The organism is Shewanella sp. SM101, assembly GCF_025654465.1.
In the GTDB taxonomy this organism is placed as follows: domain Bacteria; phylum Pseudomonadota; class Gammaproteobacteria; order Enterobacterales; family Shewanellaceae; genus Shewanella; species Shewanella oncorhynchi.
In genome coordinates, this window is sequence record NZ_JAKKRH010000009.1 from 1 (window position 1) to 115343 (window position 115343).

General features: G+C 46.3%; 92 protein-coding genes, 1 pseudogene and 1 riboswitch (1 of these 94 running past the window's edge). Of the genes and pseudogenes, 42 read left to right on the forward strand and 51 right to left on the reverse strand.

The annotated features are described in order from the left end of the window. Positions 1-212: transposase (locus L5M38_RS06635; protein WP_263163063.1), on the forward strand; the 212-nt coding region annotated here is incomplete at its 5' end. 51 nt (positions 213-263) lie between these two features. Here L5M38_RS06635 and L5M38_RS06640 read toward each other — a convergent pair. Beyond that, on the reverse strand, positions 264-1151 hold the full coding sequence (locus L5M38_RS06640) for a LysR family transcriptional regulator (RefSeq protein ID WP_105251505.1): 888 nt from the start codon (positions 1149-1151) through the stop codon (positions 264-266). 93 nt (positions 1152-1244) lie between these two features. Here L5M38_RS06640 and L5M38_RS06645 point away from each other — a divergent pair, with 93 nt between their 5' ends. After that, positions 1245-1397 (forward strand): hypothetical protein, encoded by a 153-nt coding sequence (locus tag L5M38_RS06645; protein WP_081729124.1) that lies wholly within the window; start codon positions 1245-1247, stop codon positions 1395-1397. A 267-nt stretch (positions 1398-1664) separates the two neighbouring features. Here L5M38_RS06645 and L5M38_RS06650 read toward each other — a convergent pair whose 3' ends face one another. The 6 genes from L5M38_RS06650 to L5M38_RS06675 form a co-directional block, all read right to left on the reverse strand. Continuing rightward, positions 1665-2096, reverse strand: a complete 432-nt coding sequence (locus L5M38_RS06650; RefSeq protein ID WP_263178614.1) for a nitrate reductase cytochrome c-type subunit — start codon at positions 2094-2096, stop codon at positions 1665-1667. Then, positions 2093-4588, reverse strand: coding sequence for a nitrate reductase catalytic subunit NapA (napA, locus tag L5M38_RS06655; protein WP_263178615.1), 2496 nt, complete (start codon positions 4586-4588; stop codon positions 2093-2095). Before napA ends, L5M38_RS06650 begins: the two co-directional genes overlap by 4 nt. Then, a complete protein-coding gene (locus tag L5M38_RS06660) occupies positions 4585-4854 on the reverse strand; it encodes a chaperone NapD (RefSeq protein ID WP_071940060.1) in 270 nt (89 codons plus the stop codon). The genes napA and L5M38_RS06660 overlap by 4 nt, the downstream gene beginning before the upstream one ends. Before the next feature lie 438 nt (positions 4855-5292). Further along, positions 5293-6501, reverse strand: coding sequence for a lipocalin-like domain-containing protein (locus L5M38_RS06665; protein ID WP_263178616.1), 1209 nt, complete (start codon positions 6499-6501; stop codon positions 5293-5295). Beyond that, positions 6501-9140: an ABC transporter permease gene (locus tag L5M38_RS06670; protein ID WP_263178617.1), complete on the reverse strand. Its 2640-nt coding sequence runs from the start codon at positions 9138-9140 to the stop codon at positions 6501-6503. Before L5M38_RS06670 ends, L5M38_RS06665 begins: the two co-directional genes overlap by 1 nt. Continuing rightward, positions 9130-9804, reverse strand: a complete 675-nt coding sequence (locus L5M38_RS06675; RefSeq protein WP_263178618.1) for an ABC transporter ATP-binding protein — start codon at positions 9802-9804, stop codon at positions 9130-9132. The genes L5M38_RS06670 and L5M38_RS06675 overlap by 11 nt, the downstream gene beginning before the upstream one ends. Before the next feature lie 447 nt (positions 9805-10251). Continuing rightward, a riboswitch (glycine riboswitch) is annotated at positions 10252-10381 on the forward strand. Between the two features lie 250 nt (positions 10382-10631). Between L5M38_RS06675 and L5M38_RS06680 the strand changes: the two genes are divergently transcribed. The 3 genes and pseudogenes from L5M38_RS06680 to L5M38_RS06690 all read left to right on the forward strand — a co-directional run bounded on the left by L5M38_RS06680 (position 10632) and on the right by L5M38_RS06690 (position 18527). After that, the gene (locus tag L5M38_RS06680) at positions 10632-11990 is read left to right on the forward strand and encodes an alanine/glycine:cation symporter family protein (protein ID WP_263178619.1); all 1359 of its coding nucleotides are present in this window, start codon (positions 10632-10634) and stop codon (positions 11988-11990) included. 144 nt (positions 11991-12134) lie between these two features. Beyond that, positions 12135-17462: a PAS domain S-box protein gene (locus L5M38_RS06685; RefSeq protein WP_263178620.1), complete on the forward strand. Its 5328-nt coding sequence runs from the start codon at positions 12135-12137 to the stop codon at positions 17460-17462. A 48-nt stretch (positions 17463-17510) separates the two neighbouring features. Next, positions 17511-18527 (forward strand): annotated as a pseudogene (locus L5M38_RS06690) (two-component system response regulator). 88 nt (positions 18528-18615) lie between these two features. On the opposite strand, the gene ygfZ reads toward L5M38_RS06690, so the two are convergent. Together ygfZ and serA are read right to left on the reverse strand one after the other, a co-directional pair. After that, complete coding sequence (gene ygfZ, locus L5M38_RS06695; RefSeq protein ID WP_173246731.1) at positions 18616-19578, reverse strand: tRNA-modifying protein YgfZ; 963 nt, start codon at positions 19576-19578, stop codon at positions 18616-18618. A gap of 161 nt (positions 19579-19739) precedes the next feature. Further along, positions 19740-20969, reverse strand: a complete 1230-nt coding sequence (serA, locus tag L5M38_RS06700) for a phosphoglycerate dehydrogenase (RefSeq protein WP_263178621.1) — start codon at positions 20967-20969, stop codon at positions 19740-19742. 154 nt (positions 20970-21123) lie between these two features. On the opposite strand from serA, the gene L5M38_RS06705 reads away from it, so the two are divergent. After that, positions 21124-21732 carry a DUF2238 domain-containing protein gene (locus tag L5M38_RS06705; protein WP_168822493.1) on the forward strand — a complete coding sequence of 203 codons (609 nt, stop codon included), beginning with the start codon at positions 21124-21126 and terminating at the stop codon, positions 21730-21732. A gap of 394 nt (positions 21733-22126) precedes the next feature. After that, complete coding sequence (locus tag L5M38_RS06710; RefSeq protein ID WP_014611267.1) at positions 22127-22792, forward strand: helix-turn-helix transcriptional regulator; 666 nt, start codon at positions 22127-22129, stop codon at positions 22790-22792. A 174-nt stretch (positions 22793-22966) separates the two neighbouring features. Here the strand turns inward: L5M38_RS06710 and L5M38_RS06715 are convergent, their stop codons facing one another. The 10 genes from L5M38_RS06715 to sfsA all read right to left on the reverse strand — a co-directional run bounded on the left by L5M38_RS06715 (position 22967) and on the right by sfsA (position 32545). Then, complete coding sequence (locus L5M38_RS06715; protein WP_263178622.1) at positions 22967-24472, reverse strand: curlin; 1506 nt, start codon at positions 24470-24472, stop codon at positions 22967-22969. Positions 24473-24486: 14 nt separating this feature from the next. Further along, positions 24487-24906, reverse strand: coding sequence for a curlin (locus tag L5M38_RS06720; RefSeq protein WP_105251518.1), 420 nt, complete (start codon positions 24904-24906; stop codon positions 24487-24489). A 553-nt stretch (positions 24907-25459) separates the two neighbouring features. Continuing rightward, complete coding sequence (locus tag L5M38_RS06725) at positions 25460-25987, reverse strand: DUF4124 domain-containing protein (RefSeq protein WP_131525367.1); 528 nt, start codon at positions 25985-25987, stop codon at positions 25460-25462. Positions 25988-26376: 389 nt separating this feature from the next. Continuing rightward, on the reverse strand, positions 26377-27222 hold the full coding sequence (gene panC, locus L5M38_RS06730) for a pantoate--beta-alanine ligase (RefSeq protein WP_263168361.1): 846 nt from the start codon (positions 27220-27222) through the stop codon (positions 26377-26379). Between the two features lie 24 nt (positions 27223-27246). After that, entirely contained in the window at positions 27247-28044 is a 798-nt protein-coding gene (panB, locus tag L5M38_RS06735; protein WP_028761774.1) for a 3-methyl-2-oxobutanoate hydroxymethyltransferase, read from the reverse strand. A gap of 56 nt (positions 28045-28100) precedes the next feature. Continuing rightward, positions 28101-28589, reverse strand: coding sequence for a 2-amino-4-hydroxy-6-hydroxymethyldihydropteridine diphosphokinase (gene folK, locus L5M38_RS06740; RefSeq protein ID WP_263168360.1), 489 nt, complete (start codon positions 28587-28589; stop codon positions 28101-28103). Next, positions 28589-30130: a polynucleotide adenylyltransferase PcnB gene (locus L5M38_RS06745; RefSeq protein ID WP_263168359.1), complete on the reverse strand. Its 1542-nt coding sequence runs from the start codon at positions 30128-30130 to the stop codon at positions 28589-28591. The genes folK and L5M38_RS06745 overlap by 1 nt, the downstream gene beginning before the upstream one ends. Positions 30131-30149: 19 nt before the next feature. Next, entirely contained in the window at positions 30150-31064 is a 915-nt protein-coding gene (gene gluQRS / locus L5M38_RS06750; protein WP_263178623.1) for a tRNA glutamyl-Q(34) synthetase GluQRS, read from the reverse strand. A 169-nt stretch (positions 31065-31233) separates the two neighbouring features. Continuing rightward, positions 31234-31677 (reverse strand): RNA polymerase-binding protein DksA, encoded by a 444-nt coding sequence (gene dksA / locus L5M38_RS06755; RefSeq protein WP_006082967.1) that lies wholly within the window; start codon positions 31675-31677, stop codon positions 31234-31236. A gap of 163 nt (positions 31678-31840) precedes the next feature. Beyond that, a complete protein-coding gene (gene sfsA / locus L5M38_RS06760) occupies positions 31841-32545 on the reverse strand; it encodes a DNA/RNA nuclease SfsA (RefSeq protein WP_263178624.1) in 705 nt (234 codons plus the stop codon). 188 nt (positions 32546-32733) lie between these two features. Between sfsA and pepB the strand changes: the two genes are divergently transcribed. Together pepB and L5M38_RS06770 are read left to right on the forward strand one after the other, a co-directional pair. Continuing rightward, positions 32734-34026 (forward strand): aminopeptidase PepB, encoded by a 1293-nt coding sequence (gene pepB, locus L5M38_RS06765; protein ID WP_173246710.1) that lies wholly within the window; start codon positions 32734-32736, stop codon positions 34024-34026. Between the two features lie 188 nt (positions 34027-34214). Beyond that, positions 34215-34724 (forward strand): GNAT family N-acetyltransferase, encoded by a 510-nt coding sequence (locus L5M38_RS06770; protein ID WP_219252224.1) that lies wholly within the window; start codon positions 34215-34217, stop codon positions 34722-34724. Between the two features lie 809 nt (positions 34725-35533). On the opposite strand, the gene L5M38_RS06775 is transcribed toward L5M38_RS06770, so the two are convergent. From L5M38_RS06775 to L5M38_RS06785, 3 genes are all read right to left on the reverse strand, one after another. Next, a complete protein-coding gene (locus L5M38_RS06775; protein ID WP_011847692.1) occupies positions 35534-36421 on the reverse strand; it encodes a phosphoribulokinase in 888 nt (295 codons plus the stop codon). Between the two features lie 90 nt (positions 36422-36511). Next, positions 36512-36757 (reverse strand): YheU family protein, encoded by a 246-nt coding sequence (locus L5M38_RS06780; protein WP_263178625.1) that lies wholly within the window; start codon positions 36755-36757, stop codon positions 36512-36514. Further along, on the reverse strand, positions 36741-37784 hold the full coding sequence (locus L5M38_RS06785) for a hydrolase (protein ID WP_263178626.1): 1044 nt from the start codon (positions 37782-37784) through the stop codon (positions 36741-36743). Before L5M38_RS06785 ends, L5M38_RS06780 begins: the two co-directional genes overlap by 17 nt. Before the next feature lie 188 nt (positions 37785-37972). Between L5M38_RS06785 and L5M38_RS06790 the strand changes: the two genes are divergently transcribed. The 3 genes from L5M38_RS06790 to L5M38_RS06800 all read left to right on the forward strand — a co-directional run bounded on the left by L5M38_RS06790 (position 37973) and on the right by L5M38_RS06800 (position 40606). After that, the gene (locus L5M38_RS06790; protein WP_219252226.1) at positions 37973-38479 is read left to right on the forward strand and encodes a TAT leader-containing periplasmic protein; all 507 of its coding nucleotides are present in this window, start codon (positions 37973-37975) and stop codon (positions 38477-38479) included. 69 nt (positions 38480-38548) lie between these two features. Beyond that, on the forward strand, positions 38549-40144 hold the full coding sequence (locus tag L5M38_RS06795) for a GMC family oxidoreductase (protein WP_219255805.1): 1596 nt from the start codon (positions 38549-38551) through the stop codon (positions 40142-40144). 51 nt (positions 40145-40195) lie between these two features. Then, complete coding sequence (locus tag L5M38_RS06800) at positions 40196-40606, forward strand: GFA family protein (protein ID WP_263178627.1); 411 nt, start codon at positions 40196-40198, stop codon at positions 40604-40606. Positions 40607-40685: 79 nt separating this feature from the next. Here L5M38_RS06800 and L5M38_RS06805 read toward each other — a convergent pair whose 3' ends face one another. Beyond that, complete coding sequence (locus L5M38_RS06805; RefSeq protein WP_263178628.1) at positions 40686-41147, reverse strand: TIGR02444 family protein; 462 nt, start codon at positions 41145-41147, stop codon at positions 40686-40688. A 54-nt stretch (positions 41148-41201) separates the two neighbouring features. Then, a complete protein-coding gene (locus L5M38_RS06810; RefSeq protein WP_263143086.1) occupies positions 41202-43115 on the reverse strand; it encodes an ABC transporter ATP-binding protein in 1914 nt (637 codons plus the stop codon). Positions 43116-43368: 253 nt separating this feature from the next. Between L5M38_RS06810 and L5M38_RS06815 the strand changes: the two genes are divergently transcribed. Further along, the gene (locus L5M38_RS06815; protein WP_263178629.1) at positions 43369-43572 is read left to right on the forward strand and encodes a YheV family putative zinc ribbon protein; all 204 of its coding nucleotides are present in this window, start codon (positions 43369-43371) and stop codon (positions 43570-43572) included. 238 nt (positions 43573-43810) lie between these two features. On the opposite strand, the gene L5M38_RS06820 is transcribed toward L5M38_RS06815, so the two are convergent. Beyond that, positions 43811-43990: a hypothetical protein gene (locus L5M38_RS06820; protein ID WP_263178630.1), complete on the reverse strand. Its 180-nt coding sequence runs from the start codon at positions 43988-43990 to the stop codon at positions 43811-43813. Between the two features lie 343 nt (positions 43991-44333). Between L5M38_RS06820 and L5M38_RS06825 the strand changes: the two genes are divergently transcribed. The 6 genes from L5M38_RS06825 (at position 44334) to L5M38_RS06850 (ending at position 51140) form a co-directional block, all read left to right on the forward strand. Beyond that, positions 44334-44711, forward strand: a complete 378-nt coding sequence (locus L5M38_RS06825; RefSeq protein ID WP_263146927.1) for an SMI1/KNR4 family protein — start codon at positions 44334-44336, stop codon at positions 44709-44711. A gap of 112 nt (positions 44712-44823) precedes the next feature. Next, a complete protein-coding gene (locus tag L5M38_RS06830; protein WP_263146929.1) occupies positions 44824-45378 on the forward strand; it encodes a hypothetical protein in 555 nt (184 codons plus the stop codon). A 562-nt stretch (positions 45379-45940) separates the two neighbouring features. After that, positions 45941-46471 (forward strand): hypothetical protein, encoded by a 531-nt coding sequence (locus tag L5M38_RS06835; protein WP_263146930.1) that lies wholly within the window; start codon positions 45941-45943, stop codon positions 46469-46471. Positions 46472-47185: 714 nt separating this feature from the next. Next, positions 47186-48073 carry a pirin family protein gene (locus L5M38_RS06840; RefSeq protein ID WP_263178631.1) on the forward strand — a complete coding sequence of 296 codons (888 nt, stop codon included), beginning with the start codon at positions 47186-47188 and terminating at the stop codon, positions 48071-48073. Positions 48074-48400: 327 nt separating this feature from the next. After that, positions 48401-49777 carry an ATP-dependent RNA helicase DbpA gene (dbpA, locus tag L5M38_RS06845; RefSeq protein ID WP_263178658.1) on the forward strand — a complete coding sequence of 459 codons (1377 nt, stop codon included), beginning with the start codon at positions 48401-48403 and terminating at the stop codon, positions 49775-49777. A 289-nt stretch (positions 49778-50066) separates the two neighbouring features. Then, complete coding sequence (locus L5M38_RS06850) at positions 50067-51140, forward strand: hypothetical protein (protein WP_263178632.1); 1074 nt, start codon at positions 50067-50069, stop codon at positions 51138-51140. Positions 51141-51362: 222 nt separating this feature from the next. Here the strand turns inward: L5M38_RS06850 and L5M38_RS06855 are convergent, their stop codons facing one another. After that, positions 51363-52910 (reverse strand): DEAD/DEAH box helicase, encoded by a 1548-nt coding sequence (locus L5M38_RS06855; protein ID WP_263178633.1) that lies wholly within the window; start codon positions 52908-52910, stop codon positions 51363-51365. A gap of 633 nt (positions 52911-53543) precedes the next feature. Here L5M38_RS06855 and L5M38_RS06860 point away from each other — a divergent pair. Beyond that, the gene (locus L5M38_RS06860; RefSeq protein ID WP_263178634.1) at positions 53544-54590 is read left to right on the forward strand and encodes a DUF3626 domain-containing protein; all 1047 of its coding nucleotides are present in this window, start codon (positions 53544-53546) and stop codon (positions 54588-54590) included. 135 nt (positions 54591-54725) lie between these two features. Here L5M38_RS06860 and L5M38_RS06865 read toward each other — a convergent pair whose 3' ends face one another. Continuing rightward, positions 54726-55244 carry a type II secretion system protein gene (locus tag L5M38_RS06865; RefSeq protein ID WP_263178635.1) on the reverse strand — a complete coding sequence of 173 codons (519 nt, stop codon included), beginning with the start codon at positions 55242-55244 and terminating at the stop codon, positions 54726-54728. Positions 55245-55523: 279 nt separating this feature from the next. Here L5M38_RS06865 and cydD point away from each other — a divergent pair, with 279 nt between their 5' ends. The 3 genes from cydD (at position 55524) to cyaB (ending at position 59900) form a co-directional block, all read left to right on the forward strand. Further along, the gene (gene cydD / locus L5M38_RS06870) at positions 55524-57473 is read left to right on the forward strand and encodes a heme ABC transporter permease/ATP-binding protein CydD (protein WP_263178636.1); all 1950 of its coding nucleotides are present in this window, start codon (positions 55524-55526) and stop codon (positions 57471-57473) included. Beyond that, positions 57470-59221: a heme ABC transporter ATP-binding protein/permease CydC gene (cydC, locus tag L5M38_RS06875; RefSeq protein ID WP_263178637.1), complete on the forward strand. Its 1752-nt coding sequence runs from the start codon at positions 57470-57472 to the stop codon at positions 59219-59221. The genes cydD and cydC overlap by 4 nt, the downstream gene beginning before the upstream one ends. Before the next feature lie 91 nt (positions 59222-59312). Next, on the forward strand, positions 59313-59900 hold the full coding sequence (cyaB, locus tag L5M38_RS06880; protein WP_263178638.1) for a class IV adenylate cyclase: 588 nt from the start codon (positions 59313-59315) through the stop codon (positions 59898-59900). 319 nt (positions 59901-60219) lie between these two features. On the opposite strand, the gene L5M38_RS06885 is transcribed toward cyaB, so the two are convergent. Then, the gene (locus tag L5M38_RS06885) at positions 60220-60396 is read right to left on the reverse strand and encodes a helix-turn-helix domain-containing protein (protein ID WP_006082937.1); all 177 of its coding nucleotides are present in this window, start codon (positions 60394-60396) and stop codon (positions 60220-60222) included. A 93-nt stretch (positions 60397-60489) separates the two neighbouring features. Continuing rightward, positions 60490-61233 carry a DUF599 domain-containing protein gene (locus L5M38_RS06890; protein WP_263178639.1) on the reverse strand — a complete coding sequence of 248 codons (744 nt, stop codon included), beginning with the start codon at positions 61231-61233 and terminating at the stop codon, positions 60490-60492. 348 nt (positions 61234-61581) lie between these two features. On the opposite strand from L5M38_RS06890, the gene L5M38_RS06895 reads away from it, so the two are divergent. Genes L5M38_RS06895 through L5M38_RS06905 form a run of 3 tightly spaced genes read left to right on the forward strand, consistent with a single transcriptional unit; the run spans position 61582 to position 65619 of the window. Then, positions 61582-63135, forward strand: coding sequence for an OmpA family protein (locus L5M38_RS06895; protein ID WP_168822544.1), 1554 nt, complete (start codon positions 61582-61584; stop codon positions 63133-63135). A 22-nt stretch (positions 63136-63157) separates the two neighbouring features. Further along, positions 63158-64768 (forward strand): hypothetical protein, encoded by a 1611-nt coding sequence (locus tag L5M38_RS06900; protein WP_263178640.1) that lies wholly within the window; start codon positions 63158-63160, stop codon positions 64766-64768. Positions 64769-64773: 5 nt separating this feature from the next. Continuing rightward, on the forward strand, positions 64774-65619 hold the full coding sequence (locus tag L5M38_RS06905; protein WP_173496764.1) for a hypothetical protein: 846 nt from the start codon (positions 64774-64776) through the stop codon (positions 65617-65619). Between the two features lie 144 nt (positions 65620-65763). Here L5M38_RS06905 and putA read toward each other — a convergent pair whose 3' ends face one another. From putA to L5M38_RS06925, 4 genes are all read right to left on the reverse strand, one after another. Then, entirely contained in the window at positions 65764-68958 is a 3195-nt protein-coding gene (gene putA, locus L5M38_RS06910; protein WP_263178641.1) for a bifunctional proline dehydrogenase/L-glutamate gamma-semialdehyde dehydrogenase PutA, read from the reverse strand. 257 nt (positions 68959-69215) lie between these two features. After that, positions 69216-69767 carry a TIGR04211 family SH3 domain-containing protein gene (locus L5M38_RS06915; protein WP_212600477.1) on the reverse strand — a complete coding sequence of 184 codons (552 nt, stop codon included), beginning with the start codon at positions 69765-69767 and terminating at the stop codon, positions 69216-69218. 224 nt (positions 69768-69991) lie between these two features. After that, entirely contained in the window at positions 69992-71281 is a 1290-nt protein-coding gene (locus tag L5M38_RS06920) for an inorganic phosphate transporter (protein ID WP_212600432.1), read from the reverse strand. A 26-nt stretch (positions 71282-71307) separates the two neighbouring features. Further along, the gene (locus L5M38_RS06925; protein ID WP_105251552.1) at positions 71308-71988 is read right to left on the reverse strand and encodes a TIGR00153 family protein; all 681 of its coding nucleotides are present in this window, start codon (positions 71986-71988) and stop codon (positions 71308-71310) included. 231 nt (positions 71989-72219) lie between these two features. Here L5M38_RS06925 and L5M38_RS06930 point away from each other — a divergent pair, with 231 nt between their 5' ends. Further along, positions 72220-73716, forward strand: a complete 1497-nt coding sequence (locus tag L5M38_RS06930) for an inorganic triphosphatase (RefSeq protein WP_263168364.1) — start codon at positions 72220-72222, stop codon at positions 73714-73716. Between the two features lie 83 nt (positions 73717-73799). On the opposite strand, the gene L5M38_RS06935 is transcribed toward L5M38_RS06930, so the two are convergent. The 8 genes from L5M38_RS06935 to L5M38_RS06970 all read right to left on the reverse strand — a co-directional run bounded on the left by L5M38_RS06935 (position 73800) and on the right by L5M38_RS06970 (position 80835). Beyond that, on the reverse strand, positions 73800-74624 hold the full coding sequence (locus L5M38_RS06935) for an ion transporter (RefSeq protein ID WP_105253058.1): 825 nt from the start codon (positions 74622-74624) through the stop codon (positions 73800-73802). Between the two features lie 155 nt (positions 74625-74779). After that, on the reverse strand, positions 74780-75109 hold the full coding sequence (locus tag L5M38_RS06940; RefSeq protein WP_028761837.1) for a hypothetical protein: 330 nt from the start codon (positions 75107-75109) through the stop codon (positions 74780-74782). Positions 75110-75210: 101 nt separating this feature from the next. Continuing rightward, on the reverse strand, positions 75211-75864 hold the full coding sequence (locus L5M38_RS06945; RefSeq protein ID WP_028761836.1) for a hypothetical protein: 654 nt from the start codon (positions 75862-75864) through the stop codon (positions 75211-75213). A gap of 164 nt (positions 75865-76028) precedes the next feature. Beyond that, positions 76029-76718, reverse strand: a complete 690-nt coding sequence (locus L5M38_RS06950) for a PspA/IM30 family protein (RefSeq protein ID WP_028761835.1) — start codon at positions 76716-76718, stop codon at positions 76029-76031. 11 nt (positions 76719-76729) lie between these two features. After that, complete coding sequence (locus L5M38_RS06955; protein WP_105251554.1) at positions 76730-77143, reverse strand: YjfI family protein; 414 nt, start codon at positions 77141-77143, stop codon at positions 76730-76732. Positions 77144-77221: 78 nt separating this feature from the next. After that, entirely contained in the window at positions 77222-78946 is a 1725-nt protein-coding gene (locus L5M38_RS06960; protein WP_028761812.1) for a polyamine aminopropyltransferase, read from the reverse strand. 4 nt (positions 78947-78950) lie between these two features. Next, positions 78951-79850 (reverse strand): DUF350 domain-containing protein, encoded by a 900-nt coding sequence (locus L5M38_RS06965; protein ID WP_113939026.1) that lies wholly within the window; start codon positions 79848-79850, stop codon positions 78951-78953. Positions 79851-79863: 13 nt separating this feature from the next. After that, entirely contained in the window at positions 79864-80835 is a 972-nt protein-coding gene (locus L5M38_RS06970) for a hypothetical protein (protein ID WP_105251557.1), read from the reverse strand. Between the two features lie 238 nt (positions 80836-81073). On the opposite strand from L5M38_RS06970, the gene glnE reads away from it, so the two are divergent. Further along, positions 81074-83929, forward strand: coding sequence for a bifunctional [glutamate--ammonia ligase]-adenylyl-L-tyrosine phosphorylase/[glutamate--ammonia-ligase] adenylyltransferase (gene glnE / locus L5M38_RS06975; protein WP_263178642.1), 2856 nt, complete (start codon positions 81074-81076; stop codon positions 83927-83929). Positions 83930-84033: 104 nt separating this feature from the next. Beyond that, complete coding sequence (locus tag L5M38_RS06980) at positions 84034-85005, forward strand: sensor domain-containing diguanylate cyclase (protein ID WP_263178643.1); 972 nt, start codon at positions 84034-84036, stop codon at positions 85003-85005. Positions 85006-85082: 77 nt separating this feature from the next. Here the strand turns inward: L5M38_RS06980 and L5M38_RS06985 are convergent, their stop codons facing one another. Next, the gene (locus L5M38_RS06985; RefSeq protein WP_263178644.1) at positions 85083-86042 is read right to left on the reverse strand and encodes a sodium-dependent bicarbonate transport family permease; all 960 of its coding nucleotides are present in this window, start codon (positions 86040-86042) and stop codon (positions 85083-85085) included. Positions 86043-86180: 138 nt separating this feature from the next. Here L5M38_RS06985 and L5M38_RS06990 point away from each other — a divergent pair, with 138 nt between their 5' ends. Beyond that, complete coding sequence (locus L5M38_RS06990) at positions 86181-87179, forward strand: LysR family transcriptional regulator (RefSeq protein ID WP_263168336.1); 999 nt, start codon at positions 86181-86183, stop codon at positions 87177-87179. 123 nt (positions 87180-87302) lie between these two features. On the opposite strand, the gene L5M38_RS06995 is transcribed toward L5M38_RS06990, so the two are convergent. Further along, a complete protein-coding gene (locus L5M38_RS06995; RefSeq protein WP_263168335.1) occupies positions 87303-88928 on the reverse strand; it encodes a methyl-accepting chemotaxis protein in 1626 nt (541 codons plus the stop codon). A gap of 581 nt (positions 88929-89509) precedes the next feature. Continuing rightward, on the reverse strand, positions 89510-90796 hold the full coding sequence (zapE, locus tag L5M38_RS07000) for a cell division protein ZapE (protein ID WP_263168334.1): 1287 nt from the start codon (positions 90794-90796) through the stop codon (positions 89510-89512). Positions 90797-91077: 281 nt separating this feature from the next. Between zapE and L5M38_RS07005 the strand changes: the two genes are divergently transcribed. Continuing rightward, positions 91078-91875, forward strand: coding sequence for a polymer-forming cytoskeletal protein (locus tag L5M38_RS07005; RefSeq protein WP_263178659.1), 798 nt, complete (start codon positions 91078-91080; stop codon positions 91873-91875). 44 nt (positions 91876-91919) lie between these two features. Here L5M38_RS07005 and L5M38_RS07010 read toward each other — a convergent pair whose 3' ends face one another. Continuing rightward, entirely contained in the window at positions 91920-93485 is a 1566-nt protein-coding gene (locus L5M38_RS07010) for a M16 family metallopeptidase (RefSeq protein ID WP_263178645.1), read from the reverse strand. After that, positions 93482-94900: a M16 family metallopeptidase gene (locus L5M38_RS07015; protein ID WP_263178646.1), complete on the reverse strand. Its 1419-nt coding sequence runs from the start codon at positions 94898-94900 to the stop codon at positions 93482-93484. The genes L5M38_RS07010 and L5M38_RS07015 overlap by 4 nt, the downstream gene beginning before the upstream one ends. 216 nt (positions 94901-95116) lie before the next feature. Between L5M38_RS07015 and L5M38_RS07020 the strand changes: the two genes are divergently transcribed. Next, on the forward strand, positions 95117-95944 hold the full coding sequence (locus L5M38_RS07020) for a M14 family metallocarboxypeptidase (protein ID WP_105251567.1): 828 nt from the start codon (positions 95117-95119) through the stop codon (positions 95942-95944). A gap of 92 nt (positions 95945-96036) precedes the next feature. On the opposite strand, the gene L5M38_RS07025 is transcribed toward L5M38_RS07020, so the two are convergent. Further along, positions 96037-96951 carry a L,D-transpeptidase family protein gene (locus L5M38_RS07025; protein WP_105251568.1) on the reverse strand — a complete coding sequence of 305 codons (915 nt, stop codon included), beginning with the start codon at positions 96949-96951 and terminating at the stop codon, positions 96037-96039. An 871-nt stretch (positions 96952-97822) separates the two neighbouring features. Between L5M38_RS07025 and L5M38_RS07030 the strand changes: the two genes are divergently transcribed. Next, complete coding sequence (locus tag L5M38_RS07030) at positions 97823-99553, forward strand: potassium/proton antiporter (RefSeq protein WP_131524280.1); 1731 nt, start codon at positions 97823-97825, stop codon at positions 99551-99553. Between the two features lie 91 nt (positions 99554-99644). On the opposite strand, the gene L5M38_RS07035 is transcribed toward L5M38_RS07030, so the two are convergent. Continuing rightward, entirely contained in the window at positions 99645-100571 is a 927-nt protein-coding gene (locus tag L5M38_RS07035; RefSeq protein ID WP_263178647.1) for an LpxL/LpxP family Kdo(2)-lipid IV(A) lauroyl/palmitoleoyl acyltransferase, read from the reverse strand. Between the two features lie 103 nt (positions 100572-100674). Between L5M38_RS07035 and hldE the strand changes: the two genes are divergently transcribed. From hldE to L5M38_RS07055, 4 genes are all read left to right on the forward strand, one after another. Beyond that, positions 100675-102105 (forward strand): bifunctional D-glycero-beta-D-manno-heptose-7-phosphate kinase/D-glycero-beta-D-manno-heptose 1-phosphate adenylyltransferase HldE, encoded by a 1431-nt coding sequence (hldE, locus tag L5M38_RS07040; protein WP_028761811.1) that lies wholly within the window; start codon positions 100675-100677, stop codon positions 102103-102105. Beyond that, positions 102102-102929 carry a hypothetical protein gene (locus L5M38_RS07045; protein ID WP_131524278.1) on the forward strand — a complete coding sequence of 276 codons (828 nt, stop codon included), beginning with the start codon at positions 102102-102104 and terminating at the stop codon, positions 102927-102929. The genes hldE and L5M38_RS07045 overlap by 4 nt, the downstream gene beginning before the upstream one ends. Before the next feature lie 151 nt (positions 102930-103080). Next, positions 103081-103560 (forward strand): TetR family transcriptional regulator, encoded by a 480-nt coding sequence (locus tag L5M38_RS07050; RefSeq protein WP_006082899.1) that lies wholly within the window; start codon positions 103081-103083, stop codon positions 103558-103560. A 168-nt stretch (positions 103561-103728) separates the two neighbouring features. Next, positions 103729-104313, forward strand: a complete 585-nt coding sequence (locus L5M38_RS07055) for a hypothetical protein (RefSeq protein ID WP_105251573.1) — start codon at positions 103729-103731, stop codon at positions 104311-104313. 197 nt (positions 104314-104510) lie between these two features. On the opposite strand, the gene L5M38_RS07060 is transcribed toward L5M38_RS07055, so the two are convergent. The 3 genes from L5M38_RS07060 to L5M38_RS07070 form a co-directional block, all read right to left on the reverse strand. After that, the gene (locus L5M38_RS07060; RefSeq protein ID WP_263178648.1) at positions 104511-104891 is read right to left on the reverse strand and encodes a hypothetical protein; all 381 of its coding nucleotides are present in this window, start codon (positions 104889-104891) and stop codon (positions 104511-104513) included. Positions 104892-105112: 221 nt separating this feature from the next. Then, positions 105113-106597, reverse strand: a complete 1485-nt coding sequence (pntB, locus tag L5M38_RS07065) for a Re/Si-specific NAD(P)(+) transhydrogenase subunit beta (RefSeq protein ID WP_263178649.1) — start codon at positions 106595-106597, stop codon at positions 105113-105115. Between the two features lie 11 nt (positions 106598-106608). After that, the gene (locus tag L5M38_RS07070; RefSeq protein WP_113939012.1) at positions 106609-108135 is read right to left on the reverse strand and encodes a Re/Si-specific NAD(P)(+) transhydrogenase subunit alpha; all 1527 of its coding nucleotides are present in this window, start codon (positions 108133-108135) and stop codon (positions 106609-106611) included. 419 nt (positions 108136-108554) lie between these two features. On the opposite strand from L5M38_RS07070, the gene L5M38_RS07075 reads away from it, so the two are divergent. The 5 genes from L5M38_RS07075 to L5M38_RS07095 form a co-directional block, all read left to right on the forward strand. Then, on the forward strand, positions 108555-110354 hold the full coding sequence (locus L5M38_RS07075) for an assimilatory sulfite reductase (NADPH) flavoprotein subunit (RefSeq protein WP_263178650.1): 1800 nt from the start codon (positions 108555-108557) through the stop codon (positions 110352-110354). A gap of 99 nt (positions 110355-110453) precedes the next feature. Further along, a complete protein-coding gene (cysI, locus tag L5M38_RS07080) occupies positions 110454-112151 on the forward strand; it encodes an assimilatory sulfite reductase (NADPH) hemoprotein subunit (protein ID WP_263178651.1) in 1698 nt (565 codons plus the stop codon). Beyond that, complete coding sequence (locus tag L5M38_RS07085; protein ID WP_263178652.1) at positions 112144-112926, forward strand: phosphoadenylyl-sulfate reductase; 783 nt, start codon at positions 112144-112146, stop codon at positions 112924-112926. The genes cysI and L5M38_RS07085 overlap by 8 nt, the downstream gene beginning before the upstream one ends. Before the next feature lie 757 nt (positions 112927-113683). Then, positions 113684-114469 (forward strand): monofunctional biosynthetic peptidoglycan transglycosylase, encoded by a 786-nt coding sequence (gene mtgA, locus L5M38_RS07090; RefSeq protein ID WP_263178653.1) that lies wholly within the window; start codon positions 113684-113686, stop codon positions 114467-114469. 402 nt (positions 114470-114871) lie between these two features. Then, a protein-coding gene (locus L5M38_RS07095) for a hypothetical protein (protein ID WP_263178654.1) crosses the window boundary here: on the forward strand, positions 114872-115343 show its 5' end (the start). Its footprint extends 1265 nt past the window's final position; only the first 472 of its 1737 coding nucleotides appear in the window; its start codon is at positions 114872-114874; its stop codon lies beyond the right edge, outside the window.

Below are 115343 nucleotides of genomic sequence, written 5' to 3' on the forward strand. Positions count from 1 at the left end.
GGAAATCTGTTATTCCAAGGCGCCGCTATAAGAATACACCTCAAGAAAGAGTCGATTGGTGCTTATATCGGTATCGACATTTAGTGGAGAATGCTTTTGGAAGAATTAAGCACTATCGAGCAATATCAACAAGATATGACAAGCTAGCAAGAAATTACGCCAGTATGGTGTCACTGGCGTTTATGTTAATGTGGCTGCCGATGTATTGCTGAACAACATTTGTACAGCAAAGATCAACAGACCCTAGTTCTTGCTTTATCTTCTCAGCGTTCAGTTTTTTGTTTACTCAATTCAAGCAAGGCCTTGGCCGCCGGTGTTAAAGGTAAACTTTGGCGCCAAATAAGCGCCAGATCCCATGTCATTGCGGGCTGCATAGGTTTAAAGACCAGTTTGCTGGTGCTTAATCGATTGCAGATAGGCTCAGGTAAAATAGCGACGCCCATATCGGCTTCGACCATGGCGGCGAGGAAATCCCACTGGCCGCTGCGAAAGGCAATATTGAGTTGAACACCTGCTTTGCGACTGAGGCGATTAATCAGTTTAGCGAGGGAGAAGTCTTCGTTATAGAGGATAAAAGGATAGGGCTGGAAGTCCTGCCATTTTAAGTGGTCTTTCTCGGCTAAGGGATGTCCTTCAGGCAGGCATGCGAGTAAAGGGTACTTAGTTAGGGGTTGGTTGACGAGTTCTGTCTCATGGGTCGTGGGGAGCGCGGTAAAGGCGATATCGAGACTGTTATTGAGCAATGCTTGTTCGCAGCCGAATCCACCGTACTCATACATGTGTAGTTCAACTCCCGGATAACGCTTACGATAGCTAGTGAGCAAACCAATAATAAGACTGCTCATCATAGGACATACACCCAGTCGCAACCGCCCCGATTTAAGACCGCTAAGGTTACTCATGTCCTCCTGCAGCCTATGCCATTGGCCGAGGATTTCCCGTGCACTGTGCTCAAAGAGCTGACCAGCTTGAGTTAACTCAACCTTTTGGTTATTCCGGATCAGCAAGGTTTCACCAAGGCTTTCTTCAAGTCTCTGGATTATTTTGCTTAGTGTCGGCTGGGTGATAAAACATTTCTGCGCGGCGCGGGTAAAGTTTTCAGTTTCCACTAAGGTCAGAAAACACTGTAAGGTCTTGATTGGGATGTTCATGCTCAAATGGAATCCATATTATGGAATTTATTCATTTTACTAATGATAGCCTAAGTATTACTTTGACCTTGTTAACAAAACAGGGGAATACCGATGAAATCAAGTTCAAGTCTGTGGGTAGGTGCTTTGTGGCAGGCGGCTATGCCTGTGGCAAAAGATGTGCAAAACGCTAAAGCGGCGCAAGTAACTAAAACGGCTCCAGCGGGTGATTTGCATAAAGCAAAACAACAAGTAAACCCAGCCTAGGCTGGGTTTTTACTTTTCTGTGTTTTAGATTCTGCTCTTATTTTTATTTCCCTCGATTCTCACTTTGCCTTTTTAACTTCTGCTCAATCCCTTCCTTGGTGAAAGTACTGTTCAGCAACGGACGCTGAACCAGCGATAGACGTTTAGTCTTATATTTACTTGAATACTCATTACTGGCTCTAAGCCAACTCATTAGGATAGGACGCTTAAATAGCAAAAAGCCACCCTAATCAATTCGGGTGGCTTGGCTTTGCAGGGGATGGAGATTTACTTGCCGGAGAATTGATTCTCGACGAGTGGTTGCTTGTTTTCGGCCTGAGCGACATGGCATTGAGTACAGGCATAGTTATGTCCGTTAACTGTGCCTTTATCATCAATCACGTGGGATTTAGCTACTGGTGTGGCTTTCATGCGTTTTGCCTTGTCCCAACTATGGCAGCTTAAACAGCCATTTTTATCTAAGGTGATCTTGTAATCGTCCTTATGTGGGATGAGCGGTGGTTGCTCGCTAAAACTGCGCTCAATAGAGGTGCCGCGACTAGGATAAATCGCCATGGCATCGGCTGGGCGAATGTCGGTGATCGCCATGTTTCCTGCGAGGGATTGAATATTAACTGGTGCTACGTTGGTGTCGGTTTGCTGACCTGAACAGCCGGTAATGGCGACGAGTAACGCAGTTAAGGTGAGTATTTTTCTCATTGGTTATTCTCCGCCTTGAAGACTTTCACTGGGCATTTTTTAAAGTCAGTTTCTTTTGACAGGGGATCGGTTGCATCCAATATCAGTTTGTTGACTAACTGGCGCGCATCGAAGAAAGGCATAAATACTACGCCGCGTGGCGGTTTGTTACGGCCTTTGGTTTCAACTCGGGTTTTCACTTCACCGCGCGGTGAGGCCACTATGACTTCGTCACCACGTTGTACGCCGCGAGCTTTCGCATCTTCTGGATGCATGAAAATTTGCGCGTCGGGGTAGGCACGGTAAAGCTCTGGTACGCGGGCTGTCATCGAGCCAGTGTGCCAATGCTCCAGCACGCGGCCAGTCGACATCCATAAATCGTATTCTTCATTCGGCTCTTCGGCGGCGGGCTCATAGGGCAGGGCGAAAATCACCGCTTTGCCATCTGGCTTGCCATAGAATTTAAAGCCTTCACCCGCTTTGACATAAGGATCGCTCCCCTCAACGAAACGACGCAGCGTTTCTTTGCCATTAACGACTGGCCAGCGTAGGCCGCGGGTTTCGTGGTAACGGTCAAAGTCGGCTAAATCATGGCCATGGCCACGACCGAAAGCTGCATATTCTTCGAAAATGCCTTTTTGCAGGTAGAAACCGAAGTGTTCGCTCTCATCGTTTAATTCGGCTTTGCAATCGGAAGTTGGGAACTTGTCGATCACGCCATTGGCAAATAGCACTTCATATAAGGTTTTATCCGCGTATTCCGGTTGTTTGGCTATCAGTTCGGCTGGCCAGACTTCGGAGACTTTGAATCGTTTCGAAAATTCGACTAGTTGCCACAGATCTGAGGTTGCGCCTTCTGGGGCTTTTACTTGCTGATGCCACATATGAGTACGGCGCTCGGCGTTGCCGTAAGCTCCTTCTTTTTCAACCCACATTGCTGTTGGCAAAATTAAATCTGCCGCCATGGCTGTGATGGTTGGATAAGGATCTGAAACCACGATAAAGTTTTCTGGGTTACGAAAGCCAGGGTAAATCTCATCGTTGATGTTAGGGCCTGCCTGCATATTATTGGTACACATGGTCCAGTAGCAGTTGAGCTTGCCATCTTTGAGCATACGGCTCTGGAGTACGGCATGGTAGCCAGGTTTGGCGGGAATGGTCCCTTCAGGCACTTGCCATAGCTTTTCGGTAATGGCGCGGTGCTTGTCGTTAGTGACTTCCATATCGGCGGGTAAACGGTGGGCGAAAGTACCGACTTCACGTGCAGTACCGCAAGCCGAAGGTTGACCTGTTAATGAGAAAGGACTGTTACCCGGTGTGGCAATTTTGCCCGTGAGCAAATGGATGTTGTAAAGCATGTTGTTCGCCCACACGCCGCGAACGTGTTGGTTAATGCCCATGGTCCACAGGCTCATGATTTTCACCTTAGGGTCGGCATAGGCTTTGGCTAAAATCTCCAGCTTCTCTGGCTCGACGCCACTCATCTTAGCGGCATATTCCAGCGTATAAGTGCTGACAAACTTGGCATACTCGTCAAAGCTAATGGGCGTGGATTTACCATTGCCCGGATTTTTGGCTTTTTTCTCTAACGGATGTTCGGGACGCAGACCATAGCCAATATCGTCAACCCCAAGGGCAAACTTAGTGTGTTTGGTGACAAAGTCGGTATTAACGGCTTTATTTTCAATAATGTAATTGGCGATATAGTTGAGGATCACTAAGTCCGACTGTGGGCGGAACACCATAGGGTTATCGGCTAAATCGAAGCTGCGGTTCTCAAAGGTCGACAGCACATGCACTCGGCACGTTGGACTGCTTAAACGTCTATCGGATATTCGTGCCCACAGAATTGGGTGCATCTCCGCCATGTTTGCGCCCCAGAGCACAAACTGATCGGCGGCTTCTAAATCGTCATAACAACCCATGGGCTCATCGATACCGAAGGTGCGCATAAAGCCGCCTACGGCTGAGGCCATGCAGTGGCGCGCATTGGGATCTATGTTGTTGGTAAGGAAACCTGCTTTATGAAGTTTAGAGGCGGCATAACCTTCCCAAATAGTCCATTGACCAGAGCCAAACATACCTACCGACGTCGGGCCTTTGGTGGCGAGACTGTGTTTCCATTTCGCGGCCATAGTATCGAAGGCCACATCCCAGCTGACTGGGGTGAACTCACCTTCTTTATGGTATTTGCCGTCTTTCATCCGCAGCAATGGCGTGGTTAATCTGTCCTTGCCGTACATGATTTTTGATAGGAAATAACCTTTAATACAGTTAAGGCCACGGTTGACTGGACTTTCAGGATCGCCCTTAGTGGCGACCACTTTGCCCGCTTGGGTGCCCACTAATACGCTACACCCCACACCGCAGAAACGGCAGGGAGCTTTATCCCACTTGATACTGTCAGCTTGTTCGGCGGCTTCGACCATCTTAATGGGAAGTGTGACGCCAACGGCCGTCGCAGCGGCAACCGCTGCGTTGGCCTTGAGAAACTCGCGGCGGCTTATGCTCATAATATTTCCTCACTCTCTTGTACTAAGGGTTCTACTTGGTGGTAAATCAAGCTGGCAGATAACACGCCGGACAGGGCATTGATGGCTTCAATATTGTCAAGAATCGCTCTTTGGCTACTCCCTTCTAGGGTAACGACCAATTTTCCTTCGGGTGTAATTGCATGAATATCAGTACCCACTAATGCGCGGATATTGGCTTCAACCTGCTGTAAGGTTTTAGGCGTGGCATGCACCACAAGGCTGGTGACGTGGTATTCCTGACTCATATTGGATGACCTGTAGTAGCGTAAACTCGGTTACTTAAGATTAAAAAGGAGGGTAACCGAGTGCTGATACTGGCGAGTCTAGACCTGATAAAAAATGTGGGTATACCTCACAAGAGGTATTGAAAGCGATAGTCGATCCGGATCAAAGTTTTGCGAGTGATCTAACTCCCAGTTTGATATTTAAGCGGTTAGCACTGTCGTCACTAGGACATAGTGAGGAGTACATTTATGGAGAATACTATTGTGCATATCTGGAACCCGTGAACATTAACGGAAGCACAAGTGTGTAGATAGGAATCCTATACTTTTTACCAATTACAGGTGTTTATAAAATTTCTGAGTAAGAGCAATAGCTGACGTGCATGTTTGCAAAATCCTTCGATAGAACATATTTAGGAATAATTAGTTATATTCACATTGTTTAGTATATATAAGACGTTAATAGCCCGTTAGCTCCATATAACCCGTACCTGTATGGCTGCCAGAGAGATGCACTGGGCCTTCCCAGTAGGGCGTTGATAATGGCATAGCGCTATTGGGATTGAGCGGGGTGATAGTGATATCGATATTTTCGCTGGGGATTTTGACTTGCCAGCTAACGGGATAGTCGCCATTGACTGTGTGTTGCCATCTAAGAGGCGTCATCTGAATGTCATTGGGATTGTCAGTGGAATTAATGTTGCGCCCTGTGCCATCGGCAAACATTCTTCTGGCGCTATAAAATGCTGAGATAGGTGCATTCTTTGCGGACTCTGCCGGAGACTGATCCCGTAGCTGAAACAACATCAGCGTCGAGCCATCATTTAACCTGAGCGCGAACCAATCCCAGCCCTGTTGCGTTTTAGTGAGGAATTGCGAGCTCCATTCCCTGTCGAGCCAACCTTGGCCTGTGACTTGCTCCACTTTGCCATTGCGGTTGATTTCACCTGAAATTTCAATAAAGGGTTGGCTGTAATAGTAAGAGGCTACTTGGCCGTCGCGGCTTTTAAGGCTATAGCCGTTAACGCCTTGGTATTGCAGTGGCGCTTGGCTATTAAGCTGAAGTCGATAGCTAAAATCAGAATTCTCCACCGTTAAGGTCGCGGGAAAGAGTGCATTGGTTTCGCTCTGCCAGTGCCAGTTATCGAGGCGGATTTGATAAGGATCTAATTTTACCTCGGCAAACTCGCTATGACGGCGTGACCACTTTTCATTGGCCAAGTGAGCATTACTCGAGGTTAATGCACTGTGGGCTAAATAAAGCTGCTGAGTTTTCCATGTGGATTCATTTTTAGCTATCACATCTGTTCCTTGCGGAACAGTTGTTTGTGGTGCTATTGCTTGCTGATCAGTGGGTTTTAGGGCGACCCTAAACTGCGTCCACTGGGCGCCGAGTTGCTCACCTGTTTCTGTAGTTAAATTTGCGGTTAGATACCACCATTCTTGGCGAAAACTGTTATGTGCCAAGTGATCCCGCGGAAATTCAAATCTATTGCCGGGAACAACAGGCGTAAAAGCTAAATCATCTTGATTAGTAGAGGTTTTCCCCACCACATTGGCCATGGATTTGGATTGAGTGTTTTGCGTTGATGGCGTTTTATCGCAGCCGCCGATCAGCATTAACCCAACCACTGCCCATACAATACTGTTCAGATTGAGTGTTTTCATCACAGGGTCTCCTGCTGCAGACTGGCGACCAATGGCTTGCGGGTTTGCCAATACAGCGGCAAGAGCACGGCTAAGGTACAGGTGGTTAAGGCTATCAGTATTGCATGGCCGTAAGCTTGCCAATCCCAAATCATTTTTATCGTCCAACCAAAGGCTTGCAAGGTGATCTTGTTGATGAGTAGGTAACCTAACAGTGCACCCGTTGGCATAGCGAGCAGGCAAGTGATCAGCACTACAATCAGCATCTGCATAAACACCATACCGCGCAGCGCATTACGACTGACGCCTAGGGAATACAGTCGTGCCAGTGGCGCTTGCCGTGCCTGAGTTAACATTAAACAGGCACTAAAAAGACCAATCGCGGCGACAATTAGCGTCAAACTATTCAGCACTAAGGTAATGGAAAAAGTGCGTTTAAACATGGCGATAGCTTGGGTTTTAATCTTAGTTTGGCTGTAGATTTGTGCTTGCGATAAGCCTAACTCGGCAGCCAGTTGGATTTGTAGTTCATCGAGATCCTCTTCACTGATCTCACTGCCTTGCTCTTTACCGTAAAAATTCGCTGCCAGACTGATTGGCAGTACAGGTAATTGTGCCTTTTGCCAAAGTGGCTGGCTGATAATCACCTCGTTGCGGGTATTACCGTGGTCATAATAAATGCCGCCGATAATAGCTTGGCTGCTATCGGTTTGCTTAAGCGCATCCAATGACACGCTATCGCCAAGCTGCAATTGGTATTTGATGGCTAAGGGCTCGCTCACTAAGATCACGGGGGCATTAAAGTAGGATTGCCACAGAGTCGGCAGGCTTTCTTTTAGTGCACTGGTGTGGCGAATCGAATATTCATCACGGCTAAGTAGGCTAATTGGAATCGTCAACTCGCTCGAATTATCCGTCGATACTGGGAGTGAAAGCTGGGCTTCAATTTGCCACTGCTGATAAAGACCGCTGACTCTTGGATCGTGCATCAATTGGGTTTGAATCGTGTCGATACGCTGGCTCGGTGGGCGGATATAGAGATCGGCATGCAGGCGAGTTTCTAGCCAAGTTCGCAGGGTTTGCTCGAAGCTACCCACTAGGGTGTTCATCGACACATTGGCACTGAGCGCCAGTAAGATCGCCATCATTGCAAGGGAAAGCGGTGCAATAAGCTCACGGGTTTCGGCGAGCAGATATTGCCATAATCCAGGACGTGCCAAGGGCATTAACGCACTGACGCCCCAATGCAATAATTGCGGCAACAATAAGGGAATAGCGATAGCGACGATACCGAGCAACACTAAGCTGATGTTATAGCTTTGACTGAAGGGAAACAGCAACGCCGCTAAGGTCAATAAGCCACAGGCTAAGGCAAATTGAATGCTATGGGTTTTGCGGTGTGCCTGCATTTGTTGATAACGATTCGCCCCTTGCGCAAGCGCTTGGCGCGTAAGATCTAAATACAAGGGCAAGCAAGCGGCGAGCGCGGCAATTAAGGTGAGGACAATTGCCTCAAAAAGCCAAGTCCATTGCCAAATACCGGGGAGCAAGTGGGCGCCATACATTTGCTCTAAGGTCATGGCGACCATAGGTTGCAGCCAGTGGCTGAGTTGCAAACCACTGATAAAGCCCAGACTTGAACCTATGACAACCAACAAAATCAACTCGAACATCAGTGCCGTCATCAAGGCGCGGCGCTCTATTCCCTGTTGCAATAACTGCACTAACAGTTTTTGCCGTTTCATTAGGCTGTAGCGCACACCGTTATAGGCGATAAAGAGGCCGACAACGAAGGCTAACATGCTCATAGCATTAAGATTAAGGTGAAAACTGCGGGTCAATGCTATCAGTGCTTGGCCTTGATCCTGTTGGCTAAAGCTGGCCTTTTGGGGCGTAATCCCTAAAGCGTCGAGTTGGGATTTTAGTTTAGGTAGGTTTTCTCGCTCACTGAACATGGCGATATAGCTCAATCTGCCTTGCATGTTTAGTAATCGCTGGGCGAGGGAAATATCGGCCAAGATGGCGCTGCCGAGGCCAAAATCATCATCAATTGCAATAACGTCTAAGGTGCTATTTTCTAAAGCAAGTTTACCGTCGGGCGCTACTTTGGCGGCTAGGCTGCGGCTCATTATCACTGTGGGTGCGCCATTCAGCAGATCGGCAAGCGGTAAGGCATTCATCTGCGGCGAGGTGGTTGATTGCGTTTCACTCGAGGCGTTACTTCTCGATTTTTGTAGCGTTAATGCGGCAATCAGATCGCTGCCTTCCAGTTGCCAAAACTGACCATTCTTACCGGAGATTTTGCCATTCACGATGGCGAGACTCTGACTCAATCCGGCTCGTCTCAAGGCGAAATAGACAGATTCATCTAAGGTGTTTTGTCCTAGGGGCGGCGTGAGTAGTACATCGGCGCGTTGACTCAAAAGCTCAGTCGCATCGCTATAGCTGCGCACGGCATTATCGTTGGTCGCTTTAACCCCAATAAGTAGCGTCACGGCCAAGGCGATACCGAGCAGAATGGCTCCTGCTTGTATGGGCGCATGGCGATAATGGGCGATAAACACCTTTAGGCTGATCCACGTTAACCTAAGCCACGTCAGCCTCAGCCAAGTCTGCTGAAGTCCAGCAGATGTTGCTTTCGTGAGCGGTTTATTGTTCATAGATAGCGACTGCACCTTGGGATAAGTGCCAACGTTTTTGCATAAAGGCGGCGCACTCTTCGCTGTGGGTGACCATTAAGATACTGGTTTGGCTTTCCCGTGCCAGTTCACACAGTAATGCCATGACTTGCTTACCCGATACATCATCTAAGTTACCTGTGGGTTCGTCGGCCAGCAGTAACGTCGGTTTATGGGCTAAGGCGCGGGCGATGGCGACCCGCTGTTGTTGACCGCCGGACAGGGCTTCAACTGGGCGATGAAGTAATGGTAAGAGCCCGAGTTTTTCAACCAGATAGTCACACCAAGCTGACCATGGCTGCGCGGTTAAACTTAAGGAGAAGGCGATATTGTCTTTCACGTTTAGGGGCGTGAGTAAGTTAAATTGCTGAAACACAACGCCCAAGGAATTACGTCTGAAACGGCTCCAATCTTTGTCTTGCCAAGTTGAGGTGGACGCTTGTTCTAGCAAGATTTCACCCGAGTCTGGCATTTCAAAACCGGCGATCAGGTTGAGTAAGGTGCTTTTGCCGCTACCGCTGGGACCTGTAAGCGCCACGGTTTCACCTCTGTGGATCTGTAGATTAACCGCTTGCAGTACTTGATGATATTGCTCACCATCACGAAAGCCTTTGGTTACTTGGTTAAGCTTAGCGACGTCGGCCATTGAGCAACTCCTTTATATTCATTGGCGGCGGGTGTGGTAAGCAGTGTTTCAAACTGCGGCGGCAACTTACTTAGTGGCCGCAATTTAGCATTGCCATTCTATGTTCAAGATAAAGCATTTTCTATTCAGATAGATACTGATTTTTCTTGTAATAGGATCATCCACTGAGTAACAAAACATAAATCGTCATTTGGTGTAAAAATAGTCAACTGGATTAAATCCTCCGCGAACTGTGAGCAAACGGCTTGAGCTGACGCCGCATTTGTTGCATTCTGTGCGTCCTGTTAGCTTGGGAGTCAATCTCAATCTAACAATCCGTTCGGATGAAGGTAGCAGGAGAGTGGGGAATTGACCCCACACCGACGAGGCAACTTTGGTTTTACAGAAGCGAGTCTTCTTATAAAAACAAAGCACTCTTTCAGGTGCCGATAGGCGTGGACTGTTACTGGACGAGCCTCTGGAGAGACTACCAGTTGCACTCATTGTGCAATCAGGTGGCGCCGAAGGCGAAAGTGTCGTGGTGTTATTGTATAACCTGCGACGCGAAACGCTCAGGCAAAAGGACAGAGGAGAGGATGACTGCACAGTCCCTGTCGTTTGTCGTCGTGGGCTATTTTTACTCTTTTGCTTGAGATGGAGTACTTTTGCTCTTATTGAAAGCACTCGTGTAGAGCTCTCGCTTGCTACGCTTTTAGCGTTCAGCTTAGGCGATTCTCGGCCGAGATTAGGTCAAAATAGTTTGCAATAGCGTCCGACTGCGGCGCGTCACAGCCATTTCTTTTCCTCCTCCGTTTATTAATTTTGTTGTTTAATATTCGAGGAATATCATGAGTTTTCAAGCTTTACTTGCCAGTATTAATGGCATCGTCTGGGGCCCAATTACCCTTTGTTTGCTGGTGGGTACCGGGGTTTACCTTACTGTGCGTCTCAAGCTTATCCAAGTATTTCGTCTGCCGATGGCGATGGGATTGTTGTTTAAACCTGCCAAAGGTCATGGGGATTTATCTTCCTTTGCCGCGCTTTGTACGGCGCTGTCCGCCACTATCGGTACCGGTAATATTGTTGGCGTGGCGACGGCAATAAAAATGGGTGGCCCTGGGGCGTTATTTTGGATGTGGTTGGCGGCATTTTTCGGCATGGCGACTAAATATGCCGAGTGTATGCTCGCGGTAAAGTACCGTACCACCGATGCTCGTGGGCAGATTGCGGGTGGCCCTATGTATTATATCGAGCGCGGCCTTGGTCTGCCTTGGATGGCGAAATTGTTTGCTCTCTTTGGGGTTGGTGTGGCCTTTTTCGGTATCGGTACTTTTGCACAGGTTAACGCCATCAGCGATGCACTGACGATTGCCTTTGAGGTGCCGACTTGGTTGACTGCAACTGTGTTGACTGTGTTAGTTGCCGCAGTCACTTTGGGTGGCGTAAAGCGCATTTCAAATGTGGCGCAAAAACTTGTGCCTGCGATGTCGATTGGTTATGTGCTGGCCTGCGTGTGGATCTTAGTCGGTTTCTCCGAGCAGATTTTACCCGCCTTAGCTTTAGTGCTTGAATCTGCCTTTACGCCACTCTCAGCTGCGGGGGGCTTTTTAGGGGCGACAGTCGCACAGGCGATTCAAATCGGTATTGCCCGCGGTGTGTTCTCGAACGAATCTGGATTAGGTAGTGCACCCATTGCCGCCGCTGCCGCGAAGACCAATGAACCCGTTGAGCAAGGTTTGGTCAGCATGACGGGTACTTTCTTCGATACCATTATCATTTGCACTATGACGGGCTTAGTGCTGATCATCACTGGGGTATGGAGTGGTGAGACGGCGGGTGCCGCGATGACGAGTGCTGCTTTTGCTCTGGGAGGTTCAGCGCTTGTGGGTCAGTATTTGGTGACGATTGCGCTAGTGTGTTTTGCGTTTACAACGATTTTGGGCTGGCATTATTATGGTGAACGCTGTTGGTATTACTTAGTCGGTGAGCGCGGGCTACGCATGTATCAAGTGGTGTTTTTGGTGCTGATTGCCGGTGGTGCTTTTATCAAACTGGATGTGATTTGGTTGTTGGCCGATACGGTTAATGGTTTGATGGCTATCCCTAACTTGATCGCCATAGTGGGCTTGAGGCATATCATTATCGCCGAAACCCAAAGCTATTTTGCTCGTATCTTACCTAATCAAACCTTAGAGACGGCTTCTTAGAGACGGCTTATTAGTGTTTTTAAAACAATAAATTACTTCACATTATTTTAACTTTGACATTGTCGCCACTAAATTCTTCGTTTACTTTATAAGTGCTATTTTTAAATGCAGTGTTTATAAAATCGAGGGCTTTAGGGCGACGCCATGGAAAAAAGTAAACTTCGTACTTTTCGCAGCAGGATATTATCCCACATAGCCTTGCCTCTCATTTTAATTATGGCGAGTGTCTATGGTGTAAACGCTTGGTTTAGTTATATCTCCTCAGAGAATCGGCTTTACCATAGCCTGACACAAGAGGCGAGTCATTCGGCTTCTCGTCTGCAGTTTCTGCTCGAGCATGCGCAGGCCAACACCCAAGGTCTTGCTGATTTTATTGGTTTTTTGTCAAGTAAAGAAGACATGAATGACACTGAGAGTGTTAAAAGTGTCTTGATGAATCGAGTCAAACGTCATCCTGATTTTTTTGGCTCTGCAGTCGCATTTAAACCCAACACCTTTCCTAATCGCAAGCTCTTTTCTCCCTATGTTTACCGCGATACAAGTGGTGGTAACGATTTACACTACCTCGATATTGGCGCTGAAGGCTACGACTATACCGATGGCACTTGGGATTGGTGGAGTAAGGCTATCAATCAAACGAACGGTTATTGGTCAAAGGCATACTTTGATGAGGGGGCGGGAAATATTCTGATGTTGACCTATTCGGCTCCTTTTGGTGAGGTAGGTAATTATTTTGGGGTCGCCACGGTTGATTTAGCTTTAGATGAATTGCCAAAACAATTGGGGATTGCACCAAATCGTCTGGTGGTTTTAGACGATCAAGGGCGGCTTATTTATCATATAGATAAAGAAAAAGTACTGGCAACGACTTCAGCCCAGTGGCTCGATAAGAATAAAAATGCCGATTTTTGGACGCTACAGGATAAAAGGCTTGATGGTCAAACAAGGTTTGCTGATAACCAAGATGTTGTTTATCTTGCGAGTATTGTGACTGTACCGCAACTAAAGTGGCGTGTGATTGTATTAGCGCCAGAACAAGATTTATTCAACTCCCTGCTTGATGATCTAGCATCTATCATCCTCAATTTAAGTTTATTAACCCTCTTATTATTGCTGACCTGTTATCTGGCGGCGAAACGATTAACTCGGCCGTTAGAGCTACTCGAGTCGGGTATCTTGTCTTTTGGACAGGGTAAAGCTCAGCAGCTTATTGTACCTAAAGGTGCCGTGAGTGAAATAGTGACGCTGAGTACTACCTTCAATCAAATGGCGGAATTACTCGCAGAACGTGAACAAGCCATTCTTGATTCCCGCGGTAATCGCTTTGCGCGCCTAATTGATGGCATGAGTGAAAAGTCTTTCTACTGTTCCCTCGAACCCAATGGTCAACTCGCCCAGGTCAGTGAGGGGGTAACTAAGGTGTTGGGGATTACCCCTGATTTGCTCAAGCGTAAATATCAAAGGCTCTTCTCGGCTAATCCCCTCAATGAGAAAAACTGGGAATATACCGATTTGGCCTTAAAGGGCCAAAATGTGCCTTCGCACCAAGTGGAAATGCTGGATGAAAAAGGGCATTTAAGAAGGCTCGATGTGTTTATGCAGCCATTATTATCAGATACGGGTGAGTTAATGTCGGTGGAGATGTTATTTACCGATGTCACTGAGCAGTTTTCGGCGGCAGTCTGGTCAAATGCCGTACTAGAAGCCGCTCCCGAGGCCATGCTCATTGTCGACGAACTTGGGAAAATCGTCTTTACTAACAGTCGCTGTCAGCAGCTCTTTGGATACGAAACGGGCGCTATGCTGGGTTTGCAGGTTGAGGCGTTATTGCCGCAAGAGTTAGGAAACGGGCATGTACTTGAGCGGCAAACATTCCTGCGTGAAGGCCGCGATAGAGGCATGGCAAATGCGCGTCATGTTCGGGCGTTAAAAGCCGATGGTAATGAATTTATTGCGGAAATAGCGCTGAGTATTCTTCCCCCTGCCTTTGATGGACAAAGGCAAGTGGCGGCTTCAATACGCGATATGACGCAAAAACTGGCCGTTGAGCAGAAGATCCGTGATAGCGAACAGCGTTTTCGTGGCTTAGTGACTAATATTCCCGGCGCCGTTTATCGGACTCGTATCGCGGATGTATGGTTCATGGAATATATTAGTGACAATATTGCTGAGATTACGGGTTATGCAGCGAGTCAGTTTATTGAAAATCGCCAACGTACTTTTGCTTCGCTGATTTTAGAAGAGGATCGGCCTACATGTCATTTGCATATTGATAGAGCACTCGCGCAGCAAGAAACCTTTGAAGTGGAATATCGTATCCGCCATCGCGATGGCAGTGTGCGCTGGGTGCATGAGAAAGGTAAGGCAAGTTATACCGAAGAGGGCGTTCCACTTTGGTTCGACGGCAGTATTGATGACATCACAGAGAGTAAGCTTGCTATAGGACAGCTAGAGGCTTCACGCCTGCAATTGACCAATATTACAGAGTCTATTCCTTGTACCGTATACCAATTGTTATGGCACTCGTCTACTGATCGTAGATTTACCTTTCTCTCTGGTGCGGCAATGAAAATGTTGGGGCTACATCGTGATGATCTTATTAGTAATTTTGACACCATCGCTGAGCGGATTTTTGATGAAGAAAGGCCGGACGTCGTACGGGCACTTTCAGGTAAGAGTGAAGATAGGTTTCAATGGATCTGCGAGTTTCGTTATCGCCATCCCAATGGCAGCATACGTTGGATGGAGGCGGGGGCGAGCGGCCATGTAGAAGAAGATGGCGCCATTACTTGGAATGGGTATGTAATGGACATCACCCAACGCAAGAGCATAGAACAAGAGTTAGCCCTCAGTGAAGCGCACTTTAAGGCACTGTTCGATGGTGCGACCATTGGTATCGTCAATGTGGATGTTAAAGGCGTTATCTTAGATTGTAATGACCAATTCTGTGCCGATATGGCGCGGTCACGGGAGAGTTTACGCAATACCGCAATTTTTGAGGTCCTTAGCGCGCAAGATAAGCTTATTGCCAAAGAGCAATTTAAGGAATTGGTCGGTGGCAAAATTGACCATTATCGTGGCGAGAGAAGCTTTATTCGTCCTTCTGGTGCGCCTTTATGGATGACGGTCAATGTGTCGGCACTGTTAGATGCCCAAGGACAATTTGAATCGGCTGTGATCAGCATGGTCGATATGACAGAGCTTAAATTGCTTTCCGATGAACTGTTACTTGCCAAAGAGCAAGCCGATGCCGCCAGTAAAGCCAAGGGTGACTTCTTGGCGAATATGTCCCACGAAATACGCACCCCAATGAATGCCATTATCGGTATGTCGCAGCTGTGCTTGCAGACTCAGCTTGATCAAAAACAGAAAAATTATGTAGAGAAGATTGAGCGGGCATCGCAGTCTCTACTATCAATTATCAATGATATTCTCGATTTCTCTAAGATTGAAGCGGGTAAGCTCGACATCGAATCTGTGCCATTTCAGCTCGATACTATGCTGGAAGATCTCAGCGATATGTTCTCTGAGAAAGCCGCCCACAAGCAGATTGAATTGTTATTTGCAGTCGCCCCTAACGTGCCGCGTTACTTATATGGTGATTCTCTGCGATTAGGGCAAGTGTTGATTAATCTGATGAATAACGCCATTAAATTCACCGAACGGGGTGAGGTGTTATTGTCGCTAAGTTTAGTTGAGCAACAAGATGATGATGTCGTGCTGCGTTTTAGCGTGCGTGACAGCGGCATAGGCTTAACTGAGCAGCAGCAAGCAAAATTATTTAAATCCTTTACCCAAGCGGATACTTCAACCACCCGTAAATACGGTGGTACAGGCTTAGGCTTGGCTATTTGCAAGCAACTCGTTGAACTCATGGGGGGCAATATTGGTGTCGAAAGTCAATTTGGTCATGGCAGCACCTTCTATTTCACTGTGAAGTTACAAATTTCCGAGGGCCAAAAATTAGTGCTTGAGCAAGAGCTTGAGGGCATGTCTGTGCTGGTGGTAGATGATAACGCGACCGCTAGGGACATAATGCGTACAACGCTCGAAAGTATGGGCTTTAGAGTCGATACGGTTCGTTCAGGTGAAGAAGCAATAAGCCGCTGCTTACTGCAGACCTATGAAGTGGCATTAATCGATTGGAAAATGCCCAATATGGACGGGTTAGAAACCGCCCGTCAGATCCAACTACAGGCTAAGTCTCAGCCTAAGATCTTGATGGTATCCGCCCATGCGAATCATGAATTTATCACTCAAATTGAGCAATTAGCACTGGCGGGGTACATAAGTAAACCCATCAGCGCCTCACGCATGCTCGATGGCATAATGAATGCGATTGGCCGTGAAGGCATATTGCCAGTAAGACGCCGCACTGAAGAGCTGGCTCCGCAGTTATTATTACCACTTCAAGGGAAGCGTATCTTATTAGTGGAAGATAACGAGATGAACCTTGAAGTCGCCAGCGAGTTTTTAGAGCAAGTGGGGATTATTTTATCCATAGCGACCAATGGCCAAATTGCCTTAGATAAGCTATCCCAACAGCATTTCGATCTAGTGTTAATGGACTGTCAAATGCCGGTGATGGATGGTTATCAAGCCACTAAAGCGATAAGGAAAAGGCCTGAGTTGGCAAATTTACCTGTCGTCGCTATGACTGCGAATGCGATGGCTGGTGATAGAGATATGTGTCTTCGGGCTGGGATGAATGACCATATTGCCAAGCCCATAGAAGTGAATGTGCTTTATCAAACCCTATTGAAATACCTCGGATCTTCTTCTGGAATTTCTGCAGCGATAAGGGCAGAAGCCTCAACTCGGTTAACTTCGTCCAGCGCACAGGGTGAAGTCAGCAATGGCGCTGATAAAACGGTATTGCTCAAGTGGCCAGAACACCCTGAGCTGGATATCGATAGAGGTTTGCAACTGGTGCAGCATTCGACGCGTCTTTATCAACGAATCTTTGATCGTTTCGTGAGCAGTCAACGTAATGTCGTGGAGCAGGTTCGCAAAGCCATCGCGGCGAATCAAGTCGAAGATGCCGTGCGTATTGCACACACCCTTAAAGGCTTAGCGGGCAATTTAAGTTCGGCAAAATTGGTGGAATTAGCGCGTTTGCTTGAGTTGCATTTAACAGAGAAAGCGTCCTATGAAGATGAATTGATTCAAATTCAACCGCTAGTGACCTCTATCTGCGATGCGATTGAACAGGCTAAGCCTGTGATAGTGAATCAAGCCGAACCTCAAGCCGTTGATTTATTATCTGCTGAAGATTTAAGGGCGGCATTACAGGCCTTGCGGCAGAACTTAGATGATGCCGATGCCAGCGCTGTGGCAAAAATTGATGCGTTAAAGCCGCAGGTAAGTAGTGCAATGTGGCAAGCGTTAACCCCTGCCTTGTCTATGATTAATCAGTATCAGTTTGATGAGGCAATCGACTTAATTGACGATGTAATTACACAGTTAGGATAGAAAGCGGTAGTGCGAATTTATAATGCGTGACATTGAGTGGAGTTGTTAATGGAAAAAGCAACAATATTAGTCGTCGATGACACACCTGAGAATATTGATATTTTGATCGGTATTCTAGGTGATGATTACAAAGTCAAAGTGGCGATCGATGGGCCAAGGGCATTAGCGTTAGTGACAAAATCGCGGCCTGACTTGATTCTACTCGATGTCATGATGCCAGGTATGAATGGCTATGAAGTCTGCAAGCTGCTAAAGCAAGAGCCGCTGACCAGCCATATTCCGGTGATCTTCGTGACCGCCTTATCTGAAATTGCTGATGAAGCCCAAGGTTTTGCATTGGGTGCGGTGGATTACATTACTAAGCCTGTCAGTGCGCCTGTCGTTAAAGCGCGGGTTAAAACACATCTTGCGCTTTATGATCAAAAACGTCTACTCGAACAACAAGTTAAAGTTCGTACTCACGAATTAGAAGAAACCCGTTTCGAGATTATCCGTCGTCTTGGCCGTGCTGCTGAATACAAGGACAACGAGACGGGTCTACATGTTGTGCGTATGAGCCATTACGCCCGCATATTAGCGATAAAGCTCGGCTTACCGACGACCTTTTGTGACTTGATTTTTAATGCGGCGCCTATGCACGATATTGGTAAAATCGGTACGCCCGATGCAGTGCTGAAAAAGCCTGGGAAACTTGATGCGCAGGAATGGGAAATTATGCAGTAGCACGCCGCCATAGGTGCAGAAATTATTGGTGAACATAGCGATCCGTTATTGCAAATGGCCCGTCGTATCGCCTTAACTCACCATGAGAAGTGGGATGGTTCAGGTTACCCCAATGGCTTGGTAGGTGAAGAAATTCCCCTTGAAGGGCGTATCACCGCGATTGCGGATGTGTTCGATGCGCTGACTTCGCAACGGCCTTACAAGCAGGCTTGGACAATTGAAGCAACTATGGAGCTATTTGAAAATCAAGCGGGAAAACATTTCGATCCTAAGCTGGTGGAGGAGTTCAAGCAAATCCTGCCAGAAGCAATTGCCATTAGAGATACTTATTTAGAAAATTGATGCTCGAAGTGCATTGACTAAGGTAAAGGCGCCATTGGCGCCTTTATTCTGCTTCAATATTTTATACTAATCATATTAAATCAAAGTATTACGCTTCATCTAATGAGTAGGGCAGGGCTTGGATCGTTAAATGTGATTGTTCATCGTCGGCAAAACGTAGCTGAGTATCATTAGCCGTGTCATTAGGAAGTACGGCGGTTAACAAGACTTGGTTGCCGCGCTGTACAAACTCAATGATTTGACCGCCACGGCGAAAACTGTCTTCCATCGCGATTTCGAGGCCTGATGCTAGGGTGATTTGAAGATTGGTGTGACCGCGCAAAATATACAGGGCGCGTTTATTACCACCGCGATATTTCATTCGCGCTATGGTTTCTTGCCCCATGTAACAGCCCTTATTGAAGCTGATACCGTTAACCGCTTGTAGATTACACATCTGCGGTACGTACTGGCTGGCATGGCTGGCGGCAAGATTGGGGTAACCCGCTGCAATCTCTAACGCTTGCCATGCACTGGCGTCAAATACACTCAGTTCCGATTGCGCAACTAAAGCCGCTGCGGCATCTGGTGTTAATACTAAAATAAAACGTTCAGCGTCTTTTAAAATCGCACCGTTTTCAATGAGTGTGAGCTCTTGCTGAATGTCACCAAAATGTTTGTTCACGAATTGGCTTGCCTGTTCACCGGCAACCCCGAGCAGAGTCCATTCAGCGGATGCATTGCTTAGGGTGGCTTTACTAAACACGGCATATTTTTGTAACTGGGGTAAATCGACTTCGATGGCATCCTTTGGCATCAACATAAAGAGTGCATCTTGAATGGCAAAGGTTCTGAAACTTGCCAGCATTTTACCTTTAGGATCGCAATGGGCGCCCCAGCGCCATTGATCCGTGGCCAATGAGCTGATGTCTGTGGTCACTTGGCCATGGATAAAACTGCGGCCTTGTTCTCCAACGACTTTGATGAGGCCCAAATGAGATAAGTTGGCAAGCATAAGTGGAGGCAAGGTAGCGTCCAGATCCCAATGGGGCGTAGAAACTGAAATAGTCATAGCGAGATCCTGAAAATGAAGACGATGTGAGAGGCTAGATTGTAACGGAATTCCAGTTGGCTCAAAAGCATAAGGCGCACATATCTGTGAATGATCTGTGCGCCTTAATATGTGTGCTTTAGTCGATAGGCTTAAAGCGAGTGGAGTTTAAAGTTTAAAGTTTAAAACAGCACGCGGGTACGCAATGTACCTTCAATGGCTTTGAGTTCAACTAAGGCTTCTTCCGCTTGAGTTGTGTCGACTTCCATCACGACATAACCAATTTCTGCGGTGGTCTGCAAATATTGGGCGGCGATGTTGATGCCTTTTTCCGAGAAGGCTTGGTTGATCTTGATCAACACGCCCGGACGGTTTTGGTGAATATGCAGCAAGCGCGAGGTGCCTTTATGCGTTGGTAATGACACTTCAGGGAAGTTAACTGCAGAAACGGTTGAGCCGTTGTCTGAGTATTTAGCGAGCTTACCTGCGACTTCGATACCAATGTTTTCTTGTGCTTCGGCCGTGCTACCGCCGACATGCGGCGTGAGTAGAACATTGTCTAAACCGCGTAGGGGACTGATAAATTCATCGTCATTCGATTGTGGTTCAACTGGGAACACATCAATCGCCGCGCCCGCAAGGTGGCGCTCTTTGAGTGCGACTGTTAAGGCCTCGATATCGACTACAGTGCCGCGTGATGCGTTGATAAAGATGCTGCCCTTTTTCATCGCCGCAAATTCAGCTGCGCCTATCATGTCTTTGGTTTGTGGGGTTTCAGGTACGTGTAAGCTCACTACGTCAGCTTGCGCCAGCAATTGTTCCATTGAATGAATTTGTTGTGCATTGCCTAGCGGCAGCTTGTCTTCGATATCGAAGAACACCACGCGCATGCCCAGCGTCTCAGCCAGAATACCAAGCTGAGTACCGATATGACCGTAACCGATTACGCCTAAGGTTTTTCCGCGCACTTCGTAGCTGCCAGCGGCGGTTTTCATCCAGCCGCCACGGTGGGCGATGGCGTTACGCTCAGGGATACCCCGCATCAACATAATGATTTCGCCAATTACGAGTTCTGCAACACTGCGCGTGTTTGAGAAGGGAGCGTTAAATACTGGGATACCAAGGGATTCGGCGGTGGCAAGGTCAACTTGGTTGGTTCCAATACAGAAACATCCTATCGCGATTAACTTCTCGGCACGTTTCAGCACCTCAGCAGTTAATTGGGTACGCGAACGAAGTCCGACAAAATGCGCATCTTTAATGGACTCAAGTAAGGCTTCATCGCTTAAGGAAGCTTTGTGGTATTCGATATTGGTGTATCCCGCACGTTCAAATACATCGACCGCAGATTGGTGGACGCCTTCCAACAGCAGGATCTTGATCTTATCCTTGTCCAGCGAATGTTTCGCCATGATATGGGTACCCTCTAATTAATAGAAATGTTTCTTATGATATGCTCACAACCTTCACCCACCAAAGTAGCACTTTTTTTGCTCAGTGTGGAGGGCTAGATGGCTAAAGTTAATATTCTAAATTTAGAACAATATCGCATAAGAGGAAGAAACATTGAATAACAAAATCGCATGGTGCGGTATTTACCTCTCAGTTTTGGTGTGGTCGGCGATAAAACCCGCAGATCCTTTCACGTGGTGGCTCGAAGCCTTGCCTGCATTGATTGCTGTACCGATTTTATTCTTTACTCGCAAACGTTTTCCACTGACACCTTTAGTGTATTTTCTCGTCTTAATACACTGCTGTGTGTTGTTTGTAGGCGCTCATTATACTTACGCTGAAGTGCCGTTATTCGACATGATTGCCGATTGGATGGGTTCAGAACGTAATAATTACGATAAAGTAGGTCATTTTGCGCAAGGTTTTATCCCAGCCATGCTCGCCCGTGAAATTATGTTGCGTAATCAAGCTGTCAAACCTGGGGCTTGGTGCGCGTTTCTTGCCACTTGTTTTGTGCTCGCTTTTTCGGCGTTTTATGAACTGATCGAATGGTGGGTTGCCGTGGCAACTGGCGAAGGGGCTGAAGCCTTTTTAGGTACTCAAGGCTATGTATGGGATACCCAATCTGACATGTTTCTTGCCCTCATTGGTGCAATTGTCGCGTTAGCTTTACTGTCTCGTTTTCAAGATAAACAAATCGCGAGACTCAAGCAGAGGATTTAGCGGCTAAAAGTGGGTGATGCTCTCTGTTCGAGTTGTAAGACTTTCTTCTCTGAAATATATGGTGTGAGTGTGATGACATTGAGTTGTCATACTTTAGTGTTGTTATTGTGTTTTCTTTGTGTTGCAACTTTGGATTGATAACGTCATAGTTGGAAAGTATTAGGTGCTGGGCGTTGGCCAAGTAAAACGGTATTTTTGACTGTTATTCCATTTTATTGTGGTGAGTTAGTCGAACCTACTAGCATTAAACAGGGAATAGTACATTTGGGTGATGTTTTTCAATCGTTAACTAGTCAGAATTAACTAGGTTAATGGAATGTTGAAAAATCTAACTAAAAAGACGAGTCAAACATACCATTTTGCAATAGAGAATACTTTTCAGGGAGGAGAGTCATTGAGCACAATTAATGAATTGGTTTTTTTACACCAAATGGCCGCGCCATGTCATTTAGCGTTACTCGCTGAATCCATAGGTTTGAAAACGCGTATAGTAAAGCATGCGGCTGAACTGGATTTAGACAAGAGTCGCCGTAGTTTTTATCTGATCACCCAAAAAGGTTCAGCATTAGATAACAAAGGGATACCTCTGTTAGCTTCGCGATTAGTGTCACATTTTCCTGTGGCGCTGTATCAAGTTGAGCGAGACTCCTTAGACCAAGAATCTGCAATGTTACTCGGCATTCGAGGTATTTTATTTGCCGATCAACGTATGGATCTGATGTTAACGGGTTTACGTAAAATGGTGGCAGAGGAACTTTGGTACGATAGAACTTTGCTAAGCAAAATGTTCCGCCGTGTCGTACAAAAGTTAGAAGGTAATAATGAAATGCCCTCTGATACTGTGGCTATGCTGCAGATGCTGACATCCCGTGAACGCACTATCATTCAATTCGTATCGAGTGGTGCGAGGAATAAAGAAATCGCTCATAGGTTATGTATCAGCGAACATACAGTGAAGGCGCATATTTCTTCTATTTTCCGCAAGACCCAGTCTCGTAATCGGGTTGAGCTTTTACGTTGGGCGCAAACCTATCAAACTCACTTTGAGCTGTGCAGTTAGTCAGTTAAAGATATTGGTCGTTAGCTTTTCGCTGTGAGTGGTTAATGTTAATGATTACTAGCATATCAACATAGAAAAGCGGGAATGTTTATTTAAACATTCCCGCTTTTTGTTTAACACCCTTTTTATAAACCACCACCAAAGAGTTTAGCTGTGGTGGTTTAACAGTATTGACTAGTATTGCACTACAGTGGCAACGTTCATATTGCCTGATTGGTTCACGTTGATGCTGTTGTTAGTGCCCGCTTGAGAACCTAACACTAAGTTGTCATTACCCGTTTGAGTGATTGACAGGCTGTTATTGTCACCGCTAACGCCAAATGAATTTGAAGCAAATGAAGTGTCGCTATCGCCGCCTACCCAGTTACCGTTACCTGATTGAGTAATTTGCGCGGTGTTTTCATCACCTTCAATAATCAGGTCAATAACGTTAAGATCGCCACTTTGAAGTGCGCTGACATCGGCATTGTTGTTGCCAGCAACAGAAATCAATGTTTCGTTCTCAGCGCCATCTTGCTCAACATCAACTTCGTTATCGCTACCCACGGCATCTACATAAGCAAAGTTCTCATCGCCTTCTTGGCTAACTTCAATACTGTTATCTTCACCATCAGCGAAGGCAATGATTTCGTTGTTATCGCCTTTAGAGGATAAATCGAAGTCATTATCTGTACCGTATGCACCAAAGGTTGCGAAGTTCGCATCGCCTTTTTGTTTCAAGTCAACATCGTTGCTATCGCCCCATACTTGGAACTCTGCACCGTTGACATCGCCTTTTTGAGTGATAGTAATATCGTTATCATCACCTTGGATATCGGCCACTAAAGTATCACCGATAGTGTTGCCGCTGCCATTTTGGGTAATATCGACACTGTTGTCATCACCCGTAGTCATAGCAAGATAAGCCGTGTTGCCGGTACCTTTTTGATCCATTGAAATATCGTTTTTGCTGCCCGCCAGTGCGTAAACGAAGCCTACATGGTTATCACCCTTTTGGACCATGTCTACTTTGTTGTTGTCGCCTGCAATACCCTTAGCCGCGCCAAAGTTGTTGTTACCCGCTTGATTAACAGAAACGTCGTTGTTGTTACCCACGTTAGCGGTTAAGTCGAGAGCGATTAAACCCGCTTGGTTGTTGTCACCGATTTGTGTGATTTTACCGTCGTTGTTGCTGCCTTCAACGCGAAAAACTGCAAAGTTAGCATCGCCTTCTTGCTCAACAAACACGCTGTTTTCAGCGCCAGTGATTTCAACTTGGCTTTCGTTGACTTCGCCTAATTGGTTAACGAATACAGTGTTATCGTTGCCAGTAACATCGCTACTGCTTTGGTTAAAGAAACCATCTTGCGACACATTTACATTGTTGTTGTCACCTACAACATTTGCACTTGCCACATGCCAGTCAACTTGTTGCGTTATTTGGACCTTGTTATCATCACCCGTTGAATTAATAGCCGCTTCATGCCACACACCGTCTTGGATGACGGTTGCGGTTTGATCTGTACCTGTTTGCACAACCGCAGCAGCGTTAAGGCCACCCGTTTGTGAGACTAAAGTGTCTTGGGCTTGGCCTGACTGTACTACGCTAATTTCGCTCACTGTACTGGCAGCAAAAGCTTGACCGCTTAAACCTGTTGCAATGGCCAAAGCAATAAGTGATTTTTTAGCTTGTGATTTCATGTGACGCTCCCTGTTTAATATTGAGTTATTGAGATTGCAGCACCGTCCGCAATCTGTTGAATCGAAAAGTTGCCGCTTCCTAGTTGGTTCAGTTGCACGAGATTGTCATTGCCAATTTGTGTCACTGAAGCCGTATTTTGACTGCCGACTTGCAGTAGTTGGACTTCATTGTTTGAACCAATCTGTGTGATTAGCGCATCGTTATCATTGCCCACTTGTGTTACATCGGCCTTGTTATCGCTGCCTGACTGGAACAGTAATCCTTGGTTGGCAGTGCCTTGTTGAACCAGCTCGATAAGGTTATCGCGACCGGAACGTTCCAGTAATGCCTGAAGGGTTACGGGTAACTCGTTGACATTCAGCTCTTGTGCTGAAGTCATACAACTACAGAGCAAGATCAGCGGCACCAAAAAGCGTATAGAGGTATTTGGCACGGGTGACTCCTTGCATCAAATATCTTGGGCTGCTTAAAGCAACTTGCATCCCAAATTCAGACCTGAAGATACGAGTCCCGTTAATATGTCGCAATTGGCCAAACGGGTATTTATTCTAGAAAGGATTAACGGAAGGTAAATGATGGCTGTATTAATATCGTATTGATTAAATAGATTTTATATGTTTATTGACGTGTTTTTATTTAAGGGGTCTAGTCTAGTTGTCCTAGTAGTTAAGTCGTATTTGTTGTGAAGAGAGTGTTTAATTTTTAAACAATGCAATAACAAGTGAAGGGAAATACATCGACTATCGCGTTCGCATTTTCTTGATAAAAAAGCACGCGTTTGTGCCAGTGAGAAACTGCTGTGGGGTTTAATTAATTGTAGCAACCTATGTCATTTACCCTGTTTGTAACAACAGGCTTCTTGCCCTTGCGGTAATGAATCCTAGGTTAAACAAAGGGACATTACTGTGAGCGGAAAATTAACCATTATTATGATTGAATTCCTTAATGGGGTAGAGAAAAGATTAATACTACTGTTTTATACGAGATCAGTGCTTTTCTGGTTCTTTTAACTCTTCATGGAATGCTTCGGTACTGATTTGGCTTTTACGGTCTTCCAGTTGTTGCATCGCACTGTTATTACTTACAGTTAACGCATTGAAGCGAGTATTGATATCGTCCATTTCGTTAATGTATTCAGGATCGGTTTTCTCTTTATTTTGCCAATAACGCTTACGTTCTAATTTCTGCAATTCACTGGCGCGCAGAATTTCAAAATAGCTATTTTCCTGCTTAAGACGATATATCTCGCCGTCGAGTAACTGCAATAATTTTTCTTTAGAAATGGTTCGACTATTCAGTAGAGTGTGTAAGGGATCAACAGGAATGTCCCTTTTATCAGAGTCTACTTCAGTCGTTATCCCTAACTGGTATTCGATTTTATGTTGGCTAAATTCCTGCGGGCAAGCAGTTTGGCTAAAGACAATTTTGTCATCTTTACGGCATTTATAAATGGTATTTGCCTGTATTGCAGTGGGCAAAATAACACAAATTAGGGTGAGTATCAGTCTTGCCATGAGGCCACAAATCCTTTGTACACTTGCATAGCTATTATGATTTAATTGTTTGATTAAGCATGATAAATAGTGATTGTGACGTTTATATTATTATGCCTTTTTAACCGTTTATTGTTAGGTCGACGGGCTGTTAAGCCCAATAAATTAAAGGATTAGCCATGCATCATTATAAGGTCAAATTCACTCGTCAATGTCTGCCGCTAATCATTTACCTTAAATTAACATCTGCATCATACTATGGCGTAAATTTAGGGATAAAACCAGTTTTTTGACGCTTCAAATTTTTGGCGCTTGGATTGATTCTAAAGAAGAAAATAGCTTCTGGTCGAGCATTAGGTAAATAAAAAGGAGCGACTGCTCCTTTTTATTTATTGATAACGCTTAAGAGATTAGCGATCGAACCTTAAGTTGTCGATAAGTCGCGCTTTACCTATATAGGCGGCGGCCAAAATGACTAAGGTTTGGTCTTGGCTCTGCGCTTTCTCAAGCGTGTGGGCATGACGAATTTCCAGATAATCCGGCGTAAAGCCCGCCGCAATTAAACTGACTTTCGCTTGCTCGGTGACAGCATCAACACTCTGACCTTGTTTGATCCCTGCAGCCATAGCATCTATCGCCTGTTTTAATGCTGGTGCAGCGGCTTTTTCTGCGGCGGTGAGATAACCATTGCGCGAACTCATGGCTAAACCTGAGTCCTCACGTATGGTATCAACACCGATAATCTCAATCGGTAATGACAAGTCTTCAACCATAGTTTCAATGACTAATAGCTGTTGATAGTCTTTATTGCCAAAGAGTGCCACATCGGGCTGTACTATGTTGAATAGTTTACAGACGATAGTCGCAACGCCTCGAAAATGCCCCGGACGGCTAGCGCCGCAGAGCAGATCTGAAATACCTGGCACTTCAACATAGGTTTGTTGCGCTAAGCCCTTGGGATACATCACGGCTGGCGTTGGGGTAAACAGCAACTCAGCGCCCGCGGCGGTGAGGGCTTCACTGTCGGCGGCGAGTGTGCGTGGGTAGGCATCGAGATCTTCGTTCTGGCCAAACTGCATTGGATTGACGAAAATCGATACCACCACATGATCACAACGTTTAGCCGCTTCTTTCACTAAGGTGATGTGTCCCCGATGGAGATTGCCCATGGTCGGCACGAAGGCGACAGTTTCGCCCTTGGCACGCCATGCACGCACTTGAGTGCGGATATCATCAATATGGGCGCTAGTGATCATTGAGCCTTACCTTGCATAAATCTGTTATTTGTTAAAAGTGTGTTCTTCGCCAGGAAAAGTTCCTTGGGCAACTTCGTCGATATAAGCACGTACCGCAGAACGAATTTCACCGGTTTGTTTTAGGTAGTTTTTCGAGAAACGTGGAATGTAACCACTTGAAATACCTAACACATCATGCATCACCAAGATTTGACCGTCGGTCGATGCGCCTGCGCCAATTCCAATGACAGGAATCGTTAAGGCTTGAGTGATCGCCGCAGCGAGAGGCGCAGGGATACATTCTACGACTAATAGTTGAGCACCCGCGGCCTCTAAAGCCTTAGCTTCGTCGAGGATGCGCTGGGCATTTTCGGCATCGCGGCCTTGCACTTTAAAACCACCAAACACATGAACCGACTGAGGCGTCAAGCCTAAGTGGGCACACACAGGAATACCGCGTTCGGTAAGCTTAGTGACGGTTTCGAGTAACCAGTGTCCGCCTTCGACTTTGACCATGTTTGCGCCAGCTTGCATTAACTCAGTGGCGTTGACCATGGCTTGTTCTGGCGTGGCGTAACTCATAAAGGGCATATCGGCGATCAGCAGGGCACGTTCGATACCGCGACGAACACAGCGAGTATGGTAAGCGATTTCTGCTGTAGTGACGGGCAGGGTATCGTCATGGCCTTGGAGAACCATTCCCAAAGAATCGCCGACCAGCAGCACATCGACACCTTCGCTATCGAACGCGCTGGCAAAACTGGCATCATAGGCTGTCAGTGCCGTGAATTTTCTACCTTCCTGTTTGTATTTCAACAGGGTTGAGCTAGTAATTTTAGACATATGGATGATCTTCAAACCAAATAGAAGTGGTGTTATAAGCTAACTGAGGACGGACTTCAATGATCAATGCCCAGTTGTTGTAACTCGGCCAACATTTTTGTATCGATAAGACTGTCGATGGCAGTGTTGCACGGCAGAATCAGATCCGGTGCAATTGCGGCTAAAGGCACGAGCACAAAGCTGCGCGTTTTCATGCCGTAGTGGGGCACTTTGAGTCTAGGAATGTCAATGTTCTCATTACCATACAAGAGTAAATCGAGATCTAAGGTTCTAGGCCCCCAACGTTCTAGGCGGATTCGTCCTTGGGTGTTTTCAATATGCTGCAGTGCATCGAGTAAGGCTAATGGCATGAGATCAGTATCGAAACTCGCCACCGCGTTAATATAATCGGGTTGCACGACATCGCCCATGGGCGTCGAATGGTAATAGGGAGAAACGACGAGACTATTGCCTAAGGCTAAGGCGGACAATGCCATCACGGCATTGTCCAATTGCGCCTTGGGATCTTCAAGATTTGCGCCTAATGCGACGTAGACGCGGGGCATTATTCAGCCGTTTTAACTTTAGGTGTGCCATTCGCTTTAGGTGTGCTCGTCGGCGCTGAACCATCGGCATTAGGTGCACGAGGACGGCGACGACGTTGGGTGGCATTACGGTTGCGGTTTGGCGATTTACTGCCGCTACGCGCTATGGCTAAACGTTCTGTTTCATCGGCTTCGACAAATTGTTGCCACCAAGCGGCACTTTTAGCGACATTACCCGCTTCGACTTCGCCCCTGAGTAAGAGTAAATCGTATGCGGCTCTAAACTTAGGATGCTCCATCAGTTTAAAGGCGCGGGTGCCTTGGCTACGATCAAAGCGTAACTGCAACTGCCAAATGTCTTTTGCCGGCGTACTAAAACGGCGCGGAATACTAATGGTTTGGCATTGCTGCTCCATCACATCGCCCATGGCGGCAAAGAAGGCATCGTATAACGTCAGGCCACTTTCAACGGCAATATCTTCGGCGCGTTGACGCAGTGGATACCAGAGAAGCGCAGCATAGAAGAACGAAGGTGTGACCGGCTTATCTTCGTTAACTCTTTGATCTGTGCTCTTCATGATGGCCTGCACCATTTTCATGGTCGTACCTTTAGGATCATCTTTTAGCAGAGCGGCCACTTGCGGAAATAGCGGTGCGAATAACTTGTATTCTTGCATTAATTCGAAGTTGGCTAAGGCTTTGCCTGCAAAGAAGAGTTTTAACACTTCTTCGTACATGCGTGCTGCCGGAATATCTTTGAGCAGCGGCGCTAATTGTTTAATCGGTGCGGCTGTGACGGTTTCAATACCCATGTTGAGCTTAGTGGCGAAACGCACTGCCCTTAACATACGCACAGGATCTTCACGGTAACGGGTTTCAGGATCGCCGATTAATCTTAGGGTGCCCGCTTTTAGATCGGCCATACCGCCGCCATAGCTGCGAATCGAGTAATCGCTGATATCGTAATAGAGGGCATTGACGGTAAAGTCGCGGCGCTCGGCATCTTCATCGATTTCGCCATAGACGTTATCGCGCAGCAAACGCCCTTCGGCATTGGCTTTCGAGACTTTCTCATTGCTTTCGCCATGGTGACCACGGAAGGTGGCAACTTCAATCACATCGCGGCCGAAAACAATGTGCGCTAAGCGGAAACGGCGACCGACAACACGGCAATTACGGAATAATTTTTTGATTTCTTCCGGTGTTGCATTGGTCACTATGTCGAAATCTTTCGGTTCAATCCCTAAGAGTAAATCGCGTACACCGCCGCCGACTAAATAGGCTTTAAAGCCAGATTTATTCAGTCTGTATAATACCTTAAGGGCATTCTCGCTGATTTGTTTGCGCGAGATGGTATGGGCATCTCTTGGTACTAACTCTAAACTCAAAGCACCGGAACTTTGTTCAGGTGTTGTTGGTTCAATCTGAGCTGGAGTCGGAGCGGTCGTTTTAGGCGCGTCTTCAAATAGCTGTTTGCAGAATTGGCTGATACGGCGAAAAATGGGACACCTCGAAATATGATCTGTTATTTGATTAAAAATCTGGCGGCTATCATATACCAAATGCGGCCTAATGAGTATATCAGGGCTCGATCAGTATCTCAGATTGTTGCGGTATAGTGGATAATTGAAACTGATCCACGGCTTGAGCGAGCATTTGCGCCACAGAGCCGCGGGTTTCGACGGGTGTTTGGCCTAAAAATGCCAGTGCCGCATTGAGGCTCGCCTGTGGATTAAGTGTATCAATTGCCTGTGCATGATTCTGTTTTGAGAGCTTAAAGCCTTTACTTATGCAGGCGAGCGGCAAGTGCAGCCATTGCGGTGCGGCTAAACCAAAGCTTTGATACAAACTCAGTTGGCGACAACTGGCCTCGATTAAGTCGCAGCCTCGAACCACTTCGGTGACCCCTTGATAAGCATCGTCGAGTACCACGGCTAGTTGATAGGCGTACAGACCATCACTGCGTTTGATGATGAAATCCTCTGCGGCAAAATGGCTATCAACGCAAATATGGCCCATTAGATTGTCATCAAATTCTTGCACTTGCGCCGTGTTGACGATTCGCACCGCACCCAACCTAACAAGATTTGCAGACTGGGTTTGTGGCAATCGGTGGCAGCGGCCATCGTAGACGCCGCCCATGGCTTGAATTTGCTTGCGACTACATTGGCAGAAATAGGCTTTATCTTGGGCGAGCAGCGAGTCAATTTGCGCTTGATAAGCCGCTGTGCGCTGGCTTTGATACAGAGGCACATCATCCCACTCAAACCCATAGGCTTCTAAGGTGCGTAAGATATCATCGGCGGCGCCTTTGACTTCCCGTGGTGGGTCTATATCTTCGATGCGGATCAGCCATTTACCCTGTAGTGAGCGGGCGCGCAGATAGCTGCCAAGGGCGGCGATAAGCGAGCCAAAGTGCAAGGCACCCGAAGGTGAAGGCGCAAAGCGGCCGACATAGGGCTGGCTGGATAAATCGGAATGTAATAGCTTTGACATAACAACTAGATGGCGTTTTAAAGTCGCGACGGTAAAAGTGGATGTATTTTAGAGGGATGCTAAGAGAAAAGCGAATCGGGGTAAATTGGAGTGAGCTTGGCTTAAGCTCGTCGAGTTTACGAGTTGCTAGAAACAAATAGGCGGGGAAATCCCCGCCCAGTATGCTTGATTAACCAGCCATTTGTTTCTCTTTGATCTCTGCAAGCGTTTTACAGTCGATGCATTGATCGGCTGTTGGACGCGCTTCGAGACGGCGGATGCCGATTTCGATACCGCAAGAATCACAGAAGCCGAAATCGTCTTCTTCAATTTTTTGCAGTGTTTTTTCGATTTTTTTGATCAGCTTACGTTCTCTATCGCGAGCACGAAGTTCGAGGCTGAACTCTTCTTCTTGTGCTGCACGGTCAACAGGATCGGGAAAGTTTGCGGCTTCGTCCTGCATGTGGCTAAGAGTACGGTCGACCTCTTCACGCAACTGATTGCGCCAAGCTTCAAGAATTGTCTTGAAGTGACCCAGTTGCTTAGCGTTCATATACTCCTCACCCGGCTTTTCCTGGTAAGGATTTACACCTGCGATAGCGAGTACGCCAAGTTTTTTGGTGCCTTCAGGCATAACGCATCTCCTGTAATCATTTGCGTTTGTAGGGCGTCCTTAAGAACGGCCGCTATCTATAGCAGAATCTTCACATCGAGGCAAACTTTTCATTCTGCTTTGATTGAATTTTTTGACTATGTTCGCTAATTCAACTGAAATCAAATTTAACTCAGCCTTAACATCATACTCGTACATCGCAGGCTTGGGCTAGGTGAATCTCAGTCGGGGACATTTCACAGCGATAGGCAAGGACTTCCACTCCAGCTAACACAGCTATTTTCAGTAACTTAGCATATTCAGGGTCGATATGTGCTGCGGGTGCAACACTGAATATGTCACTGTGCTGCACCACAAATAGCAATACGGCTCTGTGGCCTTGACTCACCATGTGCATCAATTCACGTAGATGTTTTTGACCGCGTAGGCTTACAGCATCAGGAAAATAACCTTGGCCATCCTCGAGCAAAGTACAACTTTTGACTTCTATATAACAGGCGGGTTTTTGAGCACCCTGTAGCAGGATATCGATGCGACTATTTTCATCACCGTATTTGACTTCACGGCTGAGGCTATCATAACCCGTGAGTTCCTTGATGATACCTTTATTGATGGCTTCTTCGGCTAAGGTGTTCGCCTGACCCGAGTGGATACCGATTAAGCCTGCATCTGGCGTGGTCATCAGTTCCCACGTATGGGCATATTTACGTTTAGGGTTATCAGAGGTAGAAAACCACACTGTTTCACCGGGATACAGGCAATTACGCATAGAACCCGTATTGGGGCAATGTAGGGTGATCTCACTGCCATCGCTTAGCTGCACATCGGCCAGAAAACGCTTATAGCGGCGCAATAAAATGCCCTGTTGTAGTGGCGGTGTAAATTCCATCGATAGACCTATCTCGGCTGTTCAAGGTCGCAAAGCCTAGCAAATTTCGCAAATGTTTACAGATTTTACCTGAGTTACTTCAGCCAATCGCTTTGCGTCATCGCCTGCTAGCAGTAAACTGCCGCCATAAAGTTTGTTCTGATTGCTGATTGATTATTCTAAAACGAATCGAAAAATAAGGATCCCTAATGAGTGAACTAAAAGTAACTGAATTGATGAAAGTACAATTAACCAAAGAAGCACCCGCCGCGCACTGGGGCAAGGCTGATGTGACTTATACTGCCGACGGTGCGCAAATTCATTTAGCGGGTGGCGATGAGCTACGTCAAATTCAAATGGCGGCCCGTAAACTGCGCAGTCAAGGCATTAGCTGTGTGGAATTAGCTGGGCAGTTTTGGGATCTCAATAGCCAATGGGTGTTTGCCCAAGGTTTCGCGACGGCAAAACCAGGCTATCAAATCCATTGGTGTGGTGATGAGTCTGTGCAAGCAGAATTGCAACGTCGACTCGATGTGGCAACCTTTGCCCGTCAACTGATCAACGATACGCCTGAAAACCTGTCGCCAGTGAAGCTTGCCCAACAAGCAGCAAAATGGTTGGCTGACGTTGGTGGCGACAAGGTGAGTTATCGGATTATCGAAGGCGAAGCGCTGCTTGAAGAACAGTGGATTGGTATCCATGCTGTGGGTCGCGGCAGTGAGCGTCCACCAGCAATGTTAGAGTTAGACTTCAACCCATTAGCCGCCGATGCACCCGTGTCTGTGGCGCTTGTGGGTAAAGGGATTACCTTTGATTCTGGCGGCTACAGCATCAAAGCTTCTGAAGGCATGTTAGGCATGAAATGCGATATGGGCGGCGCGGCGACGGTGACTGCAGCACTTGGTTTAGCGATCAAATCTGGCCTCAACAAACGCGTTAAACTCTTCTTATGTTGTGCTGAAAACTTGATCAGCGGCCGCGCCTATAAGTTAGGTGATATTCTGACCTACAAAAATGGTGTAACAGTTGAAGTGGTGAACACAGATGCGGAAGGGCGCTTAGTGTTGGCCGATGGCCTACAAGCCGCTTCTGCTACAGGCGCACCTTTTATTATCGATGCAGCGACCCTTACAGGCGCCGCTGTGATGGCGGTGGGTTCTAACTACAACGCGATTTTCTCGCCACAGGCGGATGTGTTGCAACTGGCCCAGCAAAAAGCCACTAGCGTTGCCGAGCGCGTATGGCCGCTGCCGCTGGATCCTTGGCACAAAGAAATGTGTCCATCTGCCTATGCTGACACCGCAAACAGCCGCGCAATGAAAGGCGGTGGTGCAGGTGGTGCTTCTAATGCCGCTGGTTTCTTATGGCGTTTCGTGTCACCCGAAGCTAAATGGTTACACGTTGATTTAGCGGGCGCTTTTGAAGATTCAGCTTCTGCCATGTGGGGCGCGGGTGCAACGACCCACGGCGTATTGACTATTAGTGAATTGATTAAAGGCTAAGCCTAGATTTAAGTCTAGCGCTAAGACTAAGTCAGATATGTTAGCTAAGATCCATTAAGGTTCTGTAGCTTTGATTAAACCGCCTACGGGCGGTTTTTTATTGGTTGAAAGATTAGAACACTCGTTTACTTGGCGTTTTAGCGGCTTCATGGCATGTTATGGCTGAGCATTTTTAATCGGGAAACATGATGATAACTATACGAAAAGCGACGAAAGCGGATGCTCAGGCCTGCTGGGATATCCGCAATGCGGCCATCAATAAAGGTTGCGCCGGATTTTATGATGCGGGCGATCTGGTGATTTGGACCGAGGGCGAACTGACCGAGCAATTTAGTCGTATCGTCGATGCACATTTTTATGTGGCAGAGTTGTCCTCTAACGAGTCGCAGCTTAAGACTGTGGTCGGCACTGCCATGTTGGATGAACCCTATGCCCAGTTAGAAGCCTTGTTTGTTTCCCCCGATGCTATGGGGTTAGGAGTTGGTAAAGTGCTGCTGCAATTTATTGAAACTATGGCTTTTAATCAGGGGATTGCCCAGCTCAGATTAGAATCAACTTTAAATGCGGTGGATTTCTATCGCCACTGTGGTTTTGGTGGTGAGGGTTTAGAGGAGGAATCTATCTACTGTTCGCCCAGAGGAATAGCCTTAGAGTGTATGGTGATGTATAAAAATCTAGGGCGGTCTTTGGCCTGCTAGGGCGCAGTAAAAAACGCTGCTGCTAGAATCTAGGGCGTTGCTTTGCAACTGCTAGAACGCCGCGTTGCGGCTACGGATAACGGCACGCAGCAAACTGCTACAGAACGTCACTTTTTGACTCACGATTTACGGAACAGGCTTTGCCCTTTCGGTAAGTGCAGCGTTCTATGAGTGAGTTTACGAATGTTCTATTTTCCTAGAATCTAAAGCCTAGAACCTATTTTCTGAGATGTTGTTGACATACTCAAGGAAATCGACAGAGCAAGTATGAATGTGGAATTAACTCTGAAGATTTAGAGTTTAAGCTAAGGTTGCTGACATATTCGAGGGAATCAACAGATCAAGCATAGATGTGGAATTCATTCTTCATATAAGGTTGCTGACATACTCAAGGAAATCAACAGATCAAGTATGGATGTGGAATTAACTCTGAAGACTTAAAGTTACGTTAAAAAGGTTGCTGACATACTTAAGGAAATCGACAGATCAAGTATGGATGTGGAATTAACTCTGAAGACTTAAAGTTACGTTAACAGGTTGCTGACATACTCAAGGGAATCAAGAGATCAAGCATGGATGCGGAATTAACTTATATAGTTTCGTTAAAAAGGTTGCTGACATACTCAAGGAAATCAACAGATCAAGATGGGGGAATTAACTCCCAAGAGTATGCCAACTATCGTTCTTTCGCCTGAAATCCCGATGCCGACAAGATTAGCGCTAGTGGCTTAAATAAAACTTAATCCATTGCAAAAAAAGACTTTATTTCCTTAGCCTTTAGTCAAAATTGCCCACAAATCCTCAAGGTTTCAGTTCGCTTCTGGGGTATTAAGTTGCTGACGTTTTTCCATCAAATCTTTAATCAAAGGTGTAAGGATCAGCTCCATCGCCAGCGACATTTTGCCGCCGGGGACGACGAGTGTGTTGACCCGTGACATAAATGAACCTTGGATCATATTGAGATAATAGGGGAAGTCGACATTATTGATACCGCGGAAGCGGATCACCACAAAGCTCTCGTCTAAGCTCGGAATATCTTTGGCACTAAATGGGTTAGAGGTATCGACCGTCGGTACTCGCTGAAAGTTAATGTGAGTGCGGGAGAACTGTGGCGTCATGTGCTTAATATAGTCGTCCATACTGCGCACAATTGACCCCATGACTTTTTCACGGCTGTGGCCACGCTCCGAAGTATCGCGGATAATTTTTTGGATCCACTCTAAGTTGACTATGGGGACCATGCCGATCAGCAAGTCCACATGCTGGGCGACATTGGCATCACCAGTAACTACGCCGCCATGTAAGCCTTCGTAGTAGAGCATATCGGTATTTTCAGGTAGTGGTCGCCATTGAGTAAAAGTGCCGGGCATCTGGTTAAAAGGCACTGCCTCATCGAAGGTGTGTAAATAGCTGCGGGTTTCACCTTGGCCTGTGGTGCTGTAATCGCGAAAGCATTGTTCTAAACGAGCAAAGTTATTAGCCTCTGGGCCAAAATAGCTAAGATTGCGGTTTTCAGCTTGGGATTTGCGGATCATGACTTCCATTTCGGCGCGGGTAAAATGATGAAAACTGTCGCCTTCGACAAAGGCGGCGTTGATCCCGAGTTGGCGAAAAATATGGCTAAAGGCGGTGGTCGTCGTGGTGGTTCCCGCGCCTGATGAGCCTGTAACTGCAATAATGGGATGTTTTGCTGACATTTTTTCTACCTAGCTAGGAACCAAAAGAGCCGCTTATGGGGAAGCGATAAAAACGCGAGTACTATTTATACGGTACAGAGATAGGACTGGTCAATCTTGCTGCTGTGCTATTTGATCCGCCGAGCGTATCGCGAAGGACTCATCGTCCTCACTGTACTCTAATTTCAGCTTACCTTGTTTAAGTGCTTGTTGACATTGGACTATCGCCTGCATCAGTTCCTGTTCATCGAGACTGGCAAAGCTGCCATCCTCCACTTGACCTAAGAGATATTCGCGGATCAGATTGGCCAGCGTTTCCTTGGGGAGTTGTAACAGGGTTTCATAGGGAATGAGCATCGGTGCTTCCTTGGAGAATATTGTCGCCGTTGATGGGGTCTGCAGTAAGCGAGTGAACACTTTGATCGCCGAGTAAAAAGTGTAAAATCCGTCGCTCAAGATAGAAGCGCGGTTTCCAAGGTGTACCGCCTTCGATAAAGCCAACATGACCGCCATAGGGATGCAGTTCGTATTCTACATAACCCGATAATTGGTTTGGCTGGGGGATCACTTCATCGGTCATAAAGGGATCGTCCTTGGCATGTATGATAAGCGTCGGTTTAGTTATACGGCTGACAAAGGGTAAGCCACTGGCACGCGTATAGTAATCGTCGACGCCGTCAAAGCCGTGTAATGGCGCTGTGACTTTATCGTCAAAATCATAGAAGGTATTTAAACGGTCTACCTGTAACTGGCTTAGCGGCATAGAGATGGCTAAGTCGGGATCATTCAGTTTATGGCTGATTTTCTGTTGTAACTGTTTGATTAAATAGCTTTGATACACCTTCGAAAAGCCATTTTCCAAGCGTTTAGCGCAGGCGGACAATTGCAGCGGCGCAGAGACAACCACAGCGCGGGCTAATAAACTATCATCCTGATATTCGCCTTGATACTTCGTCAGCACATTGCCGCCTAAACTGTAACCTACGGCTAATAAGGGCGATTGCGGATACGCGCTTTTCAGAGTCGATAGACTAAACTGTAAATCGTCCGTATCGCCACTGTGATAACTGCGGGCGAGGCGATTGGCCTCACCCGAACAACTTCTGTGATGATGCACGACGGCAGCGAGTTGCTGTTCTTTACAGGCTTGCAGTATCCGCCGCGCATAATGGGACTGCGCACTTCCTTCTAAGCCGTGGATGATCACCACGATCGGTTTGCCAGACTGTGGAACATCCTGCCAATCTAAATCGATAAAATCGCCATCGGGCAACTCTAAGCGCTGCCGCTGTAATGCTGGTTTGGCCACTTTAGTGAATACGGGTAAAATCGTTTGTATATGGGGACTCTTGGCCCACCAAGGTGGCATAAAGGAATTTGGCATAGATGTTTATCTTGATATCGGCTATTGCTGAAAATTAAAACGTGTGTTTAATTTATACCCAAACCAACTCAAAATGCTGAAATTCGTATTTTGAGGTCGCTTGGGTATAAACTCGCGGCCATTGTAGCACAATTGTTTTTTATGCTGATATTTAGGCCGACATTTAGGTTGATAATTAGGAGATAGAGATGAAGCGACGAACCTTTATAGTGGGCGCGTTTGCCGGTACGGCGGCGTTAGCCTTAGGGGTTAATCTCTATTCTCCTGAGTTTAGTTTGCCCGAGGATAGCGAAGGCAAAGATTATCGTTTGTTGTTTAGCGTGCTTTTGCCTGTGATGCTCGACGGCGCCTTGCCTGATGTGGCCATTCATAAGTTAGCGGCGCAAAACCGCACTTTAGATGCCATCAAACAGTCGATTGCTGTGTTACCCGATGAGCAGCAGACCGAATTGTTTGAGCTGCTCGATATGCTCGAAAATCGTCTTGGTTTACTAGTACTCACCTCGAGCATGACACCGTTATTGATGCGCTCTCCCGCTGAGTTAACTGAAATGCTAGAAACCTGGCGCCACAGTTATTTCGCTTTGTTACAAACGGCTTATCTCGGATTGCGGGAATTAGTGATGGCAAGTTACTACGCTTGTCCTGAGCACTGGAGCCGCCTGCATTATGCCAAGCCTGAACTGTTCAAATAGCGAGTCCATTTTTAACCTAATCAAACGCCGAATAATAAGCATCTTACCCGCGATAGTGGAGCACTCAAGTTGGCAATCATAGATCCTATAGTGAATGGTTTAAACTCTGGTTGGTTGCACACTGATGCGAGCCAATTGCAAGAAAACCAGCAGTTTGAAGCTGATGTGATTATTGTCGGCACAGGTGCTGGCGGCGGTGTGGCGGCTGAAATTCTCACCCAAGCAGGGCTGAGCGTGATCATGATTGAGGCGGGACCGCTAAAATCCTCCAGCGATTTTAATATGGAAGAGCGAGTTGCTTATCCCAACTTGTATCAACAAGCTGCGGCGATGAAAACCGCCGATAAGGCGATTGGGATTTTTCAAGGCCGCGCAGTCGGTGGCTCAACCACAGTTAACTGGACCACTTCAATCCGCACTCCGACCGAGGCGTTAGCCTTTTGGGCGCAACATAAATCGGTTGTTGGGCTTAATCGCGAGAGTTTAGATCCTTGGTTTGAGCAAATGGAACAACGGCTCAACATTCATGAATGGAATTATGAGCCTAATCGCAATAATGCCGCCCTGAAGCAAGGTTGTATCAATCTTGGCTGGGAATACACAGTCATTAAACGCAATGTGGCGGGTTGCTGGAATACCGGCTATTGCGGCATGGGTTGTCCGGTCAATGCGAAGCAATCTATGTTAGTCACTACGATTCCCGCGGCACTTGAGAAAGGCGCGCAGCTGATCAGTCGCGCTAAAGTGACTAAGATTGAGCACCATAATGGCCAAGTGTTTGCGTTAAAGGCGCAGGCGTTGGATGTGAATTTACGACCCACTGACGTTGAGCTGTTATTTAAGGCTAAACATTATATTTTGAGTGCGGGTGCTATCCATACACCGACGATTTTGATGCGTTCGCAAGTACCCGATCCCCACCAACTTTTGGGTAAACGCACCTTTTTACATCCTACTTTGTTATCCGGCGGCGTATTTGCCGATTCGATCAATGGCCATAGCGGTGCGCCGCAATCTATCTATTCCGATGAATTTGTGTGGAACAATGGCGCCGATGGTGAGCTGGGTTATAAACTCGAAGTGCCGCCGGTGCATCCGATTTTAATTGCCTCTAAAACCTTAGGATATGGTACAAGTCATGCTGAGTTAATGTCACAATTCAATCAGTTGCAAGTGACTATCGCTTTGATCCGCGATGGCTATCATCCCGACAGTCAAGGCGGTGCAGTACACTTAACGGATAAGGGTTTTGCTTTAGATTATCCGCTGACCGATGCCTTTTGGCGGGCCGCGAGACGCGCTTTTGCCAGCATGGCGGAGTTACAATTCTCGGCGGGCGCCTTAAAAGTGTTGCCGATCAGCGATGGCATGCCTTACTTATCCTCGTGGAAAGACGCCAAAGAGAGCATTACGCAGATGTCACTCGCGCCACTGCGCACTATCGTCGCATCGGCGCACGTGATGGGCGGTTGTCCCTTCGGCGAAGATGAAAAGCTTTCTATGGTCAACAGTTATGGACAGTCGCACTATTTAGAGAATTTATCTGTAATGGATGGCTCTATCTTCCCGACCAGCCTTGGCGCTAACCCGCAGCTGTCGATTTATGGCATCACGGCACGTAATGCCACCGCACTCGCACAGAAGCTCACTGACGGTAAAGCCTGATGTTATCTTATCAAAATGCAGCTTAGCTTGATAAAGCTTGATGGGGTGTGAATGTCTGAAAACACATTACGGGAAGGTGGTTGCTTATGCGGCGCGATTCGTTATCAGATAGAAGGTGAACCCTTTGATGCGGATTATTGCCACTGCCGTTCGTGCCAAAAAAGCACGGGCTCTGCATTTGGGGCTTGGATGGATTTTAAACTCAGCCAAGTGATTTGGCTTAAAGGTCTGGTGACTGAGTTTGCATCGTCTGAGTTTATTCGCCGTGGATTTTGTGACAAGTGCGGTACATCGTTAACTTACCGACATACTCAATATCCCGATTATTCGACCTTGAGCATAGCGAGTCTGGACGATGCTAACCAAGTTAAGCCTAAGTACCATATTTACACTGATAGTCAGTTGAACTGGTTGGTGATCAAGGATGACTGTGAACGCTATCCGCAAGGCCGCAGCTGTTAGCGGCTCAGATGATCATAGCGTTAATTTGATTGAGTTTGAGCTAACATGGTTGAGCTTGTTTTAACTTGATTAACTTAGATCAGGGCGCAATGAGGCCGATTTCGTTGGCGTCAATGTCACTGAGTCCAAACAGGCTTAAGTAGCTCACTAGATTCGTTGCTTGGCCGCTTGGGCTGAGTTCATTGAGTTTATTCAAGATGGTTCGCTGCGCTTTACGTTCCATCATCAGCTCAACGGCGAGCATCTGCTGATACTCTTGCTCATTCAGGCTGGATTTAGCGAGTTTACGTAATTTGCGATAGGGCGTGAGAAACCTTTCATCCCATTCACCTACAGCATTCATCAGCGTTTGCCATTGGTCCGTGCTGTATTGCTGCGGCCCAGACACATCCATAGTGATATCTAAATATTGTGCCAGTAGCAGTAGATTGACGTTCACCTGACAGCTATTTTGCAATTCGAGACAGAGCGCTTTGTTTTGCGCATAGCTCATATCACACCATTGCCAGAGTTGACTGTCGAACTGGGTTAAAACCGCCATACTATTTCCTTGTATTGCCGCTGCTACTGACTTTTATGTAAAAGAACGCTGGAGTTATTGTTGCTCCATGACCTCTTGCTCCATTGCATCTATCTCTTCTTGCAACTCGAGCCATTGCATTTCACTGTCTTCTAAGGTTTGCGTCAAGCTCGTTCGCTCGGTTAATACCGAGGTTAGCTTGGCTTTGTTATCTTGATCATACAATTCGCTATCGGCCAGCAAGTGCTCTAGCTCGGCGAGGCGTTCGCTCAGCTTTTGTTGCTCGGTTTCTAACTTAGTTTGTTTGCGCTTGAGCGGCGATACCTTTTGGCGGATCTCGGCCTCGAGGCGTTTTTGCTGTTTTTTATCGGCGGCAGGTTTGATCTCGTCGCTGGTGCTGTTTTGATTCGAGTTGGCTTTCGCCGCATCGAGCAACCATTGGTGATAATCGTCTAAGTCACCATCAAAAGCGCGCACTTCACCTTGATCCACCAGATAGTAATCGCTACAGGTTAATCGCAGCAAATGCCTATCATGCGAGACGACAACCATAGCGCCTTCAAAGGTTTGCAATGCCATTGTCAGGGCGTGGCGCATCTCTAAGTCTAAATGGTTGGTGGGTTCATCGAGCAGCAATAGGTTAGGGCGTTGCCAAACTAATAGCGCCAACACTAAACGGGCTTTCTCGCCGCCAGAAAAGGGTCGTACAGGTGAGAGCGCCATATCGCCATTAAAGCCAAAACCGCCTAAGAAGTTACGCAACTCTTGCTCTCTGGCATTGGGTGCCAGACGTACTAAATGCTGCATCGGCGTGTCGTCGAGGCGTAAAAATTCGATTTGGTGCTGTGCAAAGTAGCCGATATTGACGCCAGGATTAGGTTCATACAAACCTGTCATTGGCGATAATTGGCCCGATAACAGCTTGATTAATGTCGATTTACCCGCGCCGTTACGGCCGAGTAAACCAATGCGCGCACCCGGCACTAAGTTTAAATGCACTTTACTAAGGATTGGCTTATCGCTATAGCCGATCGCGACTTGCTCCATCTTAATCAGCGGATTGGGCAGGGCTTCTGGAGCACGAAACTCCATATAAAAGGGGCTATCGGCTTGAGACGGCAACAACTCAGTCATGCGCTCTAGCGCCTTTAAGCGGCTCTGCGCTTGTTTGGCTTTACTGGCCTTGTAACGGAAACGGTCAACGAAGGACTGCATGTGCGCACGTTCTTTTTGTTGGCGTTCGAAGGCAACCTGTTGCTGCGACATACGTTCGGCACGAATGCGCTCAAAGGCACTGTAATTGCCTTTGTAGAAATTGAGTTTTTGATTTTCAACGTGGACGATTTCATCAACGATTTCATCGATAAAGTCCCTATCATGGCTGATTAAAATCAGCGTGCCTTGATAGGACTTAATCCAACCTTCGAGCCAGTACATGGTATCTAAGTCCAAGTGGTTGGTCGGTTCGTCGAGGAGTAATAAGTCAGAGCGGCACAGTAGCGCTTGGGCTAAGTTGAGGCGCATACGCCAACCACCCGAAAAGCTTTTCACTGGATTGCTTTGCTCGGCTTCACTAAAGCCCAGACCCGCTAACAATGAACCCGCGCGCGAATGAATCGCATAACCACCGATAGCGTCGATTTTGCCGTGTAAGAGTGCGATGGCATTGCCGTCGTTATCTTCTTGGGCCTTGTGTAATAGGGCTTCTAATTGACGATATTCGCTATCGCCATCGATCACATATTCCAGTGCCGAGACGTCGAGCGCAGGGGTTTCTTGGGCCACAGTGGCAATTTGCCAGCCAGAAGGCAGACTAAATTCACCTTTATCTAGGCTTAAGTGACCTAAAATTAATGCGAGCAGTGAAGATTTGCCTGTGCCGTTAGCACCGACTAAACCGACCTTATGGCCGGGATAAATCGTGAGAGAGGTCTCATCTAGCAGGGTTTTGCTGCCACGGATTAATTGCGCTTGGTTGATGCTGATCATTAACTACAACTTGGTTAGAACGTAAATTCGTCAGGGCACAGATAATAGCGTACAACCCCGTATCAAACCACAGCCTGACCCGATAACTCGGACAATTATTCGACTTTTCAGGACGATCTTCAGTGAATCGCATCACATCGACCTAAGGCCTCATACTTTCAGGTAACACTGGCATTCAATCATCAGTGTGGCAAAATAGCGCCAATTTCTTCGGCCGAGTCCCTTGGCCCTGCTATCTGGTCCTTTATCTATTATGACAAACACTAAAATCAAAAAGCGTTTCGTAGCCGGTGCTAAGTGCCCAAAATGCAGCGCCAAAGACAGCATTTTACTCTACAAGGAAAACGGCATCGAAACCGTTGAATGCACAGAGTGTGACTACCGTGAACAGCAAACCGATGTAAAGGTCACTGAAAAAGCTACCGGCGCTGTGATCGGCGTATTTAAACCGGATTAGGTTGAAGATTCAATTCATCAAAGTTAGTTTCGTAAAAGATTCACAACATGTGCAGTGTCGATTGGCAATATTGCTCCAGAGACACGCCGCCTATTGTTTTTAAAATAAGCTTCCTTGAGGGCTCGACGGTGGCATCCATGCCACCGACGGTCACTTCCGTAATAATGCAAATCCTAACTAACCATCCCGCTGCTCGTTCTGCGAAAAGCTATTGCCCCAAAGCAAGATAACTTTGTTGTCAGTTTGCAGCATGAATTGTCATTGTTTCCCCTGTGACTCGCCATAAACTCGTCCCTGAGGGCTCGACGACGGCATCCATGCCGCCAACGGTCACAGTTGCAACAATGCCAATCTTAATTAACCCTATCGCTGTTCGATTAGCTAAAAAGCTATTGCCCCAAAGCTTGCTAGCATTCATTTAGTGAGTCGAAAACGGACGAATAAATTGCCCTACAAAATCTCATCTATTTAACGAATGTTTGGCCCTACCGTAAAGCGACTAACAATGTATGGGTACAGTCGTATTTAAATTTAGATGCTTTTGAGTGTTTTTAAGCTCATTTTTTTACGCGTTTATCCAGCATGAAATTAACAAAACCCTTTAAAATCATTTGTATATATTTTTCCAAAATTAGTTAATAGGTTTGGAAAACGCGCATGCGCGTTTTTCCAGATGGTGTATTTGATAGAAAGCTGATAAGTTCTTTGCATACAGGTAGTTAACTGTGCGCGTTTTAACTGGTCTAATGAGGTAAACGCGCATGCGCACTAATAAAATGTTATGTGAAAATATTATGAATCATATAGTCGAAGTAGAAAAATATTTTGGGTGCACTCTACCTAAAACCTATCGACAATTCCTTTTGTCCTTCGACAAAGAGCTGGACGGAGATGTTTACCTTTATTTGCCAGATATGCTTATTGAGAGAAATGAGTGCTATCAAACAAAGGAATACGCCCCAGACTATATTAATATCGGTAATGATGGCGGTGGTATGGCATTTATTCTTAAACTTAGTGATCAAGATCCGAAAGTTGCTCTTATAGATCATGGAAGCATGGACCCTGAGTTAAGTGAGTTTGTTTGTAGCAGTTTTAGTGAATGGGTGGCTTCAGATTTTGAATACGATGAAGAGTAATCACATAACCAGGCCATCAAAGACAGCCCACAAAAGGCCGTGGGCTGGACTCGCTTCGCTCGCCCTTTATGGCGGCGTTAGACCTCCACACAAAAACGCAAGGTAGCGGATAATGCATGAGATTGTAGAAAACATTAAAACAGTTGACCTAGAAATCAATGATCTAGAAAAATTCAAAACCATCATAGCTGCCGCAGAGACCGATGACGAACTTGGGTCAGTTCTTCGCTTGCACCTCGCAGTAGAGCAACTCCTGACCTTCTATATCAAAGAAAAAAGTCATGGTGAAATATCGAAATACGCAAAACTACCGCGTGATTTCGGAGGAAAGCTATCATTGGCAGCAGCATTTGGCCTGCCATTGCCTATAGTACGGACAATTTACCAGATAAATGTCATACGAAATAAACTAGCTCATAAACCCGACACTTCAATCCTGGGCGGTGATATTAAAGAACTCTCACGTGCTGTGAATAGCCTGAGCGAAATTGATAAAAATTTCACTCCGGTCGAAAATCGCTATATTGAGCTTGTCGTTAAACGCCCAGGGGAGCGACTAGCTTTTGGTTCTGAAGGCAACCGAATCGACTTTGTTATTGCAGGTTTTGCTTTTTATGCAGCAGCCATGCAATGGCTTATTAAAGACGCCGCATCTAGAAAGCAATAGTAAAAGGCTAGCTCGGAGTCCAGGTCTAACAACTGGTTCAAATCGTTCGCTGCGCTCACTGGGACGGGCTAAAGCCCGCCCCTTAACCAAACGTTAATCCATAGAAATTTTTATACGAAACTGACGAGTTAGAGTTAATGCTTTAACTCGGAATTGTCCCTTTTCTCGTTAGCAAAGTTGCATCTAGCTAACTCAAGCATTAGAACATTGACCTAATTTTAGTAATGCAACAGAGTTCTGGCCTTATCAGTTATCAACCGCAATTACTCTAGCCAATGAGAAAATGAGGTATGAGTGTCAGCCTGAATGCGGGGCCAAAATGCTGTCAACCAAGGTCAATCATCAGTCGAAAGTGAGCGTAGAAGTATGAAAAAGCTAAAACGATATCAAGTGATTACCCATAAAACTGTATAAAAAATCGCTACCGTAAAAAAGCAAATTCCTATAGCATCATTTATACCAATTAACATGGATGTGGTAGCGGCCAAATCCAACAAGCGATTTATGCCCTATAAACAGCGCAATGCATAAATTCTAAGACGTTAGCTGTTTCGGAGTCTCAATGTCACATTACATTTCAATATCAAGCTTAAACGTTAAACTGATGAATCTTGCTAGTTTAGCTATAGCAGGTGAAGATTTATGTCGTAGGTATATGTATAGAGCAAACCTTAGTATGTACGACAAAGAATCTTATTCGAAAACCCTGAAGCTTTCTGTGTCCGAATCTTTAATAGAACTCGCCGTTAAGCTCAGATCATTTGATGAGTTTTGTCCATTTAAACCAGAAAATGATATCGATATTTATGAGAGGAAAGTTACAAAGAAATCTAAGAATTTAAGATTTCTTTGTAACAAAATTATCCATGCAGATGAAGTGCATTTAGATTATCAAGGTAATATAAACTACAACAAAGAATTTACTTGGTGGAGCGGTCAAATTACCTTGAGTGGGAAACAAGATAATAATAACTGGATCTTCTTTTTTGATGTGGCGCAATTTTGTGATTCGGCAATAGACTTCCTTTACAAAATGCAGCAAGTTATTGAAAATAAACAAACTAAATCGAATGATTTAATGCAGTTCAGCTAACTAGTTACTTAATTACGTTCCGGCCACAAACAGCATGGCCTCCACTGGAATGCCTGCGCTACGACAGCCAATTAGTAATGTGTTAATGCATAGAAATTTTAATCCGAAACTGACGAGTTAGAGCAAAGGGTCTATCACGCTTTTGTCCAAAAGTATGTTGCGTATGTCTTGTAAATCTACAGATTACGCGAATGCTCGAAAGGTGCGCCATGGTGATTAGCGAGACGACCGTCCGCCCCATGGACGGGGCGGTCGAGCATCCAAGGACGGACTGGCTGCGAGTCGACGAGCGAATGCCATGGTAAGCCTGTACGAGTGGATATTCGTAAACGCTAAACTTCTAACAACTGAAATTACTGATCCCAAACACTACTTTCCAACGCATTTCTGTCCCAAAGCTTGCTGGGTATCTCCTTCATACAGACTGGTTACACTAGTGCCAAAAAGGTGAGCCATGGTGATTAGCGAGACGACAGTCCGCCCCATGGACGGACTGTCTGTGAGTCGACGAGTAAATGCCATGGCAAACCTGTGTGAGTGGATATCAACTGCATACCGTTCTATTTTATCGAATGTTTAGGTCGTGATTTCGCGTTATTCTTTTGTAAACTTCCTTGTTATTCTGCCTCCATCAGCAAAGCGTTTGCGTCTTGTGTTAGCCGTATGATCTTGGCGTTTCACGTATCGCTTTGCTCAACTGATAGGAGAGCAGTAATGAAAGTATTAAGTCAGTTTTCCGCTAAAGCCGCGATGGATGGCGATGGGGTCAATATTCGCCGTGTCGCCGATTTTGTGACGACTAAATTTGATCCTTTCTTGATGATCGACGAAATAAAATCCGATGATGAACAAGATTTTATTGGTGGCTTCCCCGCACATCCTCATCGCGGGATGGAGACCTTCACTTACATTCGTAAGGGCGGTTTTGAGCACCGTGACCAAATGGGTAATGTGAAGGCGATTCGTGCCGGCGATGTGCAGTGGATGAGTACCGGGTTCGGTGTAGTGCACTCTGAAATGCCGCTGGCCGATGCTGTCGATGGTCTGCATGGATTCCAAATTTGGGTCAACATGCCCGCCAAAGACAAGCTGCGTCCAGCTAAGTATCAAGATACTGCGGGTAGCGCGAGCGTTGAAGTGACCAATAACACTGGCGCTAGCTTAAAAGCCTTAGCGGGTGATTGGGGCTTTAAAGATCAGCCATTTATTAGTGCGGCTATTCAAGGATTAGCGGGTGAGGCTGCTATTGCTGATTTAAGTCTATCGCCAAATGCTGAGGCCACGCTCGATTTGTCTCAACACGAGTTTGTCGCCTTGTACTTGTATCAAGGTGACTTATATAAAAGCGATTCAAGCAAGGGTGAAGATTCACAGTGGTCATCTGCTTCAAATCAACATCATCAGGGCGAGTTTTTAGTGATCGATAGCCAAAGTGTGCTTAAGCTTAAAGCCGATGAGCGCGGCGCTGGGATGCTACTGTTTGCGGGTAAACCTATCCGTGAAAAAATCGTCCAGATGGGTCCCTTTGTGATGAACACCCAAGCGGAGATTCAGCAGGCGATTCGCGATTACCAAGAAGGGCGTTTCGGCCAGATCGCGTAATTTGTTAAATCTGCCGCACTGAGCTAATTCTAAATCCAAGCCTAAGCCCTGTATTCCTGCAGGGCTTTTTTGTTGCTGTTTACGCCTGCTATGTCTATTGCTTAAGGACTTGAGGCAAAAGCTGCGCTTTGTTGCTACAATAGCCGTGCTTTTGGGTTGAGCGAGCCTAGCGCTTAAATCTAAACTCAAGCTAGCCCAAAGCTAACCTGAATCTTGATAGACCAGTTAAATCGATAAGTAACGCAATTTCAGTAACCTAGCAGCCGCTTCGTTACCCACCACAGGATATTCACCTTGAGCAACTCTGATACTAAGCCTAATCCATCAATGGCTTTTTCGACTCTTAAGCTAAAACCCGAACTGCTTGAGAACCTTTCTTCTATGGGCTACAACGAGATGACGCCAATTCAGGCGCAAAGTTTGCCACCCATTTTAGCGGGGCAGGATGTGATAGGTCAGGGTAAAACTGGCTCGGGTAAAACGGCCGCCTTTGGCTTAGGGTTACTGAACAAGTTAGACGTTAAACGCTTTCGCATTCAAACCTTAGTGTTATGCCCAACCCGCGAGTTGGCGGACCAAGTGGCGCAGGAAATCCGTACCCTTGCCCGTGGTATTCATAACGTTAAAGTACTGACACTTTGCGGCGGCGTGCCTATGGGGCCACAAGTCGGCTCGCTGGAACACGGCGCGCACATTATCGTGGGAACGCCGGGTCGTATCGTCGATCACTTAGATCGTAACCGCTTAGATTTAAGCAATCTCAACATGTTAGTGCTCGATGAAGCCGATCGCATGTTAGAAATGGGCTTCCAACCCGCCCTTGATGCGATTATCGAACAAGCGCCACGTGAGCGTCAGACGCTGCTATTCAGCGCGACGTTCCCTGAGCAAATTCAATCAATTGCCAAGCAAATCATGTATGACCCAAGCATGGTTAAAGTTGAAGGTAATCACGATAGCTTAAGCATAGCCCAACATTTTTATCACTTAGATGATGACAAGGCGCGTATGCAAGCGCTGCAATTATTGTTGTTAGAACATAAGCCTGAAAGTGCTGTGGTGTTTTGTAACACAAAACGCGAAACCCAAAAAGTGGCCGATGAGCTTGAAGGTTTAGGCTTTAGCGTATTGGCTTTGCACGGCGATTTAGAGCAAAGAGATAGGGATGAAACCCTGCTGCAATTTGCTAATAAGAGTGCCTGTGTATTAGTGGCGACCGACGTTGCCGCCCGTGGTTTAGATATCGATGCGCTGGATGCCGTGTTCAACTATCACGTCGCTTATGACACCGAAGTGCACATTCACCGCATCGGTCGTACTGGCCGTGCGGGCAGTAAAGGCGCCGCTTATACCTTCTATAACGACCAAGACGGTTACAAAATTGCCTTGTTAGAAGAGTATTTAGAGCGCGAAATTACCAGTGAATCACTGCCATCTGAAACCCTGCTCGGCAACACGCCTGCAGCGCCAACCATGATCACTCTGCAGATCGATGGTGGTAAGAAGGAAAAGCTGCGTCCAGGGGATATCTTAGGCGCGCTGACAGGCGAAAACGGTATCGAAGGCTCACAGGTGGGTAAAATCCAAGTGACCGATTACCGCGCCTATGTGGCCGTAAATCGTAAGGTTGCCAAGAAAGCACTGAACAAAATTACTGGTGGCCGCATTAAAGGGAAATCTTACCGCGCTTGGCCAATGAAGTAAGTTTGGCCTAGCTTGAGTTGAATCGTACCTCGATTTAATTCGCTCTATTTTTAAAGGGAATAAACTCAGGTTTATTCCCTTTTTTGTTGGGTTTTATAGCTGTAGTCACTACACCTTTGTGTCTACTTCACCGCGAATCTTATTGGGCGATTAAGTAACACTTTGTATTTGTCTGCTTAATTGATATGCCCCTCAGCTTGCCTGTGTTAGAAGTGATTCTGAGTAAAAAATAAATGAGCAGATAAACGGCTTTGTCAGGTGATAAGGCGTGCATTGGTTTGGAGTATTTATGTTTCGATGGACTATTTTACTAAGCATCTTTTTAAGCGCAGCGAGCGCTGCATCAATTCAGCCAGAGCCGCAACTTGAGTCTAAGTCAGAGCCGCAACCGTTACAGCACTTTATCTACATTAATCATCGTGAGGCCAACGGAGAAAACATTCGTGCCGACAAGGCGCTGCGCGATCCCCGTTTTGGCGGTGCGCAGATTGTTTATACTTGGCGCTGTTTAGAGCCTAAGCAGGGCGAATATGATTTCAGCGCGATTAGGGCCGATATTGCGTATCTCGATTCGATAGGCAAAAAATTGTGGATCCAGCTGCAAGAGAAATCCTTTACGCCTAGAGTCAATGTGCCGGCTTATTTGCTCGATGAGCCTATTTATCAAGGCGGCGTGTTGAAGCAAAGCATGCTGAGCGCACCAGAGCGTGATCCCAATAAACCTGTGACGGATGACGAATATGGTTGGTCTGCCAAAATGTGGGAGCCTGCAGTACGTGCGCGTTATCAACAATTGGTGCGCCAGCTAGGCCAAGAGTTTGATGGGAAAATCACTGGCATTAACTTTAGTGAAAGCTCAATTGATGTGGGGACTGAAAACGCCGACGGAACAACTACCTTCCCCAGTGATTTTAATCCTAAAGACTATATCGATGCGATTGGCGAAAACATGCAGGTATTAGCTGAGTCATTTCAGCATTCAACCGCTATGGTGTATTTGAACTTTTTACCAGACGAATGGCTACCATGGAATGACAAAGGCTATATGCGAGGCTTATTTGCGCAAGCCAAAGCGCTCAATATGGGCGTAGGTGGCCCAGATTTAATGCCATATCGTAAAGGCCATATGGGACAGAGTTACGCCTTTATTAAAGAATATCCAGCGGCATTGGTGAAAGGTATGGCGGTGCAAGACGGTAATTTGCGGCAGATTAATCCCAAGACAGGTAAAAAGAATACTGTGCCTGATCTGCTGGATTTTGCACAAAACTACCTAGGGCTAGACTACATTTTTTGGGTTGAAGATGAACCCTATTTTACGGATGAAGTCCTGCAGCAGTTGCCAGATATTAAGGCAAATTAACTTAGGTTGCTGTTTTAAGCTATTGTTTAGGCTGTTGTTTAAAGCGGCGATTGTTCAAGCGAGTTATTGGTCAATGTGTGGATAATGAGCTAAACGTATTGTGCAGCTTGTTGACTATATAAACAAAGACAAACAGAAACGCCCAATTCCATACGGAGTTGGGCGTTTCTGTTTAGGGCTTAATGCGGCTAAATCGCCAAGCGAGTTCGCTCAGTGGGTGCATTAATCCTGTGAATTTCTTGGACGACTCGCGCCGTTATTTGGGCGACGGGTGTTTTTCTTTGGGCCATTGGCGTAAGGGTTCTCACCCGCTTGGCCACGATTTTCGCCAGAACCTGAACGGCTTTCACTTGGACGACTAGCGCCTGCGCTATTCGCACGGCCATCGTTTGAACGTGCTGGACGTGGTTTGGCTGAATCAGCACGAGGTGCGCTACTGGCTTCACCGCTGTGTCTTGGATTCTTGTCGTTTGGCTTGTGACCGCGCGCGACGTCACCGCTGCGTTGACCATCTTTATGCTCGGCGCTTCTTGGGGCACCATCGCGTGAGCTAGGTTGGTTTGAGCTGCGGGTATTTCTACGGCTTGGTACTGATTTACCACTACTTTTTCCGCCGCCACCCAAACGTGATTCTGGCAATTCATGGTTAAAGCCTTCAACCATTTCTCGGTCTAATACGCGATTGATTAAACGCTCGATATCGTTTAGCAGTTTGATTTCTTCGTTACTTACCAGTGACACGGCTTGACCCGATGCGCCAGCGCGGCCAGTACGGCCGATACGATGCACATAATCTTCTGGCACGTTTGGTAAGTCGAAGTTAACCACTTGTGGTAATTGGTCAATGTCCAAACCACGGGCAGCGATATCGGTCGCAACCAGTACGCGAGCTTGGCCATTTTTAAAGTCGGCCAAGGCTTTAGTTCGTGCTGTTTGGCTCTTGTTACCGTGGATAGCGGCGGCTTTAATGCCCGCATCTTCAAGGCTTTTCGCCAGACGGTTAGCACCATGTTTAGTGCGCGAGAATACCAGCACTTGTTGCCAATCGTTTTGCTTGATGAGTTGGATCAACAGTGCCGATTTTTGGCTCTTATCGACTGGGCAAACCCATTGTTTTACTGTGGTCGCCGCCGCGTTACGTGGCGTGACCGAAATTTCGACCGGATTGTTCACTAAGCCTTTTGCCAGCTCACGAATTTCATCGGAGAAGGTGGCTGAGAACATCAGGTTTTGGCGTTGCTTAGGTAAAATGGCCAGGATCTTACGGATATCGCGGATAAAGCCCATGTCGAGCATGCGATCGGCTTCATCTAATACTAAGATTTCAAGCTGGCTGAATTTCACCGCTTTTTGATTGTACAAATCCATCAATCGACCTGGTGTGGCGACTAATACGTCGACACCGTGGCGTAATTTCGCGATTTGTGGATTGATAGGCACGCCACCAAATATCACCGCTGAGCGCAGTGGTAAATTCTTACCATAAGTTTCAACACTTTCTGCAACCTGAGCCGCCAATTCGCGTGTCGGAGTTAACACTAATGCGCGCACTTGGCCTGCTTGGGCACGGTTACCTTTACTCAGGAGTTCGAGCATAGGTAGGGTGAAACCTGCTGTTTTACCTGTTCCTGTTTGGGCGGCCGCCATCACATCTTTGCCTTGAAGCACAGCGGGAATCGCTTGAGCTTGGATTGGCGAAGGTGTGTCGTAGCCTTGTTCGGCAACGGCTTTAAGTATCGGGGCCGATAAGCCCAGGGAGGTAAAACTCATAGATTGGTCTCTTGTGGCAACACTGTGCTGCATTTATGGTCAATAGCCAGGTCTGCTGGCGGGCGTGCAGCTTACAGGATCAGGGCTTTAAGTGCCATCTAATAAAGGTTTTTGGGCTGGGTTTCATTCATATTGGCACATAAATCGCTTGTCGGCGGCTTTCACTCGGCCTCGCTTATCTTTTAGGCGCAAGTTTAGATAGCAGAGTTTGAGGTTATGGAAGTTAATTGATTTCAAGGAACAAGATGACTATTAGGCCTATTTCATTATATCAATTGAAGTCATAGGCATTTTTTATCTAGAGTTAGAATGAGTTAGCGGTAGATCACGCTACAATAATGAGAGTGGTATAAACTAAAGTCGATTGGAGTAGAATTAATCAATGACGCAATTGGTTTCGCTATCTGTTCAGTTCGTGATTGATGTTATTCGCTGAATTTTTAACAATGAACCGAGCGAAAGAATTATTGAGTGTTTTCACGGTCACGTTTAACTGAGTCATTCATGTTTAACTGAGTCATTTAGATGGAGTGGCTTAAGAGCAGTTCTCTGCATGCTTGCGATTTATCTCACGTTTATTTTAGGATGAGGCATTGTGGGAACGGTTAAACGCCTCTCATTTATAGGTGGATTATGACAGCGATACAGCATATTGAACGCCTTGCACGAGGACGCAGTGAACAAGCCGTCGCTGTGATTAAAAATGTGCAGCAGATGTCAAATATCCCCATGCATGAGATGCAACTCGCGCTTAAACAATTGCTCAACTGTGGCCGAATTGCGCTGCATTTTCATCCCGATAGAATCGATAGTCGTGGTATGACTGTGGCCGAAGGTTTACTGCGCGATGGTCAATACCGCAGCCAGTTTGAGACCCATATTTCTAATGGTCAGTTGTCACCTGAGTTAGGTGGCCCACGGGATCATTGGGAAAATCAGCTTTTTGGTGATGTATACAAGGGCACTAAATCTCGGCCTAAATACGGTGCACTCGATCTGGGGATGTGGCAGGACGGTCCCGCCCCACGTTTTGGAAGCTGTTATTTTTTGACTCATACGAGTGCGATGGCGCGCTCAACCTTTAGTTATCTCGACTCGTATCGTAATCCGAAAGAGAAGGGTACGCTGTCATGTTTCGATGATATTTTAGCGGCGCTGCTGACTGAGAGTTTTGAGCGTCACTATGCCTTAGGCAAAACCGACTTTAAGCCGCTGAATGTGATCCATTATTTGGGGCATCAGCTCAATGCTTCCTTGCTGTCACGTTTCGAGCGGCCGCTATCGAATAATCTTGACCATTATATAGAGGCGCAGATCCATGGCGATGTTTCCCTCGATGAAGATATCGCCATGCTGGTGGCGGACCCCAGTTTTAAGGGTACTGATATTGGCGCAAGCTTAAGTAAAATTTGCGATAAATATGATATTGAGCTGCAATATCATGATGGCTTTAGCCTGCATACGGCGCAGATCCCCAGTGATTTCCGTGGGCCAACTATGCCATCGCTGGCTAATCGGATTGCCATAGAAGACAGAGTCGATGCCTATGCCATAGGCGTGGCGGCGCGGGATTTATACCATTCTCCCCAGCATTGGCGTGACCGCGGTAATCGTGCGCAAGTCGCCCATGAACTTAAGTTGCTCTGGCATGTGCTAGTGAAATACGGTGGAGTGCAATAAACGCGAACTCTTTAAAAATGCTTAATTGTAAACGTAAGCATTAACAACAAAATGAGTTTAGGGCGTAAATAAAACAGCGAGATAACATCAGGTTAACTCGCTGTTTTTCTGTAGATATTTTATCGTTAAGGTCGCCTAGCAACCAGTGTCGACTTTTTTATAAGTGGGAACGCCCGTTGTCTCCCATTTATAGTCGATATAACAATTTGTCGCTTCGACTTGCGCTTCTGTGGGCGTGGCAAGGTTCAGTTTTTGCTTTGGTGTGGCGATAACTTCATAGGTGCCGTTGGTGGTGTAAATTCGATAGGACCACTCATTCACATTTAGCCCTGCCGCTTTAAAAATTTCTGGCGGAGTCGTGTAAGCTGTACTTGGCGTTATACCGCTGGTACTGGCAGCCCAAGGCTGATAGTTTTCGCCACGGATTTCGTCGTAAACGACTCTATTCGTGGTGCCGCTGTTAGTAATTTCCGACTTTGATTTGAATAGGGTCACGGCGGATTTCATCGAAGCCAGTGCACCTGAGAGCTGACTCTTATAGGCATCTGATTGTAAATTAATGAATTTAGGTGCAGCTACTACGGCTAATACGCCAAGAATAATAATAACCACAACGAGTTCAATCAGGGTGAAACCAGCATTTTTATTTGGCATAGATAGAGGACATTTAATACAAAGAGCTTCATGCTACCTAAGTTTTTAAAATCAGGCTAGTACTAGGTAAAGTTCCGTTAACTCCTAGATTTATTTATCTTTAGCTCGTTTTTGTGAGTCCGCTAGCAAAAGTCTGTGATAGGGTTTCATCTGTTGTAGATGCCTGCGATACTGCGTCCCTATCGGAACTTTTTAGCTGTTGCAAGCCCCTTAAACTGAGTTGTTATCGATAGTCGATCCCCGCTACGAGTCGCTTAATTGTTTTCTTGTTGGAGCACCATGGATAAGTCGTTAGAAAAATCCCTTCTTGTTTGGCTTAAAGCCCAGAAAAAAGCCTGTGGCCTGTTCCTTAAATTGTCGTTATGGCTTGGGATGATAAGCGCCGTCGCTATGGTGGCGCAGGCTTATATTATCGCGACGATTCTGGATGGCGTGATCATAGGGCAAGTTATACCGCTAACTGACAATGCCCAAACGGTCAGTTTCAGCGTGAGTATTGATACCTATACACCTCATTTTATTGCGCTAATTGCCTTGATGTTACTGCGTGCCTTGCTGGCTTATGGGCGTGAACGCGCCAGTTTTGAGGCGGGTAAGCGTCTACGTGGCCATATTCGCGCGGCAGTGATGGACAAGTTGACTAAGCTAGGTCCGGCATTTATTAAAGGTAAACCCGCAGGGAGTTGGGCAAGCATAGTCTTAGAGCAAGTCGAAGATTTACAAGATTTTTATGCCAGATACCTTCCGCAAATCAGCCTTGCTGGTTTTATTCCCATCCTCATTTTAGCAGCGGTATTCCCGATTAACTGGGCGGCAGGCTTAATCCTGTTACTCACAGCGCCATTAATCCCTATGTTTATGATCTTAGTTGGCATGGGCGCTGCAGATGCTAATCGCAAGAACTTCAGTGCGCTTGCAAGATTGAGCGGCCATTTTATGGATAGATTAAAAGGCTTAAGCACCTTGAAACTCTTTCACCGTGGTGATGCCGAGCTTAAGGTGATCGCTACTGCTTCGGAGGAGTTTCGTAGCCGTACTATGTCGGTGCTACGCATGGCATTTTTAAGCTCGGCAGTCTTAGAGTTTTTTGCCGCGGTATCGATTGCAGTATTGGCGGTTTACTTTGGTTTCAGTTACTTAGGTCACTTAGATTTTGGCTACTATGGCGCCCATGCCAATATCAGCTCAAGTACAGATCCTGACATGGGTGGTATTCCTTTCAGCCTATTTACTGGGCTATTTATTCTGATTTTAGCTCCTGAGTTTTATCAACCGCTGCGCGACATGGGGACTCATTACCATGCTAAGGCGCAGGCTATAGGCGCGGCAGAAGCTTTGATTACCTTGCTCGAACATCCGGAACCTGAATTTGCCGGCCACGTCTGCATCAATAGCATAGAGACGCTGAGTGCCGACAATCTTGAGGTGTTCAGTGTCGATGGCACGCGTTTACTTGGCCCGCTGAGTTTTGAGTTAAAAGAGGGTGAACGCTTAGCCTTAGTTGGCCCGAGTGGCGCGGGTAAAACCAGTTTACTCAACGCCTTATTGGGATTTTTACCCTACAAGGGCCATTTGTTGATTAATGGCCATGAGTTATCCGCATTAGACTTATCCCATTGGCGACAGTACTTAGCTTGGCTTGGACAGGAACCGCAGTTATTTCACGGCACAGTGCGGGATAACGTGGCCTTAGCCGACCCAACTCTGCCCGACGATACGCTGTGGCACTTGCTGGCAGAGGCCAATATTGGCGACTTCGTTAAGGCGCAACCATTGGGTTTAGATGCGCCGGTCGGTGAGCAATCTTCCGGTTTATCCGTCGGCCAAGCTCAACGTATTGCTTTAGCAAGGGCGCTTGGGCAGCAGGCGAGTTTGTTTGTCCTTGATGAACCCACAGCCAGTTTAGATAGCCAGAGTGAGCAGGCGGTGAGTTCAGCGCTGAATCGCGCCATGGCGGGTAAGATGTGCATTATGGTGACCCACAGATTAGATCAGTTAGATCAAATGGATACTATTCTTGTACTCGATAAAGGCTTGATAGTGCAGCGGGGCGACTTTACCACTTTGTCTGACACACACGGCTTATTCCAAACCTTACTGCGTGAAAATGTTGAGTCCGTGGCGGATATTGAACTTGTACCGTTATCGGCAAGCGCAAGTGAGACGCAGCTTGATAGTGACGCTCCACTCGACATTGCCGCCGAGTCTACTAAAGGAGATGCCCAATGAAAGTGCTGATCCCCTTTATTCGATTGTTCTCGCGCCAGTGGCTAATGATGTCCGTGGGCTTGCTGCTGACCATTATTACTTTGATGGCTGGCATAGGTTTACTGTCACTTTCGGGCTGGTTTCTTTCCGCTACCGCGGTCGCGGGTTTGACAATAGTCACGGCGCAGTCCTTTAACTTTTTCACTCCCGCTGGCGGGGTACGTTTCTTATCAATTGCCCGAACCGCTAGTCGTTATGGCGAGCGTTTAGCGACCCATGAGGCGACCTTTAAGTTGTTGACTGAACTTCGTGTTTGGGCGTGGCGTAAACTCTTGCCGCTCAGTGCTAAAAATCTGCAAGGTCTGCGCCGTGGCGACATGCTCAATCGCTTAGTGGCCGATATCGATACCCTAGATCATCTTTACCTGCGACTGCTCACGCCTATGGCGGCATCCCTTCTGATGACGGGGCTCTTGTATCTGTTTCTTGCTTGGTTCGATGCCAAGCTGGCCCTGAGTCTTTGCCTATTTTTAGTCGCTGTTTGGCTGGTGATGCCACTGCTATTTTATCGCCTTGGACACGGGCCGAGCCGGACTATGCTCGAAACCAAGCGTCATTATCGGGTGCAGTTGCTGGATATGTTGCAAGGCCAAGCCGAACTTAGTCTATTTGGCGCGAACGACAGATTCAGGCAGAAACTGAATGATGCAGAAATTGCACTTTTTCGCAGCCAAAGCGCGATGGCCAATATCACTGCTCTCAGCCAAGCCATGTTGATCCTCTCCACGGGCTCAGCCTTGATCATGATGCTTTATTTAGCCGCTCAAGGTGTGGGTGATGCCGTGCCGCCGGGGCCCATGTTTGCACTTATGGTGTTTGCGACTATGGCCTGCGTCGAGATGATGATGCCGATCGCGGGCGCGTTTCAGCATTTGTCAGGTTGCGTATTGGCCGCAACGCGAATTAATGAAATCACCGAACAAAAGGCCGATATTCAATTTGCTGTCGATACTGGCTTGAGGGCAAAATCTGGCGCATTACAGATTGAAGGTATCCACTTTGGTTATCGAGACGATCAAAATGTGCTGCAAGGTTTGTCCCTTGAGATAAAAGCTGGGCAAAAAGTCGCGTTACTTGGGCCAACGGGGTGCGGTAAGTCGAGCTTATTGACGCTGATTACCCGAGAATGGCAAGCGCAGCAAGGGCACATCAAGCTCGATGGTCATGCACTTTCAGAGTACAGTGAGCGCGGTCTTAGGGATGCGATTACTGTGATTAGTCAACGCATCTATTTGTTTGCAGGTACTTTGCGGGAAAATTTAGTATTAGCCTTACCTGTTATCGAGGGCGAGAAACGCACGGCCCACGACGCACGCTTGATTGATGTGTTACAACGGGTTGGGCTTGGCGCTTTACTCACGGGTGATAAGCCGCTGGATATGTGGATAGGTGAAGGTGGACGTCAGCTTTCGGGCGGCGAGCAGCGCCGTATTGGTGTTGCTAGGGCGCTGCTGCGTGATGCACCGCTGTTATTGCTCGATGAGCCAACCGAAGGGCTAGATAAACGCACCGAGCGGGAAATTTTAAGTTTACTGTTTGAATTTGCTCAGGATAAAACCTTACTTATGATTAGCCATCGTTTAACCGCTATGGCGAAGATGGATCAAATTCATTTACTCGGTCAGGGGAAGATTATTGCGTCTGGCACTCACCAGAGCTTAATTGAAGACAGTGCAGAGTATCAGGCCTTGTACCACAGACTCGCTTAAGGTTTTGGATTTAATCTTTTAGAATTAAGATGTTGGCGCTCAATATTATAAATAGCGATATATTTTACCCATTAAAAGCGGATATAAATCGATGAACCCTGCGATGCCAGAAGCATTAGCCCCACAAATTAATGCCCATTTTAATGGTAAGTTTGAGGTCGAGCTTAAATACCGCTTACTGGATCGCTACGCTTTTTTCGCTGCCTTACAAATGAGAAATCCCGAGGTCATGCTCGAAGATAACCTTGAGCATGACTGTTACTTTGATCTGCCATCACAATCACTTAAAGGCGAACACAAGAGCTTGTGTATCCGTGAGATGCAGCCATCGGGGATAATGCTGTGGATAGTGAAAGGGCCAGAAAAAGACCGCTGTGAAGCCGTGAATATCACTGAAGCAACAAAAGCAAAAAGTATGCTGCATACCTTAGGCTATGAGTGTGTACTGGAAATTAAAAAGCGCCGCAGTATCTATTTTCTGGGTGAATTTCATCTAACAATCGATCATATCGAAGGTTTAGGGGATTTTGCTGAACTCGCGATTATGACCAATGATGAAACCCTATTGCCTAAGTATGAAGTTCAATTGCAACAACTCGCCGCTGACTTAGGTCTAAGTGAAGTGCAGCGAGAGTGGTTATCCTATCGGCAGTTGCAGCAGGCTTTAAATAATAAGTAATGGATTGAATCTTTTGGATTAACAGCTTGAGACTTACATAGCTTAAAGTTTCATCGCTTAAGTTTAATGGTTTACACCGCTAGATTTTGCCTAACAAATCCCTTGCAATAAACCGGAATGGCTCAGTTCAAATCCCTTTGAGCGTCACTGTCCATATCGCATTCACAGTCTGTTTTAACTCGCTATCGACGACTTAAACTTAAGCAGCGTACTCAAATTCGAGTATCACATTTCAATTCAAGCCACCTTTACAAATTCAAACGGCTTAAATACTGATGACTCAGTTTTATTTGCCATTAGTTACTTTACTTGATGCGTTTTAGCCTAAGCGTTGTGAAAAGGCGAGGTAGCGTTTAACTTCCGCTTCAGGGAATTTTAATTCGTCACCATCTTGAACACTTGAGAGTAAATTCTCCCGAGCGAAGCGTTTAATGGTCGCTGGTGTTTTATCTAGCATTTTGCACACTTCATCTAAGGTTAATAAGTTATCGCTCATGGCACTCTCCCAGTAATTCAATAGAAACATGACCCAAAGAGTATAGAACAATAATTCCAATCAAGATGACGCCAGCGGCCTAAACCGCCAAGGCTATGATTCTATTTTGTGGTTGCGGGCGGTTTCCCGCACTTGGCTCTCTATTTGCAGATGGCCTTTTGCCGCTGTGATCGCCAGAACGGCACGGGACTTGAATTCGCGGCGATATAAGGTTGCGACCACAAATAAGCTAGCCGAGATAAAGAGTATCGGGTGTACAAACCAGCACAATACCGCCATTGAAAAGTAATAGGCGCGTAAACCATAGTTATAGGAGTGTGCCGCTTGATCTTGCACTGTTGCCATTTGTCTTGCATAGGCTTTGAGATTGTCATTTGAGCCATCGGTGTCCAGAGGACCCGCGCCTATCATCACGTTCACAAAACCGTATTGGCGCATTGACCAAGTAAACTGGAAGAAGGCCATCACAAAAATACTGACTAACAGCGCGAGTTTGACTTGCACCAGCGCATGATTCGGTGGCGTGGCGAAGGGAATCGTCGCAATAACACTTTCTAGTCGTTCAACTTGTGCAAATAAGGTCAGCACACCCGCGAGCACAAACAGCGTGGTCGATGCAAAAAAGGCAATATTGCGCTCAAGGTTGGCGAGTAGTGCCGCATCACCTACACGCACACCGCGGGTCATCACCTCAAGCATCCAGTAAATTCTATGCTTATGCAGACCACGGGCAATACAGTCTGTATCTCTCGCCTTGCTACGGGCAAAGGCGGTGTAGCCAGCCCAAGAAACGATAAACCACACCAATGCAGAAATATCTAACAACGAAAATGTCATAGCCACCTTAGTAAAATGTAATATGGGGAGAAAGAGAGAGATTAGTCATGTGCAGATTATGAGGTCTATGAAAGATTTGGTGCAACTGAGAAACGATTCCCAGTAATGATTTTTTTGCATAGTGATTGTGACTTCACATTAGGATAAAACTGTTTTATGACAACTCCTGTGTCAGTCGCTTAAATATCTTCGATATAAAGTTGCTCACAAATTTCAGCCTTAATTAATATTTTGGTTACATCAGTATCAACTTTAGATTGACTTTTTAGGGCTAATTCCTTCTAATCCTTAACTTAATTTATTGCATCTAAAATTCAATTTTGAATTTTTAAAAAGTTAGGGATGACTATGAAGTCAAATTTGAAATCCATATCGCTCGCAGTTGCTGGCGTATTAGCGCTTAGCAGTTGTGCCATCACTCAATCTGTTGAAGATAATAAAGAAACTGTTATTGGTTGTGCTATTGGTACTGGTTTAGGTGTATTGATTGGGAATTATTTAGGTGGCAATGAAGGTATGCTTTATGGCGGTGCCGCTGGTGCTGCGATTGGTTGTACCGTTGGTTATGATTTTCAGCAAAAACGCGAAGCATTAGAACAGTTAGCGAAAACAGAAAATCTTGATATTCAATTTACTTCAATCAGCGCTTCAAAAGCATCAGATGAACAACAAAGTAGCTTACTGATCAGTTCAACCGAACAAACCATGTCGAAGGAAGATTCAGAAAAGTACGCTAATTATCAAGTTGTGGGTATGGCTGCGACAGTTTCGAGTAATAGTGAAGTGATGTTTGCTTCTGGAGCTTCAGAGGCGACGCCACAAGCTAAACAAAAATTTCAAAAACTCGCCGCTATCTATAAAGACTCTAAACAAAACATTTTGATTACAGGTCATACAGATGCCAGTGGTGCTGAATCGTTAAATCAAGAGCTTAGCGAAGCGAGAGCGCGTTATGTGGCAACCCTCTTTAATCAAGCTGGCATTCCGACTGAGCGATTATTCTTCCAAGGAGCAGGGGAGTCACAGCCTGTTGCAGCTAATAGTGATGACGCTGGCAAAGCAAAAAATCGTCGAGTAGAAATTATTGAAATTGACGGTAAACCGGATCAATTACTGGCCTATTCATACAAACAGAAGGCAAATTTGAGTTATTTATCCCGCCGATCGCAGGATAAAGTGGCAGCAGCCAAGCCTACGACTCAAGTGGAAAAGCAGCCTACAACTCAGCCAAATAAACCGAGCACTTCACCAGCTCAAATACAAATGACGGAGTCGGAAATCGTCAAGTTACTTGAGCCAGTGAAACTGCAAAAAGCCTTGGTAGATTTTGGCGGTAAGAAAATGCTCGACCCATCGACAAACTTTACCCAGTTAGTGGGTGCTAAAAAAGAGAGCGGTTTTGCATTATTTAGCAAGGCGTATGCATCTGAAGTCTCTAGCCTAAATTGCGCCGTTGAGGGACCGAGAGTCACGGGGGACGTGAAGAGTTTAGCCACAGGTGAGAGCTATAATCGTAAGGATTACAACACAGCAGATTATTTACCGGGTATGAATGGTACTGCTTGGGGTTATAAAGTGAATGGCCATTATATTGGTTTGACCCCTGTTGCTGTAATTAAGGACAGTGGCACGGCTGTTTCTGCGCCTAAAGTGAATATTTGGAAGAATTACAAAGGTTCAAGTAAAGATGATCCAAATTATCAGCTTACGAGCCATGTAGAGACTTATTATGGTGATAAAGGCTTGTTATATCGTGTTTTTACAACGGACAAAGACTCTCCTGTGCGCTGTATAGATGTGGTGATGCCAATCGATCGTTCAGCGACCGCGATTGCTGGCAAGTTGTACTACGAGAAGAATAAAACGGTTTATGAAGCCGATTTTGAACCCAAATTGTTATAAGCAATGTGCTTAGGAGCGGTAAATGGATTTTGTGTCTATGTTATTTAATGAGTATCGCACGTTAGTGTCGCTGTTACTTTCGTTGATGGTATTAGTGTTCATTATTACGGTTTGGTGGGATAAGGTCAGTTTCTGGTGGCTTAATACATGGTATGCCTTTCCGGTAATCGGTAAGGAGAGTCGCTTAGCGAAAGATTATGAAACCCAAGTTAAGATTTACGATAAGGATTGGTTGAATACTGAAGTCGCACTGTGTACTGATTTTGCCGCTCATTATGAGAAAGTGAATAAGGACGAGGAGCTTTTCAGTAAAAGCCAAGACTATTTAGGTAAAGTGACTGAAAATGGTCGTAACAACTTACATATTTTGGGGTGGATATTGATTGCCGCCTTAGTGTTTGTTGAAGCAATGGGATTTAGTTACGTTCTTTCAGGTTTCACGATTCCCGGAGCATCGGAAAAACTACAGCAGCAAGGTGCTGTGGGTATCGCCTTCATCATCTCGGTTTTACTGGTAGGTTTAACTCACTTTACTGGACATGAGCTGCATGCTAACTCGCTCATTAAAAAGGCCAAGGTCTGGTGGAAAAATGCTAAAAACCGCGACAAATCGACGCCAGAACTGGCACCTAATACTCGCATTAATTTAGATAAAACCTTTGAGGATGATAATGAGCCTCAATATAAGCAACTCATTAATCGGATCTCTACTAACGCAGAGGTTAAGCCCCGTTATTTCATCACCACGGTTACAGCTATTGCGATCCTAGTGATTGCAGTATTGGCAACCTATGTGCGTGGTCAAGTGCTTGAAAAAATGCACATTGATGAAGTCAATATTCAGCAAACGAGTGGATTGTATCAAGAACAAGACCCCTATGCTGAAGCACCTCCAGCACTCTTACTGGATGAGTCTAAAAGTGCAGGTGATAAAGCAAAGGATGACGTGTGGGATCGTGAACAGAAAGGCGGTTGGGGAACTTTTATTTTTCTTGCTTTCTTATTCATCCTATTACAGATTTTCGGTATTTTAATTGGTTTTAAAACCGGATTTGCTGGCAAACATTCTAAAGATGCGCGCAAAGAAATTGGCAACTTTAAAAGTGAGCGTGAGTTTAAGACGCATTATTCTCGTTTAAAGCAGCAAGTCGCGCGCGTGGCCCAGAAGCGCCTAACTAACTTGCAGCAAAGAATGAATCAAAAAGCCGAAACTAATTGCCAAGATCCTAAGGTGCTAGAGGTGTTAGAGGCCTGTGGTGAACGTTCATTCTTGATGTATATGGAAGATTTAGGTAATGCCGAAAATCGATATGATCAATCGGTACGTTTACGTGAGCATCAAACATTAGCCAGCCATCAGGCGATGAAAAGTGCCGCTGTGGTGGCAACGTCTCATGTTGTTGAGGTAGAAACTTCCGAAGCACCAGAGGCGATGGAAGCAAGATTGAAAGCCGAGTTTGTTGCTGAAGCGAATGCTAAAAAGGCTGCAGAGGCCGAAACGCCAGAACAAGCTGAACAACGTATTCGACAAGAGCTGCTTGCTGAAATAACTCAGCAAAAAAAGGTTGTTGAAACGGAAGAACAGATGCGCGATCGTTTACGCAAAGAGATACTTGGAGAGTTAAGTTCATGACAGGAATGACAAAGCTTGCTAAGTTGGTGGTTACTGGCTTGTTTGGCACTTTAGCTATTTCTATGTGTTTGCCTGCGATGGCCGCTGAGAGAAATGATATTAAAAGTTGCTACGAGTTTGCCAAAATTGATCCACTAACGGCAAAGACAGTTTCTGGCCGACATTTATTTGTGGCGATTGATGGTACTTTTTCTCCGGACATAAATATTAAACAGTTAGTTCATGAGAAAGTGCATCTCTTCCTACAAGCTGGAGATAAAATCACTATCATTAGCTTTAGTGCTTATGTAAAAGATTTTTATACCGATGTTTTGTTTAGTGGCAGGCTGGATACTGATATTGCTGACAGGGATGACGTATCGAAGAAAAATCTAATGGCTTTTGATAATTGCATGAATAAGCAGGCTCAGTTCGTTAGAAGTAAAATTGATGCCCATATAAAACATGCTTTTAAACCTAATGATGTGGATTTGCCTAAAACTGAAATCCTCAGTAATTTATCTCAGGTTATTGCGCCGCAAGTGGCTGCCGATACCGAAGGACGCCGAGTATTGTTACTTGTGTCCGATATGGTTGAAAATTCAGATGTGACCAGCTTTTACAGTAAAAACACCTTAAAAGTTATCGAACCTGAGCAAGAAATGCTAAAAATACAAAAAGCGAACATGCTGAGTGATTTTAAGCAGGCAGATATTTACGTATTAGGTGCGGGTTGGGTTCCTGCTACATCAAAAGGATTTAGAGGCGGTCAAGTAATGTTGCCGTTGAAACAGTTTTGGCAGCAGTATTTTGAGTCCTCCCATGCTGAACTTAAAGGTTTTGGTCAACCCGTATTAATGACGGATATGTAATGACTGGGATTTTAATTAAGTTGTTACGTCATAGATAAGTACCGTTTTAGACTCTAATAAAAAAGCCAGACTCAGTCTGGCTTTTTTATTGTTATCGCGATGGCTAAAGATGCATCGCGATATTCTAAAGCAAGTTCAGTGTACTTATTCTTCGCTATCACCCAGTGACAGTAACGTGGCGTTACCACCGATGGCAGTGATGTTGTTGGTGCGAGTCTTTTCAGTCACAAAACGGGTTAAGTAGTGTGGGCCACCGGCTTTAGGACCTGTGCCTGACAGGCCTTGACCACCGAAAGGCTGTACACCGACCACAGCGCCGATTTGGTTACGGTTAATGTAGACGTTACCTACGTTCACTTTGTCGGCAACTTCAAGGGCATGGCCTTCGTTACGGCTGTGGATACCTAAGGTTAAGCCAAAGCCTGTGCTGTTGATCTCGTTGATCACTTGGCTCAGTTCGGCTGCCTTGTAGCGGATCACGTGCAGGATTGGGCCAAAGTGTTCTTTTTCGAGCACTTTGATTGAGTCGATTTCCACTGCAGTTGGCGACACGAAGTGACCGTTCTCAGTGCCAGCAGGCAGCGGCATTTGCTTGATAAGCTTACCGACTTGCTTGATATGATCGATATGCGCATCTAAGTTGGCTTTGGCGGTGGCGTCAATCACGGGGCCTACGTCGGTTTTGATTGAACTTGGGTTGCCAATCACTAACTCATCCATGGCGCCTTGCAGGACTTCGATCACGCGATCGGCGATGTCTTCTTGGAGGAAGAGCACGCGCAGTGCGGAGCAGCGTTGGCCCGCGCTGGTGAATGACGATGAAACCACATCGTTAACCACTTGCTCGGGTTGAGAGGTAGAGTCCACTACCATGGCATTTTGGCCGCCAGTTTCGGCGATTAATGGAATAATCGCGCCTTCGCGGTTGGCGAGTGTGCGGTTAATCAGTTTTGCTGTGCCAGTTGAACCGGTAAAGCACACGCCACCGATACGTTCATCGGCCGTAATTGCGCTACCCACAGTCGCACCAGTACCCGGTAGGAATTGCAGCACTTCGACAGGAATACCTGCTTGATGAGCGAGTTGAACCGCACGGTAACCAATAATTGAGGTTTGCTCCGCGGGTTTTGCGATGACGGTATTACCCGCCGCTAATGCCGCAGAGACTTGACCGAGGAAGATGGCCAATGGGAAGTTCCATGGGCTGATACACACGAATACGCCGCGGCCTTGGAGGAACAGTTCGTTCAGTTCACCCGTTGGGCCTGGAAGTAGTTCAGGTTTTGCCATCATCTTCTTGGCTTGTACTGCGTAGTAACGACAGAAATCAACGGCTTCACGGACTTCGTCGATACCGTCTTGAATGCTCTTGCCCGCTTCACGGGTACAAAGAGCGATCAATTCTTCGCGGTTTTCTTCTAATAAATCGGCCAATTTTTGCAGTGCAGATGTACGGGTTTCCACTGGTGTGCGTGCCCAAGAGGCAAATGCTGCTTCAGCAGACGCGACGGCTGCTTCGATTGCAGCTTTGTCGGCGAAGGCGACTTGACCTACGGTTTGGGTAGTGTCGTATGGGCTAACAACCGTTTTATGTTCGCCAGTTAAGGTTTTACCGTTAACCAGAGGGCCCGCTTGCCATTGGGTATTTTTAAACTGTTCTAGTGCCGCGAAAAATGGCTCAGATTCGGAAATGATGTTCATATTGAGTCCCTTGGAATTTTTGCGCTCGCTACCGAAAATATCGGCAGGTAAAACGATTCTGTTGTTAGCCAGGGTTTTGTAACCCGTCAGTGTTGTTAGCGGATGTACCACTAATGACTCGATGGGGGTTTTAGGATCGACCAGTTTGTGGACGAACGAAGTATTCGCGCCATTTTCCAGCAGGCGACGAACTAAGTAGGGCAGTAGATCTTTATGCGCACCGATAGGCGCATAAATACGTACCGCTTTAGCACCGGCTTCAGCCAGAATCGTGTCGTACAGCTCTTGTCCCATGCCGTGTAAGCGTTGGAACTCATGGTTACGATCGCCCGCCATATCGGAAATTGCCGCAACGGTTTGCGCATTGTGGCTAGCAAATTGTGGGTAGATAGCACCGCGAGTCGCATCCGATAACAAGTAACGGGCGCAGGCGAGGTAAGAAACGTCAGTACCGGCTTTGCGAGTGTAGAGTGGATAAGCGGCTTCGCCAGCTTGTTGCGCCCACTTAAGTTCGCTATCCCAATAGGCGCCTTTAACTAAGCGAACTGGGATTTCATCCCCTTGATCTTTCGCTAGACGCGTTAACCAAACCAGTACGGGCAGGGCACGCTTAGAGTAGGCTTGTACTACTATGCCGAGTAATCCCCAGCCTTTAGTTGCTTCAGAATTAAACAGTTTTTGGAACAGTTTTAGTGATAACTCGAGGCGATCGACTTCTTCAGCATCGATAGAGATACCGATATTTAAGCCACGTGCCAGCTTAATCAGGCGAATCACTGTGTCGTACAGTTCAGTCAAGACGCGGTCTTCATTGGCCACTTCGTAACGTGGGTGCAATGCCGATAGCTTGATGGAGATTGTTGGGCGCGGTGATTCATTTTCGTTATAGCTTTGAGCACCGAGCTCAGTTATCGCATTGGCGTAATCGGTATAGTATTTCTCGGCATCTTTGCGAGTTAACGCCGCTTCGCCCAGCATGTCGTATGAATGGGTATAACCTAACTTACGTTTGTCTTCGCTGTTTTTTAGGGCTTCTTTCATGTTGCGGCCCAGTACGAACTGCTTACCCATGATCTTCATCGCTGCCATCATGGCTTGACGGATCACAGGTTCACCGAGGCGATTCACTAAGCGGCTCAGCAAGTTGCTTGGGGTGCCATCGAGTTTTTTATCGAGTTTAACGATTTTACCTGTGAGCATTAAGCCCCAGGTCGATGCGTTAACTAGCACTGAGTCACTCTTGCTCATGTGCTCATCCCACTTAGCGCCTGAAAGCTTATCTTCAATCAGCGCATCGGCAGTGGCCGCATCGGGAATTCGTAGTAAAGCTTCGGCTAAACACATCAGGATAATGCCTTCCTGTGTTTCTAAGCTGTACTGTTGCAGGAAGGCATCTATGCCGACCATCAAACCTTTTTTATCGAATTGACGAACCTTATTGACCAGTTCGTGGGCACGACGAGTGACGCGCTCTATGGCTTCATCACTTGAGGGAACTAGTTTGATCAGCTCTGACAAGTATTGTTCTTCATCGACAATGTAGTTGTCGCTGACTGCTTTGAACAGTTCGTCGAGATTGGCAGAATCGTAGCGGCCTGCCAGCACTTCACTCGCTTTGAACATAGTTATCGCTTCCATCTTGGCCGTTATTGGGGCGCTATTGTTGAAACAAATTGGGAGGCGCCAAACGCATTTGATATTTTGTATACAATATGAAGGTTTGCGCGCGCAGATTATACAACCAAAATGTGACGGACAACACTATAGCGTGAAAGATTGTGAAGCTTGTTTGATTAGCTTGTTAATAAGTCGATGTAACGCTTGATTGACAAAAAAGCCAGTGTTTGAAAACACTGGCTTTTGGAAGGTAAATTAAGACTTGTTGTGTGTCAGACTCACATCCAACGTTTTTTATTGCGACGTTGTGGTCTAGGTAAATACACTAAAATAATGCCTAGGATTAAGCCCATGCCAGCGATTAAGCCACCTTGGCGCCAAAGTTCAAAACGTTCGTCTTGAGCGGTGCGATCTACCGCATTTTTCAGTTGATCACGTTCTTGAGTCGTTTTAGCTAGGGTGGTTTCTAACTCGCTTAGTTTAGCCTTTAATTCGAGCAGTTCGCCGGCATGATTATCCGTTGAACTTGATACTTCTGCTAACTTAGCTTTGGCCTGTGCGAGTTCAGTTGTTAACGCAGGGACTTGCTCACGGAAACTTTGAGTCGAACTGATCAAGTTGGTTTGTACCCAACCTTCACGGCCTTTATGGTCGATTATTTTGGAGTAATCACCTTGAGTTTCGTTGAGCAGTGTCACAGGTTGACCCGCTTCAATTGATCCAACAATTCGAAACTCAGTACCAGGGCCACCTAAAAGATACAGAAACACGTTATCCGAGATGTAGCGGGATTGGCCTTCGGCCAGCAGGTTGGAAGACAGCAAGATCATTCCTACCAGAGTCAGGAGTCTAAACACTTTTGTATTCTCATCAACGAAATAGTCTGCACATGCTAGGGATTTGAGGCCTGTAATGCAAGAGGGAAGTCATAGACTTCCCTCAACTTTACGGCATCCATGCTATGACCATTCCAATTTAATTCAATCTTTCCTACGACCTTCTAGTCCTAGGCGCTAATACTGCTTAATGTCAGCAACACATTTAGCGAGACTTCTTAATTAAAAATACCTTTAATCATATAGAAGAAGATGATTGATAGGCCAGCACCTGCTGGTAGGGTCACAACCCAAGATACGACGATATTACGTACCACACCAATGTTAATCGCTGCGATACCACGGGCCATACCTACACCTAATACCGCACCCACTAAGGTTTGTGTGGTAGAAATAGGTAAACCAGTGCTAGAAGCAATAACTACAGTTGTTGCCGCGGCTAATTCTGCCGCAAAACCACGACTTGGCGTTAAGTGAGTGATGTTTTTTCCGATAGTTTGCATAACGCGCTGACCAAAAATCGCCAGACCCATCACAATACCTACGGCACCCAAAGGTAAAATCCACCAGACTAGAGGTGATTTCGCTGCAATCTCACCACCGCTATTGACGACAGAAACAACCGCCGCTAATGGGCCAATCGCATTTGCTACATCGTTTGAACCATGGGCAAAAGCCATACAACAAGCTGTCAGAACCATCAGGATCGCAAACACTTTTTCAACGTTTTTGAACTGGGTTTGACGATCTGCTTTATCACTCATTTGTAAGCGTGAAATGGCGATTTTACCTAAGATACCAACTACAGCTGCAATAGCACCTGCGAGTAGGTAAGACTCGGTAACTGAGAAATGCAGACCAACATGGGATAAGCCTTTCATAATCGTCATTAATGACATGATGAAACCAGCAAATGCCATATAGAAAGGTACGAAACGCTTAGCATTACTCAATGGATCGTCAGTGTTGAAAATGAGTTTTTGAGTGCTTTGGAAGAGGATGAATGCCATAAAGCCCGAAATAGCGGGGGTTACGACCCAAGAGCCTACAATCCCGCCCACTTTATCCCATGAGACTGAATCTGCACCAACACCCACGGCGGCGAAACCAATAATGGCACCGACGATGGAGTGAGTCGTTGATACCGGCCAGCCAAGGGCCGATGCGACGACAAGCCAAATACCTGCTGCCAACAATGATCCTATCATGCCGTAAACCAGCAATTCAGGAGTCGCAGTGAAATAGCTAGAATCAATAATACCGCTACGAATGGTATTGGTAACTTCGCCCCCAGCTAAAAATGCACCGGAAAACTCAAAGATCATTGCGATAATAATCGCTTGTTTAATTGTAATTGCGTTTGAACCTACAGAGGTTCCCATCGCATTGGCGACGTCATTCGCCCCAATACCCCATGCCATGAGAAAACCAAATGCAGCCGCAATGGCAATAAGCCACGGGCCATTGGTGACTAAGACGTTAGCCACCTCAATACCTGCATCAACCATATTGATACCTTGATAACCTTAATTTGTTAAACGCGAGCCAGCATAAGCTCAAGACGCGAACCGACGCGTTCGGCAAGATCTGCAAGACCACCGACCCATTCAATCGTTTTGTAGAGGAACATCACATCGACAGGATTCAATTCAGATTCCATAGCGAATAACTGACGGCGTAACTGAATTTGTAGATCGTCAGTATCTTCTTCGATGATATCGAGTTCGTTGATCATTTTTGCCACTAAGTCGACTTCACGGCCACGGAAACCTGTTTCTAACAGATCTTCGAGTTCATTAATGACTTGTTTTGCTAGTGCTACCGCATCGATACAGCGTTGTAGATAAGCAATAAATGGGACTTGCATGACCTGAGGGATTAACAGCTGACGGCCGATAACACGACCGGAAATATCTTTGGCTTTGTTGGCTATCTTGTCTTGTTGAGTTAAAAGTTCCAATAAATCTGTACGTTCTACTGGCATAAATAAACCGCTTGGCAGAGTAAGGCGGATTTCACGTTTTAGTGAATCTGCTTGCTTCTCGGCTAAACTAATTTGCTTACGTAATTGAACTGCACTGTCCCAGTTGCCTGTGATAGTGGCTTCGAAAAAGGGGACGAGTAACGATGCGCAATCGTGTACTTTGTCCATGTGCTCTTGAAGAGGCTTAATTGGCGATTTTGCAAACACGCCCAAAATAGAGTTTACTGGCATTGCCGTTTACCTATTTAGATTGTTCCATTATTGGAAAAAGCGGGCGCATGTTAACCTATGCGTCCGCGTATTGAAACTGTGTTTTTTCAGAAAAAACGACAGGTTTATTCTAACGGGTTATATACCAACTGCAAAACCAAATCCTACGGGATTTTTATGACACATTTGTGACATTATGAACTAAAGATGACGCATCGATGAATATTTGATGACAAAATGAGCGGTTACGCAATGAATGCTGAGATTGAATTAAAACTGTTTTTCCTGCCGATATATCAAGAATCCCTGATAAATAAGTTAGATAGTCTCGATAATGCCGTACCTCAAGGTCAACGTCGTTTGGCGAATGGTTACTTCGACACCCCTGACTTGCAATTACGTCAGTGGGACATGGGATTGCGGGTGCGCGGTTACGATGCGCACCGAGAGCAGACCATAAAAACCGCAGGACAAGTCGTGGGCGGCATTCATTCGCGGCCCGAATATAATGTGACTATCCAATCCGATAGCCCAGACTTAAGTCTATTTCCTACCAGCATTTGGCCCGCTGATGCTGATTTAGCGGCGACGCAAGCTCAGTTGACTTGTATATTTCACACCGATTTTTATCGTCGCGCTTGGCATGTTCAGATTGATAACAGCGTAGTCGAAGTGGCGTTAGACATAGGTGAAATCACCGCAAATGGTCAGCAAGAAGCCCTGTGTGAGCTCGAGTTTGAACTCCTCAGTGGCGATACTGAGGCGCTACTTAAGCTGGCGATGCAGGTGGCGAGTGTTGTGCCCGTGCGTTTAGGTAAGGCCAGTAAAGCGCTGCGGGGCTATCGATTGGCGGGCAAGGCTAAGCCGCTCGATTTAAAAGCATTGGAATTTCTGCCACTGGCCGAGTCACACGATTCTTCTTTACTGGATTTAAGTGCAAACTGCCAAATCCTGCTTGAAACCGCCCTTGAGCGCTGGCAATTATTAGAGAGCATGATCGCAGAGGAAAGCGACCCTGAAGCCTGTGTGGCACTATGGTGGCGGATGCGCGCCTGTATTCGTTTGTTGCGCATGACCTTAAATCAGTTCGAATTATTGAATGTGACACTGTCTAGCCAATTTATGCTGATTGAAAAGCAGCTCGATTTTATTGAGCAGGCACAGGCGTTGACCGCTTTGCTTGGTAGCCAAAGAGGCTTATTTGCTAAACTTGGCCAACATGCCCAAGTTAAGGCGCGACTTCTGGCGCAACTGACAGAGATTAATCGGACGGGACGCTTACTCTCCCTATGGCAACAGATCGAATATGGTCAACTACAGCTGGCTATTGTTGAACTGTTGCTAAAGATCAGTGCTGGTGAAGTGGACATCACCCATCAGCCTAGCTTACGCCAGCATGCCGATCGTGCTCAGCAAGCTTCTTGGATGGCGATAATTGAGGTCATGCCACTCAATAGCGTCATGACAGCGGCGAATTATCTACAAGTGGCCACAGTGTTGGATGCGAGCATTCTTGTGGGTCATGCCTACGGCAGTTTATATGAGGCGAAATCACGGGACGCATTTCGTGCACCTTGGCAAGATCTCGCGCTTGGGATTAAAACTTTGGCTTGTTATCGCGCCTTACAGGATGCGAGTCGGGAGTTAGATATCAATTTAGCTGAGTGGCTGGAAGACAAGCAGCAGAGTTTGTTGTTTGCTATGGAATCGACACGCCGTAACGCGATGCAACAGCAGGTCTACTGGTAGTATTACTTTTTATCGCTGATAAACGGAAAAGGCTCAATCTAAAATAGATTGAGCCTTTTCATTAGTCCGTTTTCGCAACAAAGTCAGCTATTTTTTGTTTCGATAGCCTGCTTAAGTTCCGCAATTTGAGCCAGCATTTGCGCTTGATTTTGTTCTATTTTTTGTTGGTTTTCTTCCATTCTTGCTAAGGCTAGCTCAAGTTCTGATTTGATTTCGGCTTTATGCGCATCTTGGCGTTCTTGGCGTTCAGATTCATCTGGCGCGACAAATACCGATGCCATATAACCTGAAATCACCCCAAAAAAACTCACACCGCTGACAATGACCACGCCACCTATGATGTGGCCTGCTGTGCTTACAGGATAATAATCGCCGTAGCCGACGGTAGAGATAGTGACTAATGCCCACCAAATCGCTTGCTCAGCGGTCTGGATATTGGCGCCTTCGGTGCCGCTTTCGACGATGAGCATAATGACGGAAGCTAATGTTAGAATCGTCACCATAGCAACCAGTAAACTGGCTAAGGTGGCTTGTTTACGTTGTTTTACCAGTGGGAGCAGCAGTGAGCGACTCATGCGGATCAGGCGTATTACCCGTAGGATTTGAAAAAGCCGTGCCATACGTAGGGCTTCAATCGCCGGAATACTGGCAATAAAATCAATCCAATGGTGTTTAATGAAAAAGCGTTTATCGCGAGCACGGATCAACCCAACAAAGAAGTTGATCATAAAAATCATGCAAATACTGGTATCGACAAAGAAGAGCAAGCGGTAGGTTTCGCTATCTAGGCGGCCGAAGGTCATGACAAGTACTATGATCACCGACAGCAAGGACAATAGCATCATCGCCATTTCGAATGGAGAAGGAGTGCCAAGGGTGCGAAGCGACCATGGGGTTTTATCTGTCATGCCAAACATGATCCCTGTTAAGTGCGGCGAATATCACTACTAAAGTAAAAGACTTTAGGCTGTGAGTAAATTGACTGAGTTAATAAAAGGGCTATAAATCGATTAATCGCGCCAGCCAATGGTAAGAAGGGTTGGCGCTTGAGATCAGCGTTGCTTTAGGTTTCATCAACAAAGTGGACTAAATCGTCGAGTACACGGCGTTTAATTTCTAGCTGTGAATCGGCACTTAAACCATATTTCTCTGCCAGTTGCACATAGTCATCTGCATTGAGTGACACGGTAAGACGCGGACGCGTTGGCCGTTTCGATACGCTAAGACCTAAAATAGTGCGAATTTGATCAGAAGGGCTAACGCCTGCATCTAACGCGGCTTTACGAATAGAGTATTGAAATTTTTCATCGAGATCGAAGGCAACCTGTGTCGCCTTAGCGGCTTGTTGGTTCTTTAACCATTGCTCGGGCAGAGGGTGTTTGGTTTTACTCATGGCGTATTACCTATTGCTATCAATCGTTTCTAGCGCTTATCTGTGAGATTGTATTGGGATTATTGATAAAGTGCGAGCACGCACTTTATCTTATTTTCGTGTTATTTCGCCGGCCAGTATTCCCGAATATCCGTTAGCGGGCGATATAGGGTCAAGACAACATCGGTATCACCCCCTTCGTAGACTTCCACTTCGACGGCGCAGCTTTCATTGTCATCAAGTAATAAATAGTACTCAAAGGGCTCACCTGTGGCGCCATTGGCATCCTGTGGCGGCTTTTGGCCACGATAATCCTGACGATGAAAATAGCCAAAAGCGGCAAAAGTCACTTGGTGGTATTGTTTTCCAAGCCATTGTTCAAGTTGTTCAGCTAAGTCGGCCGGTAATACTTGCGTAGTTAACTCGGCATGACCCGGTTCCTCGAACAGGGCGCTGAATTGCTCGAGATCGAATAATTGCTCCACTTGGGCGCGGGAAACCTTAATCGAAAAGGCGAGATAGGTTTCGTCGTCTTCTTCAATGCTCAAAAAGAGAGTATCGCTACCATGTCCCTTGAGTAACCACTCGGAGTGTTGTTTACGTTCAGACTCGTAAGTATGTACGGCTTCGACTCTTAATTGTTGACCACGGAGTTGTGGTGGCAGGGCAAAACTATCATCAATTGAGATCATGTCGCCGACATTGAGCTGGGACGGGTGATTGAGCTCGCGCTGTGGCGGGGCTTTCTTACCAAAAATACTATTGAAAAATCCCATAGTGACTCCTGCTGACTATGCTCGCGTGCGGCCTCATATTGATTGGCTGCGGATATTCACGGGCAATAGTGGTCATTTTTATTTGATGAGGATGAAACAAAAAAATGCCGAGGTCAGTAGGGGGTGATGATCCCACTGAGACTCGGCATTCGGTCAATCATTGCTTAGCTTTTACGTGCTTTGATTCGATCTAGCACTGCATTTGCGTTTGACTTTTGCTCACCAATACCCGCTTCGGCTAGTTTGGCTTGCAACGACTTATCACTGTTTTCATCGGCTAAGGTTTCAGCCGCTTTTAAACGGTCGTCAAATTGTTGCTGACGTGCTTTGATACGTTCTAGTGAATCTTTAGCGTTCAGCAGCTTAGAGTTGCTAGACGCGAACGAGTCAGTAATGGTTGCCGTCGCTTTTTGTACGCTTTCAGTGGTTTTAACCATGCTCAACTGACGTTGATAATCAGACAGTTGGCGTTCGGTTTTCTTCACTAAGTCTTTCAAGCGTGCAGCATGGGCGCTAAAGCTGTCGTTGGCGCTTTGTTGCTCAGACAACTCTTGGTCTAACTGAGCAATCTTTTCAGCAATTTCAATCGCCAAGGCTTCATTACCTTTGTCCAATGCTTGAGTCGCATAACCTTCGTGTTCTGCAATCGAACGTTTCAGACGGTCGATTTCACGGCTGGCTTGCATTTCTTTTGCCATGACATCGGTCAGTTCACGTTTAGCATTGGTTAAATGCTTTTCTGCATCACGGATTTCCTGTTCGAAAATACGGGTTGAGTTTGCGTCAACGATGCTTTGGCCAACTTCGGTGGCACCACCGCGAAACGCTGTTAAAATTTTATTCAGAATGCCCATTTTGTGGCTCCTTATTTCAGATAGTCGACCAATTCATCAATAACTTCTAAACAGTTATCAGATAAAACTGCTAATTCTTGCTCGATTTCGAGCATGCTAGATTGTAGTGATAGCGCACCGTAAACCACGTATTTGTCATCAATTTTTGCAAAAGCTGACAAGGGCATTGGAATGTTGAGCTCTAGCATGGTTTCAAACATTTCACTGCGACGTTCTTGATTTACTTCGTTCTCGCCCCACAGGTAGCTGATGCAAAGTACTTGGTTGTCCGTTACCGATACAAATACCGGGATTTCTTCACGGCCGACCACATTCACTTGCAACACTTCGACTTCACCATCGATTGGATAACAATCAAATTGAAAGCCAGTTTGGCTGTTGTTGCCAAGACTGTTGAGGTGATTGGCAATGGTATGGATATTCATATTTGTCCTTATTGACATATTATGTCTGTGTTCAAAGATAGCACCGAGACATAATATGTCAAGTACTATCTCATCCTATTAAAAAAGATCCAGTCCTTGATTCTCGGACCAATCTTGCAAATGGTAGTGATACAGCTGCAATGAACCCAATTCATTGGGTTTTATGTTGGCGGCATCTTGATAAAAATTGGCTGGAAACTCAAAGGCGCCATCCACTAAACCTAAAGTGAGCCAGTCATCTTTGATGGGCAACTCAGTTAACTTCGCTAATCTGTGTTGTGCATCGAGTCCGCCTAAGGTTGCAATACTCCAGCCCCATTCGCCAAAACTGGGCACATTATGATGGTACTGCTTGACGTCAAATCCCGCCAATGCCAAGGTTTTTGCTACCGAAATAAAGGCCTTAGGGGCATGGTAAGGCGATGTTGACTGTACAGTCAGAGCGCCATCACTGCTCATAAGTTCCTTTAATTTACGGTAGAAATAGTCCGAATAGAGCTTATTAAGATCGGGATGGCTCGGATCGGGCAAGTCTACGATAATCGCATCGTATTTCACGCCTGTGGCAATCAGTTTATCGACACCATTAAATGCATCGTCGTTGATCACTGTGACACGGGGATCGTTCAGTGCATTGCCATTGAGCGCCAACATAGCGCGACTGAGACTATCGGGCATATCTGTATCGGGCGATTTAAATAATTGCACTAGGCCCACATCGAGATCGAGCAGCGTGACTTGTTGAGGTTCCCAGCGCAGTACTTGTTTTAGACCGAGTCCATCACCGCCGCCAATGATCAGCACCTTGTTGTGACGGGCACTGGCCGCGAGCGTAGGATGAACGAGAAACGTATGGTAGATGTGCTCGTCTATGCTAGAAAATTGTAAGCGACCATTGATGTATAAAGCATAAACGGGCGGTAGACCGTTACCGCGCAACCGCTCGGTGAAGGTCAGCTGTTGGAAACGTGTCGCCTTGGCGTAAACCACTTTGTCTTTATAGAGCAAATTATTGAATTCTTGCTCCCAGCGTGGGCCGTGGATTGCTAATACGAGTAAGACGCCAGTCACGATAAAATGCCCACTCAAAAGCAGTTTAGGGCGGCGGATTTTAGGCCAGAATCGCCAGATAAACACAAAACCTGCCAATAGATTGAAACTGGCGGTTAAGGCGGCGGCGAGTTGGATATCGATGGCGAGCATAAAGCCAACCCAAATGGCGGCACCTATGCCTGCGCCTATGTAATCAGCTCCGTAAATGGTGCCCGCGTTATGCAGTAAATGCTCGTCGGAAAGGGATTGGCGAACCCTAGCAATCAGCGGGATTTCCATACCAATCATCAGGCCCAATAACACACCCCACACATAGGGTAAGTATTCGCTGAGTTTTTGCAGCGAGCCTATCATGCCACCTTCGGGCAGTTGATCTGGCGGTAAACCTAAGGTGTTAGCAATGATTAATGGCAGTTGTTGACCAAAACCAATCACCGCTGCTGTGATTAAAATGGCGAGTGAGCCACAGAGTGCAACTGTGAGTTCTAAAATCACAAAACCGGTAAAGGCATCACGGATCTTACGGGCGGCGAAGGCACCTAGCCCCATGGAGACAATCATTAAGCCTATCATGGTGTAAATGGCGGCTTCTAATGCGCCTAAAATGCGGCCTGCATAGTGGGATAAAAGATATTCGTAGATCAGGCCGCAACCTGCTAATACGGCCATAATGCCCAATAAGAGAACATCGTCGAACCAACCTAGGCGGCTAGGTTTAGCCGCCGAGGGAGTTAAGCTAATTTCTTGCATTCGATTAAGCCATCAGTGCCGTAAGAATAAGTGCGATAGCGATACTGATCGCCATTTCTACTGCGGCAATACCGATATTGTGTTGTCTTTCCACTTCATCGGCTAAATCGATACGGGCCAATACCAGTTTCTTCACGACGAACAGCAGTAAGGAGAGCGCGATCAGCATAATGACTGAGAACACTAACCAACCGATCACGTTAGTCACATAAGCCGTTGGATTATAAATAATAAAGTGACTGGCGGCATTAAAGCTCAGTGCCATAGCAATCATGTAACCCGCATGGCGTAGCGCTAACGCTGTATGACCTTGGGCTAAGGCTTGCTGCATAGACGAGTCTTGGTTGCGGCTTGCGAAACGGTTTTCACGCCAGCGCGTGAGTAGCACTAACATCAACTGCGAAATCGCAAAGGCGCTGAAGATGGCAATGAAGGTATCGACCGTTAAATCTTCTGCCCACAGCAAGACGGAGCGAATGATAATGGCGGTAGCAATAGCAACGCTGGCATCGACGATAGCGACGGACACATTACCTTTGATGATTTGCTCGTTTTTATCAAACTCATTTAGCGCTATTTTATCGTGGAGAAAACGGCCGAGTTTAATCAGTACTAAACCGAATAAACCATAGCAGCTCATGCCAATCGCTTCGGTAAGATAAGAGTGTGCCGCAGCGCCTGTGATAGCGCCAGTAAGCACTATGCCTAGGGCGGCAACTGCGCCAGCGGTACTTATGCCAAAGGCAAAGTTATCCCGCTCTGCCAGCTCCTTACTGCTATTGACCTTTACACTCCAACCTTGCAAATAACGCATTAGCGTTAGCAAAATTACGGCTATGGTGAGATCGATAGCCAGAATGATGGCTAGCTCTGGTGTGATACCGAAATCCTGAAATAATGTCATTGGAAATCCTTAGTTACTTGCCCCGGCGCACACTGCGGGTCGTGCGATTACTGGAATTGCGGAAACTGCTGTCTTTAGCATAGTTAGATCGAAACTTACTGTTCGAACTCTTGCTCGCACTTGTCGTGCTGGCCTTAGGTGCGCTGGTACTTTCACGGGATAACGCCGTGCCACCAGTTCGCGGTTTAGCATAAGGGCTGTCAAAGCGCTTGCCTTGTGAGTCGAAACGTTTTTTCGTTTGTTCGAAAGTCTTATTTTGCGCATCCGCTTGTTTGGGTGAGGTATAGCGATAACGACCTACGTCATTGTAATAGCTATAACCTCGGTTACCCGACCAACGATCGTAGGAAACTGGGCGATTGAAGACATTCGAAAACATCGAATACATGCCATACCAAGCCCAAAACGAAGTGCCGCTTGAGTCGGTTTGCCAGTTGCCGTAAGAGGGATTACCAACTAATTGACTGCCTGGACCAAAATCTTCACCGCCATTGGCTAATGTTGCGGCCTCACGGCTAATCGCATTTACGCGAGCCAGTTTGCCGTCGGACATATCTGCGACCACGTTGACGGGATCAGACAACATATCGTTAAACAGACTGGGATCTGCGGCTTGATAAAGATTTTCTGCTTCGGCCAGCTGTTGATCGAGATCAGCAAAGTTACTCGCCACTTTCGACTCATCTAATCGACGTTTTAGCGAGGTATACATGGGACCTTGAGTACCAGAATCCTTTGCTAATTCATCGAGTAAGGGTGCTAAATCGGGTTTCTGTTGCTTTAGCAGTGTCGTGTATTGTTTTAAGAGATTAGCGTTACGCAACTGGCCGTCATCGATCATCGTCGTGAGCGTAGCGAGACGTTGCTGTGTGAGTTGTTGATACTTCGCGATTTTATCCGGTCTGTCATCGCCACAACCCGTCAGCGATAGCGAAACGGCTAAAAAAAGTATCGATGTGAGAACACGGGTTAGCATTCCTGCCATGTTTTCTCCAAAAGGTAATGAAATAAAACTCAAATACTTGCAGGCAATAATAATCCGCTTGCCCAATATGCCTGCCGCGCAGGTTATAGTACCCTTAAATGCCACAGATAAAAGTGTAAACCTTTATTTGTGTGTTACATCAGGTAGCTGCAAGTCTCGTCGAACATAACATGATGTGGCGTCAATCTATATCATTTACGACATAATATGTCGATAGCTAAATTTGTTAGGGATTATTATGACCATGCAAAAAGACAGTAATAAGTCATTGTCTATTCTTATTAATCAAACCGCTGAACGCAATTGGCTGCGATTAGAGGAAGCATGGTCCGAAGGACTTGCGCAATTAACGCCTGCTCAGCAGCAAGAACTCAAAACGGTTTTGGGACTCAGTGATTATGTGGCGGCTCAACTATGCCGACATCCCGAGTGGATCGCTATGCTGTTTGCGGGCGATTTAAGCCTGATTGATCGTAAAAACTTTGATGTTGATTTACATGAAGAACTGGCTAGCACGACCACAGAGGAGATGGCTAAAACCACCCTGCGACGGTTTCGTAACTATCAAATGGTACGTTTAGCTTGGCGTGACTTTTTAGACTATGCCAGTTTAGAGGAATCCTTGCTTGATCTGTCGGCGCTCGCCGAAGCGTTAGTGATCTGCGCCCGCGATTGGCTCTATAAAGATATGTGCGCTCAATATGGCACGCCGATGGACAGAGAAGGGAATCCGCAACCGCTACTGATTTTAGGCATGGGTAAGTTAGGCGGCCGCGAGCTTAATTTCTCCTCCGATATCGATTTGATTTTCACGTTTCCTGAGCATGGCGAAACCGTCGGCGGTCGTCGCAGTTTAGATAATCAACAATTCTTTATCCGCATGGGGCAAAGGCTAGTGAACTTGCTCGATCAAGTCACCGTCGATGGTTTCGTGTTCCGCGTGGATATGCGTTTGCGTCCCTACGGTGAAAGTGGCCCCTTGGTGGTGAGTTTTAGCGGTCTTGAGGATTATTACCAAGAACAAGGACGAGACTGGGAGCGTTATGCCATGGTCAAGGCGCGTGCGCTCGGGCCTTGGAATCATTTCTCCGATGAACTACACAGCCTCCTGAGACCCTTTGTGTATCGCCGTTATATCGACTTTTCGGCAATTGAATCCCTGCGGAAAATGAAGCAACTCATCGCGCAAGAAGTGCGGCGCCGTCATTTGACCGACAATATTAAACTCGGTGCAGGCGGTATTCGTGAGGTCGAGTTCGTGGTGCAAAGTTTTCAATTGATCCGTGGCGGCCGTGAGCCTGCGTTGCGTCAGCAGAGTTTATTCGGTGCTATCGATACGCTTTACAGCTTAGGGCAGTTTGAATATTTGGCGGTGGATGAGCTTAAACACAGCTATTTATTGCTGCGCCGGGTTGAGAATCTGCTGCAAGCCATTGACGATAAACAAACCCAAACCTTACCGAATAATCCGCTGGATTGGGCGCGATTGTGCCATGTACTCGATATGGCTAATGAGGTTGATTTACGCACTCATATTGAAGCGGCAATGAGCAAAATCCATCGTCATTTTAAAGCCACAGTAGGCGGCGAAGAAGGCGAAGAAAAAGCTGAACATTGGACGACGCAGCTGTGGAACATGCAAGACCTTGATGATGGGATCGCGTTGTTGGCCGAACAGCAAATTGATGATGACAAGCTGTGCCCTATGCTCAGCAGTTGGCGCGAAACAGTGACTAAGCGTTCGATTGGTCCACGCGGGCGAGAAACCTTAGATAAATTAATGCCAAGATTATTGGAAGAATTGATTCATCAACAGAGTCCATCGTCAGCTTTTGAGCCCGTGTCTAAGGTGCTGGAGCAGATTTTAACTCGCACCACTTACCTTGAGCTTTTGTGTGAAAACCCTGGTGCGCGGCAGCAGTTAGTGAGCTTGTGTTGCGCCAGTCCTTGGATTGCCGCGCAGTTGGCTAAATTTCCCATGTTGCTCGATGAGCTTATCGATCCGTCGCAGCTCTATGACACGACCTCCATCGACGATTATCCGAGCGAGCTGCGTCAGTACATGATGCGCGTGCCCGAGGATGATATGGAGCAGCAGATGGAAGCGCTGCGACAATTTAAGCTGTCACAACAACTTAAAATCGCCGCCGCCGATGTCACGGGTGTTTTACCCGTGATGCAAGTGAGCGATCACTTAACTTTTTTAGCCGAAGCTATTATCGAACAAGTGGTGATGCAGGCGTGGCAACAGGTTTCAGTGCGCCATGGGGTGCCCGCTCACCTTGAGGGTAGTGACACAGGCTTTGCCGTTGTCGGTTATGGCAAGCTCGGCGGGATTGAATTGGGTTACGGCTCCGATCTCGATTTAGTTTTCTTGTGTGAAAATAAAACAGAGAACGGCCTGACCAATGGTGATCGCCCGATTGAAGTTGGTCATTTTTACCTCAAACTTGCCCAGCGCATTCTGCATTTATTCTCGACTCGCACCACTTCGGGGGAGTTGTATGAAGTGGATATGCGCCTGCGTCCTTCTGGCGCCTCGGGTTTGATGGTCAGTGAGATTGAGCGTTTTGGCGAATACCAAGCTAATGAGGCGTGGACTTGGGAACACCAAGCTTTAGTTCGCTCGCGTTTTGTTTTTGGTGACAATAGCTTAGCGGTTAAATTCAGTCATATTCGCGCTTCAGTATTGGAAAAGCCCCGTGATAAAGCTGAGCTGCAAAAAGCGGTGCGTGAGATGCGTCAGAAGATGCGTGATCACTTGCTTAAAGTCAGTGATGGCATGTTTGATTTAAAGCAGAGTCTAGGCGGGATTGCCGATATTGAGTTTATTGCCCAGTACTTAGTGCTGGCTAATGCTCACGAGTATCCAGAGCTAACGATTTGGTCTGACAATGTGCGGATTTTTGGTGTCTTAGCTGAGCTTGAACTTTTGCCAATGATGAGTGCCCAGCATTTAACTCAGACATATTGCTTACTACGGGATGAAAATCATCGACTGACTCTGCAACAAAAGGCGGGGCAGTTACCAGTGTCAGAGGTAGAAGACCATGCTGAGCGGGTGTTAAACATTTATCGTGCTGTGCTCGAATAGTGCAGTCTTTAAGGGGATTAAGGCTGATACGAATTTCAGCCTTAACACCGCAAGAATACACCATTTAAGCTAGAGTTTAATGAGAGAAGTTAGCTGAGAGTGCCATGCAATTACCTACAATTCCTGAAAACGAGCTGCAACGCTTGGCCACGTTACGCGCACTTAATGTGCTCGATACCGATGCCGAGGAACGTTTCGACCGTATTACTCGGCTTACGCGCAGAATTTTCTCCTTGCCCATCTGTGTTGTGACCTTAGTGGATGCCGAACGGCAATGGTTTAAATCTCGCCAAGGATTGGAGGTGACTGAAACACCTCGGGAAATTTCATTTTGTGGACATGCGATCAATCATGACGGCATTTTCATCGTGAACGACGCCCTCAAAGATCCCCGTTTTAGTGACAATCCTCTGGTGACTGAGCTGCCGCATATTCGCTTTTACGCCGGCTATCCCCTCACCATTCACGGGCAATATCGGGTGGGTACTTTGTGTTTAATCGGTACTGAACCGCGGGATTTTACGGCTGAAGACATTGAAACCTTAACGGATTTAGGACAAATGGTAGAGGCTGAATTACTCTCTATCGCGCAAAATACCTTAGATCCCTTGACAGCTATTTCGAATCGACGTGGTTTTGAATTACTGGCCCATCAGTCAATGGCGAGTTGTCGACGTACCGAATCTGAGGCGGCCTTAGTATTCTTCGATCTCGACTTTTTCAAGGAAGTGAATGACAGCTTTGGTCATCGCAAGGGCGATCAGGTGTTATATGATTTTGCCCATATCTTAATGACCGCTTTTAGGGAGTCGGATGTGATCGCAAGGCTTGGCGGCGATGAGTTTGTGGTGCTGTTAAGTTTTGTGCATAGAGATACCGTCAATCGGGTCATCGAGCGTTTTAAGCAGTTACTTGAGCAATATAATCAACAGCATCCTAAGCAACATAGATTGGCGACCAGCATAGGTATCGCCCATTGGACGCCGGATTCAGATATGAGCTTAGAGGATCTGTTAGATTCCGCCGATAAAGCCATGTATCAGGATAAAGCCACACATCACAGTGATGCATCTTAAATTGTTTACGCTTATGCCAATGAAAAGGGAGACAATAATGTCTCCCTTTTCATTGGACTTTATTCGGCGAAGAAGTACTAAGCTGTAATGAGCGTTACCCAATGTTGATATAAGGGTAAGCCAATTAATACGTTAACCGGAAATGTGATCCCGAGTGAGGCTAGCATAGCCAGACCTATATTGGCTTCGGGGATTGCGGCACGAATGGCCGCTGGCGCTGCGATATAAGATGCGCTGGCACTTAATGCCGCTAACACTAAAATGCTGCCTGAAGGTAAGTCCAGCCAAACACCTACACCAATACCACACCAAGCCAATACAAAGGGCGCTACGGCGGCAAACATTAATAACCGCCATTGTTTAAGTGGTAGCGGCAAACACACTTTGGCCGTTACTAAGCCCATTTCCAGTAAAAATAATGCCAGTAAGGTTTTGAATCCGCCTAGTAGCACAGGTGTAAGCGGCGCAAGTCCCGTTGGGCCGTAAAGCCAACCTATCACCACACCGCCAAGGAGTAATACAACGCCACGACTGGTTAAGGCTTCGTGCAACACGCTTGATTGAGTTTCATTCTTCGCTGATGTTTCAATTGCTTTTTTGGCACTTAAGTATCTGTGTAACCAGAGCATCACGACGATCGCAGGTAGTTCCAGCAGCACGAGATACAGGGTCGTCTCTGGCCTTAAGAACAGCCCAGATTTTTCAACCATAGCCATCACCACCGCAAAGGTTCCCGCACTGACGGAGCCGTAATGGGCGGCAATACTAATGGCATCGGTATGGCCAATGCGAACCAGCCGGGTTAGTACAGGGTATAAGGCCAAGGGGATAATCAAACCTAAGGCAACAACCGCTAACAGCTCAGTGAACACTAAGTTTTGAGTGTGACCGTGGAGCGCCATTCCGCCCTTTAAACCTAAGGTAAGCATTAACAGTATGGATAGGGTTTCGTAGATCGCTGGTGGGACTTTAAGATCTGATTTCACTAGGCCAGCTAACAGGCCTAAGGCGAAAAATGCAATGACAATATCGGGCATTGGTATCTCATTAAGTTTGACTTTTAAGCGGTGTAAAACGCGCTTGCTTGTCGAGTGATCCTGATGGCTGGTGATTTTGGACCTAATTAGTTATATTGAAAAATAAATTTTTTACCACCTAGGTATAGATAATTGTCTATGGATAAGCGTTCGTCATCGACTCAGCTTAAATTGCGGCATTTGAGTTTTCGGTTACTGCAGGTGTATGTGCAAGTGGTGCGGTTAGGTAATATTTCCGCAGCGGCGAGGGCATTGCATTTAACTCAACCCACAGTGTCATTACAGCTTAAAAAACTGGCCGATGTGTTGGGCGAGCCATTACTCGAGAGTCGTGATGGCCGCATGTTACCGACCTTGATTGGTCATGAGTTGTACCGCGCAGCCTGCGATACCTTGAGTCGTTTTGAGGATTTCGATGCTTTTATGCAGCAGGCTAAAGGTGGCAGTGTCGGTCACATCAATATCGGTATTGTCACTACCGCCAAATACGTGTTGCCACGGATTTTAGGGGCATTTTATCGGCAGTTTCCACAGGTTAAAGTGACCTTAAACATTGGTAACCGTGCCCATGTATTAGGCAGATTTGAACGTCAAGAAGATGATTTATACCTGTTCAGTCATCCTCCAAGTGGCGATAACGTGTTATCTGCACGCATCATTAAAAATCCGCTGCAACTGATTGCACCAAAGGAGCATTGGGCAGTGGGTCGTGAACAAGTGAATTTTAACGAGCTTAAGAATGAGCGTTTTATCGTGCGCGAACCGGGGTCAGCCACCCGCTTAATGTTCGAGTCTTGGTGCAGCGGACAAGGCATCACGCTCGGTGACACTATGCAAATCGAGAGTAATGAGGCGATACGCTTGAGTGTCGCGTCGGGCTTAGGTTTGTCCGTAATTTCGGCGCATACCTTGCAAGAAGGGCGCGAAAAACCTGCAATTCTAACTGTTACGGGGTTTCCGCTCGAAAGTAACTGGTATCTAGTTGGCCGTAAAGATCGCCGTTTGCCCTATGCCGCCATGCAACTGGTGGACTTTATGGCGGCGCATTTGGTCGAGTGTATCGAGCCAGAATGGGTTGCCACAGATATCAGTGAATTGGCTATGCACTTTAATCATGCACCGCAAACTCGGTCCTAGCACTCTTGAGTCTCGCTTGTATTATGGAAGCTTTATTAAACTAGATCATAGCGTTATGCATTGAGGGTAACGGTTTAACACATCTTGTGCCATTACCCTCTGATTCTATTATAAAGTGATACTCTAGACTTTAAATCGCGTCAGTAGATTGTTCAGTTCAACGGCGAGTCTTGAGAGTTCATGTGCCGAGGCACTGGTTTGCTGTGCCCCCGCAGCGCTTTGGCTGGCGAGATCGCTAATGTTCACAATGTTTTTATCGACTTCACGGGCGACTTTCGCTTGTTCTTCTGCGGCGCTTGCGATGACCATATTGCTGTTGTTCATAGTACTGATTTGAGTGTTGATCGTGTTTAATGCATCCCCAGCGAGCCTTGCGACAGCGAGTGCTTGCTCTGCCTTTTGACCACTGTGCTGCATCGATAGCACAGCGGTTTCAGTGCCGTGCTGGATCTTGTTGATCATGTCTTCAATCTCGCGGGTCGAAGACTGAGTGCGGTGGGCTAGGGCGCGAACTTCATCGGCAACGACCGCAAAACCACGGCCAGTATCGCCCGCTCGTGCCGCTTCAATGGCTGCGTTGAGGGCCAGTAAATTCGTTTGCTCGGCAATTGCGCGGATCACATCTAAAACTTTGCCAATATCGACAGCTTGCATGGCTAAGGTTTGGACAATTTGCGAACTTTGCGTCACATCCTGATTCATGTCGATAATGGCGGCGACGGTTTGATCTACCTGTTTTTTACCTAATTCAGTATTGCGGGCGGTTTCTTCTGAGGCCTCTGAAGCGAGCACCGCCGTATTGGCCACTTCATCTACTGCCGAACTCATTTCGGTAATCGCAGTTGCCGCTTGCTGTATTTCATCATTTTGTTGCTGTATGCCGCGGGAAGCATTTTCAGTGACGGAATTGAGTTCTTCGGCGGCGGAGGCGAGCTGGCTAGAGGAGTTTGCTATATGGGATAAAGTGTCGCGCAGGTTTTGCTGCATTTCAGCTAATGATTGCATCAGTTGACTGGTTTCATCTTTACCCTCTGTGCTGATTTTCTGCGTTAAATCCCCCCTTGCGACTGCCACTGAAATGCCTACAGCTTCCTTCATTGGCTGCACGATACTGCGAGTTAAAAATATTGCCACTACAAATGCAGCGATTAAGGAGCCCACTATCATAATGCTGTTTAGCCATTTACTCTCGTCGTAGGCTTGTGCAGTTATTTGACCTTGTTCCTTTGCATATTCAGTATTCAAGCTGCCAATGCTAATGAGCGTCTTTGTCATTTTTTCGGCTTGCACTATCATGACATCATCCATGATCCGTTTAGCTTCGGCTGCATCATTCGCCTGTAGCTTGCTGATCATCTCATCTTGATGCTTTAAATACAGATCAAGGCTGCCACTAAATTCTTGATAGAGCTCCTGCTCACCTGGCAGGCTAATTAAAGGCTCATAGTTTTTTTGATCCGTTTTAATACTCTGGCGGATTTGCCTTAATGTATCGAGTCCTTTGTTAAGTTCTGCTGCCGAATTTGCTAATAACAGGCGAAATGTAAACACCCTAGCGCGCATCACATTGAGGTTGATGCTCGACAGACTGACCAGCGTAGGTAGGGTATTATCTTCAATTTCTTCTGCAGTGGATCGCATGGATGACATCGTCTGTAATGACATGATTCCTTGAAGTAGCAACACAAGAGCAAGTAATCCAAACGCAGCAATTAATCGTGAGCCAATCTTAAATTGTCGTAACCACATAAGTTAATCGTCCCTGTATTTAAAATAGTTCCGTTTAAGGCAGTTCTTAATATTTTCTAGCGAATACTTCGAACTAAGTGTCATGGCGCTTATTCAGAATCATGAGTCTTTAGTTGATTGCATAAACTATAGATTATATTTTTCAGCTTTTATGTTGCAGGTTGTAAATTTGATCGATTTAAACCTATAGGCTGTAAATTAGAACAATTGAAACTAAGTTACACCGTACCTTAAAACTCAAGGTTAGCAACAGCTAGAAGCAAATTGAACGTAATGAGTCATTTAGTTGTGTGAATTGAATCGATTATGGCAGATGAGTTTTCTATTTTATGTATTTGATTTTTAATTATTATAATTTTTTTGTTGTACTAGTTTGTCTATGATTGCAGATTTTCAATTTAGGTACTTATTCATCTTTCTAGGCTTGTATCTGCAAATAGCGTATTTGACTTGTTATATTCTGAATGCATGAATTATCTTGTCACTAATTGTTCCTCGAATTTTTATCGTGATGGCTAACTTCTTGCTTATCAATATTAGGGGGTTGGTCTAACTCAACAGAGCGATAAATCGCTAATGTTTTACGGCCATTCACTTCGACTCATTGCTATTAATCGACTGTAGGTGCGGCGGAATTCAAAACTGAGTGCGCCACCTTGATAGAGTTCACTCAGTGGCACGTCACAGCTGAGATATAAGCTGACATTTTGATCGTATAACTCATCAATTAAGCTGATAAAACGCCGTGCTGGGTCGTCGTTGGCTGCATAGGAGAGTTTGCGCTCGCCCGTGGCTGCGGCTTGGTTATCACCTGTACCGTCCTCTGTGCCGCGGGCACGGATCCAGCTTTTCACTTCGCCGCCTAATTTGGGAACGCCGCTCACCATTAAGATCTTAAATCGGCTGGCGATTTCGATGTAATCGAGTTGGGATCTCGGGCCGTCACATAGGGCATAAAAGTCGAACCAAGCGACTGAGTTGCCTGTTGGCGCTATAGCGGCGCGGATCACAGGGATTTCACGGTTGCAGATGGTTAGGCTAGCATTACTCATTCTGCTATCACTAATGCCAATAGCGCTCATATTGGGTCTATTTGGCGTTAACCTATTCACTAGCTTGTCAAAAATCCGCTCAAAATCGAGTGTTCCGGTAATGCCGATATTGCGGGAAATCGAGGCGTTAACTTCAGCGCTATCAATGCCAATCTCGTTGCTTAATGAAGCATTGATGGCGTGCATTCTATGGTCTTGGTTGCCATTGAGATGCAGCATTTGAGTGTGTGTTTGCAGCAGTTGGATGCAAGGTAAAAATCTGTGTCTAGCCAGGCCGTTCTCATATAAGCGCTCAATAGGAATATTTGAGGTGGCGACCAGCACCACACCTTGTTTGAATAGGCATTCAAAGAGCCCAGCGAGTATCATGGCATCGCCAATGTCCGAGACAAAAAACTCATCGAAACACAGCACCTTGCACTCTTTTGCGAGATTTTTAGCTATGAGAGTTAACGGATCTCGTTTACCCGAATGTTCGCGTAATGCTTGGTGAATCCGTGCCATAAATCGGTGAAAATGCAGTCTTAACTTGCCTTCACTCGGCAAACAATCGAAAAACAAATCCATCAGAAACGTTTTGCCCCGACCCACATCGCCCCACAGATACAGACCTTTGATTGCTTGTTTGTTGATAAGGGGAAAGTGTGCTGAATGTGGCTGTAGCATCAACTGCTTAAATAGTACATCGAGCGCCAACACCGCCTGTTGCTGCGCGGGATCGTCAATGAGATCTATGCTCACCTTGGCGCGATACGCTTCAAGTGGTGTCACGATTGGGGTTATCGATTGCGAGCTAGCGGAGCTTGAATGTGCCATGTCGGGGTCTCGTTGGCGGTTTGTTTTCGGTGTTTGCTGCTAGTGTGTTCTTTAGCTTTGTTTTAGTGCGATATCAACACTCACCTTTTTGAGGCATCCTGTTACTCATATTCAGGTACTCGGGAGCCATATGGCAAGATGCTCAGGGTAACATAGTCGCTGGCGTGACTTAAGTCCCGCTCTGGGGCTTAGGTTAAATACTAAGCGAAACCAGTGCTTTATTCTCGAGGACTTTTACCATAACATCTTTGTCACAAAAATAATGATATGGAATGAATCCTATGGCGAGTAAGGGCAATGGCATTACGGTTATCAGTGCGCAAACCTTGATTGAGGGCGACATTCAGTTAGAGAGCGCGGCATTCATTGCGGGTAAATTGCAGGGCAAGATTAGATCAGCAGGACAAATTAAGATCGAACTTGGCGGCGAAATCTCTGGTGAAGTCAGTTGTCATGAGCTGCGTGTTTGCGGCGTATTTCGCGGAAGAGTCTGTTGTAATAAGTTGATTATTACCAGTTCTGGTGTGGTTGACGGTGCAGTCGCCAGTCATCAGATGGAGATTTACGAAGGCGGGCAGTTTATTGGTCAGCGTATTAAAGGTCCTGAACTTGATGCCTTGCCGGACATGCTACAAGCACTCGCGCCAATAGCTCAACGCTCGGATGCGCATTTATATGCCAGTGAAAGCACTTTACTAAGAGGTGATCATCTGGCGATTCGCCCTTGGCTGTATGTTGCAGTGGCAACTGTCGTCATAGCGTTAGGTTTTAGTTTTGGACCCGAGCAATTGCGTGAGTGGTTACCGAATCTTAGTGACAGCACGTTGAAAACTGAGGTGTCTCCGGCAATCGAGGGGCTTAAGGCCGTAAATGGTATGGCTACTGATCAACCTGCTACGCCAAATAGCGCGAATGCCGACAATATGGCGGTGTTACCGGCAGAAGATCCTGATCCGCAGGCCATACAGCAGGATTCGGCGATGGAAGATTTGCAACAAATGGAACAAGGCCATGAACAGATGACGCAGGGTGATAATGGCGCACCGCCTGCCAGTGACAGTGCGACCAATAAGCTCTAATCTGTCGATCGCGCATTTGAATCTTTTAGAAGGATTATTTGGCTTTAGTTGTCAGTTAGGCCAACCTTAACCCTTTCAAACTGCCACTCTGGTAGCTTAGTTTTTAAGTCAGGAAGAATTCGATCAACATCGCCCCGCAAGATAATCAATGGTTCACCGCTAAACGCCCCGTTGGCTAACTGCTGCAGCCTTTCGGGCGTTAGAGCTTGCAACTCTGCATTCAGCTTTTGCACATCAACTTGAGTTAATCCTGTCGCGACTTGGTGGATATATTGGTTTTCACGTTGAATGCTGTTGTCTTGGCTGAGCAAATCTTCACCGATCAAATAGGTTTTAAGTGCATCGATTTCACCTTGGCTAGCACCTTGCGTCTTAACGAGTGCGAGGTGATCGAGTATGCCCACCACAAACGCGCCCGTATGTTCTATGGCTGTACTGCCGTAAAATTTGATACTGCTGGACAGCGGTGCATTGGCGCACTGGCCATAAATGCCATAGGTGAGGCCGCGTTTTTCCCGTAAATCATAGTAGAGTCTGCCCGAAAAACTGCGGCCCATGAGTGCGGATAAACTGCGACAGCTTAAGGCGACTTCCTGTGGGTTCAGTAGCTGCTGAGTTGATGCATCACTTAGGACATGATCTATGGCATAGCCTAGGCGGACTTGGGTTTGCACGCTGCCCGGCGCATCAATAAGGTAAATCCTCTTGATTTGCTGAGGCTTTACTGTCTCTAGTTTATCCACTTTCGGCCCTGAATTAGGCAATATTGGCCACAGTTTAAGGCTAGCTTGAAGGTTAAATTTAGCGTTATTTGCCAAAGAGTTGGGTAGAAAAAGATGCCACTGTGCTTGTGTTACCGCCTGCTGTTGGATTTGTTGCAGTTGCCTTAGGCTGAGCGAATCGAACAATGCATTATTATTGATCACTCTATTGTAGGGATGTTCAGGGCCGAGCAGTTTTTCGCGCCACTCTTTATCTATCTCGGCGCCACTAAAGGCGTTTAAGTGTTTATTGAGCTTGAGTTGACGGCGAATATTGTCGACATCGACGGGGGCGGTTGTCGCATCAACAAAGGCATCTGGCTGCCAAAATTGCAGTAGTAAGCCGTAGATATGGTTAACATCGTCGGGGCAAGTGAGGCTTAAATTAATGCTGTGCAAGCTGACACGCATATTGAAAGTCTCAAGACAGGGATCTGCGCGGCTAATGGCAAGTGCGCGGGCCTTTTCTTGAAAGGCAATCTGTAAAATATCGGGATTATTGAAGGGAACTTGCGGGCTCACAGCCGCTAAACTGACCCTGTTGCTCACACTGTTATTCATTTGAACTGAGGCAAGGCGATGTAACTGATAGGGTAAATCCAATTCGGTATGGACTTCATCGGTAAAAATTTCATCCGTTACGGGGATAATGACGCTGCTTTTGGGTAAATGATTGTTCAAAGAGCTAGGCAAAGAATGGGCTAAAGAGTTTGGCGTTTCAAAATGGGCTAAACTCGGCGGTTCGCTCGGCGTGAAGACGATTTGCGTCTGCTGGCAGGCGTTTAGTGATAAAGCCACAGCGCAGAACATTAAGCCTTGTAGCTGCTTTGACATTGTCTGAGTCGTCATAATACCGCATCCTCTAAACTGTCACTCATATCGTTAGGCAGCCATTCCAGTAGCGTTTTACCCCAGCGAATATACCAAGGTGGCAGTAGGTCGACTCGGACATAATCTTGGTTGAAATACCGTTTTGCGACGCTTTGGATATCGTCGGCCGTGACTGCGTTGATCCGTTGCCACTGTGCGGTAAAGGGATGGTCTTTATCTTGAGCCGACGTTGCGGAAAGCTTGATGGCTAAGGCCTGCGTGTCATCCAGTTGTTGTAATTGATTGTTTAACCACACTTGTTTAAGTGTGCAAAGACTTGCTTCATCCAGAGCATCTTGCTGCGTTTGTGCCACAAGTCCCAATACTTTTTGCACTAAGGCATCGAGTGAGGTCCGTGCCCGTGGAACCAAGACGATATTCGCTATGCCGTGATTTTCTAACTCAAAGGGCAGGGAGTAGCTGAGCATTTGTTCGGGATTATGCAGACTGAGTTTAGCGAGTGCACTGGCGGTGTTTTGAAATAAATAGCCTTCTAGCAGCCGAATTGCCGCAGCATCTGGGTGATCTTTACCAACTGTATGCCAAGCGAGCAGTAATCCAGGCCAAGGTCCGCGTTCATCCACTAACTCAGCATGTACTTGTTTAGGCTGGATTGTTAACTCAGAAAATTCAGGTTCAGCAATCGTTGGCCTAGACCAAGCCGCAAAATTTTGCTCAATCCATTGCCGGGTTTGTGGGCTTAGTTTGCCGACAAGGGAAAGCTGCATCGCATCGGGACGATAATAAGCACGGTGAAAGGCCGTTAGGTTTTCTGGTGTGGCTTGCAAGATATCTTCGCGATTGCCAATAATACCGTGACCGTAAGGAGTACCTTTTACTTGCTCGAGTAAAAACGTCATCGCGCTGCGGATATAGGGCTGATTATCTATGGTTTGTGCCATTTCCTGCAGTACGGTTTCCTGCTGATTTTTAACCGTAGTGGCATTAAGGCTAGGGCGGATAAAGCGATCGGCTTCGAGATATAAGCCCAGTTCTAATGCTTGGTTTGGCAGCGTCACATAGTAGTTGGTGTAGTCAAAATGTGTGCTGGCATTAAAACGTGCACCTAAAGCACTGAACTGCTGAGCATAGGTATCGCCGGGGGCATTTTCACTCCCTTTAAACAACATGTGCTCAAACAGATGGGCGTAACCGCTCTGACCTTGGGCTTCGTTGCGGGCGCCTAAATTAAATTGGCTGGCGACTGTGACTGTTTGTTTATCTACCATGGGCAGTAATCGCACTGTCAGGCCATTTTGTAGCGTATAGGTCTCTATATTCGCTTCGAGCGTATATAAGGCTTGCGCATCTTGCTCCGTGCGGCATTGGGCCTGTAGCGTATGACTGAAAACACTGGCCGAAAGGGCGATAAAAAAGGTGATTTGAGTTTTCATAAGTGCGTCCTGCCGAGCTTATTTTTTAATTTGTCAAATGTCTTACTCAAGCTGGATACCATTAACGACAGGCAATTGATACATTCGCAGGTATCGATACAGATTGCACCACTGTCGACGACTGCTCGGATTTCATCGAAATCAGTTGAATAGCATTCAGTTTTTGAAAAGAACTGCTATGATGGCACAGTTCTTTTTCTGGCATAAGTACAAGATATGGTAAGCAGATCTCCGTTCGAATCCTTTCAGTGGAAAAGCGATATTTTTAACTGTGAAAGCACTGATATTGATAATTTCTATCTGCTGCTTGAGCAGGAAATGACCCGTTTGGGCATGGTTGAGAAAACATTGGGTGAAGTGGGTAAATACGATGTTAGCTTGTATCAGTCACCAGCCGCTAAGTCAGGCTTACCTTCTTTATTGATCAGCACAGGATTTCATGGCGAAGAATCTGCAGGCCCATGGGGTTTGTTGCATTTTTTGAGTGAAGCTTCAGCAGACCTATTTGAACGGGTGAACTTGAGTTTATTGCCTCTCGTCAATCCTACTGGATTCAGTCGTGGTCATAGATTTAATAAATACGGCGAAAACCCAAATCGTGGTTTTGTATTTGAGAACGGTAAACCTAAAGCGAATGAACATACATCGGTTGAAGGTAAGCTATTGTTAGAGCACGCACAGTTACTGCTTGCTGCGAGTCGAGATGGTATTTTAACTTGCCATGAAGATGTCTTGAGTCGTGAAGCCTATGTGTATTCTTTTGAGCCAAGCCAAGTGCCTGGACGTTTTAGTCTCGATCTGCGCGATACTTTAGGTGGTTATTTCCCGATTGCGGTAGACGGTGAGATTGATGGGTGTCCTGTTAAGGATGGTTTGATCTTCAATCATTTTGATACGTCTTTTGAAGCTTGTTTAGTACGAAGTGGTGCTCGTGTCGGTGCTTGTACTGAAACGCCTGCGTTGCAAAACTTCGATCAACGCGTATTAGCAAACAGTGCCGCTATGACTCACTTCTTGGCCCTGTGTGCACCTTTATGTGATTGATATGTTAGTCTATTACGTTATTGAATAGCCTGACATGACAAAAAAATACCCGCAGATTGCGGGTATTTTTTTAGGTGGTACTCGCCAGTGAATTATTGATTAATTCGCATTGGTACACCAGTACGTTCATCGAGTAGCTTCTTGATCACAGAAGAATCAGTGTCAGCTTTAGCGATAAACTTAGCGATCTCTTTTGGCAGTGATATCGCAACGGGCTCATTTGATTCAAACTCCGCCACAGTGCGAGACAATGGTTGATGCACGGCTAAGTAGCGTTTACCGTCTGGCTCTTCGGTTGCTTTAATCGGCTGGTTCACAAATTGTACCCGGGTTCCCACTGGTACAGTCTTGAATAGATGCTCGATATCTTCATGGCGTAAACGCACACAACCTTGACTGACACGCAAACCGATACCGAAACTCGCGTTAGTACCGTGAATCGCATACAAGTTGCCGATATACAGCGCATACAGTCCCATAGGGTTATCTGGACCGGCTGGCCATACCGCTGGCAGGATTTCACCTTTAGCAGCATATTCTTTACGAATGCGCGGTGTGGGCGTCCAAGTTGGGTTCGCACGCTTGCGTTGTACAGTGGTCACCCAGTTTTCTGGTGTGTCTTTACCGATTTGGCCAATACCAATAGGCAACACTTCAACAGTCTTTTTGCCTTTTGGATAGTAATACAAACGCATTTCAGCCACGTTGATCACTATGCCTTCACGGGGAGCGTTTGGCAGGATCAATTGCAATGGAATGATCAGTTGGCTACCTGGTTTTGGCAGAAATGGATCCACACCTGGGTTAGCTTCGAGTAGGTTACTGAGACCAAGCTGGTATTTGGCTGCGATATCTTCGAGAGTGTGTTTACCCTCTGGAACCGTATAATACTGGTTCTCGCCAATTAGCCTGCTTTGGGCGGCTGGTAAAGGATATTCCGTTGCTAAAGCGGACAGACTAGGGAAAACCAAAGTCAATAATAAAGCTGTGGTGCGAAGCATACTCATAAGCGGATACTACGATTCCTGTTAATAAAAAAGCGTGTTTAACGCAGCTTTCTCTCTTAAAACGAGAGCGGCAATTTGACGAGCAAAATGCACTGGCGCGCGAAGCTCGCATCCTTCCTTATTTTGGACATTATTTCAACTGAAATATGATCAGTACGGCGTATTTATCGCTTAATTTTTTGTTTTAACGGTTTTCCTTGGCGGCGTCAATTGTCAGTATTTAGTCTTGTCGTTAAAACCTGCTGTACTCAATTGTCTTGTGCATGCCTTCCTGCTTGATGAAAAAATTAACCAATCTAAAACGCGTCTGTTTGAATGGCGAGCATGTATGGCGTTACTGGAATTGATTTGTTTTGGGAAAACAGAGTGCGGTCCTTTTCTGACAAGGCTATTGCTCATCGGATAAAGTGAGTTTAAATCATCTCATTGGCAAATAAATGGAGTTAAAACAATTAGCTTAAGAATAATGCTCAAATATTCACCCTTTACACGACATTATTTTATCTGGTACTAAATTGGCTATGATACCGTTAGTTTATACAGGTTTGTGAGCTGAGTTTTGCTTGAATGATTTGAGTTTACGTTCTGTTTGTTATTTTTAACTATTTGATATTTATTTATTTTAATTCTTATTAAGTCGTGTGGAGATGTTCTGCTATCCTTTAGGTTTTACGTTAGCTTTTATCTAAAGGTTAATAGAAAGTTGGTTTTATGACATTTTTTATGTAGATGATTGAAATTTAATATTTAACGCTCCAATAATTCGATATTTTTGTGCTAATATAAAATCATAAAATTGTGAGTTGAGTCATTTTTAACCTCGGTGATTTGTCTATCGTTTAACTAAACAACCTGTATTAAGGAGGCGTTTGTGGATGCAGATTCCATCAATAGTTTTTTTCTGATTGGCGCCTTGCTTACAGCAGTGAGTGTTTTACTTAGTCCTATGTCTTCCCGTTTGGGCATCCCTATTTTATTGATTTTCCTCGCTGTGGGTATTTTGGCTGGCGAAGATGGCGTTGGTGGAATCCAGTTTGATGATTATTCAACTTCCTATTTAGTCAGTAACTTAGCCTTAGCGATTATTTTACTCGATGGCGGTATGCGCACCCGCGTTGCCAGTTTTAGGGTGGCGCTATGGCCTGCATTATCGTTGGCGACCTTTGGCGTTGCCATTACGACCAGTATTACCGGCATGATGGCCGCATGGTTGTTCGACTTGCATTGGTTGCAAGGTTTGCTTGTGGGCGCGATTGTGGGCTCGACCGATGCCGCTGCGGTATTTTCCCTGCTTAAAGGGCGTAGCCTTAACGAGCGGGTTGGTGCGACCTTAGAAATTGAGTCCGGCAGTAACGATCCCATGGCGGTATTCTTAACCGTAACCTTGATTGCCATTCTTGCCAATGTCGACAGTGAGTTGTCCTTCAGCTTTATGCTTATTAGCTTTATTAAGCAATTTGGTCTGGGGATCTGTTTAGGTTTGGGCGGCGGCTGGATGCTGTGGAAGCTCGTCAATTTAAGCAAGTTAGCTGATGGTCTGTACTCTATTTTAGTTTTAAGCGGTGGTCTGATTATTTATGCTGCGTCCAACAAACTGGGTGGTAGCGGTATTTTGTCGATTTACTTAGTGGGTCTGTTCCTCGGCAATAAGCCAACCCGTGGCCGTCATGCGATTTTGAACGTACTGGATGGTATGACTTGGGTCAGTCAAATCGGCATGTTCCTCGTATTAGGGTTATTGCTTACCCCTTCAGATTTAGTCGATATCATGATCCCAGGTTTTGCTCTGGCATTCGGAATGATTTTATTTGCTCGCCCTGTCGCCGTGTGGATCAGTCTATTGCCATTTAAGAGCTTCAGCAGTCGCGATCGCTGGTTTATTTCTTGGGTGGGGTTACGCGGCGCTGTGCCTATCATCTTAGCAGTATTTCCTATGATGGCGGGCTTACCGGGTGCTCAGTTGTACTTCAACTTAGCCTTCTTCGTTGTATTAGTGTCGTTGCTGGTTCAAGGTGCATCTTTGACCACAGCAGCGCGTTTAGCTAAGGTGGAACTGCCCCCAAAGCCGTTACCCGTTTCGCGCTCGGGAGTTGAAATTTACCCGAGCAGCGAATGGGAAGTGTTTGTCTATCGTTTGAGTGAAAGTAAGTGGTGTATTGGTGAGCCACTAAAGCGCTTGGCTATGCCAGATGGGACACGGATTGCGGCGGTATTTAGGGATGACACTTTGCTGCATCCATCGGGTAGCACTCGTCTCGAGGCGGGCGATATACTCTGTGTGCTGGGTCAGGAGAAAAGTTTAGAAGCCTTGAGTAACCTCTTTAGCCAAGCGCCAGAAAATAAAGAAGTACAACGATTCTTCGGTGATTTCTTTATTGAAACAGACGTTAAGCTTGCGGATCTCGCACCAATTTATGGCTTGAGTTTAGATAATCTCGCCGACGATATGACGGTCGCCGATCTGGTGGTATCTCAGCTTGGCGCCAATCCTGTACTTGGGGATCAGTTCCACTGGCAATCGTTGCATTGGGTGGTGGCGGGGCTGTATGAAGGTAAAGTCACTAACGTAGGTATTCGTTTACCGACTGAGAATGCGCTCTAATCCTATGTGCTAGATGGTCCTTACTATCGAAAGTCACCATAAAAAATGCCAGCTTATTTGCTGGCATTTTTGTATTCAAAGCTAATTGAGCTTATTGATATAAAGATTTGTCCGTTGGGTCGGGACGGGTCTTAAAGCGGCGATGTAACCACATATATTGGGCGCGGTTTTTATCTATGATGGATTCGATAATCTTGTTACCGCGAATCGCGTCGGCTAATTCATCTTCACAGGGGAAATTATCCAGCGGTGGCATCACTTCAATTCGATAGCCTTTATCATCTGTAGTACGTTCCACAAAAAAAGGCAGGACTTTGGCTTTGCCGAGTTTAGCTAACGTGGTGGCACCGGTAATCGTTGCCGCATCTGGCATGGCATAAAATGGGATAAATACCGCGCTGGAACGGCCAAAGTCTTGATCGGCCGTGTACCAAATCACATCGGGATTGCGTAGGCAGCGTATCATTTGGCGCAAGTCGCGTTTAGAAACAAGACCTTTATTCGAGCGTAAACGGCCTTTGACCTGCAGGTATTCCATCACAGGATTATTGTGTGGGCGATAAACCCCCACGCCGGGTTGGAATTGGCCGAAGATACGTGCGCCCATTTCCAGCGGTAAACAATGCACGGCAAAGAGGATCACGCCGTGGCCAGCATTTAACGTGTCTTGTACGTGTTCTTCGCCTTTGATACTCATGTGCTGCTGCACTTTTTCATCGGGCCACCACCATGCATTGATGGTATCGAAAATGGCTTTGCCCGTTTCTTCAAAGTTACGCGTGAGTAAATCTTCTCGCTGTGCTTCCGTCATTTCAGGGAAACAGAGGGTCAAGTTACGGCGCGCTGTGTGGGTGCGGCCAGCTGCGAATTTCATCACTAAGCGACCCAATCCCTTACCCAGCGTCATCTGCCAAGGAAGCGGTAGAAGCTGAGTTAAACGCATCAAAAATACGCCAAACCACATGGGCCAATGCTTAGGATGATATAAAGAAGATGAAAACTCGGCTTTCTCGACCACAAAAATACTCACTACTTTTGAAAATTACTGCTCATTCTAACTCAATTTTTGCTGAAAATTAGGTACAATCACGGTTTAATTTCTGCATAAAGATAAGAGCACTATGAAGGTTTCTCTGCCAGCATTTGAAAAAGCCAGAGTGTTAGTCGTCGGCGATGTGATGTTAGACCGCTATTGGGTTGGCCCTACGGGACGTATCTCCCCTGAAGCCCCCGTACCTGTGGTGAAGATTAATCAAGTCGAAGACAGACCCGGCGGCGCGGCCAACGTGGCGCTCAATATCGCGACCTTAGGGGGGCAAGTCCAACTTGCTGGGCTCGTCGGTCAAGACGATACTGCCCATGCCTTAACGCTCGGCGTGCAAACTTTAGGGGTTGAACCCCAATGGTTAAGTATTGCTGATAAACCAACCATCACTAAGCTGAGGGTGTTATCACGTAATCAGCAGCTTATCCGCCTCGATTTCGAAGAAGCCTTCGACAAGGCCGATAGCGTGCGTTTATTGAAACAATCCGAGGCCTTACTCGATTCTGTCGATGTCGTGGTGTTATCTGACTATGCTAAGGGCGCTATCGATCAGCCGCGAGATTTTATTGCTTTAGCGCGTTCGAAAGGTGTGATGGTATTAGTCGATCCTAAGGGCAGTGACTTTGGTCGTTATCATGGCGCGTCGCTAATTACCCCCAATATGAGTGAGTTTGAAGCCGTTGTTGGCACTGTGACCTCTGAAGCCGATCTGCTGGAAAAAGCCCGTGGCTTACTCAAGCAACATCATTTTGATGCCATTTTAGTGACCCGCTCTGAAAAGGGCATGACCTTAGTGACCGCTAATGCGCCTGAGTTGCACATTCCTACCGTTGCCCGTGAAGTCTATGATGTGACGGGGGCTGGCGATACTGTGATTTCAGCCTTAGCAACCTCATTAGCCGCGGGCGCCGATTTACCGCAGGCTTGCGCAATTGCGAACACCGCCGCTGGCGTTGTGGTCGGTAAACTTGGCACTTCTACCGTGAGCCGCATTGAGCTTATTGAAGCCCTAGCTTTGCACCATGGAGAATCGGGTTTTGGGGTGGTGAGTGAAGATCAACTGGCCTACGCCTTAGAGCAAGCCAAACTACGCGGTGAACGTGTGGTGATGACTAATGGTTGCTTTGATATTTTACATGCGGGCCACGTGAGCTATCTTAAACAGGCGAAAGCTTTGGGCGATCGTTTGATCGTCGCGGTAAACGATGATGCCTCGGTTAAACGCCTCAAGGGTGAAGGCCGTCCAGTTAATCAGGTTGATCGTCGTATGGCTGTGCTCGCTGGCTTAGCTTCTGTCGATTGGGTTGTGCCTTTTAGTGAAGATACGCCGCAGCGCATCATTACTCGATTGCTGCCAAATCTGCTGGTCAAAGGTGGTGATTATAAGCTTGAGGATATTGCTGGTGGCGCTGAAGTGATTGCCGCCGGTGGCCAAGTGCAAGTGCTGGGCTTTGAGGATGGCATATCAACGACAGCGATTATACAAAATATCATGGCGAATCAGTGAGCTTAGTCGCTCTGGCATTCGTATCTAGCCTGACTTGGACGCCCATTGCCGATAAGCAGGCTTTGATTTGCCCTTTACCTGAACTTGATACTTGCTTGGCATTATTGCCAGAGCAAGTGTTGGTGCAGCTTCCTGCAACTCTCGAACAATTTAGGCTTGATTTAGGCCGCAGAAGTGCCATGGTCATGCCCGTCGATGACAATAAGATTGCGGGCCTAGTCTTAGTGAATGAGCAGCGGACACCGCAAGTACAGTTAGCCAGTGTCGATATGGTGACCTACCAATTACCTTTGCTTGAACAGCCACAATTAACCCTATGGCATGAGCTCGGTCATTTGGAGAACCTTGCTCTGCAAGGCTCTGTGTTACCGACTCACTTGAGTGCATATCAACATGAATGGCTAGCTGACATTTATTTGGTTTGGCGTATCGCACGGGAGAAAAATGATTTTGCCTTGGCGTGGCAGCAATACCACAGACGCAACCTTGATGCATTAACAAGCCCGCAATATTTGTCGCATTGGAGCTCGCCAATGTTGATACAAGTGTTGCATCGATATGATGTTGCTCAAGTGGCTAAATTTGCCGAGTATCGGGACTTTTTAACGAATTTTTACCCTAAAGCCGAGCAATTAGAGCCGAGATTATTAGGTGAGTATTCGAGCTTAATGCAACGCACTTTTGGCGCGAGTGTATTGCAACCCCTTCCTGAATATCTATTTTGGCGAAAAGCCGATCTTGGGCACTATCTCCAACCGACGTTCGTTTTACTCATGGGCGAAGAAAAAGCACATAACTGGTTGGTACAAAATTCAATGTTATGAATGTGTTAATTGAATCAGTGGTGAAGCCTGTTTTAAACTGAACCCTAGCTGAACAAAAGTGAAATACGCTGGTTACGGCCCAGTGAACAGCAGTAATCCCTGAGCGGCTTTGGTAAGCTTTCCCCCTAAAAATAAGAGGGGAGACATTACTATGGCTAAGCGCTCGCGAGTACAAACTGAGCAAACCATAAATCAAATTATGGATGAAGCGTTAAGACAAATTTTGACTATCGGCTTTGAGACTATGTCTTATACTACGTTATCTGAAGCAACGGGTATTAGTCGCACAGGTATTAGTCACCATTTTCCACGCAAAAGCGATTTTCTTGTTCGTTTAGATAGTCGTATCGGCAATCTATTTGTTGCTGCGCTGGATTTTTCCAGCCAAGAAGCATTGGAAACATCCTGGATGCAGGCAATGCAGGAAGAACATTACCGCGCAGTATTGAGACTGTTCTTTAGTCTTTGTGGTGGTGCGAATAATGAAATCACCCTCTTTAGAGCGGTGAGCACAGCGCGTCAGCAAGCGATTGCTGAGTTAGGCTTAGCGGGCGATCGCACGATCAACCATTTATTAGGCCGTACAGCTGTGATGTTGCTATCCAATTTTGATGTGGCAAAAGCAGCATAATAGACTGACCAATGAATATAAAAATGGAGCCTAATGGCTCCTTTTTTGTGGGTAAAAATCGTGATTTGTACTGAGGTAAGTCATACCCCAATAGTGTAGGATGACCACTCAATAATGATTTAAGTTAGTGATATTGCCTTGTACTCTTGATTTGACAGGATAAAACATATGGACATGACCCCCATCTCTAATGAGGCAGATATGCCTAAACGCGCCATTAAGCTTGATAACACTGAGCTTATCAAAACCAGTTTTTGGGTGAGTCAGATTTTTATAATCATTGCGACTGTTGTTGGCGTGTATTTAGCCGCGCAAGAAGGGTTGTCACAGGCAATTAAATTTGATGCCCTGAGCAATATGCAGAATAACTATCATCTGCGTCATGCCCTATATGACGAAGTGAGTGACAATGTTGAAATCTTGAGTCATTACGCTGACACAGTTGAGACTGTAAGTAGTAATAGTTTAGTGAAAATGCATCCACAGATGGGATTATTTGTCTGGGATAACATGCGCTATTCTGCCAATGCGCTAGAAACACCGAGTGATATTTTGTCTGATATTCGTCGTTTGTATTTAGAGTCTGAGAAGATCATTAGCAATATTGAAACCCGTCACTATAGCGTTTCTTACGGTAAGGATCAGTTGCAAAATGTATTGAGTAAAATCAAAGAAGATACTTTGCCAAAACTCAAAACGAATTATGAAACCCTGTCAAAAGAGCTTAAAGATAACGATATTGCCGTCGACTAACGTATCTTGGCTTAACTCCCACCAAACATCAGGGGCCATTCTTATCCCTGATGTTTGAATCCATTGATGAATTCAGTGTTGCTGACAACACTTCTACATGGTCTGCTTTAGTCCCCCCCATTATTTATGGCACTTAAGCTAATGATGAATTTACCCAGCTTTTATTCGTCTGCATTTGTCATCAAAACCTTGTTGAGTTAGCTTAATTTCTGTCGATAGGCTTGAGTTAATTTTTGCTGTTGTAGATAGATGCGAATCGCCAAGAAGGTTAATGCAGCAGCAATCACGGCACTGATTGCGTGGTGGAAGACTAAGTGACTTATCAGGAATGTGGGCAAGTCTTCAAAGCTGTCGATAAGGAAAAGCTTAGTGATTAAGCCGATATAGACGAGAAGATGCAGAGCCGCGCCAGTGATAAAGAGTCGTTTAAATTTATCAATCAGTTTGATATCTAACTTGATATTAAACCATCGACAAAATAGGTACCCACTCAGGCCGATAGTAATCGATATCCAGCCAAGCCCGAGTAATGAGGTTTTGATTAATACGGCAGACAGGATAAACAGCCCAAGCAACATTTATTATTTCCTTAAACCAGCTTTAGATTTAACTTACTGTTTTAGCTTACATTAAGCATATCAGCATTGTAGGCAGATAAGCCTCGCATCATATTGGCGCAGAGACTAGCTTAATAGGCTTAAAAAAATGTGAAAAGAAAGGGAGCCAGTGGCTCCCTTCATTTCCTTAGAATAGTGTTTATCGCCTAAACGATTTTTACTCTGTTGATATTAAATCAAGCTCAAAGTGCCTTTAAAATGGCTTCAACACTGGCCTTAGCATCCCCAAACAACATTTGGGTATTTTCTTTGAAGAACAGTGGGTTTTGCACGCCGGCATAACCTGTGTTCATCGAACGTTTAAAGCCAATCACGTTTTGCGCTTTCCACACTTCCAGCACTGGCATACCTGCGATTGGACTGCCTGGATCTTCCATTGCCGCGGGGTTAACCGTGTCGTTGGCGCCGATAACGAGCACGACATCTGTGTCTTTAAAGTCTTCGTTGATTTCGTCCATTTCGAGCACGATATCGTAGGGGACTTTCGCTTCAGCGAGCAGTACGTTCATATGGCCTGGTAATCGACCAGCAACTGGATGGATACCAAAACGCACTTTCACGCCGCGATCACGTAGTTTTTGAGTGATTTCCGCAACAGGATATTGCGCCTGCGCCACTGCCATACCGTAACCCGGAGTGATGATGACTGAAGTGGCATTTTTCAGCATATCCGCCACATCTTCTGCGTTGGTTTCACGGTATTCACCCATTTCTTCATCGGCAGTCGAGGCCACACCATCTGTGCCAAAGCCGCCCGCGATAACTGAAATAAATGAGCGATTCATGGCCTTACACATGATGTAAGACAGAATAGCACCCGATGAACCCACTAACGCGCCGACCACAATCAAGAGGTTGTTCGACAACATAAAGCCTGCCGCTGCCGCAGCCCAACCTGAGTAGGAGTTCAGCATAGATACAACCACTGGCATATCCGCGCCGCCAATGGATGCCACCAAATGCCAGCCAAAGGCGAAGGCAATCAAGGTCATCAACAGCAGTGCTGGCATAGTGCCACCTGTCTGAACGAAGTACACCAACAGGGCGAAAGACACTAGCACTGCGACTAGGTTTAGCTTGTGGCGATGTGGCAGCATCAGAGGTTTAGATGAAATCAGTCCGCGTAACTTACAAAAGGCAACGATAGATCCCGTAAAGGTCACCGCACCGATGAAGATCCCGAGGAAGACTTCGACCAAGTGAATGTTAAGCATAGCGCCAGTGAGGTGCTCTTTGCTGGCGGTCTTCACCGCTTCACTTAGTGCATCTTGTACTGCGGCGAGGGTCGTATTGATATCACCACCGACAGCCACCACGACTTGTGAGACTTCCTGTGGGTGTAAGTCGATAAAGCTGTTGAAACCCACTAATACCGCGGCCATACCTACAAAGCTGTGCAATATAGCAACCAGTTCAGGCATTTCAGTCATTTCGACTTTTAGTGCTAAACGGATACCAATCGCGCCGCCAATCACCATAGCGATTAAGATCCACGCAATTCCGTTAGTATCGGGGTTGAAAATGGTAGCCAGTAGGGCGATTGCCATACCTAAGATACCGAATAAATTGCCGTGTTTTGCCGTCTCTTGCTTCGACAGTCCCGCGAGACTGAAGATGAAGAGAATGGCGGCAATAATGTAAGCTGCTGTTACCAGTCCTTGAGACACGTTAAACCCCCTTAATCCTTACGGAACATCTTCAGCATGCGCTGAGTGACGGTAAAGCCACCGAAGATGTTAATACTGGCGATCAGCACGGCGATAAACGCCAGTACAGTGACCAAAGTTGAACCCTGACCGATTTGCAGTAGGGCGCCGACCACGATAATGCCCGAAATCGCGTTAGTGACTGACATTAGAGGCGTATGCAGTGAGTGGGATACGTTCCATACCACGTAATAGCCAACAACGCAGGACAGCAAGAATACTGTGAAATGCGACAGGAACTCTGGTGGTGCTACCGATGCCACGGCAGCAAACCCTGCAACGCCTAAGGCGGCGAGCACGTATTTGAGCTTAGATGGCGCCTTCGGGGCGGTATTTTTAGGCTCGATTTTCGCCGCTGGTTTTGCCGGCGCCGCAGAAACCGAAATCGGTGGTGGCGGGAAGGTCACTTCACCTTCTTTAATCACTGTCATATTGCGCATGACTACATCATCAAAGTTGATGCTGGCTGTGCCGTCCTTTTCTTTACACATTAACTTCATCAGGTTGACTAAGTTAGTGCCGTAAAGCTGTGAGGATTGCGCCGGTAGACGACCGGGAAGGTCGGTATAACCAATCACTTTTACGCCGTTAGGAGTAACAAACAGCTCACCCGATTGCGTGTATTCGCAGTTACCACCCGTCGCAGCGGCTAAATCGACGATCACTGAGCCGCTCTTCATGCTATCGACCATGGCTTTGGTGATGAGCTTAGGCGCTGGACGACCAGGGATTAGCGCTGTGGTGATGATGATATCGACTTCTTTGGCTTGTTCGGCAAACAGTGCCATTTCGGCGGCAATAAATTCATCCGACATGGTTTTAGCATAACCGTCCGATGAACCACCTTCTTCGTTACCAAAATCCAGTTTAAGGAATTGGCCGCCCATAGATTCGATTTGCTCGGCCACTTCTAAGCGGGTATCGAAGGCGCGCACTATGGCGCCAAGCGAACCAGCAGTACCAATGGCGGCAAGGCCAGCTACACCAGCACCAATGACTAACACTTTGGCGGGCGGTACTTTACCAGCAGCGGTAATTTGGCCAGTAAAGAAACGGCCAAATTGATGTGCGGCTTCAACAACGGCGCGATATCCACCAATGTTTGCCATAGAGGAGAGGGCATCAAGTGACTGGGCGCGGGAGATGCGTGGCACCATGTCCATTGCCATCACGTTGATCTTACGTTTAGATAACTTCGCAACCAGCTCAGGGTTTTGTGCGGGCCAAATAAAGCTGACGATAGTCGCCCCGTCTTTGATTTGTTCAATTTCGGCGTCGCTTGGCGCATTGACCTTAAAGATCAGATCGGCTTGCCAAACGTTTGTTGTCACCTTCGCGCCTGCAGCTTCAAAGGCTGCATCATCGAAACTTGACAGTTGACCCGCATTGGCCTCAATAACAACTTCAAAGCCGAGTTTTTTAAGCTGCTCAACGGTGGCTGGGGTCGCGGCGACCCTAGTTTCACCGGCGAGACTTTCTCTCGGTATTCCAATCTGCATGACTACTCCCTGATGGTTTATATAATCGTTCCGCCTGCTGTTCTTCCTTCATCGTACTCAACTGCAAAATCTGTCGTCACCAGCGTTTATTCGGCGGGTGATTCGAGTCAGTTAGGGCATTCAATCTAGGATGGACACTTTTTGTTTTTAAAACAAACTATTCTGTGGGCAACAGAAATTATTGTTCGACAGGCTCATGACCATTGTGGCAATACTTTAGCTTGGCACAAGTGCATATTTCTCAAGCAGGCCGTTTCTGCACTGGTCGGATCAAAAACTTTTAACCAGTGCACACTTTTGTAGCTTAAATTTTGCACTTTGTATATTCCAAAATGGAATTAAAAATCCTATTTTATTCTTTTTTGCTTTTCTTAAACCGCGATAAGCTTGTGGACATTACACTGTCATAGGGCCGTCTCATGTTGTTAAAAGAACTTTCATCGCTGGCTTCGCCATTGTCTCAAGGACAAGTCGATAAGCTAAAACAACTCACTTCTGAGTTAAGTGCTGTGCAATTGGCCTGGGTGAGTGGCTATCTTGCTGCCACAGCCAATGCGGGCCAATTAGCGCCTGCCGCACAGGCGCAAACGGCTCAAACTGTGACTATTCTCTATGGCAGCCAAACGGGTAATGGCCGTGGTGTCGCTAAAGCGCTCGCCGATAAGGCGCAGGCGCAAGGTTATGCGGTCAATCTGGCTTCAATGGGCGAATACAATGTTCGCCAATTAAAGCAAGAAGCTGTGCTTTTATTGGTGGTCAGCACCCATGGTGAAGGTGAAGCGCCGGATGATGCGATTGAATTACACAAGTTTTTAGCATCGAAACGTGCCCCTAAGTTAGACAATTTACATTACTCAGTGCTGGCGCTGGGGGATTCTAGCTATGAATTTTTCTGCCAAACCGGTAAAGACTTCGATGCCCGCCTAGCAGCGCTGGGTGCTAAATCACTATTACCTTTAATTGAATGTGATGTGGATTATGAAGCTGCCGCGGGCCAGTGGCACGCCGATGTATTAGAGGCCGTTAAGCCGCTAATCGAAACCTCGTCCGCCAGTGTGGTATCCATCGGCACCGCTAAAGCGATTGGCGAAAGTGAATTTACTAAGCAAAACCCCTATAGCGCCGAAGTGCTTGTGAGCCAAAAAATTACCGGCCGTGGATCAGACCGAGATGTGCGCCATGTTGAAATCGACCTTGGCGACTCAGGCTTAACCTATCAAGCGGGTGATGCCCTTGGTGTGTGGTTTAGTAATAACGAAGTGTTAGTCGATGAAGTCTTAGCGGGTTTGTCATTAGCCGCCGATGAGTTAGTGACCCTTGGTACTGAATCCTTGTCCCTTAAGCAGGCTTTGGTTGATAAGAAAGAATTGACTCAGTTATACCCTGGATTAGTCAAAGCTTGGGCCGAATTGAGCGGCAGCACTGAACTGCTGGCATTGAGCGAAGATAAAGAACAAGTGCGCCACTTTATCCTTAAGCATCAATTTGCCGATTTAGTTACTCAGTATCCATTATCAAATAACTCAGTAACCTTAAATGCAGCAAAACTGCTTGAGCTACTGCGTCCATTAACGCCAAGACTTTACTCTATCGCCTCAAGTCAAAGCGAAGTTGAAACAGAAGTCCACTTAACTGTGGCCTTAGTGGAAGATGAGCGCCATGGCTCAGCACGTTTTGGCGGTGCGTCACACTTCTTAGCATCTGCGCAGGAAGGCACGCAAGTTAAGGTTTATGTTGAGTCGAACAAGCATTTCCGTTTGCCTGAAAATCCAGAAACACCGGTGATCATGGTGGGGCCTGGTACCGGTGTTGCGCCCTTCCGTGCCTTTATGCAGGAGCGCGTAGCACAAGGGATCCAAGGTGATAGCTGGTTATTCTTCGGCAATCCTCACTTTGAGCAGGATTTCTTGTATCAAACTGAGTGGCAACAGTATTTGAAAAATGGCGATCTCAGCCGTATCGATGTGGCGTTCTCACGCGATCAAGCCCATAAGATTTATGTGCAGCACCGCATTAAAGAGCAAGGCCAAGCCCTGTGGCAATGGTTGCAAAATGGCGCGCATCTTTATATTTGTGGTGATGCTGAACGTATGGCGAAAGATGTTCACCAAGCCTTGATTGAGGTGGCAGTCGAAGTCGGTGGTTTGAATACCGAAGCTGCCGAAGCCTATTTTGAAACCCTGCGCAGCGATAAACGTTACCAAAAAGACGTGTATTAATCTCAACCGTTGCGCAGATAAGAAACACATAAGAATAGCTAAAGCTGCACACGTGATGACCTGTGCAGCCAGCGAACCCAATTTTAAGAGGCAGTTGCCATGAGTGAGCAAAAGTTAGCGTTAAATGAATACCTAAAGACCGACAGTGATTACCTGCGAGGGACCATCAAAGAAGGTTTAGATTCTTCTGTGACTGGCAGTTTCAGTGACGGCGATCAGCAGCTGATCAAATTTCATGGCTTCTACCAGCAGGATGACCGCGATTTACGTAACGAACGTAAAGAGCAAAAACTCGAACCTTTATATAGTTTTATGTTGCGCGCCCGTGTACCTGGCGGTATTTGTTCTCCGCAGCAATGGTTAGGCGTGGACAAAATTGCCTCGACGCTCACCAGCTCGAACAGCATTCGTTTGACGACCCGTCAAACCTTCCAATACCACGGTATTCCTAAGCGTAACTTGAAGACCATTATTCAAGACTTAGATCGTGAAGCGCTGGATTCGATTGCCGCTTGTGGTGACGTTAACCGTAACGTGATGTGTAACCCCAATCCGGTGGAATCGAAACTGCATGAGCAGGCCTATGCGGTGGCGAAACAACTGTCTGATCATCTGTTGCCACATACTCGTGCTTATGCCGAAATCTGGTTAGATGAAGAAAAGTTACTTTCTACCGAAGATGAAACCGTCGAACCTGTCTATGGCAAAACCTATCTGCCACGTAAGTTCAAAATGGCGGTTGCGGTTCCTCCTGATAACGATGTTGACGTTTACACCAACGATTTAGGCTTTATTGCTGTTGCCGAAAACGGCGAGCTAGTTGGCTTTAACTTAACGGCGGGCGGCGGCATGGGCTCGACCCACGGCGAAGTAGAAACCTTTCCACGCCTGGCTGACGACTTTGGTTTTATCAAAACTGAAGACGTGATGAAGTTTGCTGAAGCTGTCATGACAGTGCAACGCGACTGGGGCAATCGCTCTAATCGTAAGCGTTCGCGCCTTAAGTACACTATCGTCGACCACGGCTATGAAAAGTTCAAAGCCGAAGTTGAACTGCGTGCAGGAGTAAAATTTGAACCTAAGCGTGATGTCGTGATTGGCGATCGCGGCGACCGTTATGGTTGGGTCGAAGGCGTTGACGGTAAGTGGCATTTAACCCTATTTATCGAAAGCGGCCGCATTAAGGATTTACCGGGCCAGACCCTGCAAACGGGGCTGCGTGAAATTGCTAAGATCCACAAAGGCGATTTCCGCATGACCTCGAATCAAAACATGATCATCGCAGGTGTGGCGGCAGAAGATAAAGCCACGATTGAAGGCTTAGCTCGCAAACACGGACTACTGGGCCAAGTGTTAACGCAAACCCGCGGTCACTCGATTGCCTGTGTGGCGTTGCCAACCTGTCCATTAGCAATGGCGGAAGCTGAGCGTTACTTCCCTGAGTTTATCGATCATATAGATGCGCTGCAGGCAAAACACGGCATCAGCGAACAAGCGATTGTGGTGCGTATGACGGGTTGTCCTAACGGTTGTGCACGTCCATTTGCCGCTGAAATTGGGCTTGTGGGTAAAGCGCCAGGCCGTTACAACTTGTACTTAGGCGCAAGCTTTGAAGGGACTCGTCTGAACAAGATGCACAGAGAAAATATCCAAGAGGCGGAAATTCTCGCCGAATTGGATGCCCTGTTTGGCCGCTACGCCGCCCAGCGTGATGCAGGCGAAACCTTTGGTAACTTCACCGTCCGCGTGGGCGTTGTGAAGGCGGTGATTGATGCCGCTAAGGATTTTCATGGCTGATCTTGAGCAAAAAACCAGTGATATAGTGCCGACTGTGGTCAGCACGGCCGAGTTAACGGCGCTATTGAGTACGCCTAAGGCCGAGCAAACGATAGCGCTTGAGCGCATAAATCAGTTCTTAGCCGGATTGAGCGCACAAGAGCGAGTGTTATGGGGCTTAACTTATTTGCCCGGTAATCATGCGCTGTCGTCAAGTTTTGGTATTCAAGCCGCAGTGATGCTGCATATGGTGAGCCAGGCACAGGCGAATATTCCGGTTATTCTGACGGATACGGGTTATTTATTTCCTGAGACTTATCAGTTTATCGACGAACTGACAGAGCGTTTATCACTGAATTTAAAAGTGTACCAAGCAGTGATGACATCGGCATGGCAAGAGGCGCGCTTTGGCCAGTTGTGGGAGCAAGGGGTAAACGGACTAGAGCAATACAACCGGTTAAACAAAGTTGAGCCTATGCAACGTGCTTTAGCCGAGCTTGAGGTCGGCACTTGGTTTGCAGGGCTTAGACGCAGCCAAGCCAGTACCCGTGAGGCGTTGCCGATACTGGCGATTCATGGCACGCGCTTTAAGCTTCTGCCAATTATCGAGTGGTCGAATAAAGATGTTCACCTCTATCTGACGCAATTTGACTTGCCGTACCATCCACTTTGGGACCAAGGCTATGTTTCTGTGGGGGATACCCATTCGAGTAAACCACTCGAATTAGGGATGACAGAGGAAGAAACTCGCTTTAATGGCCTACAACGTGAGTGTGGTCTGCACTACGAAATCTAGTCATTTTATTGATTTTAAATATTAAACGCCTCAACTTAGTTTGGGGCGTTTTTTTATCATTTTAAGATAAGTGGGATTGAATTTAATACTCTGGACTGTCGAGGAAGCTAAGTGATGTCATTTAAGCGTCATTTAACTAAGATAGATTGATATTCATAGAGTTAGTTTGCATTCATTTTTAAATGCTAAAAATGTTGTACATTTTTACTCACAGAGTTATGCACATTGGTTAAGCCTGCGCTATATTTTGAAGTTCCCGTAGATGGTTTTGAAGCGTTTTACTGCGTTAATTGACATGATTCATGTCTTTTATGAGGTTAAGTTGTTGTATATCGGTATTTATGGGCTGGGTTTGCTGTGTATCGATATGGCTTAATTGGATGCAGTGAAAGCGTTGAAAACCTGACTCGCACCTGCGAGTATCAAGCAGTTTGATTGACTTGCTAGCTCTCGTTAATCAGCCATCATTACCTCGGTCAGCTGTCGTCAAAGCTGCCGAGGTCAAGTTAAGTCGACCCCAGTCAATCTCCAATAGTGATTTGTTCTTGTTATGGTTATTTCTCAACCTATCTTTGATTATCGAGTAAGATATCCTTGGTGTTTCCTTTACTCTCGTAGCATGATCAGCTTGCAACTCGCGTAAAGCTTTAGAATATTTTCTGTAAGCCTAGGTTGCCCCAAAGAATCCTTGCAATGGGATGGCTTGACTGGATAGATGAGAAACAAGAAATGAGAGTGTGTGGATGAGATGGTATAAATGACGGCCCCTTTATATGCGATGCGAGATCATGTCAGGCGTCCAAGTGTCAATAAGTCGAGTGACCCAGCACCTCAGAGGCGAAAGCGTGGTTTTCGTCGTTTATTGTCTTGGTTATTTAAGGGATTAGTTTGGGCATTTATTTGCTCAATTTTATTAGTGATCCTACTACGATTTGTCGATCCTCCTATGTGGACTTGGCGTATCGAACGTGCCTTATTTCCACCTGCTCCTATCGGTGAGATCAGGCATCAATGGCGCGATTTAGCGCAAATTTCTCCCGAATTACAATTGGCTGTGATTGCTGCGGAAGATCAACGTTTTGTTGAGCATACTGGATTCGATTTAGCCGCGATAAGTTCGGCACTGAAATACAACCAAAAAGGTAGCAAAGTCCGCGGGGCAAGTACCTTAAGTCAGCAGGCGGCGAAAAACCTTTTTATGTGGTCGAGTCGCAGTTTCTTTCGTAAGGGATTGGAAGCTTGGTTTACGTTATTGATGGAGTTGACTTGGGATAAGTCGCGTATTCTTGAAGTGTATTTAAATATTGTAGAATTTGGCCCAGGTATTTACGGCGCCGAAGCGGCATCAAAGCATTATTTTGGAAAGTCAGCGGCAAAACTCACCCAATACGAGGCTTCATTACTCGCAGCCATTTTACCCAATCCTTGGCGCTATAAGGTGTCTCCACCGTCATCCTATGTGCAGCAGCGCTCAACTTGGATCCGTAAGCAAATGCGTCAGCTAGGTGACGTCACGCTTAAAAAAGTCCACGAAGCACGATGACGCTCTGGTGAGTTAGTTTGAGTGAGATGAGCTTAATTTGTCATTGGGTTCTTTGCTTAATCGTCGATGACTTTGAGATGTTTTATTACCGAATTGAAATAAGATTGGAGTTATGTTTAATAAACGTTAATTCTAATGCATTTTTAATGCTGCGAACTCCTATCCTGTTCGCTTCTGTGTCGGTTTAATGTTAAATTATCGGGAAAATTTTATACCTTAGTTTCGCTTAGCCTAAGCATTTTAAACTGGGTTTGTATTGCGTAGGGCTGAGTCGTTGCGTTTTCTGATTTTGCATTATCTGCGTAAGGGATATGTAAGAGCGGATAAATATTTAAATACCTAAGGTGAGTTCTTTAGGTATTGTTTTCATAAAATTGAATGTCATTAAATGGAGTTTCTTAAATGAAAAAGATTGTGATTGCCGCGGCAATTATTGCAGCAGGTGCTGGTGGTTATTGGTATATGCAGAATGGCGCGGGTTCTAGTGCCTCTGCTAATCCTTTGCTCGACTATGTGCCTGCCGATACGCCGATATTTTCGGGCCAGTTAAAACCCTTCCCGTTAAAAGCGTATTTACAGTCTATTTCTGGAAATTATCAGCAATATCCAAGTAATACGCTTGATGAACTCGGTGTGCAGGATAGCCCTATGGGCAAGTTCTTCGTTAGCATGTATCAGCAGTATATGGATGGGATGAAAGATCCTGCCTTACTGTTAAAAACCTTCGGTTTCCCCGATGAAGTTAAACCTTATATTTATACTTTAGGTGCTTTGCCAGTATTAAAGATTGATGTTAATCAGGCCGAAGCATTTTGGGCTGTATTAGATAAAGCCGAAAAAGACAGTGGTGTAACCCACGAAATGCGTAAAGTGG

Bases quoted from the DNA above. Each gene is read 5' to 3' on its own strand.
- L5M38_RS06640 (WP_105251505.1), bottom strand. From the start codon at position 1,151: ATGAACATCCCAATCAAGACCTTACAGTGTTTTCTGACCTTAGTGGAA.
- L5M38_RS06645 (WP_081729124.1), top strand. From the start codon at position 1,245: ATGAAATCAAGTTCAAGTCTGTGGGTAGGTGCTTTGTGGCAGGCGGCT.
- L5M38_RS06650 (WP_263178614.1), bottom strand. From the start codon at position 2,096: ATGAGAAAAATACTCACCTTAACTGCGTTACTCGTCGCCATTACCGGC.
- napA (WP_263178615.1), bottom strand. From the start codon at position 4,588: ATGAGCATAAGCCGCCGCGAGTTTCTCAAGGCCAACGCAGCGGTTGCC.
- L5M38_RS06660 (WP_071940060.1), bottom strand. From the start codon at position 4,854: ATGAGTCAGGAATACCACGTCACCAGCCTTGTGGTGCATGCCACGCCT.
- L5M38_RS06665 (WP_263178616.1), bottom strand. From the start codon at position 6,501: ATGAAAACACTCAATCTGAACAGTATTGTATGGGCAGTGGTTGGGTTA.
- L5M38_RS06670 (WP_263178617.1), bottom strand. From the start codon at position 9,140: ATGAACAATAAACCGCTCACGAAAGCAACATCTGCTGGACTTCAGCAG.
- L5M38_RS06675 (WP_263178618.1), bottom strand. From the start codon at position 9,804: ATGGCCGACGTCGCTAAGCTTAACCAAGTAACCAAAGGCTTTCGTGAT.
- L5M38_RS06680 (WP_263178619.1), top strand. From the start codon at position 10,632: ATGAGTTTTCAAGCTTTACTTGCCAGTATTAATGGCATCGTCTGGGGC.
- L5M38_RS06685 (WP_263178620.1), top strand. From the start codon at position 12,135: ATGGAAAAAAGTAAACTTCGTACTTTTCGCAGCAGGATATTATCCCAC.
- ygfZ (WP_173246731.1), bottom strand. From the start codon at position 19,578: ATGACTATTTCAGTTTCTACGCCCCATTGGGATCTGGACGCTACCTTG.
- serA (WP_263178621.1), bottom strand. From the start codon at position 20,969: ATGGCGAAACATTCGCTGGACAAGGATAAGATCAAGATCCTGCTGTTG.
- L5M38_RS06715 (WP_263178622.1), bottom strand. From the start codon at position 24,472: ATGAAATCACAAGCTAAAAAATCACTTATTGCTTTGGCCATTGCAACA.
- L5M38_RS06725 (WP_131525367.1), bottom strand. From the start codon at position 25,987: ATGGCAAGACTGATACTCACCCTAATTTGTGTTATTTTGCCCACTGCA.
- panC (WP_263168361.1), bottom strand. From the start codon at position 27,222: ATGATCACTAGCGCCCATATTGATGATATCCGCACTCAAGTGCGTGCA.
- panB (WP_028761774.1), bottom strand. From the start codon at position 28,044: ATGTCTAAAATTACTAGCTCAACCCTGTTGAAATACAAACAGGAAGGT.
- folK (WP_263168360.1), bottom strand. From the start codon at position 28,589: ATGCCCCGCGTCTACGTCGCATTAGGCGCAAATCTTGAAGATCCCAAG.
- gluQRS (WP_263178623.1), bottom strand. From the start codon at position 31,064: ATGTCAAAGCTATTACATTCCGATTTATCCAGCCAGCCCTATGTCGGC.
- dksA (WP_006082967.1), bottom strand. From the start codon at position 31,677: ATGCCTGAAGGCACCAAAAAACTTGGCGTACTCGCTATCGCAGGTGTA.
- sfsA (WP_263178624.1), bottom strand. From the start codon at position 32,545: ATGGAATTTACACCGCCACTACAACAGGGCATTTTATTGCGCCGCTAT.
- pepB (WP_173246710.1), top strand. From the start codon at position 32,734: ATGAGTGAACTAAAAGTAACTGAATTGATGAAAGTACAATTAACCAAA.
- L5M38_RS06770 (WP_219252224.1), top strand. From the start codon at position 34,215: ATGATAACTATACGAAAAGCGACGAAAGCGGATGCTCAGGCCTGCTGG.
- L5M38_RS06775 (WP_011847692.1), bottom strand. From the start codon at position 36,421: ATGTCAGCAAAACATCCCATTATTGCAGTTACAGGCTCATCAGGCGCG.
- L5M38_RS06780 (WP_263178625.1), bottom strand. From the start codon at position 36,757: ATGCTCATTCCCTATGAAACCCTGTTACAACTCCCCAAGGAAACGCTG.
- L5M38_RS06785 (WP_263178626.1), bottom strand. From the start codon at position 37,784: ATGCCAAATTCCTTTATGCCACCTTGGTGGGCCAAGAGTCCCCATATA.
- L5M38_RS06790 (WP_219252226.1), top strand. From the start codon at position 37,973: ATGAAGCGACGAACCTTTATAGTGGGCGCGTTTGCCGGTACGGCGGCG.
- L5M38_RS06800 (WP_263178627.1), top strand. From the start codon at position 40,196: ATGTCTGAAAACACATTACGGGAAGGTGGTTGCTTATGCGGCGCGATT.
- L5M38_RS06805 (WP_263178628.1), bottom strand. From the start codon at position 41,147: ATGGCGGTTTTAACCCAGTTCGACAGTCAACTCTGGCAATGGTGTGAT.
- L5M38_RS06810 (WP_263143086.1), bottom strand. From the start codon at position 43,115: ATGATCAGCATCAACCAAGCGCAATTAATCCGTGGCAGCAAAACCCTG.
- L5M38_RS06815 (WP_263178629.1), top strand. From the start codon at position 43,369: ATGACAAACACTAAAATCAAAAAGCGTTTCGTAGCCGGTGCTAAGTGC.
- L5M38_RS06820 (WP_263178630.1), bottom strand. From the start codon at position 43,990: ATGAATGCTAGCAAGCTTTGGGGCAATAGCTTTTTAGCTAATCGAACA.
- L5M38_RS06825 (WP_263146927.1), top strand. From the start codon at position 44,334: ATGCGCACTAATAAAATGTTATGTGAAAATATTATGAATCATATAGTC.
- L5M38_RS06830 (WP_263146929.1), top strand. From the start codon at position 44,824: ATGCATGAGATTGTAGAAAACATTAAAACAGTTGACCTAGAAATCAAT.
- L5M38_RS06835 (WP_263146930.1), top strand. From the start codon at position 45,941: ATGTCACATTACATTTCAATATCAAGCTTAAACGTTAAACTGATGAAT.
- L5M38_RS06840 (WP_263178631.1), top strand. From the start codon at position 47,186: ATGAAAGTATTAAGTCAGTTTTCCGCTAAAGCCGCGATGGATGGCGAT.
- dbpA (WP_263178658.1), top strand. From the start codon at position 48,401: ATGGCTTTTTCGACTCTTAAGCTAAAACCCGAACTGCTTGAGAACCTT.
- L5M38_RS06850 (WP_263178632.1), top strand. From the start codon at position 50,067: ATGTTTCGATGGACTATTTTACTAAGCATCTTTTTAAGCGCAGCGAGC.
- L5M38_RS06855 (WP_263178633.1), bottom strand. From the start codon at position 52,910: ATGAGTTTTACCTCCCTGGGCTTATCGGCCCCGATACTTAAAGCCGTT.
- L5M38_RS06860 (WP_263178634.1), top strand. From the start codon at position 53,544: ATGACAGCGATACAGCATATTGAACGCCTTGCACGAGGACGCAGTGAA.
- L5M38_RS06865 (WP_263178635.1), bottom strand. From the start codon at position 55,244: ATGCCAAATAAAAATGCTGGTTTCACCCTGATTGAACTCGTTGTGGTT.
- cydD (WP_263178636.1), top strand. From the start codon at position 55,524: ATGGATAAGTCGTTAGAAAAATCCCTTCTTGTTTGGCTTAAAGCCCAG.
- cydC (WP_263178637.1), top strand. From the start codon at position 57,470: ATGAAAGTGCTGATCCCCTTTATTCGATTGTTCTCGCGCCAGTGGCTA.
- cyaB (WP_263178638.1), top strand. From the start codon at position 59,313: ATGAACCCTGCGATGCCAGAAGCATTAGCCCCACAAATTAATGCCCAT.
- L5M38_RS06885 (WP_006082937.1), bottom strand. From the start codon at position 60,396: ATGAGCGATAACTTATTAACCTTAGATGAAGTGTGCAAAATGCTAGAT.
- L5M38_RS06890 (WP_263178639.1), bottom strand. From the start codon at position 61,233: ATGACATTTTCGTTGTTAGATATTTCTGCATTGGTGTGGTTTATCGTT.
- L5M38_RS06895 (WP_168822544.1), top strand. From the start codon at position 61,582: ATGAAGTCAAATTTGAAATCCATATCGCTCGCAGTTGCTGGCGTATTA.
- L5M38_RS06900 (WP_263178640.1), top strand. From the start codon at position 63,158: ATGGATTTTGTGTCTATGTTATTTAATGAGTATCGCACGTTAGTGTCG.
- L5M38_RS06905 (WP_173496764.1), top strand. From the start codon at position 64,774: ATGACAAAGCTTGCTAAGTTGGTGGTTACTGGCTTGTTTGGCACTTTA.
- putA (WP_263178641.1), bottom strand. From the start codon at position 68,958: ATGGAAGCGATAACTATGTTCAAAGCGAGTGAAGTGCTGGCAGGCCGC.
- L5M38_RS06915 (WP_212600477.1), bottom strand. From the start codon at position 69,767: ATGATCTTGCTGTCTTCCAACCTGCTGGCCGAAGGCCAATCCCGCTAC.
- L5M38_RS06920 (WP_212600432.1), bottom strand. From the start codon at position 71,281: ATGGTTGATGCAGGTATTGAGGTGGCTAACGTCTTAGTCACCAATGGC.
- L5M38_RS06925 (WP_105251552.1), bottom strand. From the start codon at position 71,988: ATGCCAGTAAACTCTATTTTGGGCGTGTTTGCAAAATCGCCAATTAAG.
- L5M38_RS06930 (WP_263168364.1), top strand. From the start codon at position 72,220: ATGAATGCTGAGATTGAATTAAAACTGTTTTTCCTGCCGATATATCAA.
- L5M38_RS06935 (WP_105253058.1), bottom strand. From the start codon at position 74,624: ATGACAGATAAAACCCCATGGTCGCTTCGCACCCTTGGCACTCCTTCT.
- L5M38_RS06940 (WP_028761837.1), bottom strand. From the start codon at position 75,109: ATGAGTAAAACCAAACACCCTCTGCCCGAGCAATGGTTAAAGAACCAA.
- L5M38_RS06945 (WP_028761836.1), bottom strand. From the start codon at position 75,864: ATGGGATTTTTCAATAGTATTTTTGGTAAGAAAGCCCCGCCACAGCGC.
- L5M38_RS06950 (WP_028761835.1), bottom strand. From the start codon at position 76,718: ATGGGCATTCTGAATAAAATTTTAACAGCGTTTCGCGGTGGTGCCACC.
- L5M38_RS06955 (WP_105251554.1), bottom strand. From the start codon at position 77,143: ATGAATATCCATACCATTGCCAATCACCTCAACAGTCTTGGCAACAAC.
- L5M38_RS06960 (WP_028761812.1), bottom strand. From the start codon at position 78,946: ATGCAAGAAATTAGCTTAACTCCCTCGGCGGCTAAACCTAGCCGCCTA.
- L5M38_RS06965 (WP_113939026.1), bottom strand. From the start codon at position 79,850: ATGACATTATTTCAGGATTTCGGTATCACACCAGAGCTAGCCATCATT.
- L5M38_RS06970 (WP_105251557.1), bottom strand. From the start codon at position 80,835: ATGGCAGGAATGCTAACCCGTGTTCTCACATCGATACTTTTTTTAGCC.
- glnE (WP_263178642.1), top strand. From the start codon at position 81,074: ATGACCATGCAAAAAGACAGTAATAAGTCATTGTCTATTCTTATTAAT.
- L5M38_RS06980 (WP_263178643.1), top strand. From the start codon at position 84,034: ATGCAATTACCTACAATTCCTGAAAACGAGCTGCAACGCTTGGCCACG.
- L5M38_RS06985 (WP_263178644.1), bottom strand. From the start codon at position 86,042: ATGCCCGATATTGTCATTGCATTTTTCGCCTTAGGCCTGTTAGCTGGC.
- L5M38_RS06990 (WP_263168336.1), top strand. From the start codon at position 86,181: ATGGATAAGCGTTCGTCATCGACTCAGCTTAAATTGCGGCATTTGAGT.
- L5M38_RS06995 (WP_263168335.1), bottom strand. From the start codon at position 88,928: ATGTGGTTACGACAATTTAAGATTGGCTCACGATTAATTGCTGCGTTT.
- zapE (WP_263168334.1), bottom strand. From the start codon at position 90,796: ATGGCACATTCAAGCTCCGCTAGCTCGCAATCGATAACCCCAATCGTG.
- L5M38_RS07005 (WP_263178659.1), top strand. From the start codon at position 91,078: ATGGCGAGTAAGGGCAATGGCATTACGGTTATCAGTGCGCAAACCTTG.
- L5M38_RS07010 (WP_263178645.1), bottom strand. From the start codon at position 93,485: ATGACGACTCAGACAATGTCAAAGCAGCTACAAGGCTTAATGTTCTGC.
- L5M38_RS07015 (WP_263178646.1), bottom strand. From the start codon at position 94,900: ATGAAAACTCAAATCACCTTTTTTATCGCCCTTTCGGCCAGTGTTTTC.
- L5M38_RS07020 (WP_105251567.1), top strand. From the start codon at position 95,117: ATGGTAAGCAGATCTCCGTTCGAATCCTTTCAGTGGAAAAGCGATATT.
- L5M38_RS07025 (WP_105251568.1), bottom strand. From the start codon at position 96,951: ATGAGTATGCTTCGCACCACAGCTTTATTATTGACTTTGGTTTTCCCT.
- hldE (WP_028761811.1), top strand. From the start codon at position 100,675: ATGAAGGTTTCTCTGCCAGCATTTGAAAAAGCCAGAGTGTTAGTCGTC.
- L5M38_RS07050 (WP_006082899.1), top strand. From the start codon at position 103,081: ATGGCTAAGCGCTCGCGAGTACAAACTGAGCAAACCATAAATCAAATT.
- L5M38_RS07055 (WP_105251573.1), top strand. From the start codon at position 103,729: ATGGACATGACCCCCATCTCTAATGAGGCAGATATGCCTAAACGCGCC.
- L5M38_RS07060 (WP_263178648.1), bottom strand. From the start codon at position 104,891: ATGTTGCTTGGGCTGTTTATCCTGTCTGCCGTATTAATCAAAACCTCA.
- L5M38_RS07070 (WP_113939012.1), bottom strand. From the start codon at position 108,135: ATGCAGATTGGAATACCGAGAGAAAGTCTCGCCGGTGAAACTAGGGTC.
- L5M38_RS07075 (WP_263178650.1), top strand. From the start codon at position 108,555: ATGTTGTTAAAAGAACTTTCATCGCTGGCTTCGCCATTGTCTCAAGGA.
- cysI (WP_263178651.1), top strand. From the start codon at position 110,454: ATGAGTGAGCAAAAGTTAGCGTTAAATGAATACCTAAAGACCGACAGT.
- L5M38_RS07085 (WP_263178652.1), top strand. From the start codon at position 112,144: ATGGCTGATCTTGAGCAAAAAACCAGTGATATAGTGCCGACTGTGGTC.
- mtgA (WP_263178653.1), top strand. From the start codon at position 113,684: ATGACGGCCCCTTTATATGCGATGCGAGATCATGTCAGGCGTCCAAGT.